The organism is Arthrobacter stackebrandtii (assembly GCF_017876675.1).
Taxonomy (GTDB): domain Bacteria; phylum Actinomycetota; class Actinomycetes; order Actinomycetales; family Micrococcaceae; genus Specibacter; species Specibacter stackebrandtii.
On the sequence record NZ_JAGIOI010000001.1, the window covers coordinates 2,523,616 to 2,636,100 of the forward strand.

Below are 112,485 nucleotides of genomic sequence, written 5' to 3' on the forward strand. Positions count from 1 at the left end.
CCGCATGCCGGGGAGCTGTCGGCACTGTTCCGGCGGCACGGCCTGGACCTCGACCGAGCGGCCGTCGAGGCTGCGCCGCTGGCTGCCGCCCGCCGCGCAGCCGACCTATTTGGCGCAACCGTGCTGCTCAAGGGTGCCACCACGGTGGTGGCGTCGCCCGGCGGGCCCACGTATACACAGGCCAACGGCACGCCCGCACTGGCCACGGCGGGAAGCGGGGACACGCTGGCCGGGATACTCGTGGCGCTGCTGGCCATGGGGGACGCCACGGCGGTGCCAAAACCTGGCGAGCTGGCCCGCACTGCCGCGCTCGCAGCCGCCCTGCACGGCGAACTGGCGCGACTGAGGCCGGGGGCGCCGCTCAGCGCCGGGCAGCTGGCAGGGCGGATCCCGCAAGCTTGGGCACGGTTGTGCCAAATAAAACCGGTGTAGGCCGTTCACAGCCGAGAACACGGCCGGCCCAGCCCGCACCACACGCCGCAACAACAGACGCACAGGGGGACATGATGGAAGTTTGGCCGGGCAGGGACCACCCCCTGGGTGCGCACGTGGACGAAGGCGGCACGAATTTCGCACTGTTCAGCGACGGGGCCCAATCCGTGACGTTGTGCCTCTTTGATGACGAGGGCCGGGAAACCCAGCTGCCGCTGACCGAGGTGGACGGCTATGTGTGGCACGGCTATGTGCCGGGCATCGGCGAGGGACAGAGGTACGGCTACCGCGTGGGCGGACCCTGGGACCCTGCAAACGGCCTGCGGTTCAATGCCGCCAAGCTGCTGCTGGACCCCTATGCGAGAGGTGTCGACGGAAGCGTGGCCTGGGGACAGCCCGTGTACGGGCACCGGCAGAACGATCCGCTGGTGCGCAGCGACGAGGACTCCGCACCCCACACCTTCAAGGGCGTGGTGGTGGACGGCCGCTTCGACTGGACCCATCCCGACGGCAGCACGGACGCCAAGCCGGACATTCCGTACTCCCACACCGTGATCTATGAGGCCCACGTCAAGGGCCTCACCGCCCTGCACCCGGACGTCCCGCCCGAACAGCGCGGGCGCTACGCCGCGGTGGCGCACCCCGCGGTCGTGGCCCACCTCAAAAAGGTGGGAGTGACCGCCGTCGAGCTGATGCCTGTGCACCAGTTTGTCCAGGACGAGCGGCTGCAGGGGATGGGGCTGCGGAACTATTGGGGCTACAACACCATTGGGTTTTTCGCCCCGCACAATGAATATGCGGCGGCGTCGGACCCGTGCGACCAGGTGCGCGAGTTCAAGGCCATGGTCAAGGAACTGCACCGCAACGGGCTGGAGGTGATCTTGGACGTGGTGTACAACCACACGGCGGAGGGCAACCACCTGGGGCCCACGCTGTCTTTCCGCGGGATCGACAACGACGCGTATTACCGGCTGCAGGAGGACAAATCGCTGTACCTGGACTACACCGGCACGGGAAACTCGCTCAACGTCCGACAGCCGCACGCACTCCAGCTGATCATGGACTCGCTGCGCTACTGGGTCACGGAAATGCATGTTGACGGCTTCCGCTTTGATTTGGCGGCCACCCTGGCGCGGGAGTTTTACGACGTCGACAAGCTCTCCACGTTCTTTGAGATGGTGCAGCAGGATCCCGTGGTCTCACATGTGAAACTCATTGCGGAGCCGTGGGACCTGGGGCCGGGAGGCTACCAAGTGGGCAACTTTCCGCCGCAGTGGACGGAATGGAACGGGCAGTTCCGGGACACGGTCCGCGATTTCTGGCGCAGCGAGCCCTCCACACTGGGCGAATTTGCGTCCCGGCTTACAGGGTCATCGGACCTTTACGGCCATTCCGGGCGCCGGCCGGTGGCCTCGATCAACTTTGTCACGGCGCACGACGGCTTCACGCTGGCGGACCTGGTCAGCTACAACGACAAGCACAACGAGGCGAACGGGGAGGACAACCGCGACGGTGAATCGCACAACCGCTCCTGGAACTTCGGCATCGAAGGGCCCACGGACGATCCCGCCGTGCAGGAGCTGAGGGCCCGCCAGCAGCGCAATTTCCTCACCACGCTGATGCTCTCGCAGGGTGTCCCGATGCTGCTGCACGGCGACGAACTGGGCCGCAGCCAGCAGGGCAACAACAACGCCTACGCGCAGGATTCGCCGCTGAGCTGGATCGACTGGGGGCGCGCCGACGCGCAGCTCATCGACTTTGTCTCCCGGCTGGCACGGCTGCGGGAAGCGCACCCGGTGTTCCGCCGTCGCCGGTACTTTGACGGGCACCCGGTGGAGCGCGGGGACGACGGCGCGCTGCCGGACATTGTGTGGCTGCGACCCGACGCTGCAGCCATGGCGCCGGCGGACTGGGACAGCGGATTCGGGCGCAGCATCGGGGTGTTCCTCAACGGCGGGGGCATCCAGGAACCGGATGTGCACGGGCGGGCCGTGGTGGACGACTGCTTCCTCCTGCTGTTCAACGGGGGTGCGGAGCCCGTCGGCTTCACACTGCCGGGCGACGACTACGCGGCCCGGTGGGTGGTGGAAATCCACACGGACGGGGTTGCTGCGGACGCCTTCGGTGCCGGGGAGGAAGTGGCGGTGGCTGCCCGGTCCGTGTTGGTGCTGCGGGCGCCGGGCCGGGACTAGATTTAGATCACAGTGAAAAAGTGGCAAGATGGCAGGTATGACCTTTCACCCTGCGGAAAACCGCTATGAAACCATGCCCTACCGCCGCGTCGGCCGCAGCGGGCTGAAACTGCCCGCGATTTCCCTGGGGCTGTGGCACAACTTTGGCGACGACAAGCCGTTCGACGTGCAGCGGGACATCCTGCGCCGCGCCTTTGACCTGGGTGTCACCCACTTTGACCTGGCCAACAACTACGGCCCGCCCGCCGGCAGTGCCGAGACCAACTTTGGCCGCCATTTCAAGGACGACTTCCGCGCCCACCGCAACGAGCTGGTCATCTCCACCAAGGCCGGCTACCTCATGTGGCCGGGCCCGTACGGGGAGTGGGGTTCGCGCAAGAGCCTGCTGGGCAGCCTGGACGAGTCGCTGACCCGCATGGGCCTGGACTATGTGGACATCTTCTACAGCCACCGCCCCGACCCGGACACGCCCCTGGAAGAGACCATGGGTGCCCTGGACCACGCCGTCCGCTCCGGCAAGGCGCTCTACGCGGGCATCTCTTCCTACACCCCGGCCCAGACCCTTGAAGCTGCCCGGATCCTGAAGGAAATGGGCACCCCGCTGCTCATCCACCAGCCCTCCTACTCCATGCTCAACCGCTGGACCGAGGACGGGGAACCGAACCTGTACGAGACGCTCGAGACCGTTGGTGCCGGCTCCATCGCCTTCTCCCCGTTGGCGCAGGGAGTGTTGACCGACCGTTACCTCAAGGGCGTGCCGTCCGATTCCCGCGCCGCCAAGGAACACTTCCTGCACGCGCACGACCTCACCGAAGAGAAGATGGCCCGGGTGCGGGGCCTGAACGACATCGCAGCCGGGCGCGGCCAGTCCCTCGCCCAGATGGCGATCGCCTGGATCCTCCGCGAGCAGGCCAAGGGCACTCCCGTCACCTCGGCCCTCGTGGGGGCGTCCAGTGTGTCCCAGCTGGAGAATAACGTCGCCGCCATCAACAACCTTGGGTTCAGCGACGGCGAGCTGGCCGCCATCGACGAGTTCGCCGTCGAATCCGACATCAACAGGTGGGCGCAGAAGTAGCGACAACCGTCCCCGGGGCGCCGTGAAACGGCGCCCCGGGCACAACTGCAGGAAGCTTTTGCCGGTCCCGGGAACAAAATCGGGACGGTTGAAGTTGATTAGAATGGTTATAAGGGCGCCGTTGGGGCGTCAGGTCCGGCCGAAGAGCCGTACGTCGTGTCTTTTCCTCATGTGTGAAGGCGTGCGTCGACCCGTCACCGCAGAGTGAGCGTCGGACCCTTGTGAGTTTTATGAAGGAGTTCCGTGTCCAATCATCCTATTCGGGTTGCCATCGTCGGTGTCGGAAACTGTGCCGCATCCTTGGTGCAGGGTGTCCAGTATTACCGGGATGCCGACCCCAGCGTCAAGGTCCCCGGCCTGATGCACGTCAAGTTCGGCCAGTACCACGTCAACGACGTGCAGTTTGTTGCAGCGTTCGACGTGGACAGCAAGAAGGTTGGGCTGGATCTCTCCGAGGCCATTGGCGCCAGCGAGAACAACACCATCAAGATTGCCGACGTCCCGAAGCTGGACGTTCCCGTGCTCCGCGGCACCACCCTGGACGGCCTGGGCAAGTACTACCGCGAGACCATCGTGGAATCCGACGCCGATCCGGTTGACGTGGTTGCCGAGCTGAAGGCCGCCAAGGTCGACGTGCTGGTCTGCTACCTGCCCGTGGGCTCCGACGCCGCCGCCAAGTTCTACGCCCAGTGCGCCATCGACGCGGGCGTGGCCTTCGTCAACGCGCTGCCCGTGTTCATCGCCGGCACCAAGGAGTGGGCCGACAAGTTCACCGCCGCCGGTGTCCCGATCGTGGGCGACGACATCAAGTCCCAGATCGGTGCCACCATCACGCACCGTGTCATGGCGAAGCTGTTCGAAGACCGCGGCGTGGTTCTGGACCGCACCTACCAGCTCAACGTTGGCGGCAACATGGACTTCAAGAACATGCTCGAGCGCGAGCGCCTGGAATCCAAGAAGATATCCAAGACCCAGGCTGTCACCTCCAACACCTCGGCCGTGCTGGGCGAGGACGACGTCCACATCGGGCCGTCGGACTACGTGGCCTGGCTGGACGACCGCAAGTGGGCATTTGTGCGCCTTGAGGGCCGCAACTTCGGCGACGCCCCGGTCTCCTTGGAGTACAAGCTGGAAGTGTGGGATTCGCCCAACTCCGCCGGTGTGATCATCGACGCCGTCCGCGCAGCGAAGATCGCCCTGGACCGCGGCATCGGCGGCCCCATCCTCTCCGCCTCGAGCTACTTCATGAAGTCCCCGCCGGAGCAGTACGCCGACGATATCGCGCACGAGAAGGTTGAAGCCTTCATCCGGGGCGACATCTAACCTCCCCCTTTCGACGCTGTCGCAGCAATGGCTGGGTTTTCCCGAACGCCAGCGCAGCAATGGCTGAAAAACCGGAACGCCCCCTCACTGCAGTGAGGGGGCGTTTTGCGATGTTGGCGGCTGTTTCTAGGCCCCGGCCGCGAACCCGGAGGCAATGCTTGGATCGACCCAGGCCTTCCGCAGCGCTGACCTGATCTGCCGCACCGCACCCTGAAAACCGTCAGCCAGGTCCTCGTCGGTGAACACCAGGACCATCCAGCCGGCTGCTTCGAAGGCCTTGTCCCGCCGCCGGTCGCTGTGCATCTGCTCCGGATCACGGTGGTGCGCGCCGTCGTACTGGAGCGCGATGCGCCGTTCCCTGTACCCAGCATCGGCGGACGGGGAATTCCTGCTGCTCCAGAGCTTCAGCTGCAAATCCGGCTCCGGCAGGCCGGCGTTGAGCATTGCGAGGCGAAGCAGAGTTTCCGGGGCAGAATCAGAGCCGACGCGCATGAGCTCCAACGCCTCCCGGGCACGCACGATGCCCTGGAGGTTCTTGTGCCGCTCCAGCATGGCCCGGAGCTGGCCAATCGTGGCGTACGGTTTGCTGCGGCCATCAAACTCCGGACGGGGAATGCGGATGATCTGGTCTCCCATGCACACCAAGTCGGCCAGCGGGAGAACCCTGGCCATGTCGAGCCACGTGCGGGCCCTCGTGCCCATGACGAGCTCGCCGTCGCTTTCAATTTCGCCCGGGAAAAACGTCATCTTGTGCCCAACGATTCCCTTCCGGCGGGCTTCAGCTGTTCCGGCAGCCTTGCTCAAGTGCAGGTCATTGGAGGTGCCAAGCCACGGAGGCAGGACCAAACCATGCAGCCTCGCCGCCGTGGAATGGGAAATCCAGGCCCCGGGTGAGGCCGCGCAGAGTGCCCGCGCGGCCTCACGAAGGTTGAAATCGCTGTCCGACAGGCGGTACAGGCGGTAACTGACATGTTCCACGGACTTGCGCCTGAGCACACTCCGTGGGATGCCACGCGCCCGTGCCTCATCCAGCGTGAACGGGGACTCGGGGATGCTGAATGCTTCGGTGGATTCCATGTGGCCATTCTGGCGGATTTGGCACTTTCGTGCTCAAAGTTATCCACAGGCACGGCTGCTGCGACAGGGCTGCTCGAAAAGCCGTCATTGCTGCGATGGCGTCACTGAAAAACCAGCCATTGCTGCGATGGCGTCGGGAATGGGCGTTGGAGCTATTTAGGGGGCGAGCCAGAGGGTTGTCTCCGCTGCAATCGTTGCTGATGTTCCCGTTGCTCCCGTCACCGTTCCTCCTGTTGCTCCCGTTGCAGCGCCTCCCGCTGTTGTGGTTTCGCCGGAGGTGATGACCAGCTTGGAAAGGTCGACGCCGGAGGGCAATTTCGCGGCTGCGGCACCAAAGTTGGTGATCACCTGCCAGCCGTTGGGCCGGCGGTAGTGCACCACCCCCGCGCCCGGTGCGCTGAGCCATTCCAGTGACTCTTCTGACTGCAGTTCGCGCCGCAGCTTCAGTGCCGCACGGTACATTTCCAGCGTGGACCCGGCTACGCCGTCCTGGGCGTCGGCCGCCAGCGGACCAAACCACTCCGGCTGGGGCAGCCACGGCGTGCCGCCAAAACCGAAGTTCGGCTCGGAGGATGACCATGGCAGCGGCACGCGGCAGCCGTCGCGGCCCTTGAGCGTGTTGCCGGTGCGGAACCACGTGGGGTCCTGCAGGGAATCGTGCGGCAGGTCCGCCACCTCGAAGAGCCCCAGCTCCTCGCCCTGGTACAGGTAGGCCGAGCCGGGCAGCCCGAGCATGAACAGCGTCGCCGCCCGCGCCCGGCGCAGGCCGCGCGCCAAATCCGGTTCGGGGGAGGCGCCGTCGTCCATCAGCCAGGCATTCAGGGTTTCCAGCGTGGTGCTGTCCGGCAGGGCGTAGCGGGAAGCGTGGCGGACGACGTCGTGGTTGGAAAAGACCCACGTCGACGAAGCACCCGACGCCTCGGCCTCCGAGAGGCACTTCTCGGCGATGGCGCGGAACTCGGCGCCGTCGAAGTGGGCCTGCAGGAGGTCGAAGTTGAAGGCCTGGCCCAATTCGGTGGGGCGGGCGTACTTCAGGCGGCGGTCGGTGAACGGCACCCAGGCCTCGGCCACGGCGGCCTTGGGCGGGTTGTACTCGTTGAGCACGTCCCGCCAGCCGGCAAAGATCTCGTGCACCTCGTCGCGGTCAAAGAGGGGGTCGGAGCCGTCGTCAACCAGGATTTCCAGCTCCGGCTTGGATCGCAGCGGCAGCGTCATGTCCTTGGCCAGGCCGTGCGCGACGTCCACGCGGAAACCGTCCACGCCGCGGTCGGCCCAGAAGCGCAGGGTGGTGTGGAAGTCCTCGCGCACCTCCGGGTTGTCCCAGTTGAAGTCCGGCTGTTCGGTGGCGAACAGGTGCAGGTACCACTGGCCCAACTGTCCGGCGCGGGGCCCGGCCTGCTCCACCACCCGCGTCCAGGCACCCCCGCCAAAGTGGGAGGGCCAATCGGAAGGCGGCAGGCCGCCGTCGTCCCCCAATCCGTCCGGCAGCCCGTCAAAGAATTGGTACCGGGCCCGCTCGGGGGAGCCTGGAGCAGCGGCGAGGGCGGCCTTGAACCACTCGTGCCGGTTGGAGGAGTGGTTCGGGACAACGTCCACAATGATCCGGATGCCCGCAGCGTGCGCGGCGGAAACCATGGCGTCAAAGTCCGCCAGCGAGCCGAGGCGGGGATCGACGTTGCGGTAGTCATCAACGTCGTAGCCTCCGTCGGCCAGCGCGGAGGGGTAGAACGGGCTGAGCCAGATCGCGTCGATGCCCAATGCGGAGAGATAGCCCATGCGGGCCGTGACGCCGGGGAGGTCGCCCATGCCGTCGCCGTTGGCATCGGCAAACGACCTCGGGTAGATCTGGTAGACGGCGGCCTGGCGCCACCAGCCGGCGTCGGGGTGCGCAGGGGTGGCGTGGGCGGAAGATGCGGGGGCGGTCATTACTTGATGGATCCTCTCATGACGCCGGAGATGACCCAGCGCTGGGCGAACAGGTACACCAGCAACAGCGGCGCCAGGGCCATCAGGTACGAGGCGAACGCAGTGGTGTAGTCGGTGTTGAACTGGCCCTGGAAAACGTACTGGACCAGGGGCAGCGTGCGGGTGTTGGGATCGGAGAGGATCACCAACGGAAGCAGAAAATCATTCCATGCCCACATGCAGGTAAGAATACCCACTGTTGCGTTCATCGGGGTCAGGATCGGGAAGATGACCTTCCGGAACGTGGTCCACACGCTGGCCCCGTCCATGATCGCGGCCTCTTCCAGCTCCGGCGGGATCGACTTGATGAACGCCGTGTACACAAACACGTTGAAGCTCAGCCCGTACACCGTGTACAGCAGGAACAGGCCCACGGGGTTGTCCAGGTGCAGCACCGCCATCTCCTTGGTTACCGGCAGCATGATGATGGGGAACGGCACAAACAGGGCGGCGATGAAGAAGTAGTACAGCGCCTTGAAAAACGGCCGGTGCATGTTGCGGGCAATCGCGTACGCCACGAGCGAGTTCGTGATGAGTGTCAGAACCACCGCGCCCACGGTCACGATCCCGGAAATCAGCAGCGCGTGCGGGAAATTGGTCAGCTCCCACGCCTTGGAGAAGTTTTCGACGTGAATGCTGGTGGGCAGTTCAAAGCCTGTTCCGCCCAGCTGGTCGGGGGACTTCAGTGCCGTGACCACCGTGAAATACAGCGGGACCAGGATGGTCAGGGACAGCACCGCGACGAGGGCCGTGAGAGGGATGTTGACTGAGGAACGACGCCGTTCCCTGTGTTGGGTGCCCAGTCCGCCGGGGGTGCCGGGCTGCGTTGGGTCCTTCGGGCTGGGATTGATTGTGGGTGCACTCATCAGATATCAACTTCCTTGCGCTGGAGGACCCGCATTTGCAGGAGGGACAGCACCACGATCACCACGAGGTACACGACGGAGTTGGCCATCTGGTAGCCGTACTCGCCGCCCTGGAAGCCGCCGCGGTAGATGACCATGGCCACCGATTCAGTGGAGGTGCCGGGGCCGCCGTTGGTCAGGGCCACGATCTGGTCGAAGGCCTGCAGCAGGCCCTTGAGCGCCAGCACCATGTTGATGGTGAAGAAGCCGGCGATCAGTGGGAAGGTGATGGACCAGAATTGCTTCCAGGCGCTGGCGCCGTCGAGGCTGGCCGCCTCATACAGTTCGCCGGGCACTGTTTGCAGCCCGGCCAGGTAGATGATGACGCTGAACGCGATTGACTGCCAGGCGGTGACGCCCACAATGCCGAGCCAGGCCAGGTCCGGGTTGGCCAGGATGGAGGTGGAGAGCCAGTCGATGCCCAGCCACTGGCCCACGAGCGGCAGGTTGTTGGAGAGCAGGTAGTTGAAGACGTAGCCAACAATCAGCACGGAGAGGATGTTGGGGATGAAGAAAATGCCGCGGAAGGCCGTCTGGAACTTGATCTTTGCGTTGAGCAGGATGGCGATGAACAGTGCGCCGACGTTGACCACAATGGTGGTGGTGACGGCGAACAGGAAGGTGAACCCGTAGGAGGACAGGATCCGGTCATCCTTGAACAGGTTGGCGTAGTTCTTCAGGCCTACAAAGTCCCATTCGCCGTAGCCGGCGTAGTTGGTCAGACTGAAGAACATGCCGGTGAGGGTGGGCAGCGTGTGCAGGATCAGGAACAGAATGAGGGCCGGGACCACCATCCAGTAGAAGGTGCGGCTGGTCCGTGACACACTGTACTTTTTCTTGGCTCCGGCGTTCAGTCCCGGACGGGTCCTGTTGCGTTTGAGGATGTTGGTCGCCATGGTCATTTACCTTCCTTGGTCAATGTGCGGGCGGCGAGCTTTTCAAATTCGTGGTCCATCCGGGCCAGGTATGCATCCTGCTTGCCGTCAAGAATGAACTGCTGCAGGAGCGCCGGCAGGGGGATGCTCGGCGGGACGTGGTGGTCGAAATAGCCGATGACGCGCCCGTCGTTGAAGAAGTCCTGCATGCCGGCCAGGGCGGGATCGCTGCTGGGGGCGCCGTCCACCACGGGGGTCAGTGCTGACTGCGCCTTCGCGTAGCTGTCGATCACCTTCGGTGCCATGAGGAACTCGATGAACTTTCTGGCTTCCGCAGGGTGTTTGGTGTCCTTGCCCACGGCCAGCGCCACATCCACTCCGGAGACAAGGACGTTCTTGGCCGGGTCGTTGGTGGTGGGGTAGGGGAAGGATGCCACCTTGGCGTCAGGGTTCGAAGCGCGGATGGCCGGGATGGCGAAGCTGCCCTGCAGGTACATGGCCGACTTTCCGGCACCGAAGGCGGCGTTGCCGTCGTCGTACCCTGCACTTTCGGCACCCTTCTGGGCGTAGCTGAACAGTTTCTTCAGCTTGGTGGCGGCGTCGCCGCCGTTCTTTTCAAAACTGTATTCACCCGTGGCTGCGGTCCACCCGGCCGAGCGGACATCCTTGAAGAAGTCCTGGGGCATGAGGTTGCCGGCCAGGTTCACATAGGAGGGCAGCACCGTCCAGGCGTCCTTGAGCGTCATGTAGAACGGGTTTACGCCATTGGCCTTGAACTTATCCGCTGCGGCGATGAGTTCGTCCCAGGTCTGGGGCACCTTGACCCCGTTCGCGGCAAAGATCTCCGGGTTGTACAGGATGCCGCTGGCGTTGTTGGCGAACGGCAGGCCGTTTGTTTCGCTGCCGTGGCAGGTGCCGAGCCCGTTCAGGATGTCCTGCACGGCCGGGATGGTGCGCTTGGCCGCCGGGTAGTCCGAGAGGTCGGCAAATACGCAGGCCCCGGCCAGATCGCCAAAGTTCCCGTTGCCGTTGAGCGTGAGCACGTCAGGGGTCTTGTCCTTGACCAGCAGGGTGCGGATGGCTGTGTCGGGGTCCGGGACGGTGTTGATGACCACCTTGATGGTGGGGTTCTCCGCCTCAAAGTCCTTCACGATCTGCGTGAACTGGGCCACCGCCTCGGGCTTGAACTGGAAAAAGTCCAAGGTGACGCGGCCGTCGTCGTTCGCTGAACAGCCGGTCAGGGACAGTCCCAGGGCCAGCGCGGCGGCGGTGCCGGCGGCCAGCAGGCGGCGGCGCCTGATGGGTGGATTTCTGCTTTTCTTGTGGTGCATTGGAACTCCTTAGTTGGCCTGATCAACGGTGATCAAAACGGCTTGTTCGGGGAAGAGCACGGGGGACGCCAGCCCGGTGGCGGCGAGCAGCCGGCCGGAGAGGATGGTTTCGGTGAGCGCCCAGTCAAGCGGTGACTGGCCGTTGCCGACGTCGTCGTTGAGCGGTTCGGAGAGCCGGACCCGGTACAGGGCGTCCGGGGTGAGGCCCGGCAGGGTGATGCGTCCGGAGGGGTAGGTGGTGGAGGCGGTGCGCTGGGTGAGGGAGTAGACGGCGCGGGTGCCGTCGCCGGCCACCACGCCGCGCAGGTCAAGGGCGGGGTCGGGCAGGTCCGCGTGGACGCTGGTCCCGGTGTGGAACAAGTCCCGGTTCGCCTTGTGGAACGCCACCCAGCCGGCCAGCTCTTCTGTTTGTTCAGCGGAGATGGCGGAGATGTCCCACTCGATGCCGAAGTGGCCAAAGATTGCGGTGCGGGCCATGAAGCCCAGGCTGTGCTGGCGGCGCGTGGAGTGCGACTTCGGCCCGCCAATGTGGGCGCCCATCAGCTCGTACGGGACCAGCAGGCCGGTGTTGGCCTGGTTGTCGAGGCGCTCGACGGGGTCGATGCAATCGCTGGTCCAGATCCTGTCCGTGCAGTCCAGGATGCCCAGGTCCACGCGGGCGCCGCCGGATGCGCAGCTTTCAATCTCCAGCTCCGGGTGGCGGCTCTTCAGTTCGGCCAGCAGCCGGTAGAGGGCCAGCGTTGAATCGCGGACCGATGCGTTGCCGGTGCGGGGGTCCGCCGCGTCGAGCAGGTCCCGGTTGTGGTCCCACTTGATGTAGCTGATGGGGTACTCGGCCAGGATGGCGTCAATGCGGCCCAGCAGATAGTCAAAGCAGTCGGGGTGGGCCAGGTTCAGCACCTGCTGCTGGCGGGCGGACACCGGCCAGCGGCCTTCCGTGTGCAGTATCCAGTCGGGGTGGTTGCGGGCCAGCTCGCTGTCCGGGTTCACCATTTCCGGCTCGAACCACAGCCCGAACTCCATGCCGAGGCCGCGGACGTGGTCGATGATGGGACCCAGCCCGTCAGGCCACACCGCTGCGTCCACAAACCAGTCGCCCAGCCCGGCGGTGTCGTCGCGGCGGCCCAGGAACCAGCCGTCGTCCAGGACAAAGCGTTCGACGCCGACACCCGCTGCCTTGTCGGCAAGACTTTTCAGGGTGGCCAGGTCGTGGTCAAAGTACACGGCCTCCCAGGTGTTCAAGGTGACGGGGCGCGGGCGCTTGGGGTGCTGCGGACGGGCGCGCAGGTCCTCGTGGAACCGGGCCGAGAGCTGGTCCAGGCCGTGGCCCCAGGAGCCCAGGGCCCACGGGGTGGTGTGGCTCACGCCGGGTGCCAGGAGGACTTCGCCGGGCAGCAGGAGCTCGCCGGCGGTGAGGAAGCTGTCGCTGGTGATGGTGCGTTCGGCCGAGAGACTGTGGTTGCCGCTCCAGGCCGTGTGCACTCCGTGTACCAGGCCGCTGCGGAAGCCGAAGTTGTCCTCGCCTGCGAGCATGAGCAGTGTCGCGTCGGCGCCGGGGCGGCCGCGGCGGCTTTCGCGCACGTGGGCGCCCACTGTCAAAGGGCGGCGCTGGGCGGTGCGCTCCTTCAGGTGCCGGCCGGTGAAGTCCTGGACCGTGGCGGCGCTCGCCGGCAGCGGGAAGACTGCGGTGAGCCGGTGCAGCTGGTAGTCCGATGCGCCGGTGTTGGACAGGGTGTGGCGCTGGCGCAGGACGCCGGCCGCGGTGAGCTCGAGTTCGGTCACCAGGCGCAATTCGGCGCCCGGGTCTTCCGAGGTGATGGTGAGGGAGGAATCGGTGGCGAGTGCCGCCGTCGTGCTTAAGGCGCTGGCCCATCCGCCGCCGGCGCGCTGGCCGGTGAGTGCGGGGGAGCCCTGCCAGCCGAACACTTCCTGCGGCAGGATGCCCAGGCGTGCCGGGATGTCGATGCCTCCGGAGACTCGCTGCGGGCGGGCGGCGGTGGCCAGGGACGACAGTTCGGCGGGGGAGAGGGTTCCCGTGGCCGGGCCCCAGTGGATGATGGCGGGCGTGCCTGCGGTGGTCAGGTCGACGATGACTGAGGTGCCGCCGCGGTGCAGTTGGACGTGGGCGGGGACCGGAAGGGATGCTGTGCTCATTGAATAGTTTTACCGCAAAAGTAATTGCAGTGTCAAGGGTCACTGAATGTGGCACATTGTGCCAGATTGTTGACTGTCGGGCTGGAGTTATGTTCGATTTGCAATAAACTAGGGGCATGAACACCGTCTATCCCTTGCCGGCACTGAATGCGGAGCAGCAACAGAATCCGGCCGTGCTGACAGATTCAGCCCTCGAGCTGGCCCGCAAGGTCCTGGTCCGCGGCCCCATTTCCAGGGGCGAGCTTGCCCTGGAAATGAAGCTGAGCGTGGCGAGCCTGACCCGGCTGAGCAAGCCCCTGCTGGACTCCGGCATCCTGGTTGAAGGCGACCTTGTTGCCGACGGCACGGTGGGGCGGCCCGTACGGCTGCTTGATGTCAGCAGCGGCAGTGCCCATTTTCTGGGCGTCAAGGTGACGGGGGACAGCCTGCAGGCGGTGTTGACCGACCTTCGTGCAACTGTCCTGGCCGATGCATCCCGGCCATTGGCCGACACCTCCGTGGATGCCGTGGTGGAGGGCATCGCGGGCCTTGCCGGGGAACTTGGTGCCGGTGCGGGCGTGGAACTGACGGGGCTTGGCGTGTCGCTGGGCGGGCAGGTCCGGCCCGACGGCGTGGTGCACCGGGCCCCGTTCCTCGCCTGGAGCGACGTTCCGCTGGGTGCACTGCTGGCGGACCGGCTTCAGTTGCCCGTCGTGGTGGACAACGATGTCACCGCTCTGGTTGCGGCGGAACAGTGGTTTGGGGCCGGGCGTGCAGCCGCAGACTTTGCCGTGATCACTGTGGGGGCCGGTGTCGGCTATGGGCTGGCCATGCGCAACCACGTGATACGCACCGCCGATACCGGGCTGGGCCTGGGCGGTCACTTCCCACTGGACCCCCGCGGACCCCTGTGCATGGAGGGCCATCGCGGATGCTCCACCGCCATGCTGTCCATCCCCAGCATATGTGCCCAGATTGCGGCGGCTCTGGGCGAACCCGTCTCCTATGACCGTGCCCTGGAGCTGGCGGCCGGGGGCAACCGGGTGGCGGGCGCTGTTTTCGACGCGGCGGGCACGGCCCTCGGCAAGTTGATTGCAGCGGCCGCGAACCTCGCCATGGTCAACACGGTGGTTCTGGGAGGTGAGGGGGTGGCCATGTTCGCAGCCACGGAAGCGGCTGTGCGCGCCGCTCTCGCTTCCGACAGGGATCCGGAGGCGGAACCCGTCACGCTGCGGGTTGCCTCCTCCGACTTCACCGAGTGGGCCCGCGGCGCGGCCGCTGTTGCCATCCAGGACCAGGCCTTCGTGGTGTAGCCGCCGGCCCGCTTAGTGACGCCAGCGCAGCATTGGCTGAAGAATCTTCGACGCTGTCGCAGCATTGGCTGGAATGTCTGCGACGTTTTCGCACCGTGTGCGCCGGCATCTGGTGCATGGCTGTCACTGCTGCTCCGGGGTTGGGTGGGAAGCCGTCATTGCTGCGCTGGCGTGGGGATGAAACCTGTCATTGCTGCGACAGCGTCGTATTCGCGGGTGTCCTTTAACTCGGGAGGGGTGTTGCCGGAGGCGATGGGCTGCAACACTGGAGAAATGAAGGCACACTTTCGCATTGCCGCAGCCGTCCTGCTGCTGCCCTTGTTGGCAGCCTGCGCGCAGGTCTCCGACTCCCCAGGCGGCACACCGGCCAGCGGAACCGGCACGGCCCCGCCCGACACCACCATCGAGCTGACCATCACCCTGCTGGAATCGCCTGACGCGCAGCCCCACGAATTCCGGCTCGTCGCCGAGGTCCCGGACACAGGCGCGCCCAGCCCGGACCCGGCCTCAACGCTGCCCGACTCCGCCGCAGCGCTCGCCATAGTCCTGCTCAACGACGGTGAAATCCTGTTCCCGGTCCCCGACCCCAAGCGCATGTGCACCGAGCAGTACGGCGGCCCGCAAACCGCGCAAGTCGCCGGCTGGTACCTGGGCCGCGCCGTCGACACCGGCTTCAAGCGCACCAACGGCTGTGAAATCGCCCGCTGGCAGGCTGCCGCCCCGCTCCTGGGCGGCCTCGGCGGCGGCACCGGCGCCAGCTGACGCACCCGGCGTCCCGTCTCCCAGCCCGGCCAAAAGAGAACGACGGCGGCACCCGCCAAAGGTGGGTGCCGCCGTCGTGCGTGGAAAGGCCTGGCGCTGCCGGCCGCTGAGCTAGCTGCCGCCGCCCAGGGCCGGGGGCGCGCTGTTGGTGCCCGCCACCTTTCCGCTCTCCGGGACCACTGCCGCGCCTGCGCCCGTGACGATGACCGAGACGAACGTTTCCGTGCCGGTGTCGCCGAATGCCACGCGGCCCAGGTAGTTCCCGGGGGCCAGCCCGGTCCAGCTCAGCTTCACGTTGCCGGACTTGCCGTTGGCGAGCTTGAGCGGGTTGGGCGAGACACTCGCGTTGCCCACCGCGCCACCCAGGACGGCGGCGTCGATGGTGGCCTTGACCGGTGCGCCGTTGGTGCTGGAGTACAGGTTGGCCAGCACCGTGTACGTGCCCGGCGCCGGGTTGGCCAGCGACAGGGACTCGCTGGAGGCGCCGGTGCGGACGTCGTAGTACTGGCCCTGCGGGTTGAAGACGAGCATGTCGTAGTCAGCCGCGGGGTCGGAGGAGAGCAGCTGGAACTTGGCCAGCTCCGTGCCCTCCGGGACCACCACTTCCTTCAGGAAGTTGGAGGCGTTGGTGGCCACCGCGATGGGGCCGGGCACCAATTCGATGTCCGAGGAGTCGGCCTTGGCCAGCCCGTTCAGTGACAGGTTGACCGGGGCGCTGCTGCCCGAGACGACGGGGATGTTGCCGCTGCCGGTGCCCTGGTCCGTGCTGAATGACAGCTCCGGATCCACCAGGACGGGCAAGGGGCGCACGGCCACCGGCGTGGTCACCGTGGTGCCGGGACCCTGCCATGACAGGTGGCCCATGGCGAATTCGCCCAGCGCCGCGTTCTTGTTCTCGAACGTGACCTTGAAGGTGCGCTGCTGGCCGGCCTTGGCAAAGTTCAGCGACGGTGGCACAACCTTCACGTTCACGCCGGGGACGTTGGCGGTGACCTTGTACATGCCCGGCGTCACGGCGGTGACGGTGCGGGTGACGGTGACCTTGCCTGCCAGGGAGCCCACGGCAAACGAGGCGACGTTCATGTCTCGCGGCGCCGTGGCGCCCAGCCCGGGAATGCCCAGGTCCAGGCCGGTGCCTTGGATGTAGCGGAGGTAGTCGGCGTCGCCGGCATCAAACACGAAGCCCGGGTTCAGTGCGGCGGCGACGGCGGTCTGCCCTGCGCCGGTGGCGAAGAGGTCGGTGTTCTTGCTGCCGTCCTCGTTGACCACGTTGGTGGCTGTGGTCATCATGGCTGACTTGACCACGGCCGGCGACCACGACGGGTTCTTGGCCATGATCAGGGCGGCGAACCCGGCAACGTGCGGCGAGGCCATGGACGTGCCCGAGAGCATGCCGAACTCCTGGCCGCCCGTGCCGATGGGGGACACCCCTGCCAAAACTGCCACGCCGGGTGCGGCGACGTCAGGCTTGAGGAGGTCCGAACCCACGGCGCCCAGCGGCCCGCGGGAGGAGAATCCGGCAATCTGCGGCTGGGGGTCGACCGGCAGGCCGGTCGTGTCGTGGTTGAGCAGACCCACCAGGATGTCCGGGTTGGCCGTGACCTTGTCCTTGATTTCCTGTGTTGCAGGCGGGTTCACATGGACTGTGGGCACGGCATGCAGGTCCACGTCCTCGGAGGAGAAGGTGACGTTGGCCAGGATCATGCCCACGCCGCCGGCACGCTTGACCTCGGCGCTCTTGGCCACGCGGTCAAACACGCCGCGGTCACAAACCACAACCTTGCCGGCAACCTTGGTGCCGTCCAGGGAGTTGGGCCCGCACAGTTCCGGGGTGGCTGCCCCGGCGGCGGCTGCGTTGGCCGCCAGGACCACGTGGCTCGGCGGAACCTCATGGCTCATCAGGCTTGCGCCGCGGAACTTGCTGCCGTCCGAGAACTCCGCCGTGCCCTGCAGCTCGGAGGAGAAGGAGGTTGCCGCGACGGTGGTCAGCCACGGTGCGCCGTGGTTGACGGTGCCCGCCGTGGGGCCTGAGTTGCCGGCAGAGGCGGCAACGAAAATGCCGGCCGAGGTTGCGGACAGGAACGCCAGCGAGACGGGGTCGGTGGTGGTGGAGGTGCTGCCGGAGATGGAGTAGTTCAGCACGTCCACGCCGTCGATGATGGCCTGGTTGATGGCCGCAACGGAGGCTGAGGAGTAGCAGCCACCCGTGTTGGGGTCGTCATCCTCCCAGCACACCTTGTACACGGACAGCTTGGCTGCCGGTGCCACGCCCGAGGTGATGCCCAGGTCGCGCCCGGCCACGGTGGCCTCGATGCCGGAATTGCCCACCGCGGTGGAGCCGGTGTGCGTGCCGTGGCTGTCGACGTCGACCGGTGAGATCTGCTCCTGCGGCGCCCGGTGCTCGGGTGCCACATATTTCAGGAAGTCCTCCGCAAAGTAGTGGGCGGCGAGAACCTTGGAGTTGCAGGCCGTGCCGTCGAAGGCTGCGCCCGTGTCAACGCCCGCCTGGCATTCGCCGGAGAAGGTTTCCCCGTTGGCCTTGAGCATCGCGATCTTGCCGTCGGTGGTGCGGTAGGGCACGCCCACCTGGGGTTCGCCGGTCAGCGGCTTGACCTCGTCGCCGGCGAAGAACGCGCTCGACGGCGTGTACCCGGTGTCGATGACACCGACGACGACGCCTTCGCCCGCCTTGTCAACGCCGCCAAAGGCGGTGTTCCAGCTGCCGTTTTCCCCGCTCAGTCCCAGGAAGTCCGTGCTGGAGTAGTCGGGGGCGTTCTGGGTGTCGGGGGCAACCGTGAGGACGTTCGGGTCCTTGGCCAGCTGCAGGGCCTGGTCGGCGGTGAGCTGCGCCGAGAAGCCGTTCAGGGCCACGGTGAAGCTGCGGTTGACCTTGACGTTTTCAGACTTGGCCACCTGGGCCTGCTTTTTCTCCAGGTGGGCCTGGTACTTCTTTACCTCGGCCTTTCCGGCATCCAGCTTCTTGCCCGGCTTGGGCTTGGTGGGCGCAAGTCCGGTTGTGCCGCCGTCGTAAGTGGCTGCAGGCGGCTCCGCCAGGACCACAATGTAGGGCCCGTCCTGGTAGGCCAGCGGGTCGAGGACCTTCTGGGGAATGGTGTTTTCTGCAAGGCTGGAAGCGGGGTCGTCCGCCGTTTCTGCCGATGCCGGCAAGGCCCCCACGGTGACCAGGAGCAGTGGCAGGCCCGCGCAGACCGCGGCCGCCTTCCGCATTCCCTGGCTCTGAAACAATCGTTTCATGGTGCTGTAAACCTTTCAACGGGATCCGCCCTGCGTCATTGCAGGGCAGTTCATGCTTGGCTGGCCGGCCCGAAGTCCTTGGTGATGATCGGTCCTTGCGGTTTTGGCCATACTGCATCAGGTTAGCTACTGCCGGGTAGTTTGTGACCCCCACGGCAGGGGCGGGGCGAAAGACTGTCCAAAAGGACAATTTTTGCATGGTTCCAAGTCCCGGGACCATGGGCATGTGGGCGCAGCCGGGGGAGGGTGGCGCATGCATGGTGCGAGAGCGTCGGGTGGGAAACGACCATTGGTGCGAGCGCGTCGGGTGGGAAACGGTCATTGGTGCGATGGCGTCGGGAAAAAGCGGCGCTTATGTGATGCGGCGTTGCATGGCGGAGGGGTCAGCAGCCCGGGGGAGCCACGTACTGGTACGTGACGGACAGGTCGTAGCTGGCCATGGTCTGCTGCGCCGTGTTTTCCCAGCCGAAGGACTGGGCGAAGACGGAGGCGGCGCGGCCCATGTCGAGCCGGGTTTGCGGGAAGTCGTGCAGCGAGGCGATGGCCTCGGCCCACAGCTTGGCGGATCGGCCCTGCACCAGCAGCCCGGTCCGGCCGTCGCTCACCGCGCGGGGCAGTCCGCCAACATCAGTGGCCACCACGGGCGTGCCGCAGGCCTGCGCCTCAAGCGCCACGAGGCCGAACGATTCGCTGGAGGACGGCACGGCAACAAGGTCCGCGCTGCGGTACCAGTCCGCCAGGGCATCTGGCCCCACGGGTGGGTACACCGCGGCAATCCCGCCAAGCCCGGCCTCGGCAATCATTTGCGGAAGGTCGTACTTTTCGCTGCCGCTGCTGGCACCGAGGAAGCTTATTCGCAGTGGGATGTCCGGGCGCGCGGCCTGCAGCAGTGCAGCGGCCTTGACCAGCACGTGCGGGCCTTTCAGTCGCTGGATGCGGCCGGCAAACACCACATGGAAATCGGCGGGGTCGATGCCCAGCCGCAGGCGCGAGCGGTCCCGGAATGCGGGCTGGAACACTCGCAGGTCCACGCCGGGGGAGACCACGTCGATGCGCTGTTCACAGCCGTCGTAGTGGCCCTCGATCTCGGCGGCCTCGGCCGTGGTGTTGGCGATCAGGCGGGTGGCTCCGGCGACGATGTGCTGTTCGCCGTCCTCCCTGATGCCCGGTTCCGCATGCTGGCCGGGGCGCAGCAGGTGGTTTTTGACGCGGGCCATGGTGTGCATGGTGTGCACCAGGGGCAGGTCCAGCCGCTTCGCCACCAACAGCCCGGCCATGCCGGAAACCCAGTAGTGGGAATGGATGACGTTGACCGGAAGCGCGGCCCCGCCAGGCTGCCCGGCCGGGGACGGCGCGGAGCCGAGCCCGGAAATGTGGGCGGCAACGGCGTCGGCCATTTCATTCACCAGCTCCGGCAGCTCCTCCTTGGAAACCTTGCCGAAGGGCCCGGCCGTGATGTGGTGGACATTGGCGTGCGGGGCGAGGGGGACGGTGTCGGGCTGGGTGGCGGAGGTGCGGCGGGTGTAGATGTCCACGACCATGCCGGCCGCGGCCAGTTCCAGTGCCAGGGCGCGCACGTAGACGTTCATGCCGCCGGCATCGCCGCCGCCCGGCTGCTCCAGCGGGGATGTGTGCAGCGAGAGCATGGCCACGCGCCGTACCTGATGCATCCGCGTCCTCCCAGCCTGCCGCGGCGCCCGCCCGCCGGGCCGCCATTTGATGCTTCAATCTTGCCACTGCCGCGCCCTGCAACCTAGCCCGACTGCGGTGCCTGGACTTGGGCGGGCAGGGCTGCGGTCCGCCGGGGACCGGGGCGGGCCGCGGTGCGTGGGCGGGGAGGGGCGGCAAACGGGCTAAAATGGGCGGGTGAGCCCATCAGTCGTGCCGGTTCAAGCGCCTGCCCCAGGCCTTGAACGGCAAGCCATCATTGACCTGTCCGCCATCGCCAACAACATCCGCCACCTGCGTGAGCTGGCGGCCCCCGCCCAATTCATGGCGGTGGTTAAGGCCGACGCCTACGGGCACGGCGCGGTCCCCGTGGCGCGGACCGCCGTGGCGGCGGGTGCGCAGTGGCTGGGCACGGCCCACATCACAGAGGCGCTTGAACTGCGCGCGGCCGGCCTTGACGTGCCGGTGATGTGCTGGCTGCACACCCCGCAGAGTGATTTCACGGCCGCCGTGGCCAACAACATCGACCTCGGCTGCTCGGGGTGGGAGCTGGAGCGCATTGTTGCCGCCGCCCGCTCGCTGGAGCGCCCGGCCCGGGTCCACCTGAAGATTGACACGGGGCTGGGCCGCAACGGCTGCCCGGGCGCGGACTGGCCCGCGCTGGTCGAGGCCGCCATGGTCCACCAGCGGGCCGGCCTGATCAGGGTGGTGGGCGTGTTCAGCCACCTCGCCGTGGCCGACGAACCCGAACGGCCGGAAACCGACGATCAGCTGGAGCGGTTCCGCGATGCCGTGTCCGTGGCGGAGGCTGCCGGCGCCGAGCTCGAGGTTCGCCACATCGCCAACACCCCCGCCACCCTGTCCCGTCCCGACACGCACTTTGACATGGTGCGCGTGGGCCTGGGCGTGTACGGGCTCTCGCCTTTTGCCGACCGTACCTCCGCCCAACTGGGGCTGGTGCCGGCCATGACGCTGCAGACCCGGATCGCGCTGTGCAAGGACGTTCCTGCCGGGCAGGGTGTCTCCTACGGGCTGAACTACGTCACTGACGAGCCCACCACCCTGGGCCTGGTGCCGCTGGGCTATGCAGACGGCATTCCGCGTGTGGCCACCGGCGGCCCCGTGCGCGTCAACGGCATCAGCTACCCCGTGGTGGGGCGCATTGCCATGGACCAGATGGTGATCGACCTCGGGCCGCACTTCCGCCTGGCCTCGGCCGCTGCCGCTGACGCTGCCGGTGGCGTGGAGGCCACCGCCGCGGACTCCGCCGGAATCCTCGGAGCCACTGCCGAATTGTTTGGCAACGGCCACGACGGCGGGCCCCTCGTTGAACAGTGGGCCGCCGCCGCAGGGACCATCAACTACGAGGTCGTGACCCGCATCAGCCAGCGGGTGCCGCGCAGCTACACCGGAGGTGCCGAATGAGCCAGTGGGAATTTGCCACAGGCACGGCCGCTGCCACCCAGCAGCTGGCTGAAAACCTGGCACCGATGCTGCGGGCCGGGGACCTCATCATCCTCAGCGGCGGGCTGGGTGCCGGCAAGACCACCTTCACGCAGGGCCTGGGCCGCAGCCTGGGCGTGCGCGAGGGCATCATCTCGCCCACGTTCGTGCTGGTCCGCATCCACCCCAACCTTGTGGACGGGCACAACCCCGGCGGCCCCGACCTCGTCCACGTCGACGCCTACCGCCTGGCCGGGCCGGGCGAGATCGACGACATCGACCTGGAAAACACCATGGATTCGGCCGTCACGGTCGTGGAGTGGGGGGTGGACCGGGTGGAGCACCTTGCGGACAGCCGCCTGGAAATCGAGCTGGTCCGCGCCGTGGGCGGGGAGGATTCCCCGGGGGAAACGTCCGACGGCGGCACTGCGGAAGTGCCCGCCGGCACCTTGGCGGGGGCGGAAGCCGGGAACGGCACCCCGGGTGGGCCCGGCGCCGTCGGCCATGCCGGCTCCATGGACTTCGCCGACACCTTTGACGATGCCGATACGGACGACGACGAACCCCGCGTCCTGCGCCTTCGTGCCGTGGGGCCGCGCTGGGACGGTGTGGACTTCTCCCGCCTCGACCAGCCCGCAGCCCCGCGGAACAGCCAAGAAAACACAACGGAATAGACTAAAAACGTGCGAATCCTGACCATTGACACCTCGGCCGTCGCCAGCGCCGCCTTGCTCCACTTTGACCCGGCGGACCATTTGCGCACGGTTGAGGTTGTGGCGAACTTTGCCACGGAGGACACCCGCAGCCACGCCGAGGTGCTGGCGCCGGGCGTGCAGTCGCTCTTCACGGAACCTGTCAACGAGGGCCCGGCGCTGGACGCGATCATCGTCGGCACCGGCCCGGGACCGTTCACGGGGCTGCGGGCCGGCATCGCCATGGCGCGGACGCTCAGTTTCACATGGAACATTCCGCTGTACGGGCTGATGAGCCTGGACGCCCTGGCCCAGCAGGTCTTCGACGCGCCCCGAAAAAACGATGCCGGCCGAGCAGTGGGGCCCCTGGCCATGAACGACTTCATCATCGCCACCGACGCCCGCCGCAAGGAAGTGTACTGGGCCAGGTACAGTGCCGGTGCGCAGCTTCTGGACGGCCCGCACGTTGGCCCGGCCGACGGCGTTCCCGCCTTGCAGGTGTTCGGCGCCGGGGCCGGCCTGTACCGGGACGTGCTGGAAGCCAACGGCGCCGGCGTGTACCCGCTGTTCGCCGACGCCCAGCCCACCGCCGTGGAACTGGGCCGTGCCGCGGCGCGGAAAATCATCGCCGCCGGCTCCCTGGAGGGAGCCGGGCTGCTGGATTCCACCCCGCTGTACCTGCGCGAATCCGACGCCAAGGTCCCCGGCCCCCGGAAGCGTGCGCTGTGATGCCGCCCGCTGAAACACCCCCCGGCCAGGCCGCACGCCCCGCCTCACTGCGCGACATGGCCCCGGCCGACATCGACTTCATCACGGCCCTGGACCGGACCCTGTTTGGCGTGGATTCCTGGCCGCGGGAGATGTTTGCGGGGGAGCTCAGCGCGCCCGAAACCCGGCGGTACATCATCGCGGAGCTGCCCTCCGCCGTCGGGCCCCGGGGCCAAATGCAGACAGTGGGCTATGCGGGCCTGATGTGCGTGCCGCCCATCGGCGACATCCAGACCATCGGCGTGCTGCCCGAATTCGAGGGCCGCGGCATTGCCCGGGCCATGCTCGAGGAGCTCATCGCGGAGGCGGCGCGGCGCGGGGCGGCGGACATCATGCTCGAGGTCAGCTCCACGAACCCGCGCGCGCAAGACCTGTACCTGCGCTACGGCTTTGAACACATCCACACCCGGCGCCGGTACTACCGGGACGGATCTGACGGGCTGATCATGCGCCTGAGGCTGCCCGCCGGAACTGCCGACGAACACACGAAGGACCCCTCATGAAACAGCCGTTGATTTTGGGGATTGAATCCTCGTGCGATGAAACCGGTGTCGGGCTGGTGCGCGGCACGGAGCTGCTCGCGAACACGGTCTCCTCATCCATGGAGGAGCACGTCCGCTTCGGCGGGGTCATCCCGGAGATCGCCTCGCGCGCGCACCTGGACGCCTTTGTGCCCACCCTGGCGCAGGCGCTCGAGGACGCCGGGGTGACGCTTGGGGACGTGGACGCCATTGCCGTCACGAGCGGGCCCGGCCTGGCCGGCGCGCTCATGGTGGGCGTCAGCGCGGCGAAGGCCCTGGCCCTGGCCACCGGCAAGCCCCTCTACGCGATCAACCACCTCGTGGCCCACGTGGGGGTGGGGCTGCTGGATGAATCCATCGCCGCGAAGTACGACGGCGGTGCACTGCCTGAGAATCTCGGCGCACTTTTGGTTTCCGGCGGCCATACCGAGATCCTGCGGGTGCGCTCGATCGCCTCCGATGTTGAGCTCCTGGGGGCAACGATCGACGACGCCGCCGGGGAGGCCTTCGACAAGGTGGCCCGGCTGCTGGGGCTCAGCTACCCGGGCGGACCCGCCATTGACAAGCTGGCGAAGTCCGGCAACGCGAAGGCCGTGCGGTTCCCGCGCGGGCTGACGGTGCCCAAGTACATGGGCACGGCCGAGGCGCCGGGCCCGCACCGCTACGATTTCTCCTTCTCCGGACTGAAGACGGCCGTGGCGCGCTGCGTCGAGGGCTACGAGGCCCGCGGCGAAGAAGTCCCGGTGGCGGACATTGCCGCGTCGTTCCAGGAGGCCGTGCTCGATGTCATCACGGCGAAGGCTGTTTTGGCGTGCCGCGAGCAGGGCATCACCACCCTGCTGCTGGGCGGGGGAGTGGCCGCGAACTCACGGCTGCGCGAACTGGCCGGGCAGCGCTGTGCATCGGCTGGCATCACCTTGCTCGTTCCGGCGCTGTCCCTGTGCACCGACAACGGCGCCATGGTGGCGGCACTGGGGGCGCAGTTGGTCATGAACGGCGTTGAGCCCAGCGGCCTGGCCTTCGGCACCGATTCCTCCCTGCCGGTAACCAGCATCAGCCTCTAGCGGTTGATCCGACCAAACCCCAGAATCGAATGTACATTTGATGCCAGTGTTGGGCGGGCACATTGGTGCCTAATGTACATTCGATTAAGGGGCCGTCGCCGCAACCCTGCTATGCCCGACGGCGGAGCCTGGCCATGCGGTAGGCGGCACCTGCGGCGAAAATCACCAAGCCAACGAGAACTGCTGCCAAGGGCAGCGTCGCCACAAGCACCACGCAGGCAAGCGCACCCAGCACCTGCAGAACCTTGGGGTACCGGCGGTCGGCGCCCGACTGCGTGAAGGCGGCCAGGTTTGCCACGAGGTAGTAGACCAGCACGCCAAACGAGGAAAAGGCGATGGCCCCGCGCAGGTCCGCGACGGCAATGATCACGCAAATCACGGCACCCAGCGCCAGCTCGGCGCGGTGCGGGACCTGGAACCGGGGATGGATGGCGGCGAGCCAGTGCGGCAGGTCGCCCTCCCGCGCCATGGCCAGCGTGGTCCGGCCCAGCCCGGCAACCAGCGCCAGCAGTGCACCCAGGGAAGCCAGTGCCGCGCCAACCCGGACCACCGGGGCGGCCCAGGCCCACCCGCCCGCAACCACGGCGTCGGCGAGCGGCGCGGAGGTGGAGGCAACGCCGTCGGGCCCCAACGCAGCAAGCAGCGTGACGCCCACGATGGCGTACACCGCGGCGGCGATGGCCAAGGCCAGCAGGATGGTGCGGGGGATGGTGCGCCGCGGGTCCTTGACCTCTTCGCCGAGCGTGGCGATCCGGGCGTAGCCGGCAAACGCGAAGAACAGCAGCCCCGCCGACTGCAGTATCCCGTACCAGCCGTGCGCCAGCAGCCCGCCGCCCGGTACGTCCCCGGGCGACGCAGCGCCGCCCGCCCAAACCGCCGCGACGGCGATGGTGAGGGCGGCCAGCACGGCCGCGACGATGATCCGGGCCAGGCCCGCGGTGCGGCTCACGCCCCGGTAGTTGACGGCCACGAGAAGCACGACGGCGGCAATCGCCACCGGGCGCTCCCACCCCGGCGGGGCGGCGTAGGCGGCAAAGGTCATGGCCATGGCGGCGCTGCTGGCGGTCTTGCCCACCACAAAGCCCCAGCCGGCCAGGAACCCGGGCCAGGGCCCCAGCCTCTCGCGCCCGTAGATATAGGTGCCGCCGGACGTGGGGTAGGCGGCGGCCAGCTGGGCCGAAGAGGTGGCATTGCAATAGGCGACGAACGCAGCAACGGCCAGCCCGACCAGCAGCCCGGAGCCGGCGGCCTGGGCCGCAGGCGTGAAGGCGGCGAACACGCCGGCGCCGATCATGGAGCCGAGGCCAATGACGACGGCGTCGACCGTGCCCAGCCTGCGGGCAAGCTCGGGGTGGGTGCTCATGGCAGTGAGAGTCCTTCGATGGCATTGGGCTCCGTGCCCGGGTGCACGGAAGCATCTGATCCACGCTAGCGCCTCCACATGAACCCGCGGTTAACTCGCGCGGCAAACAATCCCTGTCGCAGCAATGGCGGCATTTTCGGGGTCCCTGTCGCAGCGGGTGCGACAGGGACCGCGAAAAACCGGCCATTGCTGCGACAGCGTCCGTGGGAAACCGGCCATTGCTGCGACAGCGTCCGTGGGGAGAGGTCCGTGGGGGAAGGCGGTCAGGCGGCGGGCAGGGTCAGCGTCATGGTGGTGCCGGACGGGCCCGTCTCGGTCACCTCGACGGTTCCGCCGGCGGCCGTTGCGATTTCGCGGACCAGAGCCAGGCCCAGTCCGTAGCTGCGCCTACCTCCCGCCGGGGCTTCGCTGCTGCGGGCAAAGCGGTCAAACACCCGGGAGGGCTCGATCCCGGCAATGCCGCTGCCGGTGTCTGAAACGGTGACGGACACCCAGCTCCCTGACTGTGCCACGACCACCGTGATGGACCCGCCGGCCGGGGTGTGGTTCAGAGCGTTGTCCACCAGCCCCATGACGGCCCGGCGCAAACTGTTGGCCGCGATGCGAACCCGGGGTCCGTCGTCGTCCCCGGAGGAGGCACTCCGGGCGGCGTCTCCGGGAGCCAGGGATATGCCGCGTGAGGCGGCCAGGTCCTGCAGCCCGGCCGCGACGTCCGCAATCACGGGGGCCACCGCGAGCGGTTCGGACGTGGTCCCGGCATCGCCCATGGCGGCCAGCAGGAGTTCCTGGACGGTGTCCGTCAGCGCGGCCGTGTCCTGGCGGACCTGGGCAAGGATGCGGGCGGCGTCGCTGCCGGGCTCCACCTTGAGTTCGGCGAGCTGGACGCGGGCGTCGAGGATGGCCAGCGGGGTGCGCAGCTCGTGGCTGGCATCCTGCACGAAGCGGCGCTGCATGTCGAGGGCGCGGCCGACAGGGCGGATGGCGCTGCGGGCACTGAGCCAGCCGATGGCCCCCGCGGCAACGATCCCGGCGAACCCGGCCAGCGCCATGGCCTTGAGCATGTCGTTGGACTCCACGTAAACCCGGTCGGCCGCGTCCGCGGCGGCGGTGTCCGGGTGGTGCGAGAGGTAGAGCATGTACAGCGCGGCTGCAATGATCACCACCACCACCATGAGCGCGGCGGCCACGGCAATGCGCAGACCCACGGTGACGGCGGCCCGGCGCAGCTGCGGGGAGTCGGCGGAGGGGGCGTGCGGAGCCGCCGGGCGGCGGGCGCTCATTCGGCGTCGCCGATCTGGTATCCCAGCCCGTGCACGGTCCGGACCACGGACTTTGACACCTTCTTGCGCAGGTAGTGCACATAGGTGTCGATGACGGTGGGGGAGTCCTCGGCATGGAACAGGGCGGACAGCAGTTCCGAACGGGTGAACACCTTGTCCGGGTGTCCCGCCAGCAGGGCCAGCAGCTCGCTCTCCTTGGCGGTCAGCCCCACCAGGACCCCATAGGGTGAGCGCAGCGAACGGTTGGCCGGGTCGAACAGCCAGCCGCCCACGTCCAACAGCGCATCCGCAGGCGCAAAACTGCGGGTCATGGCACGCAGGCGCGCCCTCAGCTCACCGGCGTCAAACGGTTTGGACATGTAGTCGTTCGCCCCGGCGTCGAGCCCCTCAATCTTGTCCGCAGTGGCGCCCAGCGCGGTGAGGATGATGGCGGGGGTTCCGATGCCCTTGCGCCGCAGCGCCGACACCAGCTCCAGCCCGTCCAGCAGCGGCAGCCCACGGTCCACCACCAGGGCATCCCACGTTTCAGTCAGGGCGAGGTGCAGGCCGTGCCGGCCGTCGGCGGCGAGGTGGACGCTGTAGTCACCGGCGAGCAGCTCGGCGATGAGCGGGCCGAGGACGGGGTCGTCCTCCACCAGCAGCAGCCGGGGCAGTTCAGGGGTGTGCATGCTCATTATTGTCCCCCGCAGGCTCCTCCGCCGGCGCGGACGGCGCGGACCTGGCGCGGCGGCGCTTGAGGAGGAAGCTGATGGCGGCCGGGAGGACTGATGCCAGGACCAGCACGACGGCGATCACGTCTATGTTTTTGGCGACGACTTCGTAGTGGCCCAGCCAGGTGCCGAGGAGGGTGATGGAGGCTCCCCAGCCCAAGGCGCCTGCCACGTTCCACAGGGTGAACTTGCGGTGGTCGTAGTTTGCCACGCCAGCCACCAGCGGGGTGTAGGTGCGCACCACGGGGACAAAGCGGGCCAGCACAATCGCCCACCCGCCGTGCCTGGCAAAGAACGCCTCGGTCTCCTCCAGGTATTTGGTTTTGAGGATGCGGGCGTCGTCCTTGAACCAGCGGCGGCCAAACTTGCGGCCCAACAGGTAGCCCACCTGGTCGCCCGCCACGGCGGCCAGAGTCACCACGCCGATCAGGACAGGGAGGGAAAGGTGCAGCTGGTTGTGCAGCAGACCCGCCGTGAAGAGCAGTGAGTCCCCGGGAAGGAAGGGGAACAGGAGGCCCGATTCAATGAAGACAATCAGTGCGACGACGGCCAGGGTGGCCGGCCCCAGCCCGCCCAGCAGCGCGGCCGGGTCCATGACGGCCAGCAGGCCGGCCGGGACGGCGGCGGGGATGGAGGCGTGGGCGGCGGGAAGGGCAAAAGCAACTGTGTGCAGCATGGGAGGCCTCAATCAAGGTTTCGGCGGGGTGAAGAAATACTGCTCCCGCGTTCAAGCGTAGACCCGGAGGCCGGGGAACGGTGCGCGGGACCGCCGGCCGGCTCCAGCCCCAGGAACCTTGGCCAGCGGATGCGGGCGAGCACCGGGCTGAGCCATCCGTTCCACACCCCGGCCAACAGAAACACGGCGGCGCTCGCAGCCAGGAAGGACGCGGCAACATCGGTGGGGTAGTGCACGCCCACGTACAGCCTCGACCAGGCCACCACCACGGGCACAAGGATCCCCAGGATGAGTGCCAGGCGGGCCCACCGCGTGCGGCGCAGCAGGAACCAGAACGCCCAAGCCAGGCCCACCGCCAGGGCGACATGGCCGCTGGGGAAGCTGTTGGAACCGGTTTCCGGGGCCAGCGGGTCAAACAGCAGGGCCGGGTTTGGCCGCTGCCGCTCCACAACCGCCTTGAAGAACTGGCTGGACAGCCACCCCGACGCCGCAACGGCGCCGAAGGTAACTGCGTCGACAGGGGCCTTGCGCACCAGGAGCAGGAACAGGCACACGATCGCGATCAGCACCACCCCGCCCGCGGGTGAAAACACCTTGTCCAGGGCCATGGCGAGGACAGTCAGCACACCTACATGGCCGCGGCTGAGCTGCTGGTCCACAGTAAATTCCTCCGCAGTGAACCCGGGCGTGAACGAGACCGTGAACCCCAGCGCCAGCACCGCGGCAGACAGCACCGCCACCCACAGCCCCCAAAAGGGAAGCAGCGGCAGCACGGCGAGCCGGGAGCGGGAGGAGGGGCCGGCGTCGTGCCGGGATTGCCGGGAAGGGGGAGGTGCAGCCATGGGGGCGCCTTTCGCGTGAAGTGTCGCTTTCCTCCACTGTCCCGCACCCCGTCTAAGAAATTTCTAAGAACTTCACGCCGGAACGCCGTCCGGGCATTTTCCCCAACGCGGCATCAACGGGTGATGCGGCGTTGGGGAAAACGGCGATTAGGTGATGCGGGGTTGCCTAGAGGGCGGAGAAGCGCAGGACCAGCGTCCTGGCTTCCGGGCGCAGGGCAAAGTCCGGCCAGACGTCCGGCCCGCAGGCCCTTGAGCCGAGCCCGTGCTGGGCGGCGTCGAGGTACAGGTGGCTGTGGCTGGGGGCCGGGAGCTCGTGCGGGTGCCCGGCCATCCCCATCTCCTGTGCGGTGTGCCGCGCCAGCGTGAATCCGGGGCGGCGTCCCAAGAGGTCCGGTTCCGCGTCGATGCGCAGCCACGGCACCCCGCCGCGGGACAGCTCCAGTGAGCGAACATCGCTGCGGTGCCCGGTTTCCTGCGGCCGGGCGTAGGGAACATTCAGCTCGTCAATGGAGCCGCTGTGCCGACCCACGGCCGTGGCATGCATGCTGTCCGGGTAGGATTCCCGCGGGCCGGTGCCGAACCATGAGGCGCCGTCAACATCGGTGGGAAGGTCCAGGCGCACCCCGATGCGGGGGAACACCAGGTCCCAGCCGGCGCTGGGCGTGATGTCCAGGCGCAGCCAAAGGTCCCGGCCCGCCAGCTGCCAGGTCTCCTCCATCGAGACGTTGTCGGCGCTGTTGGCGGCGCTGTACCGGGTCCGCACCCGCAGCCCGTCCGGCAGTGCTGACACGTCCTCAACCCTCCGAACCAGCCGGTCCAGCCCGGCTTGCAGCCACACGGCCTCCGACGACGGTGCCGGAACGCCCTTCCCGTTGTTGAGCCACGGATCTTCCGGACCGTAGGCGCCAAAGCCCTTGCCCCTGTCATTGTCCGTGGGTGCCCGCCACAGCTCGAGCCGGGGACCGGACACAGGCAGGCCGGCCAGCGCAACGAGCGAACCGCCGTCGAACTGGGCATGGCCCAGCCCAGCGGGAGCGGCACCGTTGATGGGCGCGGACGGGCGGGGCGCACGCGGTGCAACGCGCGGCGCGGAGAGATCCAGCTGGGTTTCGGCCAGGGGATGCCCGGCCTCAGCCCACTGCGTGGCTTCGCGCAGCACCGCCTCGACGCCCAGCCACGTCTCGCCCTGCGCCGCGGCAGCGACGGGCGGCAGCGTGAAAGTGGCGGATTCGCCTGCCCGCAGCGGACCGTCGGCACCGGCGGCAGCGAGCTCGCCAGAAGCGGCAAGGGTGCCGTCGTGCTCCACCCGCCAGCGCAGCACGACGTCGGACGCGTCAGCCGTGTGGCGAAGGTTCGCCACGCTGAGCCGCGGCGCACCGCCGTCGTCCGCGGCGAGGGAGAGCCTGATGGGCGAGACGATCTGCTTGTATTCGTACAGGCCCGGCGTGGGGGTGGAGTCGGAGAGGACCATGCCGTCCATGACGAAGTTGGAGTCGTGGATCACCTCATCGAAGTCGCCGCCGTAGGCAAAGAACTCCGTGCCGTCGGCCGTGCGGGTGCGGATGCCGTGGTCGCGCCATTCCCAGACAAATCCGCCGTGCAGGCGCGGATACTTGTCCACAAGCTCCTCGTACTGGTCCATGGCGCCGGGGCCGTTGCCCATGGCGTGCACGTACTCGCACAGGATGAACGGCCGGGTGCGCTGGCGGGCGGATTCGGCGGCGTCGCAGCCCAGGAGCAGCGCGTGGGAGTCGTTGCGGCCGATCGAGTCCGTCTCCGGGATGGAGGAGTACATGCGCGAGTACACATCCGTGTACGCGCCGGTGTAGTCGCCCTCGTAGTGGACGGGCCGGGAGGCGTCCCGGGCATGTGTCCAGGCGGCCATGGCGGCCAGGTTTGCGCCCGTGCCGGACTCGTTGCCCAGGGACCACATGACGATGGAGGCGTGGTTCTTGTCCCGCTCCACGGTGCGTTCCATCCGGTCAACGAACGCGTCCCGCCAGGCGGGGACGTCGCTGGGGTTGTCCACCCAGCCCTGCCGGTGGAAGCCGTGGGTCTCCAGGTCGGATTCCAGGATGACCCAGAAGCCCATCTCGTCGGCCAGGTCCAGCAGGCGCGGGTGCGGCGGGTAGTGGCTGGTGCGGATGGCGTTGACGTTGAAGCGCTTCATGAGGGCCAGGTCCTCGCGGGCATCCGCCTCGTCAAAGACGCGTCCGCGGTCCGGGTGCGTCTCATGCCGGTTGACGCCGTGGAACACCACGCGGCGGCCGTTGACCTGGAACTGGTCGCCCACGATCTCCACCGTGCGGAAGCCCAGCCGGAGGCTGACGGTCTCAGCGGCGCTGGACACGGTGGCTTCGTAGAGGCGGGGGACCTCCGCCGACCAAGGCTCCACGTTCTCCACCTGGAACGGTACGACGTCGGACGGCGAGTCCCAGCGGACCGAAACTCCCAGCCCGGGCACCTCAAGCGTCACCGGGAAGGCATCCGGGCCCGCGGTGATTTCCGGGTCGAGGGTGCCGGTGCCGGTGATTCCGGGGCCGCCGGTGGCGGTCCACCCGGTGCGCAGCCAGACATCGGTGATGCCGCCGGCGGGGCGGGCCTGCAGTGTGACGTCGCGGAAGATGCCCGGCAGCCACCACTGGTCCTGGTCCTCCAGATAGCTGGCGGCCGACCATTGGTGAACGCGCACAACAAGCACGTTGCTGCCTGGTCGCAGGGCCCCTGTGACGTCAAATTCCTGGGCGAGCCGGCTGCCCGAGCCCACCCCGATTTCCTGCCCGTTCACCCAAACCTTGTACCGGGATTCGACGCCGTCGAAGCGCAGGGTGAGTGCCGCCGTCGTGCTTTCAAACCAGGCGGCGGGGACGTCAAAGCTGCGGCGGTAGTCGCCGGTGGGGTTGGCGTCGGGGACGAAGGGAGGGTCGATGGGGAAGGGGTACTGCACGTTGGTGTAGATCGGGCGGCCGTATTTGCCACCTCCCTGCAGCACCCAGTGGGACGGGACGGGCAGGGTGTCCCAGCCGGCGTCGTCGTAGGATTCGGCGGCGATTCCCTCCACCGCCTCGCCGGCGGGCAGGATGGATCCGGCGCCGGGTGTTCCGGGCGCGGCGGGCAGCAGGCGGAAGCGCCAGTCCCCGTTCAGTGAGAGCGAGGGGGCATCGGAGTCCAGCCAGGAGCGGGCCGGCACGCGCGCACCGGAGCCGGGGCCCTGGTCGGTGATGTACGAAACGTCGGCGGGTAGGGGTGTCATTACTTAACGGATCCTTCTGTGAGGCCGCCGCGCCAGAAGCGCTGCAGCACAACCATGGCGATGGCGAGCGGAATGATGGACAGGAGAACCCCGCCGGTGGTGAGCTGATAGAACTCCGGCAGGCGGTTGACCTGGCTCAGCCAGTTGTTCAGTCCCAGCGTAATGGGGTACAGCTTCGTGTCGGAGAGCATGACCAGCGGCAGGAAGTAGTTGTTCCAGACGCCGACCAGCTGGAACAGGAACACGGTGACCAGGGCCGGGGTCAGCACGCGCAGGCCCACGGTGTGGAAGATGCGGATCTCGCCGGCGCCGTCGAGGCGGGCGGCTTCCAGCAGGGCGGGATCAACCGTGGCCTGGGCGTAGATGCGGCACAGGAACAGCCCGAACGGGGAGACCAGGGACGGAAGCAGGACGCTCCAGTACGTGTTGGCCAGCCCCATCTGGCTGAAGAGCAGGAACAGCGGCAGCGCCGTGGCCGTGCCGGGCACCAGGACGCCGCCCAGGATGATGCCGAAGACCAGGTTGGCGCCGCGGAACTTGTACTTGGCCAGGGCGTAGCCGCCGGCGGCTGCGATGTAGGTGGCCAGGAGGGCGCCGACACCTGCGTACAGCACCGAGTTCAGGAACCAGCGGACAAAGATGCCGCCGTCGTAGCTGAGCACCTGGGACAGGTTGTGCCACAGGTTGAAGGTTTCGGCGAAGGCAAAGCCGTTGGTGGCGAACAGGTCGGCGGTGGACTTGGTTGATGCGACGACCACCCAGTACACGGGTGCCAGGAAGTACAGGGCGGCCACCACCAGAATGCCCGTGACCAGGATCGAGGTGCCCTTCTTGCGGCCCGGTGCCTTTGATTTAGCCGTCGGCTTCACTGCGGGCTTCGGGGATGAACCGGTCAACTGTGCTGTCATGATGACTTCCTATTCGTGAACGCCAGGAAAGCGAAGGAGAGCGCGAAAGCGACCAGGGCGATGAGCACGGCCTGGGCGGCGGCCACGTTGTAGTCGTTGTACGCAAAGGCTGTGGTGTAGGCGCTCAGGTTCGGCGTGTACTGGCTGTCAATTGCCGGGGACACTGTCTTGAGGACCTGCGGTTCGGCAAACAACTGGAGGGTGCCGATGATGGAGAAGATGGTGGTCAGCACCAGGGCCGGCTTGATCAGCGGCAGTTGGATGGCCAGCGCCACCTTGACGGGGGATGCGCCGTCCATTTTGGCCGCTTCGTACACCTCGGTGGGGATGGCCTTGAGCTGGGCGATGATGATGAGCATGTTGTAGCCGGTGTAGCTCCACGTGACAATGTTCGCGATCGACCACAGCACGGTGCTCGGCCCCAGGAAATCGGGTGACAGGCCGAACCAGCCGGCAATGTCGATCAACGGGCTCAGGCCGGGAACATACATGAAGGACCAGAGGATCGTGGCGATCACGCCCGGCACGCCGTACGGCAGGAAATAGGCTGCACGGAAGAACGCAGGCCACCGGGCCGAGGCTGACTCCAGCAGCAGCGCCAAAATGGTGGCCATGATGATCATGACCGGGACCTGCACCACGCCGAAAAGGAGCATGCGGCCCATGGAGGCGACGAAGTTTCCATCTGCCAGTGCCTGCGCGTAGTTGGAGAAACCGGCAAATTTGCTCGTGATGCCGGCCTCGCCAAACAGGCCGCTGCGCGTGACCTTGGTGAAGCTGGAGAGCAGGGCGGCCAGGATGGGCAGGATGAATGTCAGGATGAAGAGGGCGAGGAAGGGTGCCAGCAGCAGCCAAGGGGCGCGTTCGACGGCGGACGTGCGCCTGCCGCTGCCCCGTTGGCCGGTGTTGGGCGTGCGTCCGGGACGGGCCGCTGCTGCGCCGGCGGGATCGGTCCTTGTGGGAGGGGTGGTCATGCCGATTCCTTCCTGATGCTCAAGCCGCTGTTCTTGAAAACGGTCATGATTTTCTGTTCCGCGTTGACCACGGTGTCCACGAGGCTGGTTCCGGAGGCCTTGAACCGGAACCCGTCGCTGAGGATGTTGAACGACTGCTGCTGGGAGGGCCACCAGGACCACTGGGTGTTTTGCTCAAGCGCCGCCGGGGCGAAGATGTCCTGGTTGTAGTTTTGGCCGCTGAAAAACTCCGACGGCTGTTGGCGCGCGGTGCCAATGACGTCCGTCGCGGGCGACCAGCCGATGCCGCAATGCTCGATCTCGGCATCCACGCCTTGTTGGGTGGAGGTCAGCCAGGCTGCGAACTCCAGGGATTCGCGCGGATGCCTGCTGTTGGCCAGGACGGACACGGCCGAGCCGCCCAGGTAGCTGGAGCCGAAACCGGACGCACCCCAACGGGGCATGGCCGCAACTTTCCACTTGCCCGCACCGCCGCTGATGCCCTTGACGAGCGCGTCTCCCCAGCTGGCCGAGGTCAATGAGGCGATTTCGCCCTTGCCCGCGGCTGCAAACCAGCCCGGGGAGTAGGCGCCAAAATCGGTCTGGACGAGGTCCTGGTCGATGGCCTGGTCGAAGAAACGGGCAACCTTCATGGTCGCGTCGTCGGTCATGTTGATGACCCAGCCGTCCGCGTCGGCCCGGAACCATTGGGCGCCAGCCTGGGCGGCCAGGGCTGTGAAGAAGCCGGCCTCTGCGAGCGGAAAGCAGTCCATGTAGCTCTTGGCTTTGCGAAGCTCGGCGGCCACCTGGGCCCACTCGTCCCAGGAGGTGGGGGCGGTGGCGCCCACCTTGTCCAGGATTTCGGGCTGGTAGAACGTGGCCATGGGGCCCGAGTCCTGGGGGATGCCGTACACGCCGCCCGCATAGCTCGACTGGCTCCACAGCGTCTTGTCGTAGCGGCCGGCGAACTCATCGGCGCCGTAGCGGGTCAGGTCCACCAGCCCGTTGACCATCATGAAGGACGGGATGACGCCGTACTCCACATGGGCAAGGTCGGGCCCGCCCCCTGCGGCCAGCGCGGAGTACAGCTTGGGGTAGCCGCCCTGGTTGCCGCCGGGGATCCACACTGTCTTGACCTGCACATTCGGGTTTGCGGCGTTCCAGATGTCCGCCACCGGCTGCAGGTTCTTGAGCCAGGACCAGTATTCAATGGTGATCTTTTGGCCGGGGACCGAGGCAATGGTTGGTGCAGCGTTTACGGACCGGGTTCCCGGCGTGGCGCAACCGGACAGCAGTCCGAGCGCGGCCGTGCCGAGGCCGGCGTGCAGCAGTTGCCTTCGTGATATGCGTGGCATGGCCTGCTCTCTCACTTCGTTGTGTTGGGGGTCCGGCGGCCTGCCTTGGGTAAACCAGGAAGGTTTGGAACGCCCGTTTTTGGGGACGGAAGAAAAGTTACCACAAATCTCGAGTGTTTACTCGAATTTCAATGAGGTTACTCGGAATGTGGGCTAAGCTGACATTCCATGACCACCACCCCAGCCGCCCCGTCCACCAAGCGCGGACCCTATGCCAAGTCCAAGCAGCGCCGGGAGAGCATCGTCACCGCCGCCCATGAAGTATTTGCCGCACGCGGCTACCGGGGCGGCTCGCTGCAGGACGTGGCAGACAAGGTGGGTATGAGCCAGACAAGCCTGCTGCACTACTTCCCGTCCAAGAGCGATCTGCTGCTGGCCGTGCTGAACTGGCGTGACACCGTCACGGGCGGCGGGCATCCCCGGGATCCGGAGGAATCGCTGGTGGATGCCGTGGTCCGCCAGGCACGCTTCAATGAAACCGTGCCCGGAGTCATTGAGCTCTACGCGGTGTTGTGTGCCGAGTCGATCACCGACAACCATCCGGGCCTGGATTTCTTCACCGAACGTTACGAAAGGTTGCGCCGCAGTTATTTCAGGGCATTCTCGGCGCTCGCCGACGAGGGGCGGCTGCGTCCCGGCGTGGATCCGGGGCAGGCCGCGGCCAGCCTGATCGCCCTGTGGGACGGCATTCAGACACAGTGGCTCATGGCCCCCGGCGATGTTGACATGGCTGGCTGCCTGCGCGCGTACCTTGAGCTGGTCGTCCTGCCCGAATAGGGGCAAGCCGGCTTGGGCGCCCGCGCCCGAGGGGCCCAATGTTCAGGCGCACCGGCGGCTGCACACTGGGAGGGTGTGGGGACTAGTTGCCCGCCATTTCCTTCACGAGTTCACGCACGACGGCGCGCAGCTCACCGTTGTGGGCGGCGGCCACGCGCCGCTGGCGCTGGTAGCTGGCGCCGGTGGCGATGATCTGTTCCACGCTGGCCAGCTCATCGGCACAGCCCAGCTTGGCCGCCACGGGTTCGAGCCTGTTCAGCAGCTCGACCGTGTGCTCGGTGACGAGCTGTTCCTTGCCGGCCGCATCCAGGATGATGATGGCGTCCATGCCGTACCGGGCGGCGCGCCACTTGTTTTCCTGGATGTGCCAGGGTGGCATGGTGGGGATGGTGCCGCCGTCGTCCAAGGTGTTGGAAAAATCCTCCACGAGGCATTGCGTCAGGGCTGCGATGGCACCGATTTCCTCCAGCGTGGACATGCCGTCGCAGATGCGCATTTCAATGGTGCCCAGGCCGGCGACGGGCCGGATGTCCCAGCGGATTTCATTGGTGGCGTCGATGACCCCGGTGGTGAACATGTCCTGCACGTAGGACTCGTAGGCGGCCCAGTCGGGGAACTGGAACGGCAGCCCGGCGGTGGGCAGCTGCTGGAACATGAGGGCGCGCTGGGAGGCGTAGCCGGTGTCCTCGCCGTTCCAATACGGGGAGGAGGCGGAGAGCGCCTGGAAATGCGGGAAGTAGTTGACCAGCCCGTCCAAGACCGGCATGGCCTTGGAGACGTGGTCCAGGCCAACGTGGACGTGCACGCCGTAGATCAGCATCTGGCTGCCCCACCATTGCGTCCGGTCCACCAGTTTCGCGTAGCGTTCCTTGTCAGTGACGGCCTGCGTGCGGGGGTTGCTGAAGGGGTGGGTTCCGGCGCTGAGCAGTTCCAGGCCCAGCGGGGCGGACGCAGCGCGCAGGACGTTCAGGTTGCGTCGCAGGTCCTCGGTGCCCTCGGCCACGGTGCGGCACACGCCTGTGACCAACTCGACAGTGTTCTGCAGCATCTCGCCCTTGATGTGGGGATGCTCGCCGTCGGCCATCAATTCCGGGTGGGCGGCCTCGATGTTCTCAAAGACATCGTTGGCGCGGGCAGCCAGCTCCCCGGTTTCCGCGTCAACCAGCGCAATTTCCCATTCAAGGCCCAGCGTTGACTGCTCAGATTTCGCGAAGTCAATCTTCACGTGCGACGCCCCCTTGACACTGTTTCGATCACGGCTGCAAGGCGGCAGGACGCCGGTTGCCTTCTGATTGTAGTTCAGGACATGGGGCACACTTGAGAGGTGCCTATTTTGAACAAAGACATGACATTGTGCATTTCCCTCGCCGCGCGGCCCAGCAACATTGGCACGCGCTTCCACAATTACCTCTACGACTCCCTCGGCCTGAATTTCATCTACAAGGCCTTCGCGCCGGTTGACCTCGCGCAGGCCGTGGCCGGGATCCGCGGGCTCGGCATCAGGGGCGCCGCCGTGTCCATGCCGTACAAGGAGGATGTCATTGCGCTCGTCGACGTCATGGATGCCTCCGCTTCCGCCATCGATTCGGTCAACACGATCGTGAACACCGACGCCGTGCTGACCGCCTACAACACCGACTACCTTGCCATCGCCCGGCTGCTCGACGAGTACAAGGTTGACCCGGCCGGCACCGTGCTGTTGCGCGGCTCCGGCGGCATGGCCAAGGCCGTCGCCGCCGCCATGCACGACGCCGGATTCGCGAACGTCACGATTGTGGCCCGCAACGAGGAGCGGGGCCGGGCCCTTGCCGCGCTGTACGGTTTTGCCTGGCTGGCCGAGCCCGGGGATGTGCCCGCCGACGTGCTGGTCAACGTCACGCCGCTGGGCATGGCCGGCGCCGACGAGTCGGTGCAGTCCTTTGATGGTGCGCTGATTGCAGCAGCGCAGGTGGTGTTCGACGTCGTCGCCCTTCCGTCCGAGACGCCGCTCATCACGGCGGCCCGGACTGCCGGTAAGCACGTCATCACGGGGGCCGAGGTCATTGCGATCCAGGCCGAGGAACAGTTTGTGCTCTACACGGGAGTGCGCCCCAGCCCGGAACTGGTGAAGGAGGCCTCGGCCTTCTCCCGTTCCTGATCACGACGCTGTCGCACCAATGGCGTGTTTTCCCGTGACGCTGTCGCAGCAATGACGGAAATCCCGGCAACGCCCTCGCACCATTGGCGGGTCTGTTGGCGCCGATTTCGCGCCCCGGCGCGGCACGGGTGCGGCCGGATGCCGCCGGTGCGGCATGGACGGACAAAAAGCGGCCGTTGGTGCGATCGCGTCCAGTGACTTTCAGCCATTGGTGCGATCGGGTCGGGTGAAAACCTGCCATTGCTGCGACAGGGTCGATGGGGCGGGAGGGCTACCAGCCGTGGGGTTCCACCACGATCGCGACGCGGTCCTCGCCGATCCGGGTCAGCACCAGCGTGGCCTTGTTGGGGCCCTTGCCGGAGCCGGTCAGCAGTTGGCGGCGCAGTTCCTCGGGCGTGACGGAAATGCCGCGCTTCTTGATGTCGAGCACGCCGATCCGTGAGGCCTTGACCCATGCCTTGAGCGCCTTGACGTTGTACGGCTTGACCTCCAGGACCTTGTAGCAGCGGGCCAGGGGAGTGTGCACCGGATCGTCCGAGGACAGGTAGGCGATGTGCTCGTCCAGCAGGTGCGCTCCCATGCTGCGGGCCAGGTCAGCCACCAGGCCGGCGCGGATGACGGCGCCGTCGGGTTCGTAAAGGTAGCCCGCCACCGGGCCGATTTCGGCGTCCTGCGCGGCGGGGTCGTACGCCACCGCGCTGGTGATCTCATTCATGCCGGACGGGCCCACCACCAGGGCCGAGCGGCGGATGCCGGGCCGGGCCAGCTGGTTGAAGTACAGCCCCGCCTCAACGACATCCCCGTTGACGGAAATCCATTGCGCCTCGGCGGTGGCAGGGACGGCCTCGTGGGGGATGCCCGGGCCCATCTTCACGCCGACGGCAAGCCCCCGGTCCGCCAGCTCCTCCACGAAGGACAGCGGCGGGGAAAACGCCTCCGGGTCAAAGAGGCGGGTGGTGCCGGAGGTGCTGGTGGTGCGCCGGGCCGGGTCCAGCCAGACGCCGCCGATGCCGTCCAGGTCGGCATCCTCGGCGCGGCCGCACACCACCTTGGCATGCGGGAACGGCATCAGGTTGATGGTGGTGCAGGCTGCGGTGACCTCGTCCATTTCGACCGCGGTGACGTTGATGTCCAGGCTGGCCATCGCCAGCGAGTCGGCACCCAGCCCGCAGCCGAGGTCGGCAACGGAGGTGATGCCCGCCGTCGTAAATCTTTGTGCGTGAAGGGCTGCGATGCTCAGGCGCGTGGCCTGCTCCAGGCCCGCCTGGGTGAACAGCATCTGGTGGGCAAACTCGCCAAACTTGGCCTCGGCCTTGGCGCGCAGCCGGGACTGGGTCAGTGCCGCGGCAACGAGCTCGGGGGAGTGCCCGGCCTTGCGCAGCGACTCGTTGACCTTGAGGGAATCGGCCTCGCGGTAGGGGCCCAGCGAGGACAGCAGTTCCCAGCCGGCAGGGGTCAGGAGCGGGGAAATTGCGTCGGAGGCCATGCGACAAGAGTAGCCGTACGGGGGTCGGTGACGAGCGTCACGTCAAATACGCGAGATGTAAGTTGCGTAATTATTTTCTATCGTATTAGCTGTTGTTTATGCCCGGTTAGGGTTGCCTTAGCTTACCGAGAGTTCGGAGTACCAACATGTTGAAGAAGCGCCTGCTGACCCTTGGGGCTGCTGCCGCCCTGCTGGCCTTGACTGCCTGCGGAGCCGAAGCCACCGCCCCCGCGGATCTTGCCGGCGCCGCCACCGTCACGGTGGAGGACAACAATGGCGAGCACACCATCGCCACCCCGCTCACGTCGGTCGTGGCCACGGACAACCGGACTTTCGAAACCCTCTCCGACTGGGGCGTGAAGCTCACCGCCGGCGCCGTGGCGCTGATGCCCGACAGCAGCCCGTACACCCAGGACAAGTCCATCGTCGACCTGGGCAGCCACCGCGAACCCAACCTGGAAGCCATTGTCGCCGTAGAGCCGCAGGTGATCATCAACGGCCAGCGCTTCACCCAGTACCACGACGACTTCACCAAGCTGGCCCCCAACGCCACCGTCCTCGAGCTGGACCCCAGGGACGGCGAGCCGTTCGACGCCGAGCTGAAGCGCCAAGTCACGGTCTTGGGCGAGGTATTCGGCAAGCAGGCCGAAGCCAAGAAGCTGGCCGGTGACTTCGACGCTGCCGTGGCCCGCGTCAAGGCCGCCTACGACCCGAAAGACACTGTCATGGGCGTGATCACCTCCGGCGGCAACATCAACTATGCAGCCCCCGGTTCCGGCCGCACCCTCGGCCCCCTCTTTGACATCCTGGCACTGACCCCGGCCCTCGAGGTTGAGGACGCCAGCACCGACCACCAGGGCGATGACATCTCCGTCGAGGCCATCGCCAAGTCCAAGCCGAACTGGATCCTGGTCATGGACCGCGACGCCGCCGTCTCCGCCGATGACGCCGGCTACTCCCCGGCCAACGAGCTCCTGGAAAAGTCGGAGGCGCTCAAGAACGTCCCCGCCACCCAGGAGGGCAACATCGTCTACATGCCGGCTGACACCTACACGAATGAGAGCATCCAGACCTACACGGAGTTCCTGAACTCCTTCGCGGATGCGCTGGAAGCCAAGTAGTCATAGTTTTTACCAGCTCAGTGGCGGTTCCGGCAGCAATGCCGGTGCCGCTGCTTTGCTGTCTGCTGGCAGGATCTGAAGGGACCGCTGCATGAGTACCACGTTGAAGCCCGTCGCCGTCAACGGCGCCGCCAAACGCTCCAAGGGCAGGCTGTTCGAGCCCAAACTGCTCGTGGGCATCGCCGTCGTCGCGGCCCTTCTGGCGCTCTCGCTGTTCACAGGCGTGTACGACATCTTCGGCGGAGAGGACGGCGGGGAAATGTTCGCCATCACCCGCATCCCGCGCACCATCGCACTGGTCCTGGCCGGCGCCGCCATGGCCATGTCCGGGCTCGTCATGCAGCTGCTCACGCAAAACCGCTTCGTCGAGCCCACCACCACCGGCACCACCGAATGGGCGGGCCTGGGCCTGCTGGCCGTCATGATCATCAACCCGCACGCCAGCATCCTCACCAAGATGTCCGGCGCGGTCTTCGCCGCGTTCATCGGCACCATGATCTTCTTCCTGTTTCTGCGGCGCGTGTCCCTGAAGGCGTCGCTGACGGTGCCGATCGTGGGCATCATGCTCGGCGCTGTCGTCGGGGCAGTCTCCACGTTCATCGCCCTGCAGACCGACATGCTCCAAAGCCTGGGCATCTGGTTCGCCGGCTCCTTCACCTCCGTCCTGCGCGGCCAGTACGAGGTCCTCTGGATCGTGGCCCTCGTGGGCGTCGTGATCTTCCTCGTCGCGGACCGCTTCACCGTGGCCGGCCTCGGCGAGGACGTGGCCACCAACGTCGGCCTGAACTACCACCAGATCATGCTCATCGGCACGGGCCTGATCGCCATTGCCACCGGCGTTGTCACGGTGGTTGTGGGCTCCCTGCCGTTCATTGGCCTGATTGTGCCGAACATCGTCTCCATGGTCCGCGGCGACGACCTCCGCGGCAACCTGCCCTGGGTGTGCCTGCTCGGCATCGCCATCGTCACCGTCTGCGACCTCGTCGGAAGAACCATCATCATGCCCTTTGAAGTGCCCGTCTCCCTGATCCTCGGCGTCGTTGGTGCGGCTGTCTTCATCGCCCTGGTCCTCCGGCAGCGCCGCCGTGCTTGAGACCCCCGCGCCCCGGCCCACCCAACGCAAGACACCCGCCGTCGGGCTTCCCAAGCCGCTGGCTTCCCTGGGGAAGCACGACGGCGGCACCCGGCACAGCGGGCGCAGCGCCGCCTCCCTGCCCACCCGCCGTGCGCAACGGCGCTACGCGGTGGTGCTCACCGTGCTGCTGGTCCTTGCTGCCGGCTTTGCGTTCGGGCTGCTTGCGTGGGGCAACCCCATGCCGGTGGGGTCGGACGGCTTCTGGCGGATTGCGCAGATGCGCGGCACCAGCGTGGTGGTCATGGCGGTGGTGGCGGTGTGCCAGGCCATGGCGACGGTCAGCTTCCAGACGGCCACGAACAACCGGATCATCACGCCGTCGATCATGGGCTTTGAATCGCTCTACATTGCCGTTCAGACGGGCGCCGTGTTCTTCCTGGGTGCCGCCGGGGTGACCGCGGTGCAGGGAGTGCCGCAGTTTGTGCTCCAGATTTTCATCATGGTGGGACTGTCCATGGCGCTGTACGGCTGGCTGCTGAGCGGAAAGTACGGCAACCTGCACGTCATGCTGCTGGTGGGCATCATCATTGGCGGCGGGCTGGGCTCCGTCTCGGCGTTCATGCAGCGGCTGCTGACGCCGAGCGAATTCGACGTGCTGACGGCGCGGCTCTTTGGTTCCGTCACCAACGCCGATGTCAGCTACCTGCCCATCGCCATCCCGCTGTGCGTGGGCGCAGGGGTGCTGCTGCTGCTCAACTCCCGGCGGCTGAACATCATTGCCCTGGGCTCCGACACCGCCACCGGCCTGGGCCTGAACCACCGCCGCGAGGTCATGCGGGTGCTGTTCCTGGTGTCCATCCTGATGGCCACCTCCACCGCGCTGGTGGGGCCCATGACGTTCCTGGGCTTCCTCGTGGCGACGCTCGCCTACCAGCTGGCCGACACCTTCGACCACCGGCTGGTCTTCCCGATTGCGGCGCTCGTGGGGTTTGTGGTGCTGAGCGGTTCGTACTTCGTCATGAAGAACGTCTTTTATGCCGAAGGGGTTGTCTCCATCATCATCGAAGTGGTGGGCGGCTCTGTGTTCCTGTTCTTTATTTTGCGAAAGGGTCGACTGTGATCACGCTGACCGACGTCCGGAAAAGCTACAACAGCGAGGTGTCCATCGGCCCGGTGGACCTGGTGATCCCCGCCGGGGGAGTCACGGCCCTGGTGGGGCCCAACGGTGCCGGGAAGTCCACGCTGCTGACCATGGTCGGCCGGCTGCTGGGGCTCGACGCCGGAACCATTGAGATTGCAGGCTGGGATGTGGCGTCCACGAAGTCGGCGGACCTGGCGAAGGTTGTGTCCGTGCTGCGCCAGGAGAACCACTTCGTAGCCCGCCTGACGGTGCGCCAGCTGGTGGGTTTTGGCCGGTTCCCGCACTCCAAGGGCCGGCTGACAGTGGCCGACGAGGAGGCCATCAGCCAGGCGGTCGACTTCCTGAACCTTGGGGAACTGGAAAACCGCTACCTGGACCAGCTCTCCGGCGGCCAGCGCCAGCGCGCCTACGTGGCCATGGTGCTGGCGCAAGACACCGACTATGTCCTGCTGGATGAGCCGCTGAACAACCTGGACATGAAGCACTCCGCCCAGATGATGGCGCTGCTGCAGAGGGCTGCGTCGGAGCTGGGCCGGACCATTGTGATCGTGCTGCACGACATCAACTTTGCCGCCCACTACGCGGACCACATCTGCGCGGTCAAGGACGGCGAGGTCGTGGAGTTCGGCACCCCGGAGGAGATCATGCGCGACGACGTCCTCAGCCGCGTCTTCGACACCCCCGTCCAGGTGATCGACGGCCCGCGCGGCCCGCTGGCGGTGTACTACTGACGCGCCCCGGCCAGTGCCTCAGCTGTCCTTGCGGATCCAGCGGAAGGTGAGGCGGCACAGCACCAGGCCAACCACGAGCCACACCGCGAGCACCAGCGCCACCAGTCCCAGGTTCCAGGCGTCCCCGGGCTCGGAGGCCTCGAACGAGGCCGGCAGGAACACCGAACGCATGCCCTGTGCCATCCATTTCAGCGGAAAAATGGCGGCAAAGTTCTGCAGCCAGGCGGGAAGCTGGGAAAACGGCAGGTAGACGCCGGAAATGAATTGCAGCAGCAGGACAATCGGGATGACCACGGCCGTGGCGCTCTTCCCTGTCCGCGGCAGTGCCGAGAGCGCAATGCCCAGAACACAGCTCGTAATGACACCGAACAGGAACACCCAGGCGAACGTCAGCCATTTGGATGCCTCGGTGGGCAGGTCGACGTCGAAGGCAAAACGGGCCACCAGCAACAACAGGATCACCTGCAGTACCGAGCTGGCCAGCACCATGCCGATCTTGCCCATGAAATAGGAGAACACCGGCAGGGGAGTGCCGCCCAGCCGCTTCAGTGTGCCGTCGCCCTTCTCCGCGGCAATGTCCACCCCCAGGTTCTGTACGCCGCTGAGCAGCATGCCCGCAGCCACCATGCCGGGCAGGTAGAACGCCGCATACGTGATGCCGCCGCCGGGCATGTCCGCACCGATCTTGGGGCTGGTGCTGAACGCCACGGCAAACACCGAGAGCATCAGGATCGGGAATAGAAAGGTGAAGAACACCGAATCGCCCTGGCGGAAGTACAGCCGCAGTTCGTAGCCAATGCGCGAGGTGCCCAGCTGCAGTGTTCTCACGCCGCACTGCCTTCCGATTCCTCGCCGCCATGGTTTCCCACCAAGTCCAGATAAATGTCTTCGAGGCTGGGCCGGGTGATTTCCAGCCCCGGCACCTCCCCGCCGGCTTCCGCATAAAGCCGGGCCGCGAGTGCGGCCGGCTCCGTTGTGCGCTCAACACGCACGACGCCGTCCTGCCTCCACCGCACCAGCGGCACCTTTGCGTCGTGCCCGCCAATGTCATCGATGGGTCCGATGTCCACCAGTTTGCCGCCCACGATGACACCGGCCCGGTCGGCCAGGGTTGCGGCCTCATCCAGGTAATGTGTGGTCAGCAGGATGGTGGTCCCCTCGGCCTTGAGCTGGTTGACCAGGTCCCAGAACTGGCGCCTGGCTTCCGGATCAAAACCGGTGGTTGGCTCGTCCAGGAACAGCAGTTTGGGGCGTCCGATGATGCCCAGCGCCACATCCACCCGCCTGCGCTGTCCTCCGGAGAGCTTGCTGATCCTGGTCTTCTCTTTCCCGCCCAGCCCGACGGCGTCAATCACCTCGGCGACCTTGCGTGGCTTCGGGTAGTACCCGGCAAAGTGGCCCAGTTGCTCCAGGACGGTGACGTTTCCGCTTTCTCCGGTCGACTGAAGCACGATCCCCAGCTGTGCCTTCCACTCCAGCCCACCGTGCTGCGGATCGACGCCCAGAACGCTGACCTCGCCCGCGGACCTGTCGCGGTAGCCTTCCAAGATCTCGATCGTGGTGCTCTTGCCAGCGCCGTTGGGGCCCAGCAGGGCAAAGGTTTCGCCTTCGTGGATGTCGAAGCTGATGCCATCCACTGCCGTGAATCCACCGTAGGACTTCTTGAGGTCCCGCACCTGTACAGGGGTTGATGTCATGCCTCATCCTTGCATCCGAACGAGGAATGAAACAGCAGTCGAGTGGGTTTGAACTGACTTTTGGCGGGGCAAGCAATTAGCTGCAAATGTCCAGATGGCAATCCTTCGTGCAACATTGGAGGCTCTTCAGAATTGAGAGTGTAGTTTCGGTCTGAAGCCGCCGGATTCCAGCAGTGATCTGGCGACGTAGTTGGTGAGGTTGCGGAAGCCAAGGGCGGATCCTCGGAGGTGTTCCAATCTTCCATTAATTGCTTCAGTTGGGCCGTTAGAAGTTCCCGGACGGTCGAAGTACGCGAGGATGTCAGTTGCCCTGCGTTTGAGTGTTCGGCCCATCTTTTTCAGTTCTTTCAGAGCTGCAGGGACCCCGCTGCTGAGGGAATCAATGAGGGCTTGCATGAGCTTCTTACCTTGGGCCGGGTCTTCTGCCCGGTAAGCGGCGATCATGCGTTGATAGGCGCCCCACGTAGCTTCGACTTCGACATGTTTCTCCTCGGCGAAGAGATCAGCGATTCGCTTTTGTTGTTTCTCGGTCAGCAATCCTTCACCGGTATGCAGCGTCAGCCGGGCTTTGTAGAGCGGATCCCCGGCTCGTCCCCGATGCCCACACGTGGCCTGCTGCACCCGGCGACGGCAGTCATCGAGCGCGTCGCCGGCAAGACGGACGACATGGAATGGATCCATCACCGCAACAGCGGCAGGCAGCTCTTCGGCGGCAGCGCTTTTGAACCCGGAGAACCCGTCCATGGCCACGACTTCCACCCCGTCACGCCAAGCTTGAGGGCGTTCCTTCAACCAGGTAGCGAAGACCTGTTTGGAACGGCCCTCAACCATATCCAGCAGCCTGGAGGGGCCCTTTTTGTCGCGGACCGGGGTGAGGTCGATGATGACGGTGACGTATTTGTCTCCATGCCTGGTGTGGCGCCACACGTGCTCGTCAACACCGATGATCTTTACTCCGTCGAAGCGTGTGGGGTCATTGATTAGCACCCGCCGTCCTTCGGCCAACACGGCCTTGTTCGCGGTATTCCAGGACACGCCCAGCCCCTCGGCGACGCGAGCGACGGTGAGGTGCTGGCACACGATGCCTTCCAACGCCCACACCAGGCCGCGACGGGAAAGCTTTGACCGTGGTTCGGCCGCCTGGGTGGTGTCTTGCCGCCAGACATGACCGCACCCGGTACACCGATAGCGGCGGATCCGGACCAGCAACGTCGTCGGCCGCCAGCCGAAGGGTTCATGGCCGAGTTCCCGGGTCACTGTATCCCGCGGGATACCTTGGCCGCCACACTTACGGCACCATTCATCCGTGGCCACCACCCGACAGGCAATCACAGCACGATCAGGAGCAAGGAACTGCCCGGTCGCTTCCAGACCAAGCCTGTCAAGGCGGCAGAAAGTAGTCAGGTCAGGGCATTGAAGAGTAGCGTTGAACACGAGGGCCTTGCTGTAGAAAAATCTGGATCTAGACAATCTGATTCTCTACCAAGGCCCTCACCTATACCGAAACGAGTTCCTCGCCCGGATTCATCACTGACCAACCCCACCTACACCCTGCATTCGGAAGAGCCACATTGGAGGCATGCCACCATTCACGTTGTCGACCTCCGCGGCCATTTCAGATGCCGAGTTACTTTCGCTGTATGGCTCGGTTGGCTGGACGAGCTACACCAACGACCCAGAGGTGCTCTTTCGAGCAGTCAAGAATTCGGCCTTTCTCGTATCTGCCTGGAATGCGGGTGGCAGGCTGGTTGGCCTTGCCCGGACGATTTCCGACGATGCGACGATCTGCTATCTCCAAGACATCCTGGTTCATCCGGAACATCAAGGAACGGGCGTCGGGCGAGCCCTCTTGGAACAAGTGCTCGAGAGATATTGCGATGTGCGCCAGACGGTGCTCATCACGGACGACGAGCCATGGCAACGTGCCTTCTACGAGTCCATGGGACTGACCGAAGGCGCCGATTTTAGTGACGGACCGGTGCGCGTCTTCGCCAAATTTCGGTAGGGTTGGTCGAATCAAAGCCCGGCGCACCGCGGTTCAGTCGCGTAATGGTGATCCGACGACGTTGAAGCGAAACCCGCCAAAATCGCCGGACAGGAGTGGCTGTGCTGCCGCTATGGAGGCTTGGACCTCGGGCAAGGTGAGGGATGCCTGGTGCGCATCGGAGCTCTCCCAGAGTTCCACGACGAACACTGTGTCGGGGTCGTCGTCGCTGACACCCACCTCATACGCCAGACAGCCGATCTGGCCGAGGACGTCACTGCGCCGGGTCAGATGGGCAAGCAGCTCGCCACGCCTGCCGGGGACGACACCGAGTGTTCCTGCGCTTGCGAATGTCATGGCACAACCCTACCCAGATGATGCAAGACTGCGCCCCGCCAACTAGCGGCCAACATGCCACAACAAACCCCGTCAGACCATTCACTGAGTGGGCCGGCATCGCATGGCGACGGCTCCCGACTGGAAATCGTGACTGTCCACGAGCTAGAGCTGGATTCGTTCGCGGAGCCCTGCCAGCAGCGTCGGCCCGTATCCGCAAGGACGGCTGTACGACTAACCCGTAATCATCCATCAGTCCCAGGTCTGCCAATGCCAGCGGGAGTGTTACGCCACCCGCCCACGGGCCATCGCCGGGCTGATGGTTGAGTTGCTGGATCTCCCGCGCCAGGTCCGCCCCGCACCAGGTCGGCGTTCCAGTCGACCCCGCCCAGCGTGCTCGACACGACGTGCTCCTAGCCTCGTCGATGGCCTCGGCCAAAGGTATCTGCCACTCACCCATCCAGGCGGGCCACGTGCCCGCGGCCGGCTTTCGCCAGGCCCTTCCATCCGGGCGGTCCAAAGGCGCATCGAATCCTCGTCCGGCGGCTGCTCCGCCTCGTGATGGCAGCAGCCGTCGAACGTTGCGTTGATCGAGTATCGAAGTGGACCATCCCGTTGCCCTCCCCTGATGGGCGAAGTGCATTTCGCCGAACCGACAGCCAGACGGGCTGCGGCGTTGCCTGAACCGCCCATGATCCAAGGACACGTATCCGCACCGTACGGCGGAAGGCGGCCTGCGGATGATTCCGTCCTTGATGTGTCCGGAAGGAAATCCCGCGGGCCGCGTGCGGGACAAGAGCATGAAGGCGCCCAGACGATGCCCGCTTGGGCCATGGCCGTGCGCGGCAGCCCGAAATACAGGAGCGAGGCCAGGCAGCCGGCCCGCACAGTCTCAGCCTTCATGACAACGGCGTAGGTGTCCTGACCGCCCGCCCAAGGTGCGCCGTGAGCGAAACCCGGCCCGCCGCCGTCGTGCTTCACGGGGAAAATCTGGCACTCGCCTTGACCGAGTGCTAATCAATTCCATAGAGTCAGAGTTAGCACTCTCACCCTGAGGCTGCTAACCCGCAAACCTTTTGGCCATGGGAGCATCACCGGCACCGCGACGACGGTTGGGCTCCATACACATGGCGAAGAAGTCTGCCAACCATCCATGGAACTTTAGTGTGAAGGAGAGGTCCGAGTGTCGGTCTCTATTAAGCCTCTTGAGGATCGTATTGTTGTTCGCCAGCTCGAAGCAGAGCTGACCACTGCATCAGGTCTGGTCATCCCGGACACTGCCAAGGAAAAGCCCCAGGAGGGCGAAGTTGTGGCAGTGGGCCCCGGCCGCGTTGACGACAACGGCAACCGTGTCCCGATCGATGTTGCCGTTGGCGACGTTGTCATCTACTCCAAGTACGGTGGAACCGAAGTGAAGACCGGTGGCGAAGAGCTGCTCGTCCTCTCGGCCCGCGACGTACTGGCCATCGTCGTTAAGTAACGACTTTCGTCAACCGCTTTGTGAAGCCCCGCGACCGGGACCGTGATTAGGTCACGTCCGCGGGGTCTTTGCGTGAAAGGACAAAAAACATGGCAAAGCAGCTTGAATTCAACGACGACGCCCGCAAGGCCCTCGAGGCCGGCATCAACAAGTTGGCCGACACCGTCAAGGTGACGCTTGGCCCGCGCGGCCGCAACGTTGTGCTCGACAAGAAGTGGGGCGCCCCCACCATCACGAACGACGGCGTGACCATCGCCCGTGAGGTGGAGCTGGAAGACCCGTACGAAAACCTCGGCGCACAGCTGGCCAAGGAAGTTGCCACGAAGACCAACGATGTTGCCGGCGACGGCACCACCACGGCCACCGTTCTGGCACAGGCACTGGTCCGCGAAGGACTGCGCAACGTTGCCGCAGGTGCGGCACCGGGCGAGCTCAAGCGCGGCATCCAGGTTTCCGTGGAAGCCATCGCCGCACGCCTGCTCGAAAACGCACGCCCGGTTGCCGGCGGCCAGGTGGCAGAAGTTGCTGCCATCTCCGCGCAGAGCCAGGAAATCGGCGACCTGCTCGCCGAGGCGTTCGACAAGGTCGGCAAGGATGGTGTCATCACCATCGAAGAGTCCTCCACCACCTCCACCGAACTGGTCCTCACCGAGGGCATGCAGTTCGACAAGGGCTACCTGTCCCCGTACTTCGTCACCGACGCGGAACGCCAGGAAGCAGTCATGGAAGACGCACTGGTCCTGATCAACCAGGGCAAGATCTCCAACCTGCAGGAATTCCTGCCGCTGCTGGAAAAGGCACTTGCCGCCAACAAGCCACTGTTCATCATTGCCGAAGACGTCGACGGCGAGGCACTGTCCACGCTGATCGTGAACCGTCTGCGCGGCACGCTGAACGTTGTTGCCGTCAAGGCTCCCGGCTTCGGCGACCGCCGCAAGGCCATGCTGCAGGACATTGCAATCCTGACCGGCGCCCAGGTTGTCTCCCCGGAGATCGGCCTGTCCCTGGACCAGGTTGGCCTGGAAGTACTGGGTACGGCTCGCCGCATCACCGTCACCAAGGACAACACCACCATTGTTGACGGCGCCGGCACGGCCGACGATGTGGCAGCCCGTGTTGCCCAGCTGCACGCCGAACTGAAGCGCACCGACTCCGACTGGGACAAGGAAAAGCTGCAGGAACGCCTGGCCAAGCTGGCCGGCGGCATCGGCGTGATCAAGGTTGGCGCAGCCACCGAGGTCGAGCTGAAGGAAAAGAAGCACCGCATTGAGGACGCCGTGTCCGCAACGCGTGCAGCTTTGGAAGAAGGCATTGTGGCCGGTGGCGGTTCCGCACTGGTGCAGGCCGGCAAGGCCCTGGACGAAGATGCCAACGTTGCAGCCCTCACCGGCGACGCAGCAACCGCCATTGAACTGGTCCGCAAGGCCATCGCCCAGCCGCTGCGCTGGATTGCCCAGAACGCCGGCCACGACGGCTACGTTGTGGTGCACAAGGTTGGCGAGCTGGAAGACGGCTTCGGCTTCAACGCAGCCACCGGCGTCTACGGCAACCTGATCGAAGACGGCGTCATCGACCCCGTCAAGGTCACCCGCTCGGCCCTTCGCAATGCAGCCTCCATCGCGGCTTTGGTGCTCACCACCGAAGTTCTCGTGACGGACAAGCCTGCCGAGGATGACGAAGCAGGACACCAGCACTAACGTGCCGGAAGTTGGCCGGATCACCTGATCTGGCATTTATGACACCGCTCCCGCTTTCTGACACCGATATCCCGGTGTCAGAAAGCGGGAGCGGTGTCATTTTTCGTTGGAGGTGGCGTTGGGGTGTTGGAGTTGGCATAACGGCCGGCTCAGGCAACACTGTTGAGCATGGACGATTCTGTGAACCAGCCGCCGCTTGATCTTGTGAGCCGCCATGATGTGGCGCCCGTGAATGAGCCCGGGAAGGCAGGAAAGTTGGCCGGGTTCATCCGCCGTTACCCCGTTGTGGCGCTGACGTTGGTGGTCATGGCGGTGGCCGGCGGGCTGGCCCTGTCGGGACTGGACACGGCCGCACAATGGGTGGCGAGCGTGTACGCCGTCGGAATTGCGGTCCAGCAGGGGATTGGCATGGTCAGGGACATCATGCGCGGACACTGGGGGATCGACATCCTCGCCGTGACCGCCATTGTCGCCACGGTGGTGGTGGGAGAGTACATCGCGTCCTTGATCATTGTCCTGATGCTCTCCGGCGGCGAGGCGCTGGAGGACTACGCGGCGGGCCGTGCGCAGCGAGAACTAAAGGCACTCCTGGACCGGGCACCGCTCACAGCCCACCGCGAAGGTGCCGACGGGGCGACGGAGGAAGTGTCCGTGGCGGAGGTCCGGGTGGGTGACATTCTGGTCATCAAGCCGGCCGAGGTGGTGCCGGTGGACGGGCTGCTGCGCTCGGAGTCTGCGTCATTTGACGAGGCTGCCATCACCGGGGAGAGCCTTCCCGTGGACCGTGTGGCCGGGGAACCCGTCATCAGCGGAACCGTCAACGGATCCGCCGCCGTGCGTATGGAGGTCACTGCCACGGAGGCGGATTCTCAATACAGCCGCATCGTTGCGCTCGTCCAGGCGGCCGCCGACAGCAAGGCTCCGGTGGTCCGACTGGCCGACAGGTACGCCGTGCCGTTCACGATCGTGGCACTGGCGCTGGCGGGTCTCGCCTGGTTCCTTAGCAAGGATCCGGCGCGCTTTGCCGAGGTCCTCGTGGTGGCAACTCCGTGCCCGCTGCTGATCGCCGCACCCGTCGCGTTCCTGGGCGGCATGAGTCGTGCGGCCAAGGCCGGCATCATCATCAAGAGCGGCGGCACGCTGGAACAGCTGGCCCGGGTCAGGTCGGCCGCCTTTGACAAGACAGGCACGCTGACTGGCGGCCACCCCACGCTGGAAGAGGTTCGGCCGGCGAGCGGATTCGGAGCAGGGGAACTGTTGTCACTTGCCGCGTCCGCGGAGCAGTATTCCTCCCACGTGCTTGCCTCTGCGGTCATTGACTCCGCCCTCAGCCGGGGCCTGGAACTGCACCCATCCGATGATGCGGTTGAGCACGCCACAAACGGGGTGGCGGCCACATGCAACGGCCGCGCCGTGATTGTTGGCAAGCCGGCGTTCATTGCGGAGAACGCCTCCGGCCTGGCCGCCGCGGAGCTCGCCTCAGGGCAGTTGGCCGTCTACGTGGCCGTCGACGGCCGCTTCGCCGGAACCTTGATCATGCGCGACCCCATCCGGCCCAACTCCGCCGCCACCATCGCCTCGTTGCATGCCATGGGTGTTGGCCACGCGATCATGCTCACCGGCGACGCCCAGTCCACCGCGGAGCACATCGCGCGGGAGGCCGGAATTGACCAGGTCAGGGCGGGGCTGCTCCCCGAGGACAAGGTCCGGATCGTCACCACCCTGGAACACCGTCCGGTCCTGATGGTGGGCGACGGCATCAATGACGCACCCGTCCTGGCCGCGGCCGACGTCGGCATCGCCATGGGTGCCAAGGGTTCCACCGCGGCAAGCGAATCGGCGGATGTGGTCATCATGCTGGACGACCTGGCCAAGGTTGCCCAGTCGGTTGAGATCGGCCGGCGCACCATGAAGATCGCCGTCCAGAGCATTTGGATCGGCATCATCCTCAGCGTGGGGCTGATGGTCCTTGCGGCGTTCGGCTGCATCCCGGCCGTGGCAGGCGCCCTGTCCCAGGAACTGGTTGACCTGGCCACAATCCTCAACGCGCTGAGGGCACTTTTGCCGGGTCGCCGCCGGCGGCCGTGACACGCCCCACGGGCAGCGTGGGGCGTCCCGATGTGACGCAGCACTCGGGAATAGGGCCTAGGCGGCTTTCGTTTTAGACTGTAACCAACGCACAGGCCAGCTTCGTAATCACGGAACAGGCCATCGGATGCATCCCCCAATGGTTCTACCCCTGCCAAGGAGCCTTCGTGTCCCAGCCTGAAATTCATGACCCCTTTGCCTTTGTTGGCCTGACCTACGACGACGTCCTGCTCCTTCCCGGGCACACCAACGTCATCCCGTCCGATGCCGACACCAGCTCGCGGGTCTCCAAGCGCATCACCGTCCAGACTCCGCTGCTGTCCGCAGCCATGGACACCGTGACGGAATCGCGCATGGCCATCGCCATGGCCCGCCAGGGCGGCTTGGGTGTCATCCACCGCAACCTGTCCATCGAGCGCCAGGCCGAGGAAGTCGACCTCGTCAAGCGCAGCGAATCCGGCATGATCACCAACCCGGTGACCGTTGGACCCGACGCCACACTCGCCGACCTCGACGAGCTGTGCGCCCGCTTCCGCGTCTCCGGCCTGCCCGTGGTTGACGAAGGCGGACGTCTCGTGGGCATCGTCACCAACCGCGACACCGTGTTTATCCCGGAGAGCGAATACTCCCAGCGCCTGGTCCGCGACGTCATGACGCACATGCCGCTGATCACCGGCAAGGTCGGCATCAGCCGCGAAGACGCCTCCGGCCTGCTGGCCAAGAACAAGATTGAGAAGCTCCCGCTCGTTGACGACGCCGGCATCCTTCGCGGCCTGATCACCGTCAAGGACTTCTCCAAGGCCGAGCAGTACCCGCTCGCCACCAAGGACTCCGAAGGCCGCCTGCTCGTCGGTGCTGCAATCGGCTTCTTCGGCGACGGCTTCGAACGCGCCATGACCCTGGTCGAGGCCGGCGTTGACGCATTGTTCGTCGACACCGCCAACGGCCACAGCCAGGGCGTGCTGGAAATGATCGCGCGCCTCAAGAGCGAAAAGGCCGCCGCCCACGTGGACGTCATCGGCGGCCAGGCAGCCACCCGCGAAGGCGCCCAGGCCCTGATCGACGCCGGTGCCGACGGCATCAAGGTCGGCGTCGGCCCGGGATCCATTTGCACCACCCGCGTCGTTGCCGGCGTCGGTGTCCCGCAGATCACCGCCATCTACGAATCCGCCAAGGCCGCCATCCCGGCCGGCGTCCCGCTGATCGCCGACGGCGGCCTGCAGTACTCCGGCGACATCGGCAAGGCCCTCGTGGCCGGCGCCGACACCGTCATGCTCGGCTCCCTCCTGGCCGGCACCGCCGAGTCCCCGGGCGAGCTCGTCTTCGTCAACGGCAAGCAGTTCAAGGCCTACCGCGGCATGGGCTCCCTCGGCGCCATGCAGTCCCGTGGCAAGAACACCTCCTACTCGAAGGACCGCTACTTCCAGGCAGACGTCTCCGGCGACGACAAGCTCATCCCTGAAGGCATCGAGGGCCGCGTGGCCTACCGCGGACCGCTGGCATCCGTCGCCTACCAGCTCGTCGGCGGCCTGCGCCAGACCATGTTCTACGTCGGCTCGCCCAACATCGCCGAGCTGAAGGCCCGCGGCAAGTTCGTCCGCATCACCCCGGCCGGCCTGAAGGAATCCCACCCGCATGACATCACCATGACGGTTGAGGCTCCCAACTACCTGAACAAGTAACGGTTCAGCCGGTTCTGCCCGCTTAAGCACGACGGCGGCGACGCACCTTCCAAAGGTGCGTCGCCGCCGTCGTTGGTTCAGGGATGTCCGGCCTGGTGACAGCTCACAGCGGGCCCGGCGCCGGGCGGATGGCGGCCAAGACTTCGCCCAGGAGCGGTCGGGTATCTGTCGTGGGGTTTCTGCCCGCCGCGTCCAGCCTGATCCGGTTGGTTGAAACAGCAGCACCTGCTGTTTCAACGCACCGGGCGGTCGCCGGATCGCGTTGTCTGCTGCTTCAACTTGGGGGAGGAAGGCTGCTGAAAGCCGGATGTGTCGGACTACGCGTTGAGGGCGGCCTTGAACTGCTCCACGGCGTCGGCTGCGGGGACTGAATCTTCCACGAACTCCGATTCCGTTCCGGAGCGCAGGACCCAGTCGCCGGTTTCCACGGCTGTCAGCTGGGCGACAACGCCCTCGGCGTCAACGCGCAGGCGGCGCACCACGGCGGTGGCGGGGAGACCTTCGGCGGCACCGGTCAGATACTCGTTGCACAGGTGCAGGGCGAGCTCCAGCATGGCAGTGCCAGATTCGATGGGCTGGATTTCGTGGACGCCAAACGGGCTGATGCTCAACAGCACCGCGCCCACGTTGGAACCCACGGCAAACAACACGTGTTCGCTGCTCGGCGTGGTCAGCTTGATCTCCAGCCATTCCTGCGCCTGCGAGAGGACCGTGCCGACAATGGCCGTCTTGTCGACGGGCACGATCTTCTCGCCCTGCGGCGCGGCCAGGCCCCGCACCATGAGTGTGGTGAGCCCGGCGTTGTGCAGCAGTTCGTTGTCCCCGTGCTGGTCGAGCCGCAGCAGGCCCAGCGTGACGGCGGCCGATTCCGTGGGCGTCATGGAAAGCAGGGTCAGCAGCTCGTGGTCGGTCAGGCGCAGTTCAGTCTCAGTCATGTGGCTAAGCCTATCCGCCGAGGGGCCCCGCCCGGGGGCCCACGCCCGCGGGGGTCCCGGCGTGAGCTTGCGAACGGTGGGAGCGGGCGGGGAGTAGCGAGGGTGGGGAGGTGGAGAGGCGCTATCCGCCGAGGGGCCCACTCCCGCGAGGGTCCCTGCATGAGAGGTGGAAACGGCCAGGGATTACAACGGCCCGAAGTTCCTGGTTCCGGTGGGATCGTGCCAGTTGAGCGACATGGCTTCCAGGTCCTGATGCACAGCTGGAGTTCTCGCAATGTAGGCACGGAAGTCCCGCCGCGCATGCTGCATGCAGTAAGCGGGTGCCACGAAGACGCTGGCGGTGCCCACAAGAAACAGCAGGGCAACCACCACAAATGACATGGCCGGCCCCGGTCCCTGCGACAGCCAGCCACCCAAGGCAAGTGCCATGGGGCCGCCCACGGCAAGCGTGATGAGCACGGCCAGCCCCACCCCGGAGGACGTCTTTCCCGGTGCCCTTGAAGCTTGGGGTGGGGAGGCATGGGCAATGCGCGGTAACTTGGCGGAACGGATGACGACGGCGATTGCCAGCATGGCCGCACCGGCAACCAGCAAGCTGATCCACAGGCCCGGCATGCCCGGCATTGTGGCCACCGCAAGAATCCCGCCGCCCAGAACGGCCATGCCCAGGCCGGTCATGGCTGCCGCAAGCCCGCGCCATTGTCCAAAGCTCCATGCCATGTCGCGCAGCGCCGAGGTGGTGGTTTCCGGAGCCATGCGTGCCATGTCGGAATTCAACCAATAGTCCAACGGTCTTTGCGGCATGGCAGGGAACGGGGTTGTGTGGCTCATTGTCAGCGGTCTTTCACGGGAGTTGATGCTTGCGGGAGGCTGCGAACCCCGAGGATCAGGAACGGATAAATGGTCAGGGGAACTGAAAACAGCAGCGGGTCAACACCGAACTGCAGGTCGATCCCCACCGCGGTGAAGTACCAGAACAAGCCGGCCATGAGCCACAGAACCACGGCAATGACCACCAACGCCGCGGTTTTGGGCCCGGTCGCCGCCGGGGCTGCTGCTGCGGCTCTGTGCTGGATGGAGCCCTTCCGCACGCGGAGCCAGGCCAGCACCAGGACAATGGCAAAGATCCCGGCACCCACCCATGCCGTGCCGGCATGGGTGCGGCCGCCGAGTACGGGGTTGACCAGGGCCAGTGCCGCAAAAACAAGGGCGACGGCGGCCGTGGCGAGCAGGAGCGCTGCAGCACGCATGCGCGGGCTGCTGCCGTTGGGTGAAGGTGTCTGGGCCATCAGGCCAGGGCTGCGCTGAACAGGTCAAAAGCCTCGGCCGCCGGGACGGCCACGGCCTGTGCAGCATCACCGTTGCCGGTTTTCAAGGTCCAGGCATCATTCGGTTCGCGCCTCAGGTGTGCCGTGCGGGGGGACTCCGTTGCAGCATGGCGGGTGACCATGGCTGCGGCCGGCAGTCCGTCCGTTGCATCCTGAAGATAGGCGCGGGCGAGCAGGACGCCCAGGTGCGCAACGCCGTCGGAAGTGTCCACGGGGCGCACCTGGTGGACGCCCAACCTGTCCAGCGACAGCAGCAGCGAGCCATGTTCCGAGGCCGCCACGAACATGACATGGTCAACCTTGGGCGTCACAAACGCCACCTCCAGCCAGGCCGTGGACGTGGTCAGGACCGCAGCCACGAGGGCTCCACGGCCCACGGGCTCGATGTCGTCGCCGCTGGCCTGGGCCATGCCTCGGGCCAGCAGGGTGGTGATGCCTGCCCGCTCCAGCACGTCCTGGTGGGGAACAGCGGCCAGTCGGAACAGCTCGCGGGTGAACGTGGTGGATTCACCGGGATTCATGGCAAGCAGGGCCAGAAGTTCATGGTCCGTCAGCAGGAGCTCTGATTCGTCCGTCATTGGTCCTTCATTCCTTGGTGTCTGAATGGGGTTTTGGGCTTGCTCAACTCTAGCCACCGGTCAGCCATCCCCACGCTTTCTTGGCGACATTGGCTGTTTCCTTGCCCAGCCACTCGGCACCGTCGGAGACCTTGTCGCCCACCCAGCTGGCGCCGGCGCCGATCATTTCGCTGGTGGAGCCGTAGCCGAGGCTGGTGGACAGCATGCCCAGTCCGGCCCACGCGACGCCTGCCACGGCGAAGGCGGGGCCGACGACGGGGATGAACGAGCCGACGGCCAGGACGGTTGTGACGCCGCCGTCAATGATTTGGTTGGTGTCGCCCGTCATGATCCCGTTGGCCAGCTGGACGCCGCCGCCGATGACACTGAGGACCCCCGCGGCGCGGCCCACCATGGACAGCCCGTTGAGCAGTTGCGTGCCCTTGACGTACTGCCCCAGCTGGCCCGCCTCGGCGCTCAGCAGGCTCCACGGCATCCTGCGCAACAGCCCGGCGTCCACCATCTTGCCGAGGAGGTTGCTGGCCAGGATCCCCGTGGCGGAAGCGAAGAGGTTGCCGGCTTGGTAAATGGGGTTGCCGTTCGCATCGACCAGTCCCTGCAGGGGTGAATCGGCGCCGTCCCCTCCGGAGGAACCGCCGCCGGGAGCCCCGCCGCCTGTTCCGCCGCCGGTGTCGGCGCTCGCTTGTTCCTGCTCATCGGCCTGGGCCTTGATTGCGGCTGATTGCTGGGTCAGCGTCGCCCCGGTGTCGTGCAGTGTCAGGCGCAGTCCGTTGTTCCACCGGCCGCGGAACATTTCGCTGTCCGGACCGTTCCACTGCGCCCTGCTGATCACGTTGTGGAGGGTGGAGGACAACTGGGTCAGGGTTTCGCCGGAGGTGGCCATGGTCTTGGCCAGGTCGCGCAGTTGTTCCGGATCCGCGCCGATCATGCCGTCTGCCATGTGAGCCTGCCTTAGGTGTCGCTGGTGGGTGCGTCGCGCACAACGATTTCCGTCCCACACTAGCGCCGCGCGCTGCCGTGCGCGATGGGGAGTCCTCACCATCGCGGCTAGAATCAACGCATGCTTCCCGCCTATGACCACTCCGCCGAATATTCGCACTGGGATGCCGGCCTGTGGACCCGCGTCCTGTCCGCCTCGGGCGTGCGCAGCCCGTTCACCGGCGAACCGTTTACGGAGGCCATGCTGGCTGGGCTGGCCGGCGGCATCGGCTTCATGATCTTCACGTTTGAATACAAGGACATCACCACGGCGTCGGCGGTGACCCGCTTCCACCCCGGCCCCTACACCGAGAACCTGCTCCGCCGCTCCGGCGCCGCCGTCAACATCCAGCAGACGGGCAGCGCCAAGCTGGCCCAGTCGCGACTGGACGCCGCACTCGAAACCGGGGTGCCCGCCGTCGTGCGTGTTGTGCGCGGTGAACTCCCCTGGATCGCGAAGGACCCGCTGGCCGACATGGACTCCATGGACGTTGCGGTGGTGGCCAGGGAGGGTGCCGGCTACCTGATGGACGACGGCGGCGGGCGCCTTGAGCGGATCACCGCGGCCGCGCTGGCGCAGGCGCGCGGCTCGCGCAAGGCGGACAAGCACTGGCAGGGGCATGTCGTGGTCCGCGGCGGGGCGGCGCAGGAGGGCGAGTCGCTGACCGCGGAAGTGGTGCGCCATGCCATGGCTGAGACCGCGGCGGAGCTCCTGTCCCAGCAGGCGCCGCCCGGGATTCCGCCGGGATACGCCAAGAACTTCGGCGTGCTGGGCATGCAGACCTGGGCGCAGCGGCTTGTGGATGCGTCCACCAAGCACGGCTGGATGCGGATCTTTGGCGACCCGGAACGCTCCGCCACCGGCATGGGCATGCTGCACGGGCTGCTGGCGGGGAAGCGCTACAGCGGGCCCGGCGCGCTGCGGCCGTTGTATGCGCAATTCCTCGACGAGGTGGCGCTGGCAGGGGAGGGGGTGTCCGGCGTCGAACGGGCAGGGCTGGCCGAAACCGCCGCACAATACCGCGCGTTGGGGGAGCACTGGGATGCCCTGACGGCGCTGGTCGGGGCCCCGGGTGAGCCGGATTTTGTGGCGATGGCGTCCCGGGTGGAGGCGATCGCGGTGCTGGAGGAGGCCGCGGCGAAGGAGCTGGCGGCTGTGGCGGGCAGCACGGACTAGCCCGGTTTTCATGGCCCGGGCGCTCCCTGCGATAGGCTAGGGGGCGTGACTTATGAGATTGAGATTGGCCGTGGAAAGCGTGGACGCCGCGCATACTCGTTGGATGAGATTGCGATTGTGCCCTCCAGGCGCACCCGCGACCCCCAGGATGTGTCGGTGAAATGGCAGATCGATGCCTACCAGTTCGACATCCCCGTCCTCGGTGCGCCGATGGACTCGGTCATGTCACCGGAGACGGCGATTGCCCTCGGCAAGCTCGGCGGCCTGGGCGTCCTGGACCTGGAAGGCCTGTGGACCCGCTATGAGGACCCGCAGCCGCTGCTCGACGAGATTGCGCTGCTGCAGGCCTCCGTGGTTGACGCCGAGACCACCGTGCGCCTCCAGCAGATCTACAGCGAGCCCATCAAGGCAGAACTGATCACCGCCCGCCTGGCCGAGATCCGTGCCGCCGGCGTGACCGTTGCCGGCTCCCTCACGCCGCAGCGCACGCAGGAGTTCTACAAGACCGTTGTGGCGGCGGGCGTGGACATCTTCGTCATCCGCGGCACCACGGTTTCCGCCGAGCACGTGTCCAAGTCCACCGAACCGCTGAACCTCAAGCAGTTCATCTACGAACTTGACGTCCCCGTCATCGTGGGCGGCGCGGCCGGCTACACCCCGGCCCTGCACCTCATGCGCACCGGCGCGGCGGGCGTCCTGGTCGGCTTTGGCGGCGGCGCGTCCACCACCACCAGCCGTGCACTGGGCATCCGCTCACCCATGGCCAGCGCCATCTCCGACGTTGCCGCGGCCCGCCGCGACTACATGGACGAGTCCGGCGGCCGCTACGTTCACGTGATCGCCGACGGCGGCATGGGCTCCAGCGGCGACATCGTCAAGGCCATCGCCATGGGCGCCGACGCCGTCATGCTTGGCGCCGCACTGTCCCGGGCTGCCGAGGCACCCGGCCAGGGCTGGCACTGGGGTGCCGAGGCGCACCACCAGGAACTGCCGCGCGGCCACCGCGTCCACATGGGCACTGTGGGCACGCTGGCAGAGGTCCTGCACGGCCCGGCACACCAGGCCGACGGCGCCTCCAACCTGATCGGTGCCCTGCGCCGCTCCATGGCTACCACCGGCTACTCGGACCTGAAGGAATTCCAGCGCGTCGAGGTCATTGTCGCCCCGTAGCCTGTGCTTCCGCCGCAAGGGCGCCCGTCCGTTACGGACGGGCGCCCCGGCATTTAGCCCGGCTAGACTGGACGCGGGACGACCCGGTGCGGGGCCCTCCCTTGGACGCATGCGAAAGGTACCGATGACGCAGGGCTCGCTGGAACGCTATGAAACCGAACTGACCAACCCGGGCCTCGTGATCCTGGAAATGGTGGCCGACTCCAAGGAGGATGCCGCCGCACAGCTCGCCGCAAAACTGTACGGGCAGGGCCGCATCTCGGACCTGGAAGGCTTCCTTGCCGACGTCAACGCCCGCGAGCACCAGATGGCCACCGGCCTGCCCGGCGGGATCGGCCTGCCGCACGCCCGCAGTGCGTTCGTCAACGAAATCTCCATCGCGGTGGGCATCACCAAGTTCGACCACAGCCTGGATTTTGGCGCGGTGGACGGTCCGGCCAACGTGATTTTGCTCATCGCGACGCCCGCCAGCTCCTTCTCGGCGCACCTGGAGGTCCTGGCCACGCTGGCCCGCTCGCTGTTCAAGGAAAACTTCCGCGAGTCGCTGCGCCGCGCCCACGACGCCGAGGTTATTGCCGAACTCATCAACTCGACCCTGGTGTTCTTCGACCACTGAAACCATGCACGACGGCGGCACTCGCCTGCCGCCTGCGGCCCGGCCGGGGCAGCGGGCAGGACGGGCGCCGTGGGTGCATTCGTTGTTCTACATGGTTACGAAGTACCGTTGAAGTGTGTTAAAAACTGCCGTCAAGCCCAAATGGATAGCAGCGCTGCTGTTTGCGCTGGCTGTCGCCGCCGTCCTAGTCCTCCTCAGCCAATGGCAGTTTTCCCGTTCGCTGGAGAAGGATGTTGCCCCGCCGTCCGTGACGGAGAAGGTGCAGCCCCTGCTTGACACCATGGAACCCGGGCAGACCATGACGGGCAACATCGAGGGCCAGTTGGTCACCGCCAAGGGCCATTTTGACCCGTCCAGGCAGGTGCTCGTCTCCTCCCGCGTCCAGGACGAGAGGATTGGCTACTGGGTAGTCACTGCCTTTGTTGTGGATGGCGCACCCGTTCTGGAAGGCGTGGCAGCAACCGAGGAGGTCGTGATTCCCGTCGCCCGCGGCTGGATTCCCACGCCGGACAACGTCCCGGCTGCCCCAACCGGAACCCTGGAAGTCGAGGGCCGCCTGCTCAACTCGGAGGGCCCTGTAGTTTCACAAAAGCTGCCCGAGGGACAGGTTTCCGCACTGGCGTCCGCGGAGCTGACCAACGTCTGGGAAGTGACCACCTACGCGGCCTTCATCGTTTCCCACAGTGAAACGCTGGACGGCCAGAACGTTGGTGCGGCAGCCTCCAACGGGGCGCTGGTCCCAATCACCGTCACCGCCACGGACCAGAACGACAAGATCAACTGGCTCAACATCTTCTACGCCGCCGAATGGGTCATCTTCGCCGGATTCGCTCTCTTCCTCTGGTGGCGCCTCGTCGCCGACGACTACCGCCGCGAACAGGACGAATTGTTCGACATCGACCATGATGATGACGACAAGGGCGGGGACCTCGACGGGCCCGGCGGCGGCCAGCCCGCCACAGTGCCGAACCGGCACACAGACACCACGAACCACATTGAGGAGGGCCGGCAACAGTGACCGAGCCGAAGAACACCGAATCCAGCACCGCGCCGGAAGCACCCGCACAGCCGGGCGCCAAGGCCGCGCCCAAGCGCCGTTTTGGCGGCACCCCCGCACAGATCCTCTCCGCCTTGAAGTTCTACAAGTACCTGGCCTACGCAACTGGCGTCATGCTGTTGCTGCTGGTGGTTGAACTGATCTTCCGCTACGGCTTTGGCAGCGTCCTGGTGGCCGGCGGCACCGACACAGTGACGGGGGCCGCCCACGGCTTTGGTCTTGCCCCCATCCACTCCGTGACTGGCGGCGTGAACCTGTCCACCATGGTGCTGATCATCCACGGCTGGATGTACGTGGTGTACTTGATCTCCGACTTCCGCCTCTGGACCCTCATGCGCTGGCCCTTCAGCCGGCTTGTCCTGATCGCCCTCGGCGGCGTCGTCCCCTTCCTGTCTTTCTTCGTTGAAGCCAAGGTGCACAAGGAAGTTCTGGCGGAAGTGGCCGCCAACCCAAAGGCCGGCAAGCGCTACTAAAGCCAACCCCCTCGCACCATTGGCAGCTCTTTTCTGCGATGCCCTCGCAGCAATTGCTGCTTTTCCTGGGGCGTCCTCGGAGCAATGCCTGGTTTTCCCGAAGTGCTCTCGCACCCACTGCGAGAGCATTTCGGATTTAAGCACCATTGAAGCCGCCGCATTGGGAAAGATGAGGTGCTCGTCACCTCCGGCGGTGGTGCGGGGCAAGGCGGTGCCGGTGTGGGTTAAGATTGGTGGGTGACTACTCCCGCTAAGGCCCAGACTTCCCAGAAGCCCGTCCTGGTTGTGGATTACGGTGCCCAGTACGCCCAGTTGATTGCGCGCCGTGTGCGTGAGGCCAATGTGTACTCGGAAATCGTGCCGCATACCTATACAACTGAGCAGTTGCTGGCTAAAAACCCAGCTGCCATCATCCTCTCCGGTGGACCCTCAAGCGTCTACTCCCAGGGTGCGCCCAACGTTGGCGCAGACCTTTTTGAAGCCGGCATTCCGGTCCTCGGCATTTGCTATGGCTTCCAGGCCATGGCAGCAGCCCTGGGCGGAACCGTCGCCGAAACAGGCCAGCGCGAATACGGCGCAACCCAGGTGCAGATCCTGGGCGAAAGCCGTTCCATCCTCGCCTCGACCGGCGCCGAGCAGACCACCTGGATGAGCCACGGCGACGCCGTGCACCAGGCGCCCGAGGGCTTTGACGTCCTGGCCACCTCCGCAGGCGCCCCTGTTGCTGCCTTCGCGAATGAGGAAAAGTGCCTTTTCGGTGTGCAGTGGCACCCCGAGGTCAAGCACTCCGAGTTCGGCCAGCAGGTCTTGGAGAACTTCCTGTTCAACGGCGCCAAGCTGGAAAAGAACTGGACTGCCACCTCCATCCTCGACGAGCAGGTGGAGCTCATCCGCAACCAGATCGGCGATGCCCGGGTTCTGTGCGGGCTCTCCGGCGGTGTTGACTCCGCCGTTGCAGCCGCGCTGGTGCAGCGCGCAGTGGGCGACCAGCTCACCTGCGTGTTCGTCAACCACGGCCTGCTGCGCCAGGACGAAGCCGAGCAGGTGGAGCGCGACTTCGTGGCAGCCACCGGTGCCAAGCTGTACGTTGCCAACGAACAGGACCGATTCCTGAACGCGCTTGCGGGCGTCTCGGACCCGGAAACCAAGCGCAAGATCATCGGCCGCGAATTCATCCGCGCCTTCGAGGAAGCCGAGCGTGCCATCATGGCCGAGGCCGCCCTGGAAGGCGAGGAGATCAAGTTCCTCGTCCAGGGCACCCTGTACCCCGACGTCGTCGAATCCGGCGGCGGCGAAGGCGCAGCCAACATCAAGAGCCACCACAACGTGGGCGGCCTCCCTGAAGACCTGCGCTTCGAGCTCGTCGAGCCGCTGCGCGCGCTGTTCAAGGATGAGGTCCGTGCCGTTGGCGCCGAGCTGGGCCTGCCGGCCGAGATCGTCGGCCGCCAGCCGTTCCCCGGCCCCGGCTTGGGAATCCGCATCGTCGGTGAAATCACCGGTGAGCGCCTGGAACTGCTCCGGAAGGCTGACGCCATTGCCCGCGCCGAGCTGACTGCAGCCGGCCTGGACAACGACGTGTGGCAAATGCCCGTGGTGCTGCTGGCGGACGTCCGCAGCGTTGGTGTCATGGGTGACGGCCGCACTTACGGCCACCCGATCGTGCTGCGTCCGGTCTCCTCCGAGGATGCCATGACCGCCGACTGGTCGCGCCTGCCCTACGATCTCTTGGCGAAGATCTCCAACCGGATCACCAACGAGGTGGAAGGTGTCAACCGCGTGGTCCTGGACGTCACGTCCAAGCCGCCGGGAACCATCGAGTGGGAGTAATCCCGCGCTAGGCACCCTGGGGGACGCCCGCAGCCTGCTATTTCAGGCTTATTTTGGCGTCCCCCAGTGTGCCGAGCAGGCATAAGCAGGCGGAAAACGATAGCCTGAATTGCATGTCAGTATGGTCAAGACCGTTTCGCTTTAGCGCAGAGAAGAAGGCACCCGTGTCCGAAGTTGCAGGTCCCACGGCGAGCTCCGCGGAATTCCAAACCTGGCTTGCTGGACTGGACTCCTTTTCCGGGGCGGACACGGCCCTGGCCTTTGAGAAAACAGCGCACGGCAGCATTGACCTCAGCCACGCCCACCCGTCCGGCCTGGCCCAGCTGCTGGCCGGACGAAAGACCCGCCTGTCGACCCTCATCCGGGAGCCGGAGCACTATGCCGGCGCCAAGCGGGCTGCTGCAGCACTGCGGGCCAAAATTTTTGAACTGAGCACCGACCGCGGCATCGACGTCGGCTACCTTGCCGCCGGCATGGCGCGATGGTCCACCGTGGACGGCGACGGCAGCGGCGACATTTGCGCACCCGTGCTGTTGGCCGCCGTCGCCCTGACCGTCCGGGCTGGCCAGGATGACTACGAACTTCAGCTCATGGAGCAGGCCCAGGTCAACCCGGCACTGGTGAACCACCTGGCCGAACAGCACAATATCCACCTTGACGCCGCCGCCCTGGGCAGGCTGGCCTACAGCACGGCCCGATTCGACCCGGCACCTGTGCTGGAGCGTGTCCGGTCCATGCTCGGGCCGATCTTTAGTGCCAGCGTGGACCATTCACTCGTGGTCTCGACTTTCGCGTTTCTGGCCGACCACCTGGGCGACACCGCACTGCTTGAACGCAGCGAAATGCTGGAGGAACTTCAAGGCCACAGCGGCGATGACGTGCTCCCCGTTGAGCTGGAACCGGAATTCGACCGCTTTGCAGCCTTGGATGAACGCCACCCGCGCGACGAAATCTTCGTCCGCGACGCCGATCCGCAGCAGCAGTACGTCCTTGACCTGATCCGCAGCGGCGAATCCGTGCTGGTGTCCACCCCGCCAGGCACAGGCCAGACGCAGACGGCGATCAACGCCGTCGCGCAATTGGTCCATGACGGCAAGAGCGTCCTGGTGGTCGGGGAACGCCGCGGGACGCTGAATGAATTCGCCCAGATATTTGCCGGCCTCGACCTGGACTCCCTCCTGCTGCAACTGGGCGCCCACACCGGACCCCAGCAGATCAAGTCCCAGCTGATCCGGGCCATCACGCGCAACGAGAAGGCTTCAGAGCCGAAGCTGGACACACTGCATGAAACGCTCGTTGACCACCGGCACCAGCTCGTGGACCACGTAGCCAGCCTGCACAACGTGCGCGAACGGTGGGGCTGCTCGCCCTACCAGGCCATGCAGTCGCTGGCTGAACTGACCTCAATCCATCCGGCACCGTCCACCACGGTCCGGCTCAAGCGCAGCGTCCTGGACAGCATCCGCGACCGCAAGGAGCTCACGGACCGGCTCCAGCGCGCGGCACTGCTCGGCTCGTTCAGCCAAGTGGCGGTCAGCAGCGCCTGGCACGGAGCCCGCATGGTGACCCGCAAGGAAACCGAGGCCGCGTTCGCCCTGGCCGAGGACCTCTATGCACGCGTTCCCGGCTTCGCCGAGAAGATGCGAGACGTCGCAGAATTCGGCCAGATCCGGCAGGGCAACTCATTCGCCGAGTGGGGCCGCCAGCTGGACATGCTTGTGGCCATCCGCGAAAGCCTGGACAAGTTCAACGCCGATGTCTTTGACTGGCCCACGGACGAGATGATCGCCGCCACCGCCACCAACGCCTGGCGCCGCGAGCGGGGCATCGACATGCCGGCCCTGCAGCGTGCCCGCTTCCGCCGCAACGCCAAGGACCTCGTGCGCCCGGGTGTCCACATCGCAGACCTGCACGCCTCCCTGGTGCTGGTCAGCGAACAGAGCGCACAGTGGGCCGGGGCCGCCACAAGCAAGCGCCACCCCACGGTCCCCTCCGGCCTCGCCGAGTTGAGCCGCACTTTTGCGGACCTGCGCAAGAAGCTGCTCTCCCTGGGGGCCGTGCTGGAGCGCACCGTCGACGGAGGCGACCTCCTGAACTTCAACGCCGGCGAGTTGGTTGGCCGGCTTGAAGCACTCGTGGCGTCCAGGGACTCCCTGGAAAACCTGCCCGAGCGCACGCTGCTCCTTGAAGGCATGCAGGAGCAGGGCCTGGGCGAGCTCCTCGACGACTTGGCCCGCCGTGAGGTGCCGGCCGAGCAGACCGGCGCCGAGCTGGAACTGGCATGGTGGCAATCCGCGCTGGAAGCGATGATCAGCGGCGACGAGTACCTGGCCATGTCCGACGGCGACAACCTCCGCCGCTTGGAAGCCGAGTTCCGGCTGGCAGACCAGGCACATGTCGCCTCAGGGCCCGGCCGGATTCGCTGGCGCCTGGCGCAGGAATGGGCCAAGGCCCTGGCCGGGCCGCACCGCCAGGGTGAAATGCTGCGCAACCTCTTGAAGGACGGGCGCGTGTCCATGGGTGCGCTGACCACCCAAACACCCGACCTGCTCCGCAACCTGGCACCGGTCTTTGCCATGAGCCCGCTGGCCGTGCCGTCGGCTGTTCCATCAGGATGGCGGTTTGACGCCGTGGTCGTCCTGGACGCGGAATCAACCTCCCTGCAGTCGGCGCTGCCGTCACTGGCACGCGCGGACCAAGTCATCGCCTTCGGTGACGAGCAGACCGCCTGCCCCAAGAGCTTCTCCGTTGCCGTCGCTGCACCGGGTGAAAACGCGGCCGGGTCCCACCCACTGGAAAGCGTGTTTGGTGCGCTCTCCAGGATACTGCCGCGTCACCGGCTCACCGTTTGCTACCGGGCGGTCGACGAAGACCTCGTGCGCCAGCTCAGCAGCGGCTTCTACGACTCGCAGCTGGAACGCCTGCCGGACGGGCGCGTCCTGACCGGCCTGGAACGCTCACTGACCGTCGACTACCTCCCGGATGGCAAGGGCCTGCCGGGCATGGGCGACGGCGGTGTGGAATCCGTGGTGGCCGAGGTCAACCGGGTCGTCGACCTGGTGTTCGAACACGCCCGGGTGCGCCCGCGCGAATCGCTGGCCATCATCACTGCCAGCGACCGCCACGCGGTGCGGGTCGCCCAGGCGATCAGGCTTCAGATGGCCAACCACCCGCTGCTCAACGACTTCTTTGCCAGTGGCCCGGAATCATTCCGGGTGGTTACGGTGGACCGCGCCGCAGGCCTGGTCCGGGACAGGGTGATCTTTTCCCTGGGCTATGGCCGCACGCCGCACGGGCGGGCCCTGCACGGCCTCGGCCCGCTTTCGGAACCGGACGGCCGTTCCAAGTTTGCCCTGGCCATGACCCGGGCGCGGACGCACATCCACGTCATCACCTGCTTCCGTCCTGAGGACCTTGACGCAAGCCGCCTCAGCCATGGTGCCGTTGACTTCTTTGAACTGCTGGACCGTGAACTGTCCGGCAACTCCCTGCTGGGCACACCCGCCACAAGGGCCGTCGACACCGAACGCGAAACCGGCGAGGACCCCCTCGTGGCCGATTTGGCCGACAGGCTCGGTGCCCGCGGCGCCCGTGTGTGGCACCACTACGACGGTGCGCTCGACCTTGCCGCCGCACCGGATCCGCTCCGGATGCTGGGGCGGGACGACCACGAAATTCCGGCGCCCGTTGCGGTGGAGTCCGACGGCACCGCCAGGTACCAGCAAATGAGCGTGCGCGAACGCAGCCGCCTGCGCCCGCAAATGCTCGAACGTCTCGGCTGGCGCTACGTCCCGCTGTGGACGATTGAGGTCTTCACGGACCCGTCCAGCTGTGCCGACCAGATCGGCCGCTATTTGGGCGTTGCGCCGTCCTCCGGCGACTTCCATTCCCTGATGGGCCAGCCCCTGGACGAGTCAATGACCGCGGTCATTGATTCGCCCCGTGCACGACGCCGGTCCACGGCTTCTGCTGCCCCGGCAGCCGGCGCCGTGGAAGAGCCCGTCAACACCGTTGCGGCGGACGCTGGGGAGCCGGCGCCCGCAGCACAAGAGCCTGCAGCGATGGTCCAGGATGAGGCCGACGGTTCCGGGCATATCCCCGGAAGCCCGGATGGCGCAGCCGCGGACGGCGCAGCCAGTGAGGAAAGCGAAACTGCCATGAGTGAACCCCGGAAACCACAAAACACCGAAACCTCGGACCTGCCGGAACCGGCTGCCAAGGAATCACCCGTGCTGCCCAAGGTAGCCCCGCACGATGCAGACCACACCTGGGGCGATATGCCCTCGGACCGCGGCCACGATGAGTGGCTGCGCGAGAACAAACCCCCGCACTGGGGCTAAACACTTAAAAGGACGTTTCATGGCCACTCCGCCAAAGATCCCCGGGCTGGGAGCCTTCGTCGACAAGAACGCCGGCACGCCCAGGCCGCCGGCGCCCCGGCCGGTTGCCGCGGCGGCGTGGCTCATGGTGCTTGGTGCCTTCGCCCAGCTGCTGGCATCGGTATTTGCCGTTGTGTATGCGGCCTCGCCCGAGCGCCTGGAGAAGATCCAGGCCAGCCTCGACACCATGACCGGCACGGTGCCCAGCCTCGAAGCCGCTCGAAACACCGGCATCATCACGGTTGTGTTCGCCGGCATCGGAACCATCTGCGCCTACCTGTTGTTTGCTTGGTTCCTCCGCAAGGGCCGGTCCTGGGCGCGGGTTGCCGTCGGTGTCCTGGTGGCGCTGACGTGTGTGCAACTGGTGGGCATCTCCTTCCCCCTTGGCATCACGACGGTTGCGCAACTGGTGTTGGGTGCAGTGGCTTTGGCCTTGTGCTACCTGCCCGTGTCCAGCAGGTACTTTGCCCAGGTCAAGGCCGGGCACTGAGCGCAGCACCGGACCGCCGGAAACCAGGCCGCACGTCCGGTCCGTGCCTGGTCAATTGAGCAGGATCAGGAACACTTTTCCGCGGCTGATGGCACCGGCCAGCTTGACTGCCTGCTCGGCTGTGGCCGCCACCACAAGGATTCCTTCGTTTTCCTGAGCCGGCAGCAGCCCCGTGCTTTGCGCCAGCGCGGGTGTCCACAATACGGGCACGCTTTCGGCGAGGACCTCATTGGTGGTGGGCCCGTCCAGTCCGATGCTGGAACTGAGCACCACTGTGACCAGCTGACCCTGCCGCAGCAGTCCCAGAGTCGAGGGGTCGCTGAGCCGGAGCGGAACGGCCTGGCTCCCTGGCGCGGCACCAATCAGCAACCCGCTCCCCAGCAGCGACGCATCGGTCACCACCTCCCCGCGCCGGAGCGGGCCGGAAACCTGGCGCCCTGCCCACGGAGAATCCGGGCGCAGTGCCCCGTCGGGCACCATGCCGGGGCTGACATGGGAGGCGACCAGGTTGCCGTCGGAAAGTGCATGTCCGGCGGGAAGGTCGCGGGAGGCCACCATGACTGCGGTGGTGGGTGGCTTTGTCGGGGTCAGCTGCTGGACGGCGATCGCGGCGGCCAAACACAGCAGCAGGGCCGCAAGCAGGCGCCGGTGGCGTGCCATCCAGCGAAGCAGCCTGTGCAGGGCCGAGGTGGGCGGCGGTCCGCCAGGCCAGTCATTGGAGCGCCATGCGGGCCCGGTGTAGACGGGCGGACCGGTGGCAGTAGTTTGGGTCTTCATGCGCCCACGGTATGGCTGCGGCGCGCAGGGCAAAAGAGGCACTCGGCGGATTGGGGAGAAAGCCGTCCCCGGCCGTGCCTGTGGAGGAATGAATGCAGGAAAAGCGGCCCTCGGGCTACTTCGCGGCGCCTGCAGGGGCCGGGGCGGGTGCCGGAGTGGAGGGTGCAGCTGCGGCGGGGGCGGAGGCCGCGGGCACGGAGCTGGAGCTTGATCGTGAATCGGTGCGGTAGAAGCCCGAACCCTTGAACACCACGCCAACTGAATTGAACTTCTTGCGCAGCGCGCCGCCGCATTCGGGGCAGACGGTCAGCGAGTTGTCGCTGAACGACTGCTGAATGTCGAAGGCGTGGCCGCAATCCTTGCAGGCGTAAGCGTAAGTGGGCACTGGGTTTCCTCCTGGATACATGCGTGGGGGCCGTGCGACCGCACCAAAACTTGGCAGCCCATGGCCCCGAGTGCCAATTCTAGCACCGGCTTGTAAAACGCCCGCTGGTGCCCGTGCATTCCCGCGGCAGCCTCAGCCGCCCAGCCGGCGCACCCCGGACGGTGACAGTGCCCACGAAACCGGCATGTCGAACGTGTCCCTGGGCAGCATTCCGGCTGACAGAATTTCATTGGAATGCACGACGGCGGCGACCGTCACCCGTGTGCCGGGGGACGCCGTCGACCCGGCCAGGCCGGCCAGAAACCTGTCGTAGTAGCCGCCGCCCTGGCCCATCCTTGTCCCGGATTCGTCCACGGCCAGGGCGGGGACCAGGACGGCCGGAACAGGGCCCAATTCCGGGAAGGGGCGCCGCACGCCCACCGGTTCCATGACGGGGGCCAGTGCACTGCGGACCATGGCAACTCCGGGGAACCAGCGGACCCAGCTGAGGGCAAAGCCGGGCTCGCACACGGGCACATGGACCAGGTGGCCGGCAGCGGCCAGCGCTGAAAGCAGCTCATCCGTGGAGGGCTCGGTGCCCGTGGAAATATAGGCGCACACCTGCAGCCGTGCCGCGGGCGGACCGGTCCCGGGGAATGCCCCGCTGGACAGGCCGCCGAGCGGGGCAGCATCCGCAGGAGGTCCACCGGCCGGGGCTGCAGCGGCCGCCAGCGACTCCACCCAGTCCAGCCCCACCCGGGCCAGTCCCGTGCCCGCGGCCGCCCGGGACGCCGCATCCGCAGCGGCCCGGGCGGCGCGCAGGCGGGCCCGCCATGCAGTTTTCGGGGGTGTGCTCACGGCATCCTTTGGCAGGGAAGTGGTCATTGTTACGACAACATTATCCGTGCTTTGTCCATAGGGTCGGTTACCCTTGGGGCATGACTTCTGCAAAGCATGTACGTAAGGCGGTAATCCCTGCGGCCGGTTTGGGGACCCGTTTCCTGCCCGCCACGAAGGCGATGCCCAAAGAAATGCTGCCCGTCGTTGACAAGCCTGCCATCCAGTATGTGGTGCAGGAAGCCGTCAGCGCCGGACTTACCGACGTTCTGATGATCACGGGCCGCAACAAGCGCGCCCTGGAGGACCACTTTGACCGTGTCCCCGTGACCGAGCAGCTGCTCGAGGCCAAGGGCGACACCGACCGGCTGGCCGCCATCCAGCACGCCACCGACATCGGTGACATCCATTACGTCCGCCAGGGCGACCCCAAGGGCCTGGGCCACGCCGTGCTGCGCGCCAAGACCCACGTGGGGGACGAGCCTTTCGCCGTCCTGCTCGGTGACGACCTGATCGACGAGCGCGATCCGCTGCTGACCACCATGATCGAAGTGCAGGAGCGGACCGGCGGTTCCGTGATTGCCCTGATCGAGGTGCCGCAGGACAAGATTTCAGCCTACGGCTGTGCCGACATGACCGTTATCGAGGGCGAGGACTATGTCCGCGTCAACCACCTGGTGGAGAAGCCCGCGGTGGAGGATGCGCCGTCGAACCTGGCCGTCATTGGCCGCTACGTGCTGCACCCGGCTGTGTTTGACGTCCTGGAAAACACCCCTCCGGGCCGCGGCGATGAAATCCAGCTGACCGACGCCCTGCAGACCCTGGCCACCATGGAAGGCGAAGGCGGCGGCGTGTACGGCGTGGTGTTCTCCGGCCGTCGCTACGACACCGGCGACAAGCTCAGCTACCTCAAGGCCGTGGTGACGCTGGCCTGCGAAAACGAGGAACTGGGCGAAGACCTGCGCGCATGGCTGGGCGAATACACCGCCGCCGCCAAGGTCTAGCTTCGTGTGGGGGCAGGCCATCTGGCCGGTGACATTGGAATGCGGTGACCTGGTCCTGCGCCCCATCAAGCTTCGCGACCAAGCGGAGTGGACGCGGGTGCGTACCCGCAACGCGGCATGGCTGGCGCCATGGGAGGCCAGCAACCCCGTGGACCAGGGCCAGCTGCCGACCTTCGGCGGCATGGTCCGGGTCCTGAACCGGCAGGCACGCGAAGCCAGCGCGCTGCCGTTCATCATCACCGAACGGATACCGGGCCAGGCAAAGCCCGCCATTGTGGGCCAGCTGACGGTCTCCTCCATCATGTGGGGCTCGGCCATGTCCGCAACCCTGGGCTACTGGGTGGACCAGGACAGGGCCGGGCGCGGCATCGCCCCCACCGCCGTGGCCATGGCCACGGACCATTGCTTCCGCCAGCTGGGGCTGCACCGGATGGAAATCAATATCCGCCCTGAAAACAACGCAAGCCTGCGCGTGGTGGAAAAGCTGGGCTTCCGCGACGAGGGGCTGCGCCCGCGCTACCTGCACATCAACGGCCAGTGGGCAGACCACCGCAGTTTCGCCCTGACAACGGAGGAAGTCCCGGAGGGAATCCTGGCGCGCTGGCTGGCCCGGCGGGGATGAAAACAGCTCAAGGTGCCGACTCCGCCGTCGGAGATAGTAAAAATGATGGTTTTTCTTCGCTCCAAGGGCGACACACCGCAAAAAATGCCGGAAGCAACATGTTTCCCCTCTAGGGTTGAAATGTGGCTGGATAAGCGCAACCAGTCCACCCCATCCAGCAATTGCAGGAGACGTCAATGGAAAGCAGCACTTCCGACGCCCACACCCACGTGGAGCCGGGACCTTCAAGCGTCGTGCCCCCACGGCAGCCGCTGAAAATTCGCTGGGGCCGGACGGCCATCGCCCTTGTGGGCCTTCTTGCGCTCCTGACCGCCGGAATCTCCGGTGCGCTGAGCGTCATCTCCATCGGTTCCTCCACGCTGCCACTGCTAACCCTGGGCACCTTTGCCCTGGTCATTGTCCTGCTGCGAGTCCTGGCCATGCGTGATGCGGCCATCCGCCGCGCCGCCCGCCTCGAAGCCCGCACGACGGCGGAGCAGGCTTCCAGCCACGCCTCGCCTGCCCCTGTGGAACAAAAGGAGACGGCGCTTTTTGACGGCGCCGAGGGCGCCGAACCGGCACCGGCACCCAAGCCGCTGACAGCAGAAGAGCTGCGTGCCGCCGCCATGCGCGTTGCTGCAAAGGGTGCCGCAGATGCCAAGCTGGCGGACACCCAGACGCTCGCCGAGACCTGGGACCCCGTTGAGGTTCCCGTGCCGGGCTACGTCAAGGCCGCCAAGGCGCTGACCCTGGACAAGCCGCTGAACCTGCCTGCCGCACCGAAGTCCGCGGGCACCTCCATCAAGGCCGACCTGGCCGGTGTAGGTGCCGGAGACGGAGTGGCCGCCGTGCCGGACCTGCAGGAAGTCCCGGCGTCCGCCGGAGCCACGGCTGCAGCTGTGAAGGCGGGGCCGGGCAAGGCGCCTGCCGCCGAGCAGCGCGGCACCTACGCACTGAACAACCTGGACGACGTCCTCCAGCGCCGCCGCGCGTAGCTTCTTCCTTCCCCTTCTTCGCCACGGCAGCCGGGTCCCATGCCACCGCTGCCGCCCCATGTTTTCAGGCGTACTGTGGAAAACATGACGACCATTGCAGTTGCTGGAGGAACGGGGCTGGCCGGAAGGGCCGTCGTGGCGGAGGCTGTGGCAGCCGGCCAAGCAGTGCGTTCCCTGAGCCGCCACCTGCCTGCCGAAGCGCACCGCGTGGCCGGGGCTGAATACATGCGTGCCGACTTCCGCACCGGTGCCGGGGTGGCTGCCGCGCTGGCGGGCGTGGATGCCCTGGTTGAAACCATGGATGCCCGTTCCGGGCCCGGGCTGCGTGCGCTGCCGGTCATGTCGGTCGCCGCCCTTGGTGCTGCCGCGCGGGCAGGCGTGGGGCGCTGTGTCCTGCTGACCATTGTCCGGGCGGGGGAGTGCACCATGGGCTATTACCAGGCGCAGGCCGCCCGTGCACTCAGCTACGAGAAGTCCGCCCTGCCAACTTCCGTTGTGTACGCCACCCAGTTCCACAACCTGGTGGCAGGAATATTCTCCGCAGGCGCCAAGGCCGGGCTCATCCCCGTCTTCAATGGGGTGTACTTCCAGACCATTTCGACGGCGGACGTCGCGGCGGTGCTACTGGCCGAGGCGCTGCGGGGGAGTGCGGCCAAGAAGAGCGTGTTTGCCGGCGGGCCCGCCGTGCAGGGCATGCGAGAGATGGCGGAAACCTGGCAGGCCGCCACCGGGAGCAGGGCATTGGTGGCTCCCCTGCCGCTGCCGGGATCCTTCGGTGCCTTCCTACGGGCCGGCAAAAACCTGGTGCCGGACCACGCCGTGGGCGTGACATCGTTTGAAAGCTGGCTCGGGAAGCACTGAGCGTCGGCCCCGCGGCCATCCGGAGTCACGCAAGGTATTTTCACGGTTTAAACCGAATAAATGTAGTAGCCTGAAATTTCAGACACGTGCAGCACCTATGGAGGCAGAAGACCATGGAACTCATCCCCGGCGGAACCCTGATCACGGCAACCCCTGAGGAGGGGCGGGCCTTGGCCGTCCTGATGGCACGCAAGAGCATCGGCAACATGCAGCCCGATACCGAGGTGCGGAAGGCGCTGCGCCCGGAGTACGCCAACAACGCCGATTCGCTCACCGCGGCCGCACATGTTGTGGCCGTGGAGTTCGCCACGGTGGCTGCCGCCAACGGGTACTGGCGCAAGTAGCACAAGTCATTTTGCGCCGGAGCCCGTTCCGGGTTTAGTGTGGAAATTGTCGAGTTCGGCAGATCCCGGAGCCGGCATGGGGCTATGGCGCAGTTGGTAGCGCGCCTCGTTCGCATCGAGGAGGTCAGGAGTTCGAATCTCCTTAGCTCCACCCCATGGAAAGCCGCTCTGACTAGGCGTTATGCCGGTCGGAGGGGCTTTTTCGTGCCTCAATCTTGGGGTCAAAACGGGTGGCGTACCGCAAACGTACCGCAACCCACTCCATGGGAACTCGAAAAGAGTTCCCCTATAGCCTTCCAAGGGGAGCATGCTGCGAACCACGTTCGAATCCGGCACTGAACCCTCCCCGCGCCGATGCCTGCCCGTGACGTGCTTGATATGCACTTGGTTCAAGAGGTCAGGGGCTCGAATCTCCTTGGCTCACTTCAAAAGGACAGTCCGGACCAGCCTCGAATGCGAGGCAGGCACGGACTGTCTGCGCAGTGTTCAGGCGGCGCGTTAGAAGTGGGTGCCGCCGTCGATCCGGACTTCGGTCCCGGTGACAAAGGCGCCGTCGTCGCTGGCGAGCATGGCCACCACACCCGCCACGGCCTCGGGGCCGGCGAAGCCCTGGCCGAGTGCAGGCTGGAGCTTCATGAACAGCATCATGTCGGCATCCTCTGGCAGGCCCGGCCCCTGGCTCTGCTTGCTCTCGCCGCTGCCGTCGGTCATGCCCGATGAAATCGAGCCGGGCTGAACGGCATTGAATCGGATGCCCTGCTTGGCGTATTCAGCCGCGAGGGCGTGCGTCATCGACTGCACCCCGCCCTTGCTCGCGGCATAGGCCGCCATGTAGGGGTGAGCGAACATGGCTGACGTCGAACTGAAATTCACGACGGCGGAACCGTTGCCTTCCAGCAGCGCCGGGATGGATTCGCGGATCATCAGGAACGTGCCCACCAGGTTCACGTTGATGACCTGCTGGAACTGCTCAAGTGTCGTTTCATGGGTGTGCGACGAGCGCAGGATCCCGGCAGCATTGACCAGCACATCAAGCCCGCCGAGAGTTTCGACGGCGGTCGCGACCCCTGCGCGCACGGATGCCTCGTCGGCGATGTTCACCACAACGGTGGACAGCCGGTCAGAGGCGGAGCCGGCCTTCGCCAGCGTGTCGGCGAGTCCGGCTTCGCTGACATCGGCGGCCACAACGGAGCCGCCCTCGGAAAGCATTCGAAGCACCGTTGCCTGGCCAATTCCTGAGCCTCCGCCGGTAACAACGGCGCGGCGTCCTGTATAGCGATTCATGTCTGACTGCCCTTCTTTCGAGAACGTAGTCTTATGCACGATACGTCATAGTGGCATATTGTGCCATCAATGCATGACGTGCAAAGCTGTCGTTGGCCGCGTAGGCTCTTCCCATGAGACCAATTCCCCCGAGCCTCACCGAGCGACGCAAGACTGTGACCCAGTTGGAAATTGCGCGCGCAGCAGCGCGCCTCTTCTCCGAGCGCGGGGCGGCCGCGGTGACTGCGGAGGAAATTGCCCGGGAGGCCGGGATCGCGGTGCGCACCTTCTATAGGTACTTCCGCACGAAGGAAGAAGCGGTTTCGCCGCTGCTCACCGTGGGTGCCGGCCACTGGCGCGCCATCATTGCCGCCTCGGATCCGCGGGAGTCCCCGCTGGATGCGATCGAACGCACCGTCGTGGAAGTGCTTACCCCGCACAATGAGGCTGATGTTGAAGGCCTGCAGTGGACGCTCGGGCTGCTGCGTGCCATGGCGGACGACCCTGCGCTGCAACTCGTCTGGCACCGCGTGAACGGCAACTCGGAATCCCTGCTCCGCGAGGTCGTTGCCAGGCTTGCCGGCCCCACGGCTGACGCCTTCGCGGTGCGCCTCGTCGCGGCCGCGGCCACGGACGCCATGCGGGTTGCCTTGGAAACGTGTGCTGCGGCCGATGGCCAGCTGACCGGAGCTGGCGCCCCTGCCGCACTGGCGGCCCGTGCACTGCGAGAACTCACCCAAGGCATCAGCCTCAACCCGCAGGACGGGGACGTCAGCGAGGGGTAACGGTAGGGGGCACCCCGGATTCGTCCGGCGCGGGCGAATTGCGCGCGGCGGCGACCCCTGGCCGCCGGGCCGCCCGGGCTGCGACCAGGAGCGAGATTCCGGCCGCGGCCGTGGTGGAAGCCATGACCGTCTCCGTCCATGGTGTCGTGTCATGTGAGATGTAGCCAGCGGCGAATGGTGCGATCAGAAAGGCCGCCACCAGGTAGCCGGGCACTGTCGAGCCCAGCAGGAAAACGCAGGCAGCCGCGACGGCAGGCGCCCTGGCCAGCCAGCGCACGCCAAGAACCAGCAGTCCGGCAAGAGGCATCCAGGTGATTGCGCCGAAGTGCTGCAGCGGAGAAGCTGTGTCTGTGGAAGCCGACATGAGAGCATGGGTGCCGATGAACCCGAACGAGGCCGTCACGAGCGCCGCAGCAGCGATCTCCACGCCAAGTGCGCGTCCGCCGGACGGGGCCGCAGGCATGAGGAGCATCGCCGCAGCCATAAGCGCCACGCCCAGCGCCTGGGCCAGGGTTCCGGCGCCAAAGGCCTGCGCCGCCCAGCCCACGTTCTGCCAAGGATCAAGGGGGAAGAAATAGTCGTACAGGTGGTCCTCGCCCCGGAATTCCTCGTGCGGGCCCGCGCCCCTGAAAACCACCCACCGCTGCAGGGAAGCCGCAAGCTGAAGCGCGGCGCTCACCAGGAACAGGGCGGCGGCTCCGGCCATGGACAGGACTGAAAGCGTCCGCAAGTGCGCCGTTCGCGCATGAACACTGGAACCTTCTTTGGCCGCCATGGCCCCACCTTAGCAATGGTGCCGTTCGACAAACAGGGTTGCGGGGCGATGCGGAGCGGGGTGCGTTGAGCCGGCCGTGCACGGGCAGGCTCCTGCGGGCGCCGCAGGCGGGCGGCGCGCATGGCAGCGGAAGCCACGGGGGGTGTGCGCAGATGAAAGGTGACGTCGGCTACAGTTGTTTTGAGTAACTCAAAACAACTGTTAGAATGGAGGCATGGCAAGGGATGCGCAGCAGGAACTTTTGGCGAGCCGGCTCAAGCAGGCCGGGCTGAAAGTGACGGCACCGCGCATTGCGGTCCTTGCCGCACTTGCCGGTCCCGGGCACCACGCGGCGGAAGCCGTTTACTCGGCCGCCGCCACGAAACTGCCAAAGACTTCCCTGCAGGCTGTCTATGGCGTGCTGGCAGCCCTGGTTGACGCCGGCCTGGCCCGCAAGATCGAGCCGGCAGGATCCCCGGCACTGTACGAAGCCAGGGTGGGGGACAACCACCACCACCGCATCTGCCTCAACTGCCACGCGGTGGAAGACGTGGACTGCGTCATCGGCGAAAGCCCATGCCTGACGCCGTCCAACATGGACGGATTCACCGTCCAGGTCGCCGAGGTCACCTTCTGGGGCCTTTGCGCCAACTGCCAGGCCGCCCAGGCCGCAGCAGCCACCGCCTAGGCTGCCCACCCGCCATCGACGGCACGCACAAACTTCGCCGTCGCAGCCACCCATTGTGGCGCGCTGAACCGCGCCGCCGCACCGAACTTGAGGAGACGCCTTGATCAACAACGCCCTGAACCGCGTCCGCTTTTTCCAGAACAACGACCCGAACGGGGGCGGCACACAGCCCGTCCGCGGCGGAAGCTACGTGACCACCAACGCCCCGGGCCCGCGCCGTGAAGGTTCCTACGTGACCACCACGGCAACCCGGGACGCACTGCCCGGAAGCTATGTGACCACCTCCGCCCGCCCCACCGGCCCGCTCGGCAGCTACGTCCTCAGCGCCCAGCGCATGTAATATCGGGGCGGCCTTGTGCCGGGCATCACCCGGCACAAATTCTGCCGGCCGCGTGCGCGTCAGTAGACTGGGGGCACCATGCGCGCCCACGATTCCATCCACAGTGGGAGCCGGTTTCGGACCGGCTCCCACTTTGTGCTGGCCGTGCTCCTCACCGTCCTGGTGATGCTGGGGATGCTGGCCATGTCCGGCATTTCGGCCGGCAGTGCCGCTGCCATGCAAAGTCCGACGGCGTCCGGCCCCGCCATGCAGGGGGACGCCGGCACGGCACCGGGCGCCAATCCGCAGCAGGCCGGCAGCGCTTCGGTGCGGACCGCCACCGCGGCCGGGCATGCCATGGAGCACCCGCCGGCACCCGCCGCAGTGCCGTGCGCCAACTGTTCCACCGATGAACTCTCGATGGCCGCAAACTGCGGAGCCGCCGTCGTGCCCGGACCGCTGCTGCAGCCAACGGACCGCACGCCCGGCACCGCCCGGCCGGTGCGGGCCGGGCCGCAGGCGTTGGCAGGGGAATGTGTGCCGGTGCCGCGGCCGTCACTGACGCTGCTGTGCATCAATCGCTGCTGAGGGGGCCGTTTTGCGCCGCCACATCATCGACTGAAGCAGAAAGCACACCATGAACACCACATTTTCCCGCCGTTCCCTCTTCGCCGCAGCCGGCGCCACCATCCTGTTCGCCGCGGGCTGCTCCGCGAAAACTCCCGGCAGCGGCAGCTCCGCCCCGGCGGGCTCCGCAAACCCGGATCTCATCGCGGAGCTCGGCTTCGCGGGCATGGACGCCAAGGAGATCATCACCGAACTGGACGCGCTGCCGCTGGAGCAGCGGCCGGCCGGGATCATGGCCTCCATCCGCCCCGACGAGCTGGTCCTGATGGACGCCGCCAAGCGGGAGGCCGCCGTGCCCATGCCCGCCGACGAGTTCTACGTGTCCGTGGCACCGTACGTTGCCCAGACGCACGAGTGCCATTTTCACAGCCTGACCACCTGCGTCGGCGAACAGCGGAACAAGGAAATGTCCGTCACCGTCAAGGACAATGCAACGGGGAAAGCCGTCCTGGAGGAAAAGCGGAGCACGTTCGACAACGGCTTCATGGGGCTGTGGCTGCCGCGCGGCATCGACGCCACTTTGACCATTGGGTTTGACGGCAAGAGCGCCACCCAGGCGCTCTCGACCAAGGCCGGCGACGACGCAACCTGCGTAACCACGGCCCAATTGACGTAGCAAAAACCCTGTTCGCGCCGTCCGCGGCGGCGTAGCGTTGGCCCATGGACTGGAAACTGGAACTCATATTCGTGCCCGTCTCCGACGTGGACCGGGCCAAGGACTTCTATGTGAACAAGGTTGGCTTCAACGCCGATTACGACGAGCGACCCGGCGGCGGCATCCGCTTCGTGCAGCTGACGCCGCCGGGATCCGCCTGCTCCATCTGCATTGGCGAGGGAATCAACGACGCCCCTCCCGGCACCGCGCCGAGCCTGCAGATAGTGGTGGCCGACATCCAGGCCGCCCACAAGCAGCTCGCGGACAACGGTGTGGAGGTCAGCGATGTTGACGTCCAGGCGTGGGGCAACTTTGTGTACTTCGCCGATCCGGACGGCAACAAGTGGGCCCTGCAATCCATGGCCAGCCGGCCCAACGGCTGATTCAGCCGAAGGCATCCGGCGGCCCGACAATCACCGCCATGCCTGCCGGTCTTCGGTGTCCATGCATGGCGATAGCGTTAAGGACATGGATCTTTCCCTCATCCCCCATGTCGATTACACGGAGCTGCGTGTTCTGGTTGGTGCCCAGGCCATGCACCGCGGCCTGGAGTATGAACGCCAGGAACGGGTCAGGCGGGTCCGCTGGGACGAAGGGGAAATGCGCCTTGATGCTGCGGTGGACGGCAGCCGGGGTAGTGCCTATGCAACATATGTGTATTTCCGCGAGGACAACAGCGGCATCCACATTGAATCCACCGACTGCAGCTGCCCTGTCGGATGGGACTGCAAGCATGTCGCCGCCCTGGTTCTGTACACCAACCGCCTGTTGGAAGACGGGCCCGGAAAGAAGACGATCCCCTTCGGCCAGGCCGCCCCTGCGAAAGCCGTTGCGCCCGCCAAGCCGGAGGCTCCCGGAACTGCCGTGTGGGAAAGGCAGCTGGGAATCCTCCTGAACCCCGGCGCCGAACCCGCCCCGCCCCAGTGGGGCGCAGCTGCTGCGGCACCGACGGGCCGCACGCCCATGGCGCTGCAGTTTGAACTCGTTGAAGAGGTGGAAAAGGACTACTGGGGCAGGGAGAAGGAGCACGTGCCGGCCATTGTGCGGCTGGGTGTCCGTCCGGTCACGCTGGGCACGTCGGGCAAGTGGACAGTTGGCAACCTCTCGTGGAACAACTTGTACCGCCTTGACTACGACCTCAGCCTGAACCCCGCCCACCGGGAATGGATCCGGGTTTTCCATTCGCTGCACCAGGCCTCCCACTCCGCCCGCAACAACGGCAAATGGATTTTCCTTGACGGGTTTAATTCCCCGCTGCTCTGGCACCACCTGGACCAGGCGGAGGGCATCGGACTGGATTTTGTGACCTCACGCAAGAACTCCAGCATGAGCCGCGAGGGTGCGGTCCATGTTGGTACGGACATCGTTTCCATGCCCGACGGCGGCATCCGCCTGGTTGTGCTGGCCACGGCACAGGGCGGCTCCGCACTGGACCACGCCCGCATTGGCACCTTGGGGTCACCGCCCCACGGCCTGTACTGGTGGGATGCCGGTGACAAGAAGGATGCGCCACTGAACCAGCGGGCATTGCACATCGCCCCGCTTGACGGCGCCATGGGGGAATCCCTGGCAATGCTGGTCGCGTCCCGGATCGCCGTGGACATTCCGGCTCCCGACAGGGACCGTTTCGTGGAAAGCTACTACCCCAAGCTGCGCAGTACCATGGACGTCCGCCCCGGCAGCGACGTCGCGGGGCTGCCGGAGATCCTGGACCCGGTGCTCGTGCTGGCAGTGACCCACAGGGAGGCAGGGCCGGCAGCCAAGGCGGGCCGCGGGAAGACCGGCGGCTACAAGACAAAGTCCGGCAGTGCGCCGTCGTTGGAGCTGCACTGGCACTGGGAATACACGGTGGGGGAGACGGTCACGCCCCACCCGCTCACCGCAGGGTCCGGCAACCGCGATGCAGTGTTCGAGGGCAGGCTGCTGTTGTCCGTGGCAGCGGCGCTCACCGACTTCCCCGAAGCCACCCGGGACCCGTTCCCGCATGCACCCACGCTTCACCCCGGCAGCAACGAGCCCGTCCACCTAAAGACTGTGGCCGCCGCCCGCTTCAGCACCGGCGCGCTGCCCATCCTTGCCGGACTGGAACATGTGCGCGTGGATGCCGCCGGAACGGCCCCGGACTACACGGAACTGACCGGCACACCGCAGATCGGCATCAGCACCCACGGGACGGACGACGGCGACTGGTTCGACCTGGGCGTCTCCGTTTCCCTGGACGGAACCGACATCCCGTTCGGGGAGCTGTTCCTGGCACTGGCCACGGACGAAGAGCACCTGATGCTGCCCAACGGCCACTGGTTTGCCCTGGACCAGCCCGAATTCCAGCAGCTGCGGCGCCTGATCGAGGAGGCGCGAAGCCTGCAGGAACCGGGGGAGTCGCTGACCATCAGCCGCTACCAGGCCGGGCTGTGGGAGGAACTGAAGGAGCTCTCCACCAGCGTCGAGGAAGCCGCCGCCTGGGAGAAATCGGTCAGCGGGCTCCTGGAACTGCAGGAAGTGGCCGCCGTTCCCGTGCCGCAGACGCTTCATGCAGAGCTGCGCCCCTACCAGCAGGAGGGCTTCAACTGGCTGGCCTTCCTCTACACCAACGGGCTCGGCGGGGTGCTGGCTGACGACATGGGCCTGGGCAAGACGCTGCAAACCCTCGCCTTGATCGCCCATTCTCGGGAAACGGACAATGCTGGCACAGGCGAGAACCTCAAACCCTTCCTCGTCGTGGCGCCCACCTCGGTGGTCTCCAACTGGGAAGCCGAGGCCCGACGCTTTGCCCCCAGCCTGAAAACCACCGCCGTCACCGACACCCTGCGCCGCAGCGGCGGTGACGCCGCCTCCCTGGCGGAAGGGGCCGACGTCGTGATCACCTCCTATGCACTCTTCCGCCTGGACAACGAGGCCTACGCGAGCCAGGAATGGGCCGGGCTGATCCTGGACGAGGCCCAGTTCGTGAAGAACCACCTCACCAAGGCCAGCCAGATGGCGCGCGCGTTTCCGGCGACGTTCAAGCTGGCCATCACGGGCACGCCCATGGAAAACAACCTGATGGAGCTGTGGTCGCTGTTTGCGGTGGCAGCGCCGGGGCTGTTTCCCTCGCCCACCAACTTTGCCGATTACTACCGCAAGCCGGTGGAGAAGGACGGCGACGGCGAGCGGCTCAAGCAGCTGCGCCGTCGGATCCGGCCGTTGATCATGCGGCGCACCAAGGATGCTGTGGCGAAGGAGCTGCCGCCCAAGCAGGAACAGGTCCTGGAGCTGGAACTGGCGCCGCGGCACCGCACCATCTACCAGCGTCACCTGCAGCACGAGCGGCAAAAGGTGATGGGGCTTCTGGGCGACATGGACAAGAACCGCTTCGCCATCTTCAAGTCGCTCACCACGCTGCGGATGCTCAGCCTGGACGCGTCGCTGGTGGACGTGAAGTACGCGAGCACGCCGTCCAGCAAGCTCGATGTGCTGTTTGAGCAGCTCGAGGATGTGGTGGCGGAGGGGCACCGGGCACTGATTTTCAGCCAGTTCACCTCGTTCCTGGGCAAGGCGCGCGAGCGGCTGGACGCGGCCGGGATCGAGTACGCCTACCTCGACGGCAAGACGACCAAGCGCGGGGCGGTCATTGACAAGTTCAAGAACGGGCAGGCACCCGTGTTCCTGATCAGCCTGAAATCCGGCGGCTTCGGCCTGAACCTTACCGAGGCCGACTATTGCTTCCTGCTGGACCCCTGGTGGAACCCGGCCACCGAGAACCAGGCCGTGGACCGCACCCACCGGATCGGCCAGACGAAGAACGTCATGGTGTACCGGCTGGTTGCCAAGGACACCATCGAGGAGAAGGTCATGGCGCTGAAGGAAAAGAAGGCGAAGCTGTTCACCTCCGTCATGGACGACGACGCGATGTTCTCAGCCGCCATCACCGCTGACGACGTCCGCGGCCTGTTCGACGCCTGATCCGTGGCGATGCCGCCAAGGCGGGGCGACGCCGGGCGGGGACCTTTAAGGAAACTTTCATCCAGCTGCCTACCGTTTGAATGGGTGGGGTGGTTGCTCCGACGCCCGTCGAGTCCTCTGGGGGAATGATGAAGAAACTGATGAAGTCAATGACAGCCGTGGCCTTCGCGGCGCTGCTTGCAGCCGGGGCTGCCGGTTGCAGCGGCACCGCGGATCCGGCGCCGGCCGGCGGCAATGGAGTTCCGGCAGGTTCGGAGAAGCAGGATGCCCCGGACAAGGCTGCAGGCAGTGGCGACATTGAGAAGGACGCCCTGGTCCAGGGGATCAACGTCGCCATGGATGCGGACGCGCGGTGGGAAGGTGACACCCTGCATGTGAAGCTGAAGGTGGACCAGGGCGAGAACGGCCTCCGTGCCTTCACCAACTGCATGGTGACGGACCAGCTGTTGCAGGTCACCCAGACGGCGGTCCTGGAATTCACTGACGGCACCGTGGCCTGCGTTGACGTCCTGCCGGCTGACTAGCCCCCCAACGCCATTGCTGCGACATGATCGGGAAGGAACCCGCCATTGCTGCGACAGCGTCCGGAGTGGTTGACGACTAGGGCCGGCTGTCAAGGGCGGCTTCGCGCCCGGGCACCGCAACCGCATCCGCCGTGGGCCCAGCCTCCGGGGTGGCACCCGCATCCGCCGTGGGGGCTGGCGCCCGCTTGTCGCGGTAGCGGACCAGGCGGACGGCGTTGATGATGACCACCAGGACACTGATCTCATGCACCAACATGCCGGTTGCCATGAACACCTTCTGCGCCAGTACTCCGGCCAGAAGCAGCACAACCGTTCCCAGAGCGATCCACGTGTTTTGCACCATGTTCCGCACAGTGGCCTTGGCCAGCGAGTACGCATGCACCAGCTGGTCAAAGCGGTTGCCCATCAGGATCACGTCCGCCGTCTGGATGGACACGTCCGTGCCGGCGCCCATGGCCAGGCCAACATCCGCCGTGGCGATCGCGGGGGCGTCGTTGATGCCGTCGCCCACCATGGCCACGCGGTGCCCGGCATCCTTGAGTTCCTGGACAATGCGGACCTTGTCGGCCGGCAGCAGTTCCGCACGGAACTCGTCCAGGCCGAGCTCGGCAGCGACCAGGGCCGCGGTGTGGCGGTTGTCGCCCGTGAGCATGTAGAACTTCTTGATGCCGCGGCGGCGCATGGCGGCAATGGCGTCCCTGGCCTCCGGACGGATCTTGTCTGCGATCGAGATGACGCCAGCCAGCTGGCCGTCCACCACGGAGAACACCGCGGTGTTGCCGAGCCGTTCACGTTCCACGGCATGTGCCTCGGCCGCGGCCGGCAGCTCCACGCCCATCTCGCCCAGGACCCGGCGTGAGCCAACGGCCACGGTGTGGCCGTCAATCTGGCCGCGGATGCCGCCGCCCTTGATGACTTCGACATCGGTGGGCGGGGTGAGGACTTCAAGGCCGCGCTCGCGGGCCTCATCCACAATGGTGCGTCCGAGCGGGTGTTCGGAAGCAAGCTCAAGGCGGGCCGCAAGCAACAGGACGGTCCCGGCGTCGTGCGTTCCAAGCGGGAAAACCTCGGTGACCTCGGGGCGGCCCACTGTGAGCGTGCCCGTCTTGTCGAAGACCATGGCGTCGATCTTGGAGAAGCGTTCCAGGGCGTCGCCGCCCTTGACCAGGACGCCGTGGCGGGCGCCGTTGCCCAGGCCAGCAACCATGGAGACCGGGGTGGAGATGACGAGTGCGCCGGGGCAGGCGATGACAAGGAACGTCAGCGCGAACTCAATGTTTCGGCTGAAGATCAGCACAATCACGGCCAGGACCACGATGGACGGCGTGTAGATCTGCGCGAAGCGGTCAAGGAAACGCTGGGCCCTCGTCTTGGATTCCTGGGCCTCCTCGACGAGCTCGATGATTTGCGCGAAGGTGGTGTCATCGCCCACCTGCTCGGCGGTCATGGAGATGAAGCCGTTGTCCACGATGGTGCCGCCGTAGACCCTGTCGCCCACCTTCTTTGAGGCGGGGACGGGCTCGCCGGTAATGGTGGCCTCGTTGACCAGGGCCCTGCCGGAGGTGATGGTGCCGTCCACCGGGATCTGGCCGCCGGACTGGATCACCACGTGGTCGCCCTCGATGACGTCGTCCACGCCGACGGTGACGGCCACGCCGTCGCGCATCACCTGCGCCTCCTGCGGCGCCATGTCCACGAGCTCCCGCAGCGAGCGGCGCGTCTTCTCCAGGGTGCGGGCCTCAAGCCAGGCGCCGAAGACGAACAGGAAGGAGACCACTGCGGCCTCGACGTATTCGCCAATGATCAGCGCGCCGACGACGGCGATGCTCACCAGCAGGTCGATGCTGAACGCCCTGTGGCGCAGCGCCTGGAATGCGCGGATGGCGGTGGGGACGCCGGCGGTGACGGCCGAGACGACCAAGAGTCCGGCACGGATTTCCGGCAGGCCGAAGAGATGGAACGCCAGTGCGGCGATCAGCATGATGCCGGTCGCGGCGGCGATCCGGGCTTTGGTCCTGCCAGTCATGATGCTCCTTGAATTCCGCGGCAGGGGTTCCCCGCCGGTGTCCTCCAAGGATCGCCCGGATCCGCTGCGTGTGCCTTGACCGGGGTCAATTCAGCGAAACAGGGCACACAGCAGGGCGTTGGCGGTCAGCGGGCCAACGTGGCCTCGGCATGTTTGCTGCCAGTCTTCCGGGCAAGGACCTTGTCCAGAAAGAGATAGAGGGAACCCACGGCAAGGAGCAGAAAGACTATGCCGGCGCCATTGACCGCCACTGTGGCGAACCCCAACTTTGAGATGTTCACAAAGGGATACGGGTAGAAGCCGGTGACCGCGCCCTGGACCACGGTGAGCACTATGTACGCGGCCGGCCACACGGCGGCGAGCAGGAGCGCCTGCCACGTGACCCGCGGGCGCGGCCCGAACAGGAGCCAGCCCAGGATGGCCAGGATGGGAGCCACGTAATGCAGCCCGATGTTGGACAGCGCTGCCACTCCGGTGAAGGCCGCCAGTGGCGCGAGGATCACGTGGTAGATGGCCAAGGTGACGGTGATGCCAAACATCGATCCAATGCGCAGCACACGCCAAAATGCGCCGTCGCGGTCAGGCCGGATGACAAGTGTTGCCGCGGCAATGCCGACAAGCACGTTTGATTGCACCGTGAAGTAGCTGAAGAACTCGATGATGCGCTGCCCGAGCGGCGCATTGGAGGGGCCAAAGCCAATGTTGACGTTCCCGATGACCAGGAGAAACTGGGTGCCCACCGACAGCGCGACGACCAGCACGGTGCCGGCATGCCAGAATTGGGCGAGGGTGTGCCTTGGGATGCTGCGGATCATGGGGCCAGCCTATCCGGCGGCTATTCCCTGAAGCCAACCGCAACGGCGGCTATAGCCGATGCAGCGCGGGCACATCCACCAGCTCAATGGTGCGGCGCGGGTGCTGGCGGATCATCCCGGCGTCCTCGAACTGGGTCAACTTTCGGCTGAGCGTCTCCGGCGTGAGCCCCAGAAAGGATGCGACATCCTTCTTGGCGATGGGCAGCGGGAATTTCGCCGTGGGGTGTTCGTCCGCCAGCTCCAGCAGGTAGGCGGCCAGCCGGTGGTCGGCATCCTCCCCGGCCAAGGCGCTCAGCTGCCGTTCGGTGCTTTCCAGCCGGCTGCTCAGGGTCTCCAGCATCTTGTATGTGACGCTGGGGTAGCGCAGGAGGTAGTCGCGGAGGTCGTCGTGGTGCAGCGCGCAGATCTCAGCCGTCTCAAGCGTGGTGGCAAAGTGGTCCTTGGGTGCGCCGCTTATGAAGCTCATGTCGCCAAGGAAGTCGCCCTCGCCCAGCACCCGGATCAACTGCTCATGCCCGGACTCGGTGATCCGGAAAATCTTCACCTGCCCGCTGTGGATGATCATCAGGAACGGGTTGTTCTCGCCCGCCCCATACAGCTGCTCGTTTCGAACATGGCGCCGCAGCCGCACCCGCCCGGCAATTTCCTGGAGTTCCTCCGGCGCGAGCCCGGCAAAAATGGGGACGCGCCCCACCAGAACCTCCAGTGGAGCGTGCCCATGGACTGCAGATTTGTGTGCCATGTCCCTTAGTCAACCAGCTATGCCGCAACCTTGTGCCGCAGCACCGGGTAGCCCAGGCCGGTGATGGCCTTGGCGATCGCCTCGGCGGTGACCAGTCCGTCGTCGAACGTCACCTTGACCTTGCCGGAGTTGAACAAGACCTTGGTTTCCGCAACGCCGTCCATCTTGCCCACGACGCCCTCGATCTTGGTGATGCACGACGGGCAGGTGAACGGTTCGGTCTCAAATTTTGCTGTGCGCATGGTGTGCCTTTCCTTGGGGTTGTTAAGTCTCCACTTCATCAAGTTCCGCGCACTCCCGCCTTGACGTGGGTCAAGTGTGGAAACTTCTTTGGTGAAGCACGACGGCGGCACGCAACTGGCGCTGTGGCGCCGGCCCGCGCTGTGGCCTGCAAGGGGACGGCCGTGGCAGCACTTTCCGCGATGCCGGCTGAACTGGCACAATCGAAGCGAGGAAAGGAGGGGCCAATGGGTGCCTGGTTGGGAGTGGTGTCCGCTGAGCACGTGCGGCGGGCGGTTGGCCTCGGGATTGGGCAGATCGGCCACGGCAAGCGCGTGGGCCTGGCTCGCATGCACGCCGGCGACACCTTGATCTACTACTCGCCCGTTGATCGGATGGGGGACAAGGTTCCGCTGCAGCAGTTCACGGCCATTGGGACCATTGCCGACGATGAGATTTGGCAGGCCGACGAGGGCGATTTCAAGCCCTTCCGCCGCCGCGTCAACTACCTTCCTGCAACACCGGTTGGCCTGGCAGATGTCCGCGGCCGGCTCCTCCTCACTGCCGGGCCCAACTGGGGCTACCGGCTCCGGCTCGGCCACATCCCCCTGGACGCGCAGGATGTGGCGGTCCTGCGGGAAGCCATGACCGGATGACACACCAGCCTAAACTCATCCCATGACAAAGCTGCAGGGAGCGCACGTGGTTATCACCGGCGGCTCGCAGGGGATTGGTGCGGCCTTCGCCAAGGAAGCGCACGACGCCGGAGCCCGGGTTTCGCTCATTGCGCGCACCTCTGCGGGGCTTGAGCGGGCTGCGGCTGCCGCCGGGGCCGGTGTCCTGTGGGAGGCTGCCGACGTCACCGACCCTGTTTCCCTCGCCGCGGCCATGGATGCCCTGACCGCCAGGTCCGGCCCCTGCGACATCCTTGTCTGCTGCGCGGGGACGGCCTTGCCTGGACTCTTTTTGGAGGTTCCGGCTGCGGAGTTTGAGACCCAGTGGCTGCTGAATGTTGGCGGCGGTGTTGCTGCCGTGCGGCACGTGCTGCCGGGGATGGTTTCGCGAGGCCAGGGGCATGTGGTGCTGCTCAGTTCCACGGCGGGGATCATTGGCGTGCCCGGCTACACGGGCTATGGCGCCAGCAAGTACGCCATCCGCGGCTTTGCCGACACGCTGCGCTATGAGGTGGAGCCGGCCGGGGTGCACGTCAGCACCATGTTTCCGCCGGACACCGACACCCCAGGCTTTGCCGCTGAGAACCTGCGCAAGCCGCCGGAAACTGCGGCCATTTCAGGGGCCGTCAAACCCGTCTCCGCGCAAAAAGTGGCTGCGGGAATGGCCCGCGGGATTGAGCGCAATGCCCGCAACATCACGGTGGACGGCACCACCCGTGCGCTCTTGTTGATGGGCGGATTGGCTGAACCGTTGCTGCGTTGGTCCTTCACCCGGACTTCGGCGAATGCTCGCCGGCAGTCACCCCGCAGCTAGCAGCTGCCGATCCCGTTGCCGACCAGGAGGAAGCCAAACACCACCAGGAGCAGGCCCGCCATGATCGAGTGGTTTACCTGCAGCCATTCCATGACTGCCTTCAGCGGCACGCCCATCTTTGTCGGCGCGATCAGGTAACTGGCAACAGGGAGCAGCACCGTCAGAGAGGCAAGCACGATGTAGGCGGCCATGGCCCACAGCTCGGCGCCAAGATTCAATTCGGCGGCACCGATGGCCACTCCGGCTGCTGCGGTGATGGCAAGGTTCTTGGGATTCGCGCCCGAAAGTGCCAGCCCCATGACCGCGCTTCGCCCGGGTGAGTAGCTGCTGGCCGAGGCCATCCACCCGGGGAGGGGCCCGGCGTCGGACTTCCCAAAACGCTTGGCGAACTTGCGCACCGCCATGGCCAGCAGGAACGCTCCGAGAGCAATGCGCAGAATGCCGGCGACGGGCCCGGGTTCGGCGCCGGAGTCGTCCACGGCGTCAAGGGCGAAGGTGAGGAGCGCGACGATCGCAGCGAGCCCGGCGACCCAACCTCCCAGGAAGGCCAGGCCGTTGGCGCGGGGGCGGGCCGAGCCCAGGAGCAGCACAATCATGATGATGGGGAACGGGCTCAGCGCCACGCCCATGCTGAGCGGGATGATGCTCCCGATGACGTCGTTCATGATGCGCTTTCCGTGGTCAAATGTGGCTCCTGAAGTCTTTCACAGGTGGCGGGGCTGGCCTGGCATGGGGAGTTCCTCGCCGTCGACCGGATCGGCAAACGGTGGAAGGGGCTGGATGAGCTGTGTCGGCCACATGGTCTGGGTGGACGGGGCCAAGTCGCCCGTCACCGAACAGTTCAAGAACCTGGCGATTGCAGACGAGATGGCTTTCAGGGGCTGCACATTCAAGGTGACCTCCATCTGCGCGACCTGTTCTCAGTTTTACCTGGCGCCCCAGGCTGGATTGGAAAAGCGCGACGGAGGGAAGCAGGCTCACCTGCGTCGGAGCCAAAACCTTGAGTCCTGTCGCCGGGCGCTTTACTTGCGGGCAATGCGTGCAGCGAACGGTGCCCTGAGGATCTTCGTCCACAGCGACCGGCGGTGTGCAGCGCCGGATGAGGACCCGCATTGGCGTTCTGCGCGATCCAAACATTCTTCGATGAGCGCATCGTGCATGGGTCGAAAGAAGATCGGCCAGGTTAGTCTCGCCGTTCCACTTGGCGAGATGGAAAGCTCGTGCCGCAGCAACGTTGAATTGTCCGTAAGGCTAGTGGCAGTGAAGGAGTGGTGGCCGTTGAAACCCGATGGGCCGGTGAACTGAAATTCGATCCGTCTACCGAGCTCGTATGCAGTCACGAAGTAGCGCACAGGCCCATGTCCTCCCGCCGCGCCTATGCTGAGAGGCCCATCTAAGCGCATTGCCGGCCATTCGCTCCTTGGCCACAATCGATCGTTCTTGCTCGCCAGCGAGTCAATGAGCTCTCCGACTTCGTTGCTGGGAGCCGCAATATCGCGCTGATGAATGTTGTAGACCATAGAGCAAGGGTATCTATGATCTGGCCCGTATGATCCGCCTCAACCGCGCGCGAAACTGCCCATATGGCGAACCTTTACCGGATAGCTGAAACCATGCCAGGGCGGATGATCTTTGGCGAAGTGAAGTCGGAGTTGTCCACGACGTACGTGGCGCGTTCCCAGGGCCGTGCGGCTTCGAAGTAGAGACGCTGTCCTTCGACGTATCGGCGCATCGTGGGGTGCTGCGGGTCGGGATTGCTGCCGTTCCGGATCGCCATTCGGGCCGCGGTTTCGGTGAAAGGCACGTCCAGGAACACCGATGCATCCCAATGGGAGGCGAGTTCGTCGCGGTGCAGGAACATGCCTTCCACCACGACCAGTGCATCCGGCGGAGCGCGGAGGCCCTCCGCCTGTGCAACGCGGTCGGTATCCGCGTTGTAGGAAGCCGGCGAGTACCAGCCGTCTCCGTGCGGACCGAGGGGGGCGAGCAACCAGTCATTCAGGGCTGGGTAGTTGTAGGTGTCTTCCCAGAAGCCGTCCGGCGAGGTACGTCCTTTGGCATGCCTGACGGGTGAGGGGTTCAGGAAGCCGTCGACGTGGATCACGATCACGGGCCGATCTTGGATCTCGTTCACCAGGTTGGTGGCGAAGGATGTCTTGCCGCTGCCGTCGACTCCATCAACGGCCACCAACCGGCGCCCGGGCCCGATGGCACCGAGAATGTCGTTTGCCAGTAGCCCCATGAACTTTTTCATAGCTTCATTCTCCACGAAACGGCCCCTGGTCAGGGGCCGAAAGGGGAACGCTCACTGGGCGTTTTCAAACCGCCATCCACTCAACCACGCAGAGCAAACATCCCGCCCGGAACCTCGGCGAATTCCCTGGATCCGGTCGCAGAGAATACACTCACTGACCACGGCGACTCAGTGTAAAAAGGGCTGAGGTGCCAATCCGAGAATCGATGGGCCAGGGTCAAGCTCGACCTTGCCGCTGCGTTGTCCAGATCCACGGGGCCACCCTGAATGGCCGTGGTGGTGCCGACGACGAAGACCCCTCCGTCGTCCAGCAGTCCTGCAACCTGGCCAAAGATTTTACGCAGTTCATTCGCTGAAAGAAAAGCCGGAACGTTCCCTGACATGAGTACGGCGTCGTAAGCCTGGGGAAGGCCATTTAGAGCCAGGGTTCCCGGCACGATGTCGCCAGCAGTCATGCGGCGAAACCACGACGGGTCATAGAACTCTCCGGCAACTTCGAGGACTTGAGGTGTGGGATCAATTCCGTAGGCCTCGTGGCCTCGGGCTCGCAATCCGTTGACGGCATTGCCAATTCCGCAGCCAATATCGAGGACACGGGAACGCCGTTTGGTCATCATGTCAACGAAGCGTACATCCACTTCCATGTCTGTTCCGGCACGTACATGCTGCCGCATTTTGGCTGCATAACTCTCATAGTCCCGACCCGCGCTCATGGTCTCATTTTTCCACCCAACACCCATTTCCATGAGGAACCGCCACAGGAAGTCGCAAGTTACTTGCTTGCCCTGACTCCGCACAGGGGCCGGCATGCGGGCAGCTTCTGAGGCTCCCGAGAAGGGCGTGACCGCATACTGGCCCTTGGCACTGTTGCCGCAATGCGCCACCGTATCAATCGCGACCAGGCCTGGCTGCCAGTCAATGTCTGGGATGCGGAACATGATCGGGAGCGCCTCGGTGTACTGATTTCGCCGCGCCCGGGTCGTTGATTTCCCGTCCGGATACATCGACAGTTTGAACGGTGCCAACAGCCGGTCGATCGTTGCCGCACTCATCGCCAGCAACTGTTGATGCACTAGTGGGCTATACCGGGAGCGGGCCCGGCCGAAGGCCTCGGAACCGATGTGGGCTTCCATATTGGCCAGGGTGGTGCCCATGACAGCGGCCAGGTACTTCCCACAGGGCTGCCCCGCCACGACCCAGACCTGATGGAGTACCTTCACCGTGCGTGGCAATTCTGCAGGCATGGGTAGTAGGCTACAGGGGCACTACGGGATCGGTCCTCTGTTCCAATGGTTCTCCATTCGAATAGGCAGCGTGGTGCATAGAAGGTATTGAAGGGCCCGCCACGGTGGGCCCTTTCTTTCGTTAAGTCTCTATTTCTGGGAGATGGAACCGCAGTCGGGTTCACTAAGTTTGCGCAGTCTGTATGGGGAACGGTCAGCGGGGCAGTGGGGCGGGGCATGTGCAAGTGGCGATCCCGTTAGCAACCATGGTTGACGGAAACTATTTTAGCAATGTAAGTTGACAGCATGAAGTCAGCACAGATCGCAACTGTCGCCGCGGACACCAGTGACCCGCGTGCCGGGCTGCGGGCCATCGCTTCCCTCCGTGCACTCACTGAGAGACTCGAACTCGCGCAGGTTGAGGCGGGTCTGGTTTTGGGCATGAGCTGGCAGAACATCGCCGATGCCCTCGGAGTCTCCAGGCAAGCAGTTCATAAGAAGTACGCCAAGAAGGTGGACCAGAGCATCCCCGTTCCAAGGAGGAACCATTGAGTAAGTTCACCGACGCGGCAACAACATCGCACACGCTCTCGGTTGTCGCCATGGAGGAAGCCTCCCGCTTCGGCCAGCGCAGCACGGACATTGACCACATGCTTCTTGCCCTGGTGGTCAGTGAGCAGGTCGCCGGACAGGTATTGCGCAGTGAGGGGATCACGCTTGAAGCGGCGCGGGGCGCGGTTGCAGAGCAGCATTCAGTTCAACTCGCCTCACTCGGCATTAGCTCCGGACTCCCGCCGCAAGGTCGGATCGTCTTCCATGAAACTGGAGGCTACGAGTGGAGCGAGCGCGCCATGGCGGTCATCAAGCGTGCCAGCGGCGGCGAGAAGCGAGGCGACGCTGCCGCCGTGCTGCGCGAACTCGTCACGGAACCCAGCGGCATGATCGACCAAGTACTACAGCGTCTCGGCTCCGCGTCCGATCTGGTGATCGCACGACTCGATGAAGTTCAGGGCTACCCGGCGCTCACACCAAAACACGCCATCCAACCGGGCCGGCGCTCGGGAGCCTGCGAGGCATTCGTCCCGGCTCCGGTCGGGCAGGTCTGGGAACTGCTCAGCAGTCAAAAACGGATGCCTGAATGGGAACCGGTGATTGGTGATGTCGAGCTCGAAGAACCGCAGACAGAACCGCAGGTGGGCGATCGCTGGACAACGCATGCCCGCACGCAGCGGTCTGATGGAAAAGCGATTCGGATCAAGCCTGAATTCCAGGCTCAGGATGTTGAGCTTGTCTCATGCACAGAAGAGGCACTGATCGAGTGGCGGTTCACTTATCCCGATTCAGCACGGGCCAGCGTGAAACGAATTCGGATCGGATTGGAGCCCGCAGCTGGCGGTACCCAGCTGCGCATCTCGTTATGGTGGGAACGCAACTCCGATAGCCCTGCTCGCCCGATCCGGGGACTGCTGACCCGCCCGCTCGTGCGCTTCGGGATCTGGATGCAGCTGTCGCAACTGAGCGGTGGCATCAGCCGAGCATTTCGCTAATTGGTCCAGAGGAGCAATGTTGATGAAACGAGCCGCGCAAGTTTTTCTCGGGATAGTCATGATCGCCGTGCTGTTCGCATGGGTGATCTTGAGGCATGAAGAACCTCTCAGCGAGTGGGCGAGCAGCAGCAATTTTGTCGGTTGGGCCTTCCACGGTTTTGCCTTGCTCAGCTTTCTCGGCGGTACCGCACTCATCGCCACCGCATGGGCGCACGGACGCGAGGACGGGCGTGACGGCATCACCGGAGATCCTGAAACGGATGAGTAAGCAGCCTGAGGCACGTCAGGCTTGTCAAGGGTGTGGCGCGAAGCTCATGGATTTTCAGGGTTCCCGCAAGCCGGTTCATCGCTGACGCGTGCCACAAGTATTTCCACAATCAGCAAAACTGTTTGCTTCCACGGACACCACATTCCCGCATATCCAGCACGCAAAAAGCCCGGTGAAGGCGCCCCGTACGGGACTGTTCATGGAACTGACGAGGGGCTGCGGATTGGTTGGTCCCGGGCATCAGAACTTCGGGGCGGATCGTGTCGAATGCGCCAAATCCTGTTGTCCAGCCAGTCGCTGCTGACATGGTTGAGAAAAGTCCCGGGGTGGCGTGAACGCGGAGTGCGCGACGGCGTGAGGCGGGGTGGGCACCCAACCAGGCTCACGCCGTCGTGCTGGGGTTAAAGCAGTTCCGCGCGCAGGTCAGCTGCGGACTTGGGGGACAGGAGGCCAGGGGCCACGTCGAACACCGTCTTGGCGCCGAACTGGCCGGAAGCGCTCATGCGGTGCACGGCGCGGGCGTAGGCCACCAGCACGCTGGAGGTGAACTCCGGGTTGCTCTCCAAGGCGAGCGAGTACTCGACGACCTGGGCGTGGCCGTCGGTGGTGTTGCCGCTGCGAATGACAAAACCGCCGTGCGGCATGGCTGAGTGGTCGCGGGCCAGCTCCTCGGCGGTGATGAAGTTGACCGTGGTGTCGTACTGGTCAAAGTAGTGCGGCATGCCCACGATCTCGGCGCGGACGGCCTCCTCGGAGGCGCCCTCCGCCAGGACAACGAAGCATTCGCGGGTGTGCTTCTGGCGCGTGGAAAGCTCAGGACGCGAGCCGCTGCGGACCTCTGCAATGGCGGCCTCGGACGGCAGCGTGTACTGCACGCCGCCTGCAACGCCGGCCACGCGGCGGATGGCATCCGAATGGCCCTGGCTCAGGCCGCGGCCCCAGAACGTGTAGGTGTCGCCGTCGGGCAGCAGCGCCTCGCCGTAGACGCGGTTGATGGAGAACATGCCCGGGTCCCAGCCGGCGGAGATGAGCGCCGTCTTCCGTGCCGCCTGGGCGGGGGCGTCCACAGAAGCGAAGTACTCCGGGATGCGGGCGTGCGTGTCAAAGCTGTCCACCGTGTTGAACAGGGCGGCCAGTGCTGGGCCCTGCTCCGGGAGGTCGGACTTGGAACCGCCGCACAGGATCAAGACGTCAACATCGCCCGCGTGGCCGGCCAGCTCATCCATGGAGAATACCGGCGCGCCCGCGTTCAGCGGAACCAGATCGGAGGGGTCGCGGCGGGTGTAAATGCCTACCAGGGCCATGTCCGCGTTCTTGGCAATCGCTGCCTCAACCCCGCGGCCCAGGTTTCCGTAACCGGCAATTCCAATGCGAATCGGCGCGCTCATCTTTTCTCCATCCAATCATTGGGCCGCTCCTCGGCGGCGGCCGCTTTCACTATCGATAACGGTACAGTCTGCCGTGGTGCCGGTGCACAGCGGGACCGGCGGCCGGACGCGGCGGCCGGGGGCCGGCGTCGTGCATGGAAAGCGCGGCAAACCGTTGACATGCAAGTGACTGCTTGCCTATGGTTGTCGTGTGGCAGATGTTTTCAAGGCCCTGGCCGATCCCACCCGGCGGATCATTCTCGATGAGCTGGCCGAGCGGGACGGGCAGACGCTCTTTGAGATCTGCACGCGCCTGCTCATGAAACACGGGCTGGCGTCGTCGCGGCAGGCGGTTTCACAGCACTTGGACGTGCTGGAATCGGCCGGGCTCGTTGAAACCATGCGTGAGGGACGCTACAAATTCCATTACATCAACACCGCCCCGCTGGAACCGATCGTTGAGCGGTGGCTGGACAAATCCAAACCCAACGGAAGAAGGCACCCCGATGAGAATCCACCTGACAAGCGTGTTCGTTGACGACCAGGCGAAGGCGCTGGCCTTCTACACCGAAAAGCTGGGATTCGTGGTCAAGGACGACGTCCCGATCGGCGCCGACCGCTGGTTGACCGTCGCCGCCGCGGAGGACCCGGACGGCACAAGGCTGTTGCTGGAACCCAGCGGCCACCCCGCCGTGAAGCCGTTCAAGGACGCTCTCGTGGCGGACGGCATCCCGGCCACCCAGTTCGCCGTGGAGGACGTCCAGGCTGAGTACGACCGGCTCGTGGGCCTCGGCGTGCGCTTCACGCAGGACCCCATGGCGATGGGCCCGGTCACCACCGCGGTGTTCGACGACACCTGCGGCAACCTCATCCAGATCGCGCACATGGCCGGCTGATTTTTCCCATGCACGACGGCGGACGGCGGCTTGCGCTGCCGTCCGCCGTGCACCGGGCTGCTTCGGGAAGGCGCCGGGCTATAGCGCGCCGGGCCGTTCGGCCAGGAAGTCCAGGGCCTCCCGCCATGATGCCCGGGCGGCGTCTGAGCGGTACATGGGCGGGTTGCTGTCGTTGAAGAAGGCATGCCCGGCGCCCGGGAACACCGTGGGACGGAAGTCGACGCCCGCCTCTGCCATGCGCTCCGACAACACCGGCAGCGCCTCCATGAGCCGGGCGTCGTCGGCTCCGTAAAAGGCCAGGACCGGGCAGGCAATGGTGGCAAGCTCCGTCACGGGGTATTCGGCATGGCCGTAAAACGGGATGGCGCCGGCCAGCCGCGGTTCCGCAACTGCCAGGGCAAAGGCGTAGGTCCCGCCAAAACAGAAGCCCATTGCGGACGTCCGGCCGGCACCCCTCCGGCGTAACGTCCAAGTAGTTGAAGACCGCCGCCAGCCCGGCCATGACCCTGGCCGCACTGTCCGGCGAATTCACCGGCGCCATGGCTGCACGGATGGTCGGCTGGATGCCGTCGCGCGCAGCAGGGTCGGCTCGCCGCTCGCCGAGCTCCGCCATCAGCACCGCGTCCAGGCCCGCCAGTGCCATGACATCGGGGGCCACGGCCAAGAACCCTTCTGCGGCGAGACGGTCCGCAACGTCCTTGATGTGCGGCACCAGACCCCATATCTCGTGGACCACCAGCACGGCACCCCGCGCCGGCCCAGGCGGATCCGCCCGATATGCCTGGAAGGATTGCCCTGCCGCCGTGAACTCAATCATCGTTCCCATGGGCCAACACTGGCACCGTTGGCTGGGCGGCGCCAGTGAAATCTCGCCGCCCGCCCTGCGAGCCCCGGGGCGGGCCTGGTGAAAACCGGCCGGCTACCCCGCTGTGCGCGCAGTGATTTCCTGCACCAGCGGCGCGGGCTCCGCCACCACGGCGGAGACGAACGTCCCGTTCTTCAGTGTCACCTGGATGCCGCAGCCGTCCCGGTTGACCAGCACAACACCGCCGGCCGGCTTGCGCAGCCCCCAGCCGCCCTGCTCCTGCGGGTCCAGCTCCACTTCGGCCACGGATGCGATGTCGGCAAAGGCCACGGTCCGCCAGAACAGGGGCCACCAGACAAACTCCACGCCGGCTCCCGCCACGCGGACACGGCTCCAGCAAAACGACGCCACGATCGTGCAGAAGGCAGGAACCACACCCGTCAAAATGAACCACAGCCCCAGGTCCCGCACCTCCGCCAGCGCGTACGACGCCAGGAACGCCACCCCTGCCGCAAGCAGGATCCAGCGGATGGGCCGGGGCAGGAAGACACGCTCTGAAGTCATGGGTACAGCCTTGGGTTGGCAGGAAAAGTACCTGTCCACCCCATCACGGCCGCCGCGAAAGGGCGAATCGCCGCCCTGCTAATCCGGCGCACCCCTTAAAAGCACGACGGCGGGACCCACCTGTGCGTTTCCGGCCGCGCACAGCTGGGATCCGCACCGTTCTGTTCTGCGCAGCGCCAGGGGTCGGCATGGCGCAGGGCACTGTTCTGCGCCATGCCGCGCTTTCACATTGCGCAGAACAGGACGCTCCCACGTGCCGCGGGTCCGATCGCCGGGCGGGGCCCCTCTCGGAACCGCCAGCTAAACTTGGTCTGGGTGTTTTCCCTGCCCCGCCTGCCTGCAATCTGAAGGACCACACCCATGAGCTTGATCCGCCTCAATGACGTTTCCGTGCGCTTCGACAAGGTACAGGTGCTGCGCGAGGCATTTTTCAAGCTGGAGGCGGGGGACCGGGTGGGCCTGATTGGGCGCAACGGTTCCGGAAAGTCCACGCTGCTCAAGCTCGTGATGGATCAGATCGAGCCCGACACGGGCACCGTCAGCGTGGAACTGGGCACGAAGATCGGCTACTTCTCACAGTTCTCCGAGCTCAACGGCGCGCAGACCATCCTTGAAGTGCTCGAGGACGTCTTTGCGCACGTCAAGGAGATCGAGGCCGAGCTCGCGGAAATTGATGCGGCGCTGGGCGCGGACCCGGGCGAGGCCGAGATGGACACGCTCATCCACCGCCAGTCCGAGCTGTTTGCCGACATGGAACGGCTGGACGGCTGGGACTACCAGCGCTCCATCGACAAGGTCCTGACCACGCTCGGCTTCAACGAGGCCCACCGTGTCTGCCCCATCGATGACCTGTCCGGCGGCTGGCGCAACCGTGCCGCACTGGCGAAGATCCTGCTTGAGGCCCCGGACGTCCTGCTGCTCGATGAGCCCACCAACTACCTTGACGTGGCCGGCGTGGAATGGCTGGAGGGCTGGTTCAAGAACTTCCAGGGCGCGGCGATCATCGTCTCGCACGATCGGAAATTCCTGGATTCAGTGGTCACGCGCATCATCGAGGTGGAGAACTTCCACCTGCACGAATACCCCGGCAGCTTCAGCGAATACGTGGTGGCCAAGCAGTTCCGGCTCAAGACCCTCGAGAGCCAGTTCGTGCACGAATCCGAGCTGCTCGCGTTTGAGGCAGAGGGGATCTCCGACCGGCGGGAGGCTGCCAAGGCTGCGTCGAAGGGGCTCGATTCAAAGCTGTCGAAGATCAAGAAATCCCGTGCGCCGCGCCCCGTGGACAAGATCATCACCGAAATTTACGGCGGGCTGCACGTCAAGGATGTGCTGTGCCGGGTGGAATCGCTGAGCAAGTCGTACGGGGACCGGACCCTGTTCAGCGACCTCAGCTTTGAGATCCGCCGCGGCAACCGGATTGTGGTGCTGGGCTCCAACGGCTCCGGCAAGTCCACGCTGCTGCGTGCCCTCACTGGTGAGGAGCCGGCCGATTCCGGCCACGTCACGTGGGCCAAGGGCGGCGGGCTGGTCTCCTACAACCAGGTCCTGGACGATCTGGACGCGGACGACACCGTCACCCACGCCGTCAACGCCATGCCCGATTCGCTGGCCCTGACGGCCACCAAGAAGTCGGTCAACCGCTTCCTGGCCATGTTCCAGTTCTCCGAGGCGGACCTGAAGCAGCGCATCGGCGCCCTCTCCGGCGGCCAGCGCGCCCGCGTCGCCATGGCCCAGTGCCTGCTCTCCGGCGCTTCGGTCCTGGTGCTCGATGAACCCACCAACCACCTGGACATGTCCAGCACCCAGGTCATGGAGCGCGCGCTCATCCACTTCCCGGGTGCCGTCCTGGTGGTCAGCCACGACCGCTTCTTCACCGACAAGATCGCCAACCGCCGCCTCGTCTTCAACCCCGACGCCCCCGGCACCATCGACGTCCACATGGGCTGATCCTGCCAACCCTCGGGCACCTTCCCGAGCGGATCCTGCAACCCGCCTCCGGTGCGGAACGGCTCCGGGCCCGCCTGCCTTCCGGGCTAAACGCGGTTGGCCAAATGGACAGTTGTGCCCGGCGGCAGGCGGATCAGGTAGGGCGCGCGGGCGTGGCGCGTTAGGCTGAAGGCAACCAACGTCAGGGAGCCCATGTTTCGTCGCGTCACTGTTTACTTGCTTGCCTTCGGCCTTATTTTTGGCATGACGGCCTGTTCCCCCAAGGATGACGGGACCGCAACAGCCGCCGCCCTGGCCTCGGCGTTGTCCAGCCACACCGTGGGGGACCTCCGCTTCAACGTGGCCGGGACCGAGGTCCAGAAGGAGCTCACCGGGCTCGCAGAAAGCATTGCCCCGTCCTGGCCGGACGTAAAGGTCAGCAAGCTGGAAGTCACCGACGACACCGCCCGCATTTCGCTGGACTACACCTGGAAATTCCCTGACACCGAGAAGCAGTGGACCTACGCCACGGGCGCCGACATGAAGCGCGACGGCGACGGCTGGACCATCACCTGGACCCCTGAAATGGTCCAGCCCGAACTCAAGGCCGGCGACCGCTTCAAGCTGGCAACCAGTTCCGGCCAGCGCGCCCAGATCCTCGCCGCAGACGGTGAGGCCATCGTCAAGGAACGTCCCGTGAAAATCGTGGGCATCAACAAGGACGGGCTCAGCGAAGCCGACGCCGAGACCTCCGCGAAGGAACTGGCTGCGGTCCTGGAAATTGACCCGCAGGCCTACGCGGACAAGGTCAAGGCCTACGGCCCGGTGGCCTTCGTTGACGCGATCACACTCCGCGAGGAGGCCTTCAGCGCGCTCGACCAGGACCGGCTCAACGCCATCAAGGGCGTCCTGGCGCAGCCGTCCACCATGGCGCTGGCACCGTCCCGCACCTTCGCCCAGGCCATCCTCGGCTCCGTGCATGACGCCACGGCCGAGGACATTGCCAACTCCGAGGGCAAGGTTGTCGCCGGGGACGTCGTCGGATCCGGCGGCCTGCAGGGATCGTTCAACACACAGCTGGCAGGCACCCGCGGGATGTCAGTCTCCCTGGTCCCCGCCCCTGAAACCGTTGCTGCCACCGAGGGTGCCACGGATCCTGCCACGGACGACGCCGGGAACGCGCCTGCCGATGGCACGTCAGCCCAGAAGGTGCTCTTCTCGAGCGATCCCGTGGACGGCACCGATGTGAAGACCACCTTGGTGCCGAGCCTGCAAAACGCCGCAGAGGATGCACTGGCCGGGGTGAAGTCGCCGAGTTCAATCGTTGTCATGCGCCCCTCCACCGGTGCCATCCTGGCGGCGGCCAACGGCCCCGACAGCCAGGGCTACAACACGGCGTTCCTTGGCCAATACGCGCCCGGGTCGACGTTCAAGATTGCAACGTCGCTGGGCCTGCTCCGGCAGGGCATGACACCGGAATCGACGGTGAACTGTTCCACGGAGTACATTGCCGACGGCAAGAAGTTCCTCAACGCCCCCGGCTACGCACCCGAGGCGACCGGTGAAGTGTCCCTGACAACCGCCGTCGCGCATTCATGCAACACAGCTTTTGTTTCACAATTCGAGACCCTGCCGCAGGACAAGCTGGCGGACGCGGCCGGTGCCCTGGGGATCGGGATGGAGAACGACCTTGGGCTGGAGTCCTACTCCGGCATGGTCCCGCGGGATTCGACCGGGACTGAGCACGCCGCCTCGATGATCGGGCAGGGCAAGGTGCAGGTGTCACCGCTGTACATGGCCGCGCTGATGTCTGCCGTGGTGAAGGGCGGGACCGTTGCTCCCGTGCTGGTGGACGGCCATGACGGCAAGGCCAAGCCGGCTGAAGGCGCCGCGCTGACGGACAAGGAAGCAGGGGAGCTGCGCACCATGATGCGTGCCGTGGTCACCGACGGGTACCTGGACAACCTGGCGGACCTGCCGGGAGCCGAGGCCATCGGCAAAACGGGAACGGCCGAATACGGCACCGACAATCCGCCGCGGACGCACTCGTGGGTCATCGCTGCGCAGGGTGACGTGGCCGTCGCCATCTTCGTTGAAGACGGGGATCTTGGAGCCGTCACGGGCGGCCCGCTGGCCAGGACGATGCTCGCCGCGGCGGCCGCCGGGTAGAGCCGCCTGGCAGCAAACCCGGGGGTCTGCAGCCCCGGGACCGGGGCCGAAACCGCCTGACGGCGGGAATGTTGTGCCGGACCGGGGGCCTTTCTGCCCCTTTTGGCTTAGGCTGGCCTTGGAACAACCGACGCGGAGCATCGCGTTCCGCCCGACGGCAAAGGCAGCGCCATGCGTAGTTCGGATATTGCCAATGTAAGTTTCGCCACGACCAGGCTGCATGAAGGCTATGCAATTCCTGAAGTGGATGCGTTTCTGAAAACGGTTCGCAACGCGATCCGGAAATGGGAAGCGGGGGAGCGGGGCGGGCTGGTTGCCGTGGATGTTGTCAACGCGCGGTTCACGCCCGTCAAGTTCTTCAAGGCCTATAACGAGATGCAGGTGGACGACTTCCTCGATGAGGTGGTGGCGACACTTGCGGCCTACGAATCAGCGACTGAACCGGACGGCGGCGCCGGGGAGGCGCCGGGGCCGGACGGCACGCCGGCAGCAAGTGCTGAACCTGAGACGGACGCGGAGCCGGAGGCCAGTGCTGCAGCCGAGACGGACGCGGAGCCGGAGGCAACGCCCGAGGCGAAACCGGACGCCGGCCCGGGCCGGGCGTCAGATTCCGGCAACGCGGCCAAGGACTAGCTCATGCCGCGCCGGCAACCCAGCCATCCGGCGTCGTCCCGCTCTCCAGAAAGTCCAGCAGTTCCCCGCCTGCTTCGGCGCCGAGTATCCCGTCCGCCTGCGTGTAGATGATGGGCTCTTCCTTGGAGTTGTGGTCGTCGAGCAGCGACAGCAGTTCCAGGCAGGCCTGGCGCACGGCGGCCGTGTCCGCGGAAGGAAGCAGCGACTCGACGGTGTCCATCTGGCGCCAGAGCATGCCGTGTTCGCGCAGCATGACGAAGATGGGGCCCATGAGCCCGGCTGTCTTCAACGGCGGGAAGAGGAACTCCTCCTCGAGATAGATGTGGCGGCGGAGACCGGACAGTGCGGCTGTGAGCGGCGCCGGATCGGGCGGGGTGCCGCCGGCGTCGAGCGCCGCCACAAACTGTTCAATTCCGCCGTCGATCTCCCGGTGTTCAATCTCGAGGGCCTGGCCCAACGTCGGCGCAACCACGGTGACTCCTTGCAATGGGGAATGGTCCTTTCAGGCTACTCCCTTGCCGGCCGGGCTATTGCTGGGTGAGGTCGCGGTTGCGGAACCGCCAGATGCCCAGCCCTCCCAACACCAGCGCGATGACGGTCAGGATCACCAACGGCGTCAGGGAGAAGTCGGCCGCGGGCATGCGGGGCACTGCACCGAAGGGCGTCTTCCGGATGGCTTCCTCGGAGAGTGAGAACAACGGCCCGAACATGGCCACGAGCACCGAAAGCCCGTACACGGCCCACGACAGGCTCACGCTCAGCCGTGGCAGGAAGCCGTTGAGGAAGAGCAGCACACCCATCATCAACAGCACGGCCGGCCAGTAGGCGAACGCGGCACTGGCCAGGGCGGACCCGCTGGCGGCGCCGTTGGAGGAGACGCCGGTCAGCCAGCCGCCCAGCAGCAGCATGACGGCGGATCCGGCCGCGGCGACCAAGATGTGCGCGCCCAGCCAGCGGGTGCGTGCCAGCGATCCGGCCAGCTGGGACTCAAGCCGGCCCCCGGCCTCCTCGGCGCGGGCGCCGGAGAGGCTCTGGAGGGCGAACGCCCCCGCCAGCATGGCAGTGAACAGGACAAACGTGGCAAGGATGCCGTTGAGCATGTCCTGCGAACCGCCAAGAAAGGCCTTGGCGTAGGGGTTTGACGGATCCAGCACGCTGGTCATGGCCGTGGCAACACTGCCGAAGAACAGCCCTGCCACTGCGGCGCCCACCAGCCACGAGATGAGCGTGGTCCGCTGGAGCCGAAGCGCCAGTCCCAGGGGTGAGCCCAGGAATGCGGTGGCGCGGCCTGGCCCGCGGCGTTCAGGCAGCAGGCCCATGCCCAGGTCCCGGTGCGTCTCAACCCTTAGGGCCACGGTGCAGCCGACGGCGGCCAGCGCCAGCAGTGCAAGGAACGGCCACCACGTGTCCTGTGCATAGGGGCGCATGTTCTGGCCCCAGCCAATGGGGGAGAGCCAGCTCAGTGCGGTGACGTTGGTGTCCGGGGCGTTGACGTCCGCCACGGCCCGGATCAGGTAAAAGACAGCCAGCACCGCCACGCCCAGCGAGTTGGCCCCGCGGCTCGTGGAGCTGAGCTGCCCGCACAGCGCCGCAACGCCCACAAAGGCCAGGCCCACCCCGGCAATGGAGCCGCCCAGCACCCAGGAACCGGCCGTGGGCAGGCCAGCCGACAGTGCCAGCAGCGAGATCAGCAGCCCCGTGACGATGCTGAGCCCGCCCACCACCACGTAGTTGGCCATGCTGAAGGCGTGCCGGCCCAGTGCCGAGCCGCGGAGCAGCTCGGTGCGCCCGGCTTCTTCATCGGCGCGCCCGTTGCGGGTGACCTGGAAGATTGAGGCAAAGCCAAGGGCGACGGCGAGCGTCATCCAGATCTTGATGACCAGGATGCCGCCCAGCGAGCCGGCCGCATACGGCAGGCCCGTCATGGCGGCGATGGCCGGGGTGTTGGCCACATTGGCATATGCATCCCGGGCGGCCTGCGTGGGGAACGCGGCCTGCTGGGAGTCGTAGACCACGGGAATCATGACGGCCAGGACGGCCGCCCACACGAGCAGCCGCAGCCAGTTGCGGCGAAGGATGAACCGAACACAGATCCCAAACCCGGACATGGTGCCGGCCAGCGGGCCGGCGGCGGCGCGCGGGCGGCGTGGGGCGCCCAAGACGGCGGTGCTCATCGCGCACCTGCTGACTGGGCCGCGGCGGCGTCCGTGCCGGCAGTTGCGCCGGAGGTGCCGCTGCCGCCGGAGCCAGGCCCCGCCGTCGTGCCCGGGGTGGTGCCGCCGTAGTGCCGCAGGAACAAGTCCTCCAGCGACGGCGGGCTCGAGACGAGCTGGCGCGGGTTGTACGCGGAGATCGCGGCCAGGACGCCGCCAAGCTCCGCCTCACCCACGGTGAAGGTGGCGTGTGCGCCGTCGGCCGCGAGGTCATTGATGCCGGGGACGCCGGCGAGCACGGTTGCGTCGCGGTCCAGCAACACCGAAACCGTGGTCCGGTGCAGGTGCCGCAGCGCGTCAAGGCGCCCGGACTCCACCGTGCGGCCCTCGCGGATGATGGTCACGGTGTCGCACAGCTTCTCCACCTCGGCGAAGATGTGGCTCGAGAGCAGCACGCTGCGGCCCTCCGCCTTGACCTCCTGGATGCAGTCCGTGAACACCTGCTCCATGAGCGGGTCCAGGCCGGAGGTGGGCTCATCGAGGATCAGCAGCTCGGCGTCCGACGCCAGCCCGGCCACCAGCGCCACCTTCTGCCGGTTGCCCTTGGAATAGCTGCGCGCCTTCTTGGTGGGGTCCAGCTCAAACCGCTCCAGGAGCGCGTCCCGCTGGGCGGTGTCCACGCCGCCGCGCAGCCGGGAGAGGATGTCGATGGCCTGGCCGCCGGTGAGGTTGGGCCAGAGGCTGACGTCCCCGGGAACGTAGGCGATGCGGCGGTGAAGTTCGACGGCGTCGCGCCACGGATCGCCGCCAAGGAGCGTTGCGCTGCCCCCGTCTGAGGTGAGCAGGCCCAGCAGGATGCGGATGGTGGTTGACTTTCCCGAGCCGTTGGGTCCGAGGAATCCTGCCACGGTGCCCGGGTCCACCTGAAGGTTCAGCCCCGCCAGGGCGGAGGTGCGGCCAAACTTCTTGTGGAGGTCGGTGACGAGAATGGCTGGAGTTTGTGCAGACATGGTTCTTCCTTACCGCGTTGCTGCTTCTCCCGCGTGACCCACGGGCGGGTGGTTGTCGCTTGCCTGGTAGGCAAGGTAGGTCTCGAGGTAGGAGCGGTCGGTGAAGATGCCTTCCGTGTACACCTCGAGTGTGGGCAGCATGGCATCGGCCATGTACTGGTCCATGACGGCCGGGAAGTCGTCGAGCTGGATTTCCGGGCGCATGGCCAGGTTCACCAGCATGGCGCCGATGGCCTGCTGCACCAGGAACCGTGCCCGGGCGGCCTCGTCCCGGCTCGGGACCACAAGCCCGCGGGCCACGGCGTCTGCCGTGAAGTCGACGGCTTCGGCCACCATGTTGTCCACAAACAGGCGCCCGGCGCTGCTGCCTTCCTGGACGCTGCGCAGGATGTAGACCATGAGGATGCCGCCGTCCCTTGACGGGGGCAGTTGCGCGAACAGCTGGGCCGGGCCGGCATTGAGGCTTTCAGTCTTGAGGGTTCGGTAGCGGTCCAGGACAGTGGCGTCGCACTCGGCCCGGAGCTGTTCCTTGGAGCCGAAGTGGTGGCGGACCAGCCCGGCACTGACGCCGGCCCGGGCCGCAATTGAGCGCAGTGATTCACCGAAACCGCGGGCCGCGAAGCACTCGATGGCGGCGTCCCGCAGCCTGGCCCGACCGGTCAGATCCTCCTGTGCTGTACTCATGAATAGCAGACTACTCGCGTGTATAGCCGATGACAATGGTTACCGGAGGTGCTGCCATGAGGCAACAAGCGGGTTCCATGTATTGCTGGAAGCTGGCCCGTTTCCTGCTGATTCTGGGGCCGCTCCCGCCGGCCAAGTCGATAGCTGCCGCCCATATTGGACGATGCCGCCGAAAATGGATGCGGCGGAGAGCCTTCGCCGCCCATATTGGCAGATGCCGCCCATATTTCAGCGGCATCTGCCAATATCCACGGCGGAGCGGGCGGGACGTGGACGGCGGACGGCGGGACGATGGCGGGCCGGGCGGGTGGAGCGGGGCGCGGACGGCGGGCCGGCAGTCAAGGGGCGCTGCGCGAGCCGGTCCGGGGCTACGATGGCTGGATGGTTACCGATTCCCCGCTTGCGCCGCTGGAAGACGCCTGCACCGTGGTGCTGCTGCGCGACGGCCCCTCCGGGCTGGAAACGCTGATGCTGGAACGCCCCGGAAAAAGCCGGACTTTCGCCGGGGCGTGGGTTTTCCCCGGCGGCAAGGTGGATCCGGCGGACCGGGTCGACAGTGCCGGCCGGCCGCTGGATGAGTTGGGCTCAGCCCAGGCGGCGGGCCTGCGGGAGCTGTCGGAGGAAACCGGCCAAACGCTGAACTGCGGAGCGCTGGTCCAGCTGTCACAGTGGACGCCCATGCAGGCACTCCCGCGCCGGTTCAGGACCTGGTTCATGGTGGCACGGGCGGCATCGGACGAGGTGGTGCTCAACCCTGAGGAGCACCAGCGGTTCGAATGGCTGGCCCCGGCGGAGGCGCTGGCCAGGCACGCGCAGGGCACCATGTCGCTGGTGCCGCCCACCTGGGTCACGCTGCACGGGCTCGCCGGCAGGGACTCGGTGGCCCAGGTACTGGAGTCGGCCGGGCACCGGGCCGCGTTTTCCTACCAGACACACCTCTTGCTGCCCGGTGCCGGCACCGTCCATGGAGTGCCCGACGCCGGTGCAGGCCCCGGCGTTCCCGGCACCAATGGCCCGGGCCGGGCAGGCAACGTCCCGGACGGCATGGCACACACTGTCCTGCCGGACATGATGGGTGTGCGTCCCATCGGCGTTCTGTGGCAGGGCGATGAAGACTACCCGGCCAACGGCGGAACACCCCCACAGCCCGGAGCCCGGCACCGGCTCACCATGACCGGCCTGCCCTGGATCTTTGAACACAACTCGTGAAAACACCTAGAGAACAAGGAGGCACCATGGCCAGGAAACGATGGAGCGAATTGGGCAAGGGGCGGCGTGCTGCCATGGTGGCGGCCGGGATCGTCCAGATCGCGCTGCAGCTGGCGGCACTTCGGGACATCTCCCGAAGAACCCCGGCGCAGGTCAATGGTTCAAAGGCGGGGTGGGTGGCGGCGTCGTTCATCAATTTTGCCGGTCCCATCGCCTGGTTCCTGCGAGGCCGCAAAAACTAGGCCTGCCGCCGCAGGAAGCCGGGCATCCGCTTTAAGAATAGTTTCACCCGCGCACGTACGCTGGGCGTTCCAGTTCACGAAAGCGGGCCCGCAATGATTCCCCAGTCCACCAGCAACCTGCTGGGCATTTCGCTGCGTCCATGGGCGGGGATGTCGCCCGCCAAGCTGGCCCTGCGCGGCCTTGTCCATACGGCGATCGGCATATTCCTGGTGTACTGGTGCTTGCGCATCGCGGCCGGCGGGCTGGAAACGGACACGGCGGAATTGTCCCGGATCGCCGGCACCGTGCGCGTGGTGGCGGTCCCCCTGGCCATACTGTTCATCGTGTTCACGCTGTACGGACTGCTGCGCGTGGCGGTGGGCGTGCTCGACCTGGTGCCGCGGCACGAGGTGACGGGCACCGTGGTCATGGCGGGCGCGCGGCAGTTCGGCGACGTGCTGCCGCGATTCGTCCAGGACCTGGTCTTCCGGCGGGGGCGGGACTACTTCGGCAGCCGCAACGACGACACCCGCCGCACCAGGCACCAGATCGTGGTGGAAACACTTGACGGGCTCAAGACGTACACCGTCAACCCCGGCATGGCCCTGTCCGTCCGGCAGGGGCAGCAGGTGCGCCTGAGCGTGAGTCCGCTGATCGGCTACGTTGCGAAGTGCCAGGTGCTCTGACCGGCCGGCGCCGTCCGCCCCTCCCGGCGCTCCATCCGCCTGAACCGCACCCGCGCGCCCGGTGCCAGCGACGCCGCCTTGCCCAGGTCCTCCCTCAGCACCACGCCCACTACCGGGTAGCCGCCGGTGACCGGGTGGTCGGCCAGGAAGATGACGGGCATGCCCGACGGCGGAACCTGGATTGCGCCGTCGGCCATCCCTTCGCTGGGGAGCTCCCGCGTGGCTGCTTCGTGGGTGCGCACCAGGGCGGTTGCGCCGGGGTCGGCGGGTTCCACCCGCAGGCCGATCCGGTTGGAGTCGGCGCCAACACGCCACACGGCCTGCTCAAGGGCCGCGAGCGATTCTGGCGTGAACCAGTCGTGGCGCGGGCCGGGGAGGTACCGCAGCTCGGCAATCTCGGGCTGTTCCGGCACCGGCTCGGGCAGGCCAACGACGCCCGCTGGGGCTCCGACGGGGAGGAACACTCCGGCGGCCAGCGGGGCCGGTCCCAGCCTGGACAAGGCGTCCGTGGACCGGCTGCCCAGTGCGGCAGGAACGGAGAGGCCGCCGCGGACAGCCACATAGCATCGCAGGGCCGAGGCGGCGGTTGGGACGGTGACGGTCAGGGTTTCCCCGTCGAGTAGGGCGAAGGGGGCGTTGGTGCCGGGCGTCCGCGCCGTGCCGGCCACGCCCGCAACGGCAAGTTCGGCGCCGCTGCCGGCGACTGCAAGGACGTGGCTGCCCACCGCCCGCACGCGCAGTCCGCCCAGGACGGTCTCCAGCCCAGCCGCTCCGGCACCTCGCCCCGCCGGATTTCCCACCATCCGGTTGGCCCGCCGCAGGGCCGCCCGGTCAAGCGCGCCGGAAGCTGTCACCCCCAAGTGGGCAAAGCCCGGGCGGCCCAGATCCTGCACTGTGGTGAAGGCTCCGGGGGAGAGGATGGCCAGCCCGGATTCGTGGTGGTGCAGCCCTGCGCCAGGAGAATCCGGTTCGGACACCGTGGACGGCGCGGCCGCGGACACATGGACCAACTCCCGGACAGGGACAAACTGCACGGTGTCGCCGGGCTGCAGCAGCGCCGGGCTGGCACCGGAGCCGTCCCACAGCGACGCGTCCCACAGGACATCGGCACAGCGGCCCAGCAGCTGCCAGCCGCCGGGGCTGGGGCCGGGGTAAATGGCGGAAAACCCGCCGCCCGCGGCAACGGAACCGGCCGGGACCTCGGTGCGCGGGCTGGGGTGACGGGGCATGTCGAGAGCCTGCCGTCCCGGGCTCAGGTACATGAAGCCCGGGGCGAACCCGCCAAAGGCCGCCAGCCACGGCTGACCGCTGTGCCAGGAGACCAGGGCCTCGGTGCTGAGGCCGGCGAGCCCCGCAGCATGGGCGAGGTCGGCGCCGTCGTACAGGGTCTTGATGGTGTGCACCGCCCCCGGCGGCGGTTCAGGCAGCCCTTCCGGCGGCACCGCCAGCAGGCCGCGGACGGCCCGGACCGCTGCGGGGGAGTCGCAGCTGACCAAGACGGTGCGGGCGGCCGGCACCACGTCGATGACCCCGGGCGGACGGGAGCGCAGGAGCACGGCCTGGACGGCCATGACCTGCGCCAGGGAATCCAGCTCCGCCAGGACGGCGAGTTCACCCACGTCGAGCAGGCGCACGCCGGCTGCCATCTATGCGAAGGCCCGGATG

General features: G+C 66.2%; 106 protein-coding genes, 1 tRNA gene and 1 pseudogene (2 of these 108 cut by a window edge). 57 read left to right on the forward strand and 51 right to left on the reverse strand.

Annotated elements, in window-relative coordinates:
* The 4 genes from JOF48_RS10835 to JOF48_RS10850 all read left to right on the forward strand — a co-directional run.
* Window positions 1-432 carry the 3' end of a bifunctional ADP-dependent NAD(P)H-hydrate dehydratase/NAD(P)H-hydrate epimerase gene (locus tag JOF48_RS10835; protein ID WP_209680561.1) on the forward strand. It extends 1,131 nt beyond the left edge of the window, so the window shows 432 of its 1,563 coding nt (coding positions 1,132-1,563); the start codon falls outside the window, past its left edge; it ends in the stop codon at window positions 430-432.
* Between the two features lie 74 nt (window positions 433-506).
* Complete coding sequence (glgX, locus tag JOF48_RS10840; RefSeq protein WP_209684427.1) at window positions 507-2,624, forward strand: glycogen debranching protein GlgX; 2,118 nt, start codon at window positions 507-509, stop codon at window positions 2,622-2,624.
* A 37-nt stretch (window positions 2,625-2,661) separates the two neighbouring features.
* Window positions 2,662-3,699 (forward strand): L-glyceraldehyde 3-phosphate reductase, encoded by a 1,038-nt coding sequence (mgrA, locus tag JOF48_RS10845; RefSeq protein WP_209680563.1) that lies wholly within the window; start codon window positions 2,662-2,664, stop codon window positions 3,697-3,699.
* Window positions 3,700-3,942: 243 nt separating this feature from the next.
* Window positions 3,943-5,022 (forward strand): inositol-3-phosphate synthase, encoded by a 1,080-nt coding sequence (locus JOF48_RS10850; protein ID WP_209680565.1) that lies wholly within the window; start codon window positions 3,943-3,945, stop codon window positions 5,020-5,022.
* 126 nt (window positions 5,023-5,148) lie between these two features.
* On the opposite strand, the gene JOF48_RS10855 is transcribed toward JOF48_RS10850, so the two are convergent.
* The 6 genes from JOF48_RS10855 to JOF48_RS10880 all read right to left on the reverse strand — a co-directional run bounded on the left by JOF48_RS10855 (window position 5,149) and on the right by JOF48_RS10880 (window position 13,329).
* Complete coding sequence (locus tag JOF48_RS10855; RefSeq protein WP_209680567.1) at window positions 5,149-6,099, reverse strand: DUF559 domain-containing protein; 951 nt, start codon at window positions 6,097-6,099, stop codon at window positions 5,149-5,151.
* A 156-nt stretch (window positions 6,100-6,255) separates the two neighbouring features.
* A complete protein-coding gene (locus tag JOF48_RS10860; protein WP_209680569.1) occupies window positions 6,256-8,025 on the reverse strand; it encodes a glycoside hydrolase family 13 protein in 1,770 nt (589 codons plus the stop codon).
* Window positions 8,025-8,930 carry a carbohydrate ABC transporter permease gene (locus JOF48_RS10865; protein WP_209680571.1) on the reverse strand — a complete coding sequence of 302 codons (906 nt, stop codon included), beginning with the start codon at window positions 8,928-8,930 and terminating at the stop codon, window positions 8,025-8,027. The genes JOF48_RS10860 and JOF48_RS10865 overlap by 1 nt, the downstream gene beginning before the upstream one ends.
* Window positions 8,930-9,871: a carbohydrate ABC transporter permease gene (locus tag JOF48_RS10870; protein WP_245346492.1), complete on the reverse strand. Its 942-nt coding sequence runs from the start codon at window positions 9,869-9,871 to the stop codon at window positions 8,930-8,932. The genes JOF48_RS10865 and JOF48_RS10870 overlap by 1 nt, the downstream gene beginning before the upstream one ends.
* Window positions 9,868-11,175 carry an ABC transporter substrate-binding protein gene (locus tag JOF48_RS10875; protein WP_209680574.1) on the reverse strand — a complete coding sequence of 436 codons (1,308 nt, stop codon included), beginning with the start codon at window positions 11,173-11,175 and terminating at the stop codon, window positions 9,868-9,870. Before JOF48_RS10875 ends, JOF48_RS10870 begins: the two co-directional genes overlap by 4 nt.
* A 9-nt stretch (window positions 11,176-11,184) precedes the next feature.
* Complete coding sequence (locus tag JOF48_RS10880; RefSeq protein WP_209680576.1) at window positions 11,185-13,329, reverse strand: alpha-galactosidase; 2,145 nt, start codon at window positions 13,327-13,329, stop codon at window positions 11,185-11,187.
* A gap of 116 nt (window positions 13,330-13,445) precedes the next feature.
* Here JOF48_RS10880 and JOF48_RS10885 point away from each other — a divergent pair, with 116 nt between their 5' ends.
* Window positions 13,446-14,621 (forward strand): ROK family protein, encoded by a 1,176-nt coding sequence (locus JOF48_RS10885; protein ID WP_209680578.1) that lies wholly within the window; start codon window positions 13,446-13,448, stop codon window positions 14,619-14,621.
* Window positions 14,622-14,894: 273 nt separating this feature from the next.
* Window positions 14,895-15,383: a serine protease inhibitor gene (locus tag JOF48_RS10890; protein ID WP_342591219.1), complete on the forward strand. Its 489-nt coding sequence runs from the start codon at window positions 14,895-14,897 to the stop codon at window positions 15,381-15,383.
* 111 nt (window positions 15,384-15,494) lie between these two features.
* Here the strand turns inward: JOF48_RS10890 and JOF48_RS10895 are convergent, their stop codons facing one another.
* Both JOF48_RS10895 and JOF48_RS10900 read right to left on the reverse strand, forming a co-directional pair.
* Entirely contained in the window at window positions 15,495-18,638 is a 3,144-nt protein-coding gene (locus tag JOF48_RS10895) for a S8 family serine peptidase (RefSeq protein ID WP_209680580.1), read from the reverse strand.
* Between the two features lie 383 nt (window positions 18,639-19,021).
* Window positions 19,022-20,308, reverse strand: coding sequence for a glycosyltransferase (locus JOF48_RS10900; RefSeq protein WP_209680582.1), 1,287 nt, complete (start codon window positions 20,306-20,308; stop codon window positions 19,022-19,024).
* Between the two features lie 196 nt (window positions 20,309-20,504).
* On the opposite strand from JOF48_RS10900, the gene alr reads away from it, so the two are divergent.
* The 5 genes from alr to tsaD are packed head-to-tail and all read left to right on the forward strand — an operon-like array spanning window position 20,505 to window position 24,794.
* The gene (alr, locus tag JOF48_RS10905; protein WP_209680584.1) at window positions 20,505-21,731 is read left to right on the forward strand and encodes an alanine racemase; all 1,227 of its coding nucleotides are present in this window, start codon (window positions 20,505-20,507) and stop codon (window positions 21,729-21,731) included.
* Window positions 21,728-22,423, forward strand: a complete 696-nt coding sequence (tsaE, locus tag JOF48_RS10910; RefSeq protein WP_209680592.1) for a tRNA (adenosine(37)-N6)-threonylcarbamoyltransferase complex ATPase subunit type 1 TsaE — start codon at window positions 21,728-21,730, stop codon at window positions 22,421-22,423. The genes alr and tsaE overlap by 4 nt, the downstream gene beginning before the upstream one ends.
* 9 nt (window positions 22,424-22,432) lie before the next feature.
* Window positions 22,433-23,170 carry a tRNA (adenosine(37)-N6)-threonylcarbamoyltransferase complex dimerization subunit type 1 TsaB gene (tsaB, locus tag JOF48_RS10915; protein ID WP_209680594.1) on the forward strand — a complete coding sequence of 246 codons (738 nt, stop codon included), beginning with the start codon at window positions 22,433-22,435 and terminating at the stop codon, window positions 23,168-23,170.
* Window positions 23,170-23,712 carry a ribosomal protein S18-alanine N-acetyltransferase gene (gene rimI, locus JOF48_RS10920; protein WP_209680596.1) on the forward strand — a complete coding sequence of 181 codons (543 nt, stop codon included), beginning with the start codon at window positions 23,170-23,172 and terminating at the stop codon, window positions 23,710-23,712. Before tsaB ends, rimI begins: the two co-directional genes overlap by 1 nt.
* On the forward strand, window positions 23,709-24,794 hold the full coding sequence (tsaD, locus tag JOF48_RS10925; protein WP_209680598.1) for a tRNA (adenosine(37)-N6)-threonylcarbamoyltransferase complex transferase subunit TsaD: 1,086 nt from the start codon (window positions 23,709-23,711) through the stop codon (window positions 24,792-24,794). The genes rimI and tsaD overlap by 4 nt, the downstream gene beginning before the upstream one ends.
* A 109-nt stretch (window positions 24,795-24,903) precedes the next feature.
* Here the strand turns inward: tsaD and JOF48_RS10930 are convergent, their stop codons facing one another.
* The 9 genes from JOF48_RS10930 to JOF48_RS10970 all read right to left on the reverse strand — a co-directional run bounded on the left by JOF48_RS10930 (window position 24,904) and on the right by JOF48_RS10970 (window position 36,134).
* Window positions 24,904-26,157 (reverse strand): APC family permease, encoded by a 1,254-nt coding sequence (locus tag JOF48_RS10930; RefSeq protein ID WP_209680600.1) that lies wholly within the window; start codon window positions 26,155-26,157, stop codon window positions 24,904-24,906.
* A 263-nt stretch (window positions 26,158-26,420) separates the two neighbouring features.
* Complete coding sequence (locus JOF48_RS10935) at window positions 26,421-27,437, reverse strand: sensor histidine kinase (protein WP_209680602.1); 1,017 nt, start codon at window positions 27,435-27,437, stop codon at window positions 26,421-26,423.
* The gene (locus tag JOF48_RS10940; protein ID WP_209680604.1) at window positions 27,434-28,105 is read right to left on the reverse strand and encodes a response regulator transcription factor; all 672 of its coding nucleotides are present in this window, start codon (window positions 28,103-28,105) and stop codon (window positions 27,434-27,436) included. Before JOF48_RS10940 ends, JOF48_RS10935 begins: the two co-directional genes overlap by 4 nt.
* Window positions 28,092-28,823 (reverse strand): DedA family protein, encoded by a 732-nt coding sequence (locus tag JOF48_RS10945; protein ID WP_209680606.1) that lies wholly within the window; start codon window positions 28,821-28,823, stop codon window positions 28,092-28,094. Before JOF48_RS10945 ends, JOF48_RS10940 begins: the two co-directional genes overlap by 14 nt.
* A gap of 8 nt (window positions 28,824-28,831) precedes the next feature.
* Window positions 28,832-29,665, reverse strand: a complete 834-nt coding sequence (locus tag JOF48_RS10950) for a phosphatase PAP2 family protein (protein ID WP_209680608.1) — start codon at window positions 29,663-29,665, stop codon at window positions 28,832-28,834.
* A 166-nt stretch (window positions 29,666-29,831) separates the two neighbouring features.
* Window positions 29,832-32,918: a glycoside hydrolase family 2 TIM barrel-domain containing protein gene (locus JOF48_RS10955; RefSeq protein WP_209680610.1), complete on the reverse strand. Its 3,087-nt coding sequence runs from the start codon at window positions 32,916-32,918 to the stop codon at window positions 29,832-29,834.
* A complete protein-coding gene (locus tag JOF48_RS10960; RefSeq protein WP_203313542.1) occupies window positions 32,918-33,826 on the reverse strand; it encodes a carbohydrate ABC transporter permease in 909 nt (302 codons plus the stop codon). Before JOF48_RS10960 ends, JOF48_RS10955 begins: the two co-directional genes overlap by 1 nt.
* Window positions 33,823-34,800 carry a carbohydrate ABC transporter permease gene (locus tag JOF48_RS10965; protein WP_209680612.1) on the reverse strand — a complete coding sequence of 326 codons (978 nt, stop codon included), beginning with the start codon at window positions 34,798-34,800 and terminating at the stop codon, window positions 33,823-33,825. Before JOF48_RS10965 ends, JOF48_RS10960 begins: the two co-directional genes overlap by 4 nt.
* Window positions 34,797-36,134 carry an ABC transporter substrate-binding protein gene (locus JOF48_RS10970; RefSeq protein ID WP_209680614.1) on the reverse strand — a complete coding sequence of 446 codons (1,338 nt, stop codon included), beginning with the start codon at window positions 36,132-36,134 and terminating at the stop codon, window positions 34,797-34,799. The genes JOF48_RS10965 and JOF48_RS10970 overlap by 4 nt, the downstream gene beginning before the upstream one ends.
* Before the next feature lie 168 nt (window positions 36,135-36,302).
* On the opposite strand from JOF48_RS10970, the gene JOF48_RS10975 reads away from it, so the two are divergent.
* Window positions 36,303-36,911, forward strand: coding sequence for a TetR/AcrR family transcriptional regulator (locus JOF48_RS10975; RefSeq protein ID WP_209680616.1), 609 nt, complete (start codon window positions 36,303-36,305; stop codon window positions 36,909-36,911).
* 82 nt (window positions 36,912-36,993) lie between these two features.
* Here the strand turns inward: JOF48_RS10975 and JOF48_RS10980 are convergent, their stop codons facing one another.
* Window positions 36,994-38,136, reverse strand: coding sequence for a glutamate--cysteine ligase (locus JOF48_RS10980; protein ID WP_209680618.1), 1,143 nt, complete (start codon window positions 38,134-38,136; stop codon window positions 36,994-36,996).
* 99 nt (window positions 38,137-38,235) lie between these two features.
* On the opposite strand from JOF48_RS10980, the gene JOF48_RS10985 reads away from it, so the two are divergent.
* Complete coding sequence (locus JOF48_RS10985) at window positions 38,236-39,048, forward strand: shikimate 5-dehydrogenase (protein WP_209680620.1); 813 nt, start codon at window positions 38,236-38,238, stop codon at window positions 39,046-39,048.
* Between the two features lie 271 nt (window positions 39,049-39,319).
* On the opposite strand, the gene JOF48_RS10990 is transcribed toward JOF48_RS10985, so the two are convergent.
* On the reverse strand, window positions 39,320-40,534 hold the full coding sequence (locus JOF48_RS10990; protein WP_209680622.1) for a class I SAM-dependent methyltransferase: 1,215 nt from the start codon (window positions 40,532-40,534) through the stop codon (window positions 39,320-39,322).
* 146 nt (window positions 40,535-40,680) lie between these two features.
* Here JOF48_RS10990 and JOF48_RS10995 point away from each other — a divergent pair, with 146 nt between their 5' ends.
* The 4 genes from JOF48_RS10995 to JOF48_RS11010 all read left to right on the forward strand — a co-directional run bounded on the left by JOF48_RS10995 (window position 40,681) and on the right by JOF48_RS11010 (window position 44,602).
* A complete protein-coding gene (locus JOF48_RS10995) occupies window positions 40,681-41,655 on the forward strand; it encodes a siderophore ABC transporter substrate-binding protein (RefSeq protein ID WP_209680624.1) in 975 nt (324 codons plus the stop codon).
* Window positions 41,656-41,746: 91 nt separating this feature from the next.
* Window positions 41,747-42,748: an ABC transporter permease gene (locus JOF48_RS11000; protein ID WP_209680626.1), complete on the forward strand. Its 1,002-nt coding sequence runs from the start codon at window positions 41,747-41,749 to the stop codon at window positions 42,746-42,748.
* A 67-nt stretch (window positions 42,749-42,815) separates the two neighbouring features.
* Entirely contained in the window at window positions 42,816-43,850 is a 1,035-nt protein-coding gene (locus JOF48_RS11005; protein ID WP_425353735.1) for an iron chelate uptake ABC transporter family permease subunit, read from the forward strand.
* Complete coding sequence (locus tag JOF48_RS11010) at window positions 43,847-44,602, forward strand: iron ABC transporter ATP-binding protein (RefSeq protein ID WP_209680630.1); 756 nt, start codon at window positions 43,847-43,849, stop codon at window positions 44,600-44,602. The genes JOF48_RS11005 and JOF48_RS11010 overlap by 4 nt, the downstream gene beginning before the upstream one ends.
* 18 nt (window positions 44,603-44,620) lie before the next feature.
* Here JOF48_RS11010 and JOF48_RS11015 read toward each other — a convergent pair whose 3' ends face one another.
* The 3 genes from JOF48_RS11015 to JOF48_RS11025 form a co-directional block, all read right to left on the reverse strand.
* Window positions 44,621-45,430, reverse strand: coding sequence for an ABC transporter permease (locus JOF48_RS11015; RefSeq protein WP_342591220.1), 810 nt, complete (start codon window positions 45,428-45,430; stop codon window positions 44,621-44,623).
* On the reverse strand, window positions 45,427-46,299 hold the full coding sequence (locus tag JOF48_RS11020; RefSeq protein WP_209680632.1) for an ABC transporter ATP-binding protein: 873 nt from the start codon (window positions 46,297-46,299) through the stop codon (window positions 45,427-45,429). Before JOF48_RS11020 ends, JOF48_RS11015 begins: the two co-directional genes overlap by 4 nt.
* A 126-nt stretch (window positions 46,300-46,425) precedes the next feature.
* Window positions 46,426-47,733: an ISL3 family transposase gene (locus JOF48_RS11025; RefSeq protein WP_209684305.1), complete on the reverse strand. Its 1,308-nt coding sequence runs from the start codon at window positions 47,731-47,733 to the stop codon at window positions 46,426-46,428.
* 145 nt (window positions 47,734-47,878) lie between these two features.
* Here JOF48_RS11025 and JOF48_RS11030 point away from each other — a divergent pair, with 145 nt between their 5' ends.
* A complete protein-coding gene (locus JOF48_RS11030) occupies window positions 47,879-48,304 on the forward strand; it encodes a GNAT family N-acetyltransferase (protein ID WP_209680641.1) in 426 nt (141 codons plus the stop codon).
* 33 nt (window positions 48,305-48,337) lie between these two features.
* Here JOF48_RS11030 and JOF48_RS11035 read toward each other — a convergent pair whose 3' ends face one another.
* Window positions 48,338-48,640 (reverse strand): putative quinol monooxygenase, encoded by a 303-nt coding sequence (locus tag JOF48_RS11035; RefSeq protein ID WP_209680643.1) that lies wholly within the window; start codon window positions 48,638-48,640, stop codon window positions 48,338-48,340.
* A 1,162-nt stretch (window positions 48,641-49,802) separates the two neighbouring features.
* Between JOF48_RS11035 and groES the strand changes: the two genes are divergently transcribed.
* The 4 genes from groES (at window position 49,803) to guaB (ending at window position 55,566) form a co-directional block, all read left to right on the forward strand.
* The gene (groES, locus tag JOF48_RS11040) at window positions 49,803-50,099 is read left to right on the forward strand and encodes a co-chaperone GroES (protein ID WP_038464523.1); all 297 of its coding nucleotides are present in this window, start codon (window positions 49,803-49,805) and stop codon (window positions 50,097-50,099) included.
* An 89-nt stretch (window positions 50,100-50,188) separates the two neighbouring features.
* Window positions 50,189-51,796: a chaperonin GroEL gene (groL, locus tag JOF48_RS11045; protein ID WP_209680645.1), complete on the forward strand. Its 1,608-nt coding sequence runs from the start codon at window positions 50,189-50,191 to the stop codon at window positions 51,794-51,796.
* 168 nt (window positions 51,797-51,964) lie between these two features.
* Window positions 51,965-53,884, forward strand: a complete 1,920-nt coding sequence (locus JOF48_RS11050; protein WP_209680647.1) for a heavy metal translocating P-type ATPase — start codon at window positions 51,965-51,967, stop codon at window positions 53,882-53,884.
* 167 nt (window positions 53,885-54,051) lie between these two features.
* Window positions 54,052-55,566, forward strand: a complete 1,515-nt coding sequence (guaB, locus tag JOF48_RS11055; RefSeq protein WP_209680657.1) for an IMP dehydrogenase — start codon at window positions 54,052-54,054, stop codon at window positions 55,564-55,566.
* 317 nt (window positions 55,567-55,883) lie between these two features.
* Here the strand turns inward: guaB and JOF48_RS11060 are convergent, their stop codons facing one another.
* From JOF48_RS11060 to JOF48_RS11080, 5 genes are all read right to left on the reverse strand, one after another.
* Window positions 55,884-56,501, reverse strand: a complete 618-nt coding sequence (locus JOF48_RS11060) for a hypothetical protein (RefSeq protein ID WP_209680659.1) — start codon at window positions 56,499-56,501, stop codon at window positions 55,884-55,886.
* Between the two features lie 183 nt (window positions 56,502-56,684).
* Window positions 56,685-57,266 (reverse strand): hypothetical protein, encoded by a 582-nt coding sequence (locus JOF48_RS11065; RefSeq protein WP_209680661.1) that lies wholly within the window; start codon window positions 57,264-57,266, stop codon window positions 56,685-56,687.
* Between the two features lie 68 nt (window positions 57,267-57,334).
* Window positions 57,335-57,790 (reverse strand): hypothetical protein, encoded by a 456-nt coding sequence (locus JOF48_RS11070; protein WP_209680663.1) that lies wholly within the window; start codon window positions 57,788-57,790, stop codon window positions 57,335-57,337.
* Window positions 57,790-58,407, reverse strand: a complete 618-nt coding sequence (locus JOF48_RS11075; protein WP_209680665.1) for a hypothetical protein — start codon at window positions 58,405-58,407, stop codon at window positions 57,790-57,792. Before JOF48_RS11075 ends, JOF48_RS11070 begins: the two co-directional genes overlap by 1 nt.
* 49 nt (window positions 58,408-58,456) lie before the next feature.
* Window positions 58,457-59,347: a WXG100 family type VII secretion target gene (locus tag JOF48_RS11080; protein ID WP_209680667.1), complete on the reverse strand. Its 891-nt coding sequence runs from the start codon at window positions 59,345-59,347 to the stop codon at window positions 58,457-58,459.
* 120 nt (window positions 59,348-59,467) lie between these two features.
* Here JOF48_RS11080 and JOF48_RS11085 point away from each other — a divergent pair, with 120 nt between their 5' ends.
* The 8 genes from JOF48_RS11085 (at window position 59,468) to JOF48_RS11120 (ending at window position 70,574) form a co-directional block, all read left to right on the forward strand.
* The gene (locus JOF48_RS11085; RefSeq protein ID WP_209680669.1) at window positions 59,468-60,562 is read left to right on the forward strand and encodes a BtrH N-terminal domain-containing protein; all 1,095 of its coding nucleotides are present in this window, start codon (window positions 59,468-59,470) and stop codon (window positions 60,560-60,562) included.
* A gap of 45 nt (window positions 60,563-60,607) precedes the next feature.
* Window positions 60,608-61,732 carry a GuaB3 family IMP dehydrogenase-related protein gene (locus tag JOF48_RS11090; RefSeq protein ID WP_209680671.1) on the forward strand — a complete coding sequence of 375 codons (1,125 nt, stop codon included), beginning with the start codon at window positions 60,608-60,610 and terminating at the stop codon, window positions 61,730-61,732.
* A gap of 124 nt (window positions 61,733-61,856) precedes the next feature.
* The gene (locus JOF48_RS11095; protein ID WP_209684434.1) at window positions 61,857-62,348 is read left to right on the forward strand and encodes a PTS sugar transporter subunit IIA; all 492 of its coding nucleotides are present in this window, start codon (window positions 61,857-61,859) and stop codon (window positions 62,346-62,348) included.
* Between the two features lie 115 nt (window positions 62,349-62,463).
* Window positions 62,464-63,366, forward strand: coding sequence for an SURF1 family protein (locus JOF48_RS11100; RefSeq protein ID WP_209680673.1), 903 nt, complete (start codon window positions 62,464-62,466; stop codon window positions 63,364-63,366).
* Window positions 63,363-63,878, forward strand: coding sequence for a DUF3817 domain-containing protein (locus JOF48_RS11105; RefSeq protein WP_209680675.1), 516 nt, complete (start codon window positions 63,363-63,365; stop codon window positions 63,876-63,878). Before JOF48_RS11100 ends, JOF48_RS11105 begins: the two co-directional genes overlap by 4 nt.
* A gap of 237 nt (window positions 63,879-64,115) precedes the next feature.
* Window positions 64,116-65,705, forward strand: a complete 1,590-nt coding sequence (gene guaA / locus JOF48_RS11110; RefSeq protein WP_209680677.1) for a glutamine-hydrolyzing GMP synthase — start codon at window positions 64,116-64,118, stop codon at window positions 65,703-65,705.
* A gap of 113 nt (window positions 65,706-65,818) precedes the next feature.
* Complete coding sequence (locus JOF48_RS11115) at window positions 65,819-70,045, forward strand: DUF4011 domain-containing protein (RefSeq protein ID WP_209680679.1); 4,227 nt, start codon at window positions 65,819-65,821, stop codon at window positions 70,043-70,045.
* Window positions 70,046-70,064: 19 nt separating this feature from the next.
* Window positions 70,065-70,574 carry a hypothetical protein gene (locus JOF48_RS11120; protein WP_209680681.1) on the forward strand — a complete coding sequence of 170 codons (510 nt, stop codon included), beginning with the start codon at window positions 70,065-70,067 and terminating at the stop codon, window positions 70,572-70,574.
* 51 nt (window positions 70,575-70,625) lie between these two features.
* On the opposite strand, the gene JOF48_RS11125 is transcribed toward JOF48_RS11120, so the two are convergent.
* The 3 genes from JOF48_RS11125 to JOF48_RS11135 all read right to left on the reverse strand — a co-directional run bounded on the left by JOF48_RS11125 (window position 70,626) and on the right by JOF48_RS11135 (window position 72,573).
* Complete coding sequence (locus JOF48_RS11125) at window positions 70,626-71,351, reverse strand: RcpC/CpaB family pilus assembly protein (protein ID WP_245346494.1); 726 nt, start codon at window positions 71,349-71,351, stop codon at window positions 70,626-70,628.
* Between the two features lie 115 nt (window positions 71,352-71,466).
* On the reverse strand, window positions 71,467-71,736 hold the full coding sequence (locus JOF48_RS11130; RefSeq protein ID WP_209680683.1) for an FmdB family zinc ribbon protein: 270 nt from the start codon (window positions 71,734-71,736) through the stop codon (window positions 71,467-71,469).
* A gap of 132 nt (window positions 71,737-71,868) precedes the next feature.
* Entirely contained in the window at window positions 71,869-72,573 is a 705-nt protein-coding gene (locus JOF48_RS11135) for a 5-formyltetrahydrofolate cyclo-ligase (RefSeq protein WP_209680685.1), read from the reverse strand.
* An 80-nt stretch (window positions 72,574-72,653) separates the two neighbouring features.
* On the opposite strand from JOF48_RS11135, the gene galU reads away from it, so the two are divergent.
* The 6 genes from galU (at window position 72,654) to JOF48_RS11165 (ending at window position 76,508) form a co-directional block, all read left to right on the forward strand.
* Window positions 72,654-73,556: a UTP--glucose-1-phosphate uridylyltransferase GalU gene (gene galU, locus JOF48_RS11140; RefSeq protein ID WP_209680687.1), complete on the forward strand. Its 903-nt coding sequence runs from the start codon at window positions 72,654-72,656 to the stop codon at window positions 73,554-73,556.
* 4 nt (window positions 73,557-73,560) lie between these two features.
* Entirely contained in the window at window positions 73,561-74,178 is a 618-nt protein-coding gene (locus JOF48_RS11145; protein ID WP_209680689.1) for a GNAT family N-acetyltransferase, read from the forward strand.
* Window positions 74,179-74,354: 176 nt separating this feature from the next.
* On the forward strand, window positions 74,355-75,152 hold the full coding sequence (locus tag JOF48_RS11150; RefSeq protein WP_209680691.1) for a hypothetical protein: 798 nt from the start codon (window positions 74,355-74,357) through the stop codon (window positions 75,150-75,152).
* Window positions 75,153-75,236: 84 nt separating this feature from the next.
* Entirely contained in the window at window positions 75,237-76,013 is a 777-nt protein-coding gene (locus JOF48_RS11155) for an NAD(P)H-binding protein (RefSeq protein ID WP_209680693.1), read from the forward strand.
* Between the two features lie 113 nt (window positions 76,014-76,126).
* The gene (locus tag JOF48_RS11160; protein WP_209680694.1) at window positions 76,127-76,357 is read left to right on the forward strand and encodes a hexameric tyrosine-coordinated heme protein; all 231 of its coding nucleotides are present in this window, start codon (window positions 76,127-76,129) and stop codon (window positions 76,355-76,357) included.
* 78 nt (window positions 76,358-76,435) lie between these two features.
* Window positions 76,436-76,508: transfer RNA gene (locus JOF48_RS11165), tRNA-Ala, on the forward strand.
* Window positions 76,509-76,855: 347 nt separating this feature from the next.
* Here JOF48_RS11165 and JOF48_RS11170 read toward each other — a convergent pair.
* Complete coding sequence (locus tag JOF48_RS11170) at window positions 76,856-77,641, reverse strand: SDR family NAD(P)-dependent oxidoreductase (protein WP_209680696.1); 786 nt, start codon at window positions 77,639-77,641, stop codon at window positions 76,856-76,858.
* Window positions 77,642-77,754: 113 nt separating this feature from the next.
* Here JOF48_RS11170 and JOF48_RS11175 point away from each other — a divergent pair, with 113 nt between their 5' ends.
* The gene (locus JOF48_RS11175; RefSeq protein WP_209680698.1) at window positions 77,755-78,405 is read left to right on the forward strand and encodes a TetR family transcriptional regulator; all 651 of its coding nucleotides are present in this window, start codon (window positions 77,755-77,757) and stop codon (window positions 78,403-78,405) included.
* Here the strand turns inward: JOF48_RS11175 and JOF48_RS11180 are convergent.
* Window positions 78,392-79,180, reverse strand: a complete 789-nt coding sequence (locus JOF48_RS11180; RefSeq protein WP_209680700.1) for a hypothetical protein — start codon at window positions 79,178-79,180, stop codon at window positions 78,392-78,394. The two genes, JOF48_RS11175 and JOF48_RS11180, sit on opposite strands and share 14 nt — an antisense overlap.
* Window positions 79,181-79,394: 214 nt before the next feature.
* Here JOF48_RS11180 and JOF48_RS11185 point away from each other — a divergent pair, with 214 nt between their 5' ends.
* The 7 genes from JOF48_RS11185 to JOF48_RS11215 all read left to right on the forward strand — a co-directional run bounded on the left by JOF48_RS11185 (window position 79,395) and on the right by JOF48_RS11215 (window position 85,914).
* The gene (locus tag JOF48_RS11185) at window positions 79,395-79,847 is read left to right on the forward strand and encodes a Fur family transcriptional regulator (RefSeq protein WP_209680702.1); all 453 of its coding nucleotides are present in this window, start codon (window positions 79,395-79,397) and stop codon (window positions 79,845-79,847) included.
* Between the two features lie 100 nt (window positions 79,848-79,947).
* Window positions 79,948-80,187: a hypothetical protein gene (locus JOF48_RS11190; RefSeq protein ID WP_209680704.1), complete on the forward strand. Its 240-nt coding sequence runs from the start codon at window positions 79,948-79,950 to the stop codon at window positions 80,185-80,187.
* A 78-nt stretch (window positions 80,188-80,265) separates the two neighbouring features.
* Window positions 80,266-80,754, forward strand: a complete 489-nt coding sequence (locus tag JOF48_RS11195) for a hypothetical protein (protein WP_209680706.1) — start codon at window positions 80,266-80,268, stop codon at window positions 80,752-80,754.
* A 49-nt stretch (window positions 80,755-80,803) separates the two neighbouring features.
* Complete coding sequence (locus JOF48_RS11200) at window positions 80,804-81,409, forward strand: CueP family metal-binding protein (RefSeq protein WP_209680708.1); 606 nt, start codon at window positions 80,804-80,806, stop codon at window positions 81,407-81,409.
* Window positions 81,410-81,453: 44 nt separating this feature from the next.
* Entirely contained in the window at window positions 81,454-81,831 is a 378-nt protein-coding gene (locus tag JOF48_RS11205; RefSeq protein WP_209680710.1) for a glyoxalase superfamily protein, read from the forward strand.
* A gap of 85 nt (window positions 81,832-81,916) precedes the next feature.
* Complete coding sequence (locus JOF48_RS11210; RefSeq protein WP_209680712.1) at window positions 81,917-85,390, forward strand: DEAD/DEAH box helicase; 3,474 nt, start codon at window positions 81,917-81,919, stop codon at window positions 85,388-85,390.
* 140 nt (window positions 85,391-85,530) lie between these two features.
* Window positions 85,531-85,914, forward strand: a complete 384-nt coding sequence (locus JOF48_RS11215) for a hypothetical protein (RefSeq protein WP_209680714.1) — start codon at window positions 85,531-85,533, stop codon at window positions 85,912-85,914.
* Between the two features lie 76 nt (window positions 85,915-85,990).
* Here JOF48_RS11215 and JOF48_RS11220 read toward each other — a convergent pair whose 3' ends face one another.
* The 4 genes from JOF48_RS11220 to JOF48_RS11235 all read right to left on the reverse strand — a co-directional run bounded on the left by JOF48_RS11220 (window position 85,991) and on the right by JOF48_RS11235 (window position 89,739).
* The gene (locus tag JOF48_RS11220; RefSeq protein WP_209680716.1) at window positions 85,991-87,940 is read right to left on the reverse strand and encodes a heavy metal translocating P-type ATPase; all 1,950 of its coding nucleotides are present in this window, start codon (window positions 87,938-87,940) and stop codon (window positions 85,991-85,993) included.
* 125 nt (window positions 87,941-88,065) lie between these two features.
* Window positions 88,066-88,755, reverse strand: a complete 690-nt coding sequence (locus JOF48_RS11225) for a Pr6Pr family membrane protein (protein WP_209680717.1) — start codon at window positions 88,753-88,755, stop codon at window positions 88,066-88,068.
* A 49-nt stretch (window positions 88,756-88,804) separates the two neighbouring features.
* Entirely contained in the window at window positions 88,805-89,497 is a 693-nt protein-coding gene (locus JOF48_RS11230; RefSeq protein ID WP_209680720.1) for a Crp/Fnr family transcriptional regulator, read from the reverse strand.
* Between the two features lie 17 nt (window positions 89,498-89,514).
* The gene (locus JOF48_RS11235; RefSeq protein ID WP_209680722.1) at window positions 89,515-89,739 is read right to left on the reverse strand and encodes a heavy-metal-associated domain-containing protein; all 225 of its coding nucleotides are present in this window, start codon (window positions 89,737-89,739) and stop codon (window positions 89,515-89,517) included.
* A 225-nt stretch (window positions 89,740-89,964) separates the two neighbouring features.
* On the opposite strand from JOF48_RS11235, the gene JOF48_RS11240 reads away from it, so the two are divergent.
* The gene (locus tag JOF48_RS11240; RefSeq protein ID WP_209680725.1) at window positions 89,965-90,372 is read left to right on the forward strand and encodes an EVE domain-containing protein; all 408 of its coding nucleotides are present in this window, start codon (window positions 89,965-89,967) and stop codon (window positions 90,370-90,372) included.
* 22 nt (window positions 90,373-90,394) lie between these two features.
* Window positions 90,395-91,204, forward strand: a complete 810-nt coding sequence (locus JOF48_RS11245) for an SDR family oxidoreductase (protein ID WP_209680727.1) — start codon at window positions 90,395-90,397, stop codon at window positions 91,202-91,204.
* Here JOF48_RS11245 and JOF48_RS11250 read toward each other — a convergent pair.
* The 5 genes from JOF48_RS11250 to JOF48_RS19640 form a co-directional block, all read right to left on the reverse strand.
* Entirely contained in the window at window positions 91,201-91,869 is a 669-nt protein-coding gene (locus JOF48_RS11250) for a GAP family protein (RefSeq protein WP_209680729.1), read from the reverse strand. The two genes, JOF48_RS11245 and JOF48_RS11250, sit on opposite strands and share 4 nt — an antisense overlap.
* Before the next feature lie 39 nt (window positions 91,870-91,908).
* Window positions 91,909-92,097: a hypothetical protein gene (locus tag JOF48_RS11255; protein ID WP_209680731.1), complete on the reverse strand. Its 189-nt coding sequence runs from the start codon at window positions 92,095-92,097 to the stop codon at window positions 91,909-91,911.
* Between the two features lie 129 nt (window positions 92,098-92,226).
* Entirely contained in the window at window positions 92,227-92,724 is a 498-nt protein-coding gene (locus JOF48_RS11260; protein ID WP_209680732.1) for a hypothetical protein, read from the reverse strand.
* Window positions 92,725-92,798: 74 nt separating this feature from the next.
* Entirely contained in the window at window positions 92,799-93,458 is a 660-nt protein-coding gene (locus JOF48_RS11265; protein ID WP_209680733.1) for a nucleoside/nucleotide kinase family protein, read from the reverse strand.
* 80 nt (window positions 93,459-93,538) lie between these two features.
* On the reverse strand, window positions 93,539-94,702 hold the full coding sequence (locus JOF48_RS19640; protein ID WP_245346496.1) for a class I SAM-dependent DNA methyltransferase: 1,164 nt from the start codon (window positions 94,700-94,702) through the stop codon (window positions 93,539-93,541).
* A gap of 285 nt (window positions 94,703-94,987) precedes the next feature.
* Between JOF48_RS19640 and JOF48_RS11275 the strand changes: the two genes are divergently transcribed.
* The 3 genes from JOF48_RS11275 to JOF48_RS11285 are packed head-to-tail and all read left to right on the forward strand — an operon-like array spanning window position 94,988 to window position 96,496.
* Window positions 94,988-95,233 (forward strand): hypothetical protein, encoded by a 246-nt coding sequence (locus JOF48_RS11275; protein ID WP_209680734.1) that lies wholly within the window; start codon window positions 94,988-94,990, stop codon window positions 95,231-95,233.
* Window positions 95,230-96,228, forward strand: a complete 999-nt coding sequence (locus JOF48_RS11280) for an SRPBCC family protein (RefSeq protein ID WP_209680735.1) — start codon at window positions 95,230-95,232, stop codon at window positions 96,226-96,228. The genes JOF48_RS11275 and JOF48_RS11280 overlap by 4 nt, the downstream gene beginning before the upstream one ends.
* A 22-nt stretch (window positions 96,229-96,250) precedes the next feature.
* Window positions 96,251-96,496: a hypothetical protein gene (locus tag JOF48_RS11285; protein WP_209680736.1), complete on the forward strand. Its 246-nt coding sequence runs from the start codon at window positions 96,251-96,253 to the stop codon at window positions 96,494-96,496.
* Window positions 96,497-96,897: 401 nt separating this feature from the next.
* Here the strand turns inward: JOF48_RS11285 and JOF48_RS11290 are convergent, their stop codons facing one another.
* Entirely contained in the window at window positions 96,898-97,884 is a 987-nt protein-coding gene (locus tag JOF48_RS11290) for a diaminopimelate dehydrogenase (protein WP_209680737.1), read from the reverse strand.
* A 190-nt stretch (window positions 97,885-98,074) separates the two neighbouring features.
* On the opposite strand from JOF48_RS11290, the gene JOF48_RS11295 reads away from it, so the two are divergent.
* Both JOF48_RS11295 and JOF48_RS11300 read left to right on the forward strand, forming a co-directional pair.
* Window positions 98,075-98,401, forward strand: a complete 327-nt coding sequence (locus JOF48_RS11295) for an ArsR/SmtB family transcription factor (protein WP_209680738.1) — start codon at window positions 98,075-98,077, stop codon at window positions 98,399-98,401.
* The gene (locus tag JOF48_RS11300) at window positions 98,370-98,759 is read left to right on the forward strand and encodes a VOC family protein (protein WP_209680739.1); all 390 of its coding nucleotides are present in this window, start codon (window positions 98,370-98,372) and stop codon (window positions 98,757-98,759) included. The genes JOF48_RS11295 and JOF48_RS11300 overlap by 32 nt, the downstream gene beginning before the upstream one ends.
* A gap of 78 nt (window positions 98,760-98,837) precedes the next feature.
* Here JOF48_RS11300 and JOF48_RS20170 read toward each other — a convergent pair.
* Window positions 98,838-99,585, reverse strand: a pseudogene (locus tag JOF48_RS20170) (dienelactone hydrolase family protein).
* Window positions 99,586-99,678: 93 nt separating this feature from the next.
* A complete protein-coding gene (locus JOF48_RS11310; protein ID WP_209680743.1) occupies window positions 99,679-100,128 on the reverse strand; it encodes a hypothetical protein in 450 nt (149 codons plus the stop codon).
* A 360-nt stretch (window positions 100,129-100,488) separates the two neighbouring features.
* Here JOF48_RS11310 and JOF48_RS11315 point away from each other — a divergent pair, with 360 nt between their 5' ends.
* The 3 genes from JOF48_RS11315 to JOF48_RS11325 all read left to right on the forward strand — a co-directional run bounded on the left by JOF48_RS11315 (window position 100,489) and on the right by JOF48_RS11325 (window position 104,856).
* Complete coding sequence (locus JOF48_RS11315) at window positions 100,489-102,075, forward strand: ABC-F family ATP-binding cassette domain-containing protein (RefSeq protein WP_209680745.1); 1,587 nt, start codon at window positions 100,489-100,491, stop codon at window positions 102,073-102,075.
* Between the two features lie 243 nt (window positions 102,076-102,318).
* Window positions 102,319-104,223 (forward strand): penicillin-binding transpeptidase domain-containing protein, encoded by a 1,905-nt coding sequence (locus tag JOF48_RS11320; protein WP_209680747.1) that lies wholly within the window; start codon window positions 102,319-102,321, stop codon window positions 104,221-104,223.
* Window positions 104,224-104,394: 171 nt separating this feature from the next.
* Complete coding sequence (locus JOF48_RS11325) at window positions 104,395-104,856, forward strand: DivIVA domain-containing protein (protein ID WP_209680749.1); 462 nt, start codon at window positions 104,395-104,397, stop codon at window positions 104,854-104,856.
* A gap of 1 nt (window position 104,857) precedes the next feature.
* On the opposite strand, the gene JOF48_RS11330 is transcribed toward JOF48_RS11325, so the two are convergent.
* From JOF48_RS11330 to JOF48_RS11345, 4 genes are read right to left on the reverse strand one after another with little or no spacing between them, the layout of a single operon-like run.
* Window positions 104,858-105,328, reverse strand: coding sequence for a hemerythrin domain-containing protein (locus JOF48_RS11330; RefSeq protein ID WP_342591221.1), 471 nt, complete (start codon window positions 105,326-105,328; stop codon window positions 104,858-104,860).
* 55 nt (window positions 105,329-105,383) lie between these two features.
* A complete protein-coding gene (locus JOF48_RS11335; protein WP_209680752.1) occupies window positions 105,384-107,030 on the reverse strand; it encodes an ABC transporter permease in 1,647 nt (548 codons plus the stop codon).
* Window positions 107,027-108,019 carry an ABC transporter ATP-binding protein gene (locus JOF48_RS11340; RefSeq protein WP_209680754.1) on the reverse strand — a complete coding sequence of 331 codons (993 nt, stop codon included), beginning with the start codon at window positions 108,017-108,019 and terminating at the stop codon, window positions 107,027-107,029. The genes JOF48_RS11335 and JOF48_RS11340 overlap by 4 nt, the downstream gene beginning before the upstream one ends.
* Before the next feature lie 9 nt (window positions 108,020-108,028).
* Window positions 108,029-108,703, reverse strand: coding sequence for a TetR/AcrR family transcriptional regulator (locus JOF48_RS11345; protein WP_209680756.1), 675 nt, complete (start codon window positions 108,701-108,703; stop codon window positions 108,029-108,031).
* A 381-nt stretch (window positions 108,704-109,084) separates the two neighbouring features.
* Between JOF48_RS11345 and JOF48_RS11350 the strand changes: the two genes are divergently transcribed.
* From JOF48_RS11350 to JOF48_RS11360, 3 genes are all read left to right on the forward strand, one after another.
* Window positions 109,085-109,912 (forward strand): NUDIX hydrolase, encoded by an 828-nt coding sequence (locus JOF48_RS11350; RefSeq protein ID WP_209680758.1) that lies wholly within the window; start codon window positions 109,085-109,087, stop codon window positions 109,910-109,912.
* Window positions 109,913-109,938: 26 nt separating this feature from the next.
* Window positions 109,939-110,154: a PLDc N-terminal domain-containing protein gene (locus JOF48_RS11355; RefSeq protein ID WP_209680760.1), complete on the forward strand. Its 216-nt coding sequence runs from the start codon at window positions 109,939-109,941 to the stop codon at window positions 110,152-110,154.
* Between the two features lie 93 nt (window positions 110,155-110,247).
* The gene (locus JOF48_RS11360; RefSeq protein ID WP_209680761.1) at window positions 110,248-110,820 is read left to right on the forward strand and encodes a hypothetical protein; all 573 of its coding nucleotides are present in this window, start codon (window positions 110,248-110,250) and stop codon (window positions 110,818-110,820) included.
* On the opposite strand, the gene JOF48_RS11365 is transcribed toward JOF48_RS11360, so the two are convergent.
* Window positions 110,793-112,454 carry a 5-oxoprolinase subunit B/C family protein gene (locus JOF48_RS11365; protein WP_342591222.1) on the reverse strand — a complete coding sequence of 554 codons (1,662 nt, stop codon included), beginning with the start codon at window positions 112,452-112,454 and terminating at the stop codon, window positions 110,793-110,795. The two genes, JOF48_RS11360 and JOF48_RS11365, sit on opposite strands and share 28 nt — an antisense overlap.
* 12 nt (window positions 112,455-112,466) lie before the next feature.
* Window positions 112,467-112,485: the 3' end of a LamB/YcsF family protein gene (locus tag JOF48_RS11370; RefSeq protein WP_209684440.1), read on the reverse strand. Its footprint extends 731 nt past the window's final position; only the last 19 of its 750 coding nucleotides appear in the window; its start codon lies beyond the right edge, outside the window; it ends in the stop codon at window positions 112,467-112,469.

What these genes read in the sequence shown, in the direction of transcription:
- JOF48_RS10940 (WP_209680604.1), bottom strand. Translation starts at nt 28,105, where the DNA reads ATGCACACCCCTGAACTGCCCCGGCTGCTGCTGGTGGAGGACGACCCC.
- glgX (WP_209684427.1), top strand. Translation starts at nt 507, where the DNA reads ATGGAAGTTTGGCCGGGCAGGGACCACCCCCTGGGTGCGCACGTGGAC.
- tsaD (WP_209680598.1), top strand. Translation starts at nt 23,709, where the DNA reads ATGAAACAGCCGTTGATTTTGGGGATTGAATCCTCGTGCGATGAAACC.
- JOF48_RS19640 (WP_245346496.1), bottom strand. Translation starts at nt 94,702, where the DNA reads ATGCCTGCAGAATTGCCACGCACGGTGAAGGTACTCCATCAGGTCTGG.
- JOF48_RS11320 (WP_209680747.1), top strand. Translation starts at nt 102,319, where the DNA reads ATGACGGCCTGTTCCCCCAAGGATGACGGGACCGCAACAGCCGCCGCC.
- JOF48_RS10935 (WP_209680602.1), bottom strand. Translation starts at nt 27,437, where the DNA reads ATGAGCGCCCGCCGCCCGGCGGCTCCGCACGCCCCCTCCGCCGACTCC.
- JOF48_RS11215 (WP_209680714.1), top strand. Translation starts at nt 85,531, where the DNA reads ATGAAGTCAATGACAGCCGTGGCCTTCGCGGCGCTGCTTGCAGCCGGG.
- JOF48_RS10955 (WP_209680610.1), bottom strand. Translation starts at nt 32,918, where the DNA reads ATGACACCCCTACCCGCCGACGTTTCGTACATCACCGACCAGGGCCCC.
- JOF48_RS11245 (WP_209680727.1), top strand. Translation starts at nt 90,395, where the DNA reads ATGACAAAGCTGCAGGGAGCGCACGTGGTTATCACCGGCGGCTCGCAG.
- JOF48_RS11260 (WP_209680732.1), bottom strand. Translation starts at nt 92,724, where the DNA reads ATGGTCTACAACATTCATCAGCGCGATATTGCGGCTCCCAGCAACGAA.
- JOF48_RS10950 (WP_209680608.1), bottom strand. Translation starts at nt 29,665, where the DNA reads ATGGCTGCACCTCCCCCTTCCCGGCAATCCCGGCACGACGCCGGCCCC.
- JOF48_RS11210 (WP_209680712.1), top strand. Translation starts at nt 81,917, where the DNA reads ATGGATCTTTCCCTCATCCCCCATGTCGATTACACGGAGCTGCGTGTT.
- JOF48_RS11300 (WP_209680739.1), top strand. Translation starts at nt 98,370, where the DNA reads ATGAGAATCCACCTGACAAGCGTGTTCGTTGACGACCAGGCGAAGGCG.
- JOF48_RS11275 (WP_209680734.1), top strand. Translation starts at nt 94,988, where the DNA reads ATGAAGTCAGCACAGATCGCAACTGTCGCCGCGGACACCAGTGACCCG.
- JOF48_RS10970 (WP_209680614.1), bottom strand. Translation starts at nt 36,134, where the DNA reads ATGCCACGCATATCACGAAGGCAACTGCTGCACGCCGGCCTCGGCACG.
- JOF48_RS10900 (WP_209680582.1), bottom strand. Translation starts at nt 20,308, where the DNA reads ATGCATCAGGTACGGCGCGTGGCCATGCTCTCGCTGCACACATCCCCG.
- JOF48_RS11240 (WP_209680725.1), top strand. Translation starts at nt 89,965, where the DNA reads ATGGGTGCCTGGTTGGGAGTGGTGTCCGCTGAGCACGTGCGGCGGGCG.
- rimI (WP_209680596.1), top strand. Translation starts at nt 23,170, where the DNA reads ATGCCGCCCGCTGAAACACCCCCCGGCCAGGCCGCACGCCCCGCCTCA.
- JOF48_RS11315 (WP_209680745.1), top strand. Translation starts at nt 100,489, where the DNA reads ATGAGCTTGATCCGCCTCAATGACGTTTCCGTGCGCTTCGACAAGGTA.
- JOF48_RS11035 (WP_209680643.1), bottom strand. Translation starts at nt 48,640, where the DNA reads ATGACATTCGCAAGCGCAGGAACACTCGGTGTCGTCCCCGGCAGGCGT.
- JOF48_RS11195 (WP_209680706.1), top strand. Translation starts at nt 80,266, where the DNA reads ATGCGCGCCCACGATTCCATCCACAGTGGGAGCCGGTTTCGGACCGGC.
- JOF48_RS11075 (WP_209680665.1), bottom strand. Translation starts at nt 58,407, where the DNA reads ATGACGGACGAATCAGAGCTCCTGCTGACGGACCATGAACTTCTGGCC.
- JOF48_RS11115 (WP_209680679.1), top strand. Translation starts at nt 65,819, where the DNA reads ATGTCAGTATGGTCAAGACCGTTTCGCTTTAGCGCAGAGAAGAAGGCA.
- JOF48_RS11000 (WP_209680626.1), top strand. Translation starts at nt 41,747, where the DNA reads ATGAGTACCACGTTGAAGCCCGTCGCCGTCAACGGCGCCGCCAAACGC.
- JOF48_RS11030 (WP_209680641.1), top strand. Translation starts at nt 47,879, where the DNA reads ATGCCACCATTCACGTTGTCGACCTCCGCGGCCATTTCAGATGCCGAG.
- JOF48_RS10875 (WP_209680574.1), bottom strand. Translation starts at nt 11,175, where the DNA reads ATGCACCACAAGAAAAGCAGAAATCCACCCATCAGGCGCCGCCGCCTG.
- JOF48_RS11235 (WP_209680722.1), bottom strand. Translation starts at nt 89,739, where the DNA reads ATGCGCACAGCAAAATTTGAGACCGAACCGTTCACCTGCCCGTCGTGC.
- JOF48_RS10945 (WP_209680606.1), bottom strand. Translation starts at nt 28,823, where the DNA reads ATGCTGCACACAGTTGCTTTTGCCCTTCCCGCCGCCCACGCCTCCATC.
- JOF48_RS11285 (WP_209680736.1), top strand. Translation starts at nt 96,251, where the DNA reads ATGAAACGAGCCGCGCAAGTTTTTCTCGGGATAGTCATGATCGCCGTG.
- JOF48_RS10990 (WP_209680622.1), bottom strand. Translation starts at nt 40,534, where the DNA reads ATGGCCTCCGACGCAATTTCCCCGCTCCTGACCCCTGCCGGCTGGGAA.
- JOF48_RS11180 (WP_209680700.1), bottom strand. Translation starts at nt 79,180, where the DNA reads ATGGCGGCCAAAGAAGGTTCCAGTGTTCATGCGCGAACGGCGCACTTG.
- JOF48_RS11085 (WP_209680669.1), top strand. Translation starts at nt 59,468, where the DNA reads ATGCTTCCCGCCTATGACCACTCCGCCGAATATTCGCACTGGGATGCC.
- JOF48_RS11175 (WP_209680698.1), top strand. Translation starts at nt 77,755, where the DNA reads ATGAGACCAATTCCCCCGAGCCTCACCGAGCGACGCAAGACTGTGACC.
- JOF48_RS11325 (WP_209680749.1), top strand. Translation starts at nt 104,395, where the DNA reads ATGCGTAGTTCGGATATTGCCAATGTAAGTTTCGCCACGACCAGGCTG.
- JOF48_RS11220 (WP_209680716.1), bottom strand. Translation starts at nt 87,940, where the DNA reads ATGACTGGCAGGACCAAAGCCCGGATCGCCGCCGCGACCGGCATCATG.
- JOF48_RS10975 (WP_209680616.1), top strand. Translation starts at nt 36,303, where the DNA reads ATGACCACCACCCCAGCCGCCCCGTCCACCAAGCGCGGACCCTATGCC.
- JOF48_RS10880 (WP_209680576.1), bottom strand. Translation starts at nt 13,329, where the DNA reads ATGAGCACAGCATCCCTTCCGGTCCCCGCCCACGTCCAACTGCACCGC.
- JOF48_RS10865 (WP_209680571.1), bottom strand. Translation starts at nt 8,930, where the DNA reads ATGAGTGCACCCACAATCAATCCCAGCCCGAAGGACCCAACGCAGCCC.
- tsaE (WP_209680592.1), top strand. Translation starts at nt 21,728, where the DNA reads ATGAGCCAGTGGGAATTTGCCACAGGCACGGCCGCTGCCACCCAGCAG.
- JOF48_RS10885 (WP_209680578.1), top strand. Translation starts at nt 13,446, where the DNA reads ATGAACACCGTCTATCCCTTGCCGGCACTGAATGCGGAGCAGCAACAG.
- JOF48_RS10960 (WP_203313542.1), bottom strand. Translation starts at nt 33,826, where the DNA reads ATGACAGCACAGTTGACCGGTTCATCCCCGAAGCCCGCAGTGAAGCCG.
- JOF48_RS10965 (WP_209680612.1), bottom strand. Translation starts at nt 34,800, where the DNA reads ATGACCACCCCTCCCACAAGGACCGATCCCGCCGGCGCAGCAGCGGCC.
- JOF48_RS11095 (WP_209684434.1), top strand. Translation starts at nt 61,857, where the DNA reads ATGACGCAGGGCTCGCTGGAACGCTATGAAACCGAACTGACCAACCCG.
- JOF48_RS11160 (WP_209680694.1), top strand. Translation starts at nt 76,127, where the DNA reads ATGGAACTCATCCCCGGCGGAACCCTGATCACGGCAACCCCTGAGGAG.
- JOF48_RS11360 (WP_209680761.1), top strand. Translation starts at nt 110,248, where the DNA reads ATGATTCCCCAGTCCACCAGCAACCTGCTGGGCATTTCGCTGCGTCCA.
- JOF48_RS11335 (WP_209680752.1), bottom strand. Translation starts at nt 107,030, where the DNA reads ATGAGCACCGCCGTCTTGGGCGCCCCACGCCGCCCGCGCGCCGCCGCC.
- JOF48_RS10890 (WP_342591219.1), top strand. Translation starts at nt 14,895, where the DNA reads ATGAAGGCACACTTTCGCATTGCCGCAGCCGTCCTGCTGCTGCCCTTG.
- JOF48_RS11200 (WP_209680708.1), top strand. Translation starts at nt 80,804, where the DNA reads ATGAACACCACATTTTCCCGCCGTTCCCTCTTCGCCGCAGCCGGCGCC.
- JOF48_RS11250 (WP_209680729.1), bottom strand. Translation starts at nt 91,869, where the DNA reads ATGAACGACGTCATCGGGAGCATCATCCCGCTCAGCATGGGCGTGGCG.
- JOF48_RS11185 (WP_209680702.1), top strand. Translation starts at nt 79,395, where the DNA reads ATGGCAAGGGATGCGCAGCAGGAACTTTTGGCGAGCCGGCTCAAGCAG.
- JOF48_RS11355 (WP_209680760.1), top strand. Translation starts at nt 109,939, where the DNA reads ATGGCCAGGAAACGATGGAGCGAATTGGGCAAGGGGCGGCGTGCTGCC.
- mgrA (WP_209680563.1), top strand. Translation starts at nt 2,662, where the DNA reads ATGACCTTTCACCCTGCGGAAAACCGCTATGAAACCATGCCCTACCGC.
- JOF48_RS11020 (WP_209680632.1), bottom strand. Translation starts at nt 46,299, where the DNA reads ATGACATCAACCCCTGTACAGGTGCGGGACCTCAAGAAGTCCTACGGT.
- JOF48_RS11155 (WP_209680693.1), top strand. Translation starts at nt 75,237, where the DNA reads ATGACGACCATTGCAGTTGCTGGAGGAACGGGGCTGGCCGGAAGGGCC.
- JOF48_RS10855 (WP_209680567.1), bottom strand. Translation starts at nt 6,099, where the DNA reads ATGGAATCCACCGAAGCATTCAGCATCCCCGAGTCCCCGTTCACGCTG.
- JOF48_RS10995 (WP_209680624.1), top strand. Translation starts at nt 40,681, where the DNA reads ATGTTGAAGAAGCGCCTGCTGACCCTTGGGGCTGCTGCCGCCCTGCTG.
- JOF48_RS11230 (WP_209680720.1), bottom strand. Translation starts at nt 89,497, where the DNA reads ATGGCACACAAATCTGCAGTCCATGGGCACGCTCCACTGGAGGTTCTG.
- galU (WP_209680687.1), top strand. Translation starts at nt 72,654, where the DNA reads ATGACTTCTGCAAAGCATGTACGTAAGGCGGTAATCCCTGCGGCCGGT.
- JOF48_RS11080 (WP_209680667.1), bottom strand. Translation starts at nt 59,347, where the DNA reads ATGGCAGACGGCATGATCGGCGCGGATCCGGAACAACTGCGCGACCTG.
- JOF48_RS11340 (WP_209680754.1), bottom strand. Translation starts at nt 108,019, where the DNA reads ATGTCTGCACAAACTCCAGCCATTCTCGTCACCGACCTCCACAAGAAG.
- JOF48_RS11060 (WP_209680659.1), bottom strand. Translation starts at nt 56,501, where the DNA reads ATGACTGAGACTGAACTGCGCCTGACCGACCACGAGCTGCTGACCCTG.
- JOF48_RS11345 (WP_209680756.1), bottom strand. Translation starts at nt 108,703, where the DNA reads ATGAGTACAGCACAGGAGGATCTGACCGGTCGGGCCAGGCTGCGGGAC.
- JOF48_RS10895 (WP_209680580.1), bottom strand. Translation starts at nt 18,638, where the DNA reads ATGAAACGATTGTTTCAGAGCCAGGGAATGCGGAAGGCGGCCGCGGTC.
- JOF48_RS10930 (WP_209680600.1), bottom strand. Translation starts at nt 26,157, where the DNA reads ATGAGCACCCACCCCGAGCTTGCCCGCAGGCTGGGCACGGTCGACGCC.
- JOF48_RS11265 (WP_209680733.1), bottom strand. Translation starts at nt 93,458, where the DNA reads ATGAAAAAGTTCATGGGGCTACTGGCAAACGACATTCTCGGTGCCATC.
- JOF48_RS10860 (WP_209680569.1), bottom strand. Translation starts at nt 8,025, where the DNA reads ATGACCGCCCCCGCATCTTCCGCCCACGCCACCCCTGCGCACCCCGAC.
- JOF48_RS11065 (WP_209680661.1), bottom strand. Translation starts at nt 57,266, where the DNA reads ATGGCACGCATGGCTCCGGAAACCACCACCTCGGCGCTGCGCGACATG.
- JOF48_RS11225 (WP_209680717.1), bottom strand. Translation starts at nt 88,755, where the DNA reads ATGATCCGCAGCATCCCAAGGCACACCCTCGCCCAATTCTGGCATGCC.
- JOF48_RS11070 (WP_209680663.1), bottom strand. Translation starts at nt 57,790, where the DNA reads ATGGCCCAGACACCTTCACCCAACGGCAGCAGCCCGCGCATGCGTGCT.
- JOF48_RS11310 (WP_209680743.1), bottom strand. Translation starts at nt 100,128, where the DNA reads ATGACTTCAGAGCGTGTCTTCCTGCCCCGGCCCATCCGCTGGATCCTG.
- JOF48_RS11205 (WP_209680710.1), top strand. Translation starts at nt 81,454, where the DNA reads ATGGACTGGAAACTGGAACTCATATTCGTGCCCGTCTCCGACGTGGAC.
- JOF48_RS11120 (WP_209680681.1), top strand. Translation starts at nt 70,065, where the DNA reads ATGGCCACTCCGCCAAAGATCCCCGGGCTGGGAGCCTTCGTCGACAAG.
- JOF48_RS11350 (WP_209680758.1), top strand. Translation starts at nt 109,085, where the DNA reads ATGGTTACCGATTCCCCGCTTGCGCCGCTGGAAGACGCCTGCACCGTG.
- JOF48_RS11125 (WP_245346494.1), bottom strand. Translation starts at nt 71,351, where the DNA reads ATGAAGACCCAAACTACTGCCACCGGTCCGCCCGTCTACACCGGGCCC.
- JOF48_RS11290 (WP_209680737.1), bottom strand. Translation starts at nt 97,884, where the DNA reads ATGAGCGCGCCGATTCGCATTGGAATTGCCGGTTACGGAAACCTGGGC.
- JOF48_RS11170 (WP_209680696.1), bottom strand. Translation starts at nt 77,641, where the DNA reads ATGAATCGCTATACAGGACGCCGCGCCGTTGTTACCGGCGGAGGCTCA.
- JOF48_RS11050 (WP_209680647.1), top strand. Translation starts at nt 51,965, where the DNA reads ATGGACGATTCTGTGAACCAGCCGCCGCTTGATCTTGTGAGCCGCCAT.
- JOF48_RS11150 (WP_209680691.1), top strand. Translation starts at nt 74,355, where the DNA reads ATGGAAAGCAGCACTTCCGACGCCCACACCCACGTGGAGCCGGGACCT.
- JOF48_RS10870 (WP_245346492.1), bottom strand. Translation starts at nt 9,871, where the DNA reads ATGACCATGGCGACCAACATCCTCAAACGCAACAGGACCCGTCCGGGA.
- groL (WP_209680645.1), top strand. Translation starts at nt 50,189, where the DNA reads ATGGCAAAGCAGCTTGAATTCAACGACGACGCCCGCAAGGCCCTCGAG.